At 70.4% G+C, this 115,343-nt stretch carries 90 protein-coding genes and 5 pseudogenes (2 of these 95 running past the window's edge); 31 read left to right on the top strand and 64 right to left on the bottom strand.

The features are described from left to right. Positions 1-9, bottom strand: the beginning of a protein-coding gene (locus tag M3Q35_RS25200; RefSeq protein ID WP_273934979.1) for an SRPBCC family protein. 429 nt of this gene lie to the left of the window's left edge; the window shows 9 of its 438 coding nt (coding positions 1-9); its start codon is at positions 7-9; its stop codon lies off the left edge, out of view. Here M3Q35_RS25200 and M3Q35_RS25205 point away from each other — a divergent pair. After that, positions 1-643, top strand: the 3' portion of a protein-coding gene (locus M3Q35_RS25205) for a hypothetical protein (protein ID WP_273934980.1). It extends 23 nt beyond the left edge of the window; only the last 643 of its 666 coding nucleotides appear in the window; the start codon falls outside the window, past its left edge; its stop codon occupies positions 641-643. The two genes, M3Q35_RS25200 and M3Q35_RS25205, sit on opposite strands and share 32 nt — an antisense overlap. 7 nt (positions 644-650) lie before the next feature. Here M3Q35_RS25205 and M3Q35_RS25210 read toward each other — a convergent pair. The 11 genes and pseudogenes from M3Q35_RS25210 to ftsZ form a co-directional block, all read right to left on the bottom strand. Next, positions 651-2,131, bottom strand: a pseudogene (locus M3Q35_RS25210) (potassium/proton antiporter). A 107-nt stretch (positions 2,132-2,238) separates the two neighbouring features. Next, the gene (locus M3Q35_RS25215) at positions 2,239-2,493 is read right to left on the bottom strand and encodes a DUF167 domain-containing protein (protein ID WP_273934981.1); all 255 of its coding nucleotides are present in this window, start codon (positions 2,491-2,493) and stop codon (positions 2,239-2,241) included. Next, entirely contained in the window at positions 2,490-3,038 is a 549-nt protein-coding gene (locus tag M3Q35_RS25220; protein WP_273934982.1) for a TetR/AcrR family transcriptional regulator, read from the bottom strand. The genes M3Q35_RS25215 and M3Q35_RS25220 overlap by 4 nt, the downstream gene beginning before the upstream one ends. A gap of 132 nt (positions 3,039-3,170) precedes the next feature. Further along, positions 3,171-6,299: an isoleucine--tRNA ligase gene (ileS, locus tag M3Q35_RS25225; protein ID WP_273934983.1), complete on the bottom strand. Its 3,129-nt coding sequence runs from the start codon at positions 6,297-6,299 to the stop codon at positions 3,171-3,173. Between the two features lie 309 nt (positions 6,300-6,608). After that, positions 6,609-7,229 carry a hypothetical protein gene (locus M3Q35_RS25230; RefSeq protein WP_273934984.1) on the bottom strand — a complete coding sequence of 207 codons (621 nt, stop codon included), beginning with the start codon at positions 7,227-7,229 and terminating at the stop codon, positions 6,609-6,611. A gap of 123 nt (positions 7,230-7,352) precedes the next feature. Then, on the bottom strand, positions 7,353-8,156 hold the full coding sequence (wag31, locus tag M3Q35_RS25235; RefSeq protein WP_043723091.1) for a DivIVA-like cell division protein Wag31: 804 nt from the start codon (positions 8,154-8,156) through the stop codon (positions 7,353-7,355). Between the two features lie 70 nt (positions 8,157-8,226). Continuing rightward, positions 8,227-8,523: a YggT family protein gene (locus tag M3Q35_RS25240; RefSeq protein WP_273934986.1), complete on the bottom strand. Its 297-nt coding sequence runs from the start codon at positions 8,521-8,523 to the stop codon at positions 8,227-8,229. Between the two features lie 19 nt (positions 8,524-8,542). Then, entirely contained in the window at positions 8,543-9,199 is a 657-nt protein-coding gene (locus M3Q35_RS25245; RefSeq protein ID WP_273934987.1) for a cell division protein SepF, read from the bottom strand. A 67-nt stretch (positions 9,200-9,266) separates the two neighbouring features. Continuing rightward, positions 9,267-9,991, bottom strand: a pseudogene (locus tag M3Q35_RS25250) (YggS family pyridoxal phosphate-dependent enzyme). Continuing rightward, positions 9,988-10,686, bottom strand: a complete 699-nt coding sequence (gene pgeF / locus M3Q35_RS25255) for a peptidoglycan editing factor PgeF (RefSeq protein WP_273934988.1) — start codon at positions 10,684-10,686, stop codon at positions 9,988-9,990. Before pgeF ends, M3Q35_RS25250 begins: the two are co-directional and overlap by 4 nt. Next, entirely contained in the window at positions 10,610-12,139 is a 1,530-nt protein-coding gene (ftsZ, locus tag M3Q35_RS25260; RefSeq protein ID WP_273934989.1) for a cell division protein FtsZ, read from the bottom strand. Before ftsZ ends, pgeF begins: the two co-directional genes overlap by 77 nt. Positions 12,140-12,578: 439 nt before the next feature. Here ftsZ and M3Q35_RS25265 point away from each other — a divergent pair, with 439 nt between their 5' ends. Continuing rightward, complete coding sequence (locus M3Q35_RS25265; RefSeq protein ID WP_273934990.1) at positions 12,579-13,682, top strand: pyridoxal-phosphate dependent enzyme; 1,104 nt, start codon at positions 12,579-12,581, stop codon at positions 13,680-13,682. A gap of 65 nt (positions 13,683-13,747) precedes the next feature. On the opposite strand, the gene M3Q35_RS25270 is transcribed toward M3Q35_RS25265, so the two are convergent. From M3Q35_RS25270 to mraZ, 14 genes are all read right to left on the bottom strand, one after another. Then, a complete protein-coding gene (locus tag M3Q35_RS25270; protein ID WP_273934991.1) occupies positions 13,748-14,515 on the bottom strand; it encodes a cell division protein FtsQ/DivIB in 768 nt (255 codons plus the stop codon). A gap of 293 nt (positions 14,516-14,808) precedes the next feature. Then, positions 14,809-16,167: a UDP-N-acetylmuramate--L-alanine ligase gene (murC, locus tag M3Q35_RS25275; protein ID WP_273934992.1), complete on the bottom strand. Its 1,359-nt coding sequence runs from the start codon at positions 16,165-16,167 to the stop codon at positions 14,809-14,811. Further along, positions 16,164-17,246, bottom strand: coding sequence for an undecaprenyldiphospho-muramoylpentapeptide beta-N-acetylglucosaminyltransferase (murG, locus tag M3Q35_RS25280; protein ID WP_273944458.1), 1,083 nt, complete (start codon positions 17,244-17,246; stop codon positions 16,164-16,166). Before murG ends, murC begins: the two co-directional genes overlap by 4 nt. Before the next feature lie 14 nt (positions 17,247-17,260). Continuing rightward, positions 17,261-18,697, bottom strand: a complete 1,437-nt coding sequence (locus tag M3Q35_RS25285; RefSeq protein ID WP_273934993.1) for an FtsW/RodA/SpoVE family cell cycle protein — start codon at positions 18,695-18,697, stop codon at positions 17,261-17,263. Further along, on the bottom strand, positions 18,694-20,037 hold the full coding sequence (murD, locus tag M3Q35_RS25290; RefSeq protein WP_273934994.1) for a UDP-N-acetylmuramoyl-L-alanine--D-glutamate ligase: 1,344 nt from the start codon (positions 20,035-20,037) through the stop codon (positions 18,694-18,696). The genes M3Q35_RS25285 and murD overlap by 4 nt, the downstream gene beginning before the upstream one ends. A gap of 4 nt (positions 20,038-20,041) precedes the next feature. Then, positions 20,042-21,133, bottom strand: coding sequence for a phospho-N-acetylmuramoyl-pentapeptide-transferase (gene mraY / locus M3Q35_RS25295; protein ID WP_273934995.1), 1,092 nt, complete (start codon positions 21,131-21,133; stop codon positions 20,042-20,044). Next, positions 21,130-22,581 (bottom strand): UDP-N-acetylmuramoyl-tripeptide--D-alanyl-D-alanine ligase, encoded by a 1,452-nt coding sequence (locus M3Q35_RS25300; protein ID WP_273934996.1) that lies wholly within the window; start codon positions 22,579-22,581, stop codon positions 21,130-21,132. Before M3Q35_RS25300 ends, mraY begins: the two co-directional genes overlap by 4 nt. Continuing rightward, positions 22,578-24,098 carry a UDP-N-acetylmuramoyl-L-alanyl-D-glutamate--2,6-diaminopimelate ligase gene (locus tag M3Q35_RS25305; protein ID WP_273934998.1) on the bottom strand — a complete coding sequence of 507 codons (1,521 nt, stop codon included), beginning with the start codon at positions 24,096-24,098 and terminating at the stop codon, positions 22,578-22,580. The genes M3Q35_RS25300 and M3Q35_RS25305 overlap by 4 nt, the downstream gene beginning before the upstream one ends. 319 nt (positions 24,099-24,417) lie before the next feature. After that, positions 24,418-25,788, bottom strand: a complete 1,371-nt coding sequence (locus M3Q35_RS25310; protein WP_273934999.1) for an FAD-binding oxidoreductase — start codon at positions 25,786-25,788, stop codon at positions 24,418-24,420. 116 nt (positions 25,789-25,904) lie between these two features. Then, positions 25,905-27,125 (bottom strand): MFS transporter, encoded by a 1,221-nt coding sequence (locus M3Q35_RS25315; protein ID WP_273935000.1) that lies wholly within the window; start codon positions 27,123-27,125, stop codon positions 25,905-25,907. Positions 27,126-27,435: 310 nt separating this feature from the next. Beyond that, positions 27,436-29,223 (bottom strand): peptidoglycan D,D-transpeptidase FtsI family protein, encoded by a 1,788-nt coding sequence (locus tag M3Q35_RS25320; protein WP_273944459.1) that lies wholly within the window; start codon positions 29,221-29,223, stop codon positions 27,436-27,438. Next, positions 29,223-30,011: a cell division protein FtsL gene (ftsL, locus tag M3Q35_RS25325; RefSeq protein ID WP_273935001.1), complete on the bottom strand. Its 789-nt coding sequence runs from the start codon at positions 30,009-30,011 to the stop codon at positions 29,223-29,225. The genes M3Q35_RS25320 and ftsL overlap by 1 nt, the downstream gene beginning before the upstream one ends. Continuing rightward, positions 30,008-30,970 (bottom strand): 16S rRNA (cytosine(1402)-N(4))-methyltransferase RsmH, encoded by a 963-nt coding sequence (gene rsmH, locus M3Q35_RS25330; protein WP_273944460.1) that lies wholly within the window; start codon positions 30,968-30,970, stop codon positions 30,008-30,010. Before rsmH ends, ftsL begins: the two co-directional genes overlap by 4 nt. A gap of 196 nt (positions 30,971-31,166) precedes the next feature. Continuing rightward, positions 31,167-31,598: a division/cell wall cluster transcriptional repressor MraZ gene (gene mraZ, locus M3Q35_RS25335; RefSeq protein ID WP_273935002.1), complete on the bottom strand. Its 432-nt coding sequence runs from the start codon at positions 31,596-31,598 to the stop codon at positions 31,167-31,169. A 482-nt stretch (positions 31,599-32,080) separates the two neighbouring features. On the opposite strand from mraZ, the pseudogene M3Q35_RS25340 reads away from it, so the two are divergent. The 3 genes and pseudogenes from M3Q35_RS25340 to M3Q35_RS25350 all read left to right on the top strand — a co-directional run bounded on the left by M3Q35_RS25340 (position 32,081) and on the right by M3Q35_RS25350 (position 36,891). Next, positions 32,081-33,153, top strand: a pseudogene (locus tag M3Q35_RS25340) (AAA family ATPase). Then, positions 33,150-34,397, top strand: a pseudogene (locus tag M3Q35_RS25345) (DUF58 domain-containing protein); the annotation flags it as partial. The pseudogenes M3Q35_RS25340 and M3Q35_RS25345, both read left to right, overlap by 4 nt. A 31-nt stretch (positions 34,398-34,428) precedes the next feature. Further along, on the top strand, positions 34,429-36,891 hold the full coding sequence (locus M3Q35_RS25350) for a transglutaminase TgpA family protein (protein ID WP_273935003.1): 2,463 nt from the start codon (positions 34,429-34,431) through the stop codon (positions 36,889-36,891). Here the strand turns inward: M3Q35_RS25350 and M3Q35_RS25355 are convergent. The 4 genes from M3Q35_RS25355 to M3Q35_RS25370 form a co-directional block, all read right to left on the bottom strand. After that, on the bottom strand, positions 36,888-37,787 hold the full coding sequence (locus tag M3Q35_RS25355; RefSeq protein WP_273935004.1) for an alpha/beta fold hydrolase: 900 nt from the start codon (positions 37,785-37,787) through the stop codon (positions 36,888-36,890). The two genes, M3Q35_RS25350 and M3Q35_RS25355, sit on opposite strands and share 4 nt — an antisense overlap. 259 nt (positions 37,788-38,046) lie before the next feature. Continuing rightward, positions 38,047-38,433 (bottom strand): DUF3040 domain-containing protein, encoded by a 387-nt coding sequence (locus M3Q35_RS25360; protein ID WP_273935005.1) that lies wholly within the window; start codon positions 38,431-38,433, stop codon positions 38,047-38,049. A 208-nt stretch (positions 38,434-38,641) separates the two neighbouring features. Beyond that, positions 38,642-38,830, bottom strand: coding sequence for a hypothetical protein (locus M3Q35_RS25365; protein WP_273935006.1), 189 nt, complete (start codon positions 38,828-38,830; stop codon positions 38,642-38,644). An 11-nt stretch (positions 38,831-38,841) separates the two neighbouring features. Further along, a complete protein-coding gene (locus tag M3Q35_RS25370; RefSeq protein ID WP_273935007.1) occupies positions 38,842-38,979 on the bottom strand; it encodes a hypothetical protein in 138 nt (45 codons plus the stop codon). 231 nt (positions 38,980-39,210) lie between these two features. On the opposite strand from M3Q35_RS25370, the gene M3Q35_RS25375 reads away from it, so the two are divergent. Together M3Q35_RS25375 and M3Q35_RS25380 are read left to right on the top strand one after the other, a co-directional pair. Then, entirely contained in the window at positions 39,211-40,167 is a 957-nt protein-coding gene (locus tag M3Q35_RS25375) for a helix-turn-helix domain-containing protein (protein WP_273935008.1), read from the top strand. Between the two features lie 13 nt (positions 40,168-40,180). Next, a complete protein-coding gene (locus M3Q35_RS25380; protein WP_273935009.1) occupies positions 40,181-40,942 on the top strand; it encodes a hypothetical protein in 762 nt (253 codons plus the stop codon). A gap of 42 nt (positions 40,943-40,984) precedes the next feature. Here the strand turns inward: M3Q35_RS25380 and M3Q35_RS25385 are convergent, their stop codons facing one another. The 3 genes from M3Q35_RS25385 to M3Q35_RS25395 form a co-directional block, all read right to left on the bottom strand. Further along, on the bottom strand, positions 40,985-43,834 hold the full coding sequence (locus tag M3Q35_RS25385) for a CARDB domain-containing protein (RefSeq protein ID WP_273935010.1): 2,850 nt from the start codon (positions 43,832-43,834) through the stop codon (positions 40,985-40,987). A 107-nt stretch (positions 43,835-43,941) separates the two neighbouring features. Next, on the bottom strand, positions 43,942-46,920 hold the full coding sequence (locus M3Q35_RS25390; protein ID WP_273935011.1) for a glycosyl hydrolase family 95 catalytic domain-containing protein: 2,979 nt from the start codon (positions 46,918-46,920) through the stop codon (positions 43,942-43,944). Between the two features lie 159 nt (positions 46,921-47,079). Then, the gene (locus M3Q35_RS25395; protein ID WP_273935012.1) at positions 47,080-47,820 is read right to left on the bottom strand and encodes a FadR/GntR family transcriptional regulator; all 741 of its coding nucleotides are present in this window, start codon (positions 47,818-47,820) and stop codon (positions 47,080-47,082) included. 77 nt (positions 47,821-47,897) lie between these two features. On the opposite strand from M3Q35_RS25395, the gene M3Q35_RS25400 reads away from it, so the two are divergent. Genes M3Q35_RS25400 through M3Q35_RS25420 form a run of 5 tightly spaced genes read left to right on the top strand, consistent with a single transcriptional unit; the run spans position 47,898 to position 53,507 of the window. Continuing rightward, complete coding sequence (locus M3Q35_RS25400) at positions 47,898-49,001, top strand: enolase C-terminal domain-like protein (RefSeq protein ID WP_273935013.1); 1,104 nt, start codon at positions 47,898-47,900, stop codon at positions 48,999-49,001. 36 nt (positions 49,002-49,037) lie between these two features. Further along, on the top strand, positions 49,038-50,039 hold the full coding sequence (locus M3Q35_RS25405) for a sugar ABC transporter substrate-binding protein (RefSeq protein ID WP_273935014.1): 1,002 nt from the start codon (positions 49,038-49,040) through the stop codon (positions 50,037-50,039). Beyond that, a complete protein-coding gene (locus M3Q35_RS25410; protein WP_273935015.1) occupies positions 50,036-51,061 on the top strand; it encodes an ABC transporter permease in 1,026 nt (341 codons plus the stop codon). The genes M3Q35_RS25405 and M3Q35_RS25410 overlap by 4 nt, the downstream gene beginning before the upstream one ends. A gap of 23 nt (positions 51,062-51,084) precedes the next feature. After that, positions 51,085-52,014, top strand: coding sequence for an ABC transporter permease (locus M3Q35_RS25415; protein WP_273935016.1), 930 nt, complete (start codon positions 51,085-51,087; stop codon positions 52,012-52,014). Beyond that, positions 52,011-53,507 carry a sugar ABC transporter ATP-binding protein gene (locus M3Q35_RS25420; protein WP_273935017.1) on the top strand — a complete coding sequence of 499 codons (1,497 nt, stop codon included), beginning with the start codon at positions 52,011-52,013 and terminating at the stop codon, positions 53,505-53,507. The genes M3Q35_RS25415 and M3Q35_RS25420 overlap by 4 nt, the downstream gene beginning before the upstream one ends. Here M3Q35_RS25420 and M3Q35_RS25425 read toward each other — a convergent pair. Then, complete coding sequence (locus M3Q35_RS25425) at positions 53,462-54,571, bottom strand: acyltransferase family protein (protein WP_273935018.1); 1,110 nt, start codon at positions 54,569-54,571, stop codon at positions 53,462-53,464. The genes M3Q35_RS25420 and M3Q35_RS25425 overlap by 46 nt on opposite strands. A gap of 187 nt (positions 54,572-54,758) precedes the next feature. Between M3Q35_RS25425 and M3Q35_RS25430 the strand changes: the two genes are divergently transcribed. Then, positions 54,759-55,250 (top strand): DUF6328 family protein, encoded by a 492-nt coding sequence (locus M3Q35_RS25430; RefSeq protein WP_273935019.1) that lies wholly within the window; start codon positions 54,759-54,761, stop codon positions 55,248-55,250. A gap of 137 nt (positions 55,251-55,387) precedes the next feature. Here the strand turns inward: M3Q35_RS25430 and M3Q35_RS25435 are convergent, their stop codons facing one another. After that, the gene (locus M3Q35_RS25435) at positions 55,388-58,078 is read right to left on the bottom strand and encodes an ATP-binding protein (RefSeq protein ID WP_273935020.1); all 2,691 of its coding nucleotides are present in this window, start codon (positions 58,076-58,078) and stop codon (positions 55,388-55,390) included. A 196-nt stretch (positions 58,079-58,274) separates the two neighbouring features. Here M3Q35_RS25435 and M3Q35_RS25440 point away from each other — a divergent pair, with 196 nt between their 5' ends. Next, positions 58,275-58,403 carry a hypothetical protein gene (locus tag M3Q35_RS25440; RefSeq protein WP_273935021.1) on the top strand — a complete coding sequence of 43 codons (129 nt, stop codon included), beginning with the start codon at positions 58,275-58,277 and terminating at the stop codon, positions 58,401-58,403. 10 nt (positions 58,404-58,413) lie between these two features. Here M3Q35_RS25440 and M3Q35_RS25445 read toward each other — a convergent pair whose 3' ends face one another. Further along, positions 58,414-59,673 carry a DNA polymerase IV gene (locus M3Q35_RS25445; protein ID WP_273935022.1) on the bottom strand — a complete coding sequence of 420 codons (1,260 nt, stop codon included), beginning with the start codon at positions 59,671-59,673 and terminating at the stop codon, positions 58,414-58,416. 244 nt (positions 59,674-59,917) lie between these two features. On the opposite strand from M3Q35_RS25445, the gene M3Q35_RS25450 reads away from it, so the two are divergent. Beyond that, positions 59,918-61,162: a S53 family peptidase gene (locus tag M3Q35_RS25450; RefSeq protein ID WP_273935023.1), complete on the top strand. Its 1,245-nt coding sequence runs from the start codon at positions 59,918-59,920 to the stop codon at positions 61,160-61,162. Positions 61,163-61,182: 20 nt separating this feature from the next. Here M3Q35_RS25450 and M3Q35_RS25455 read toward each other — a convergent pair whose 3' ends face one another. Further along, positions 61,183-61,902, bottom strand: coding sequence for a class I SAM-dependent methyltransferase (locus M3Q35_RS25455; protein ID WP_273935024.1), 720 nt, complete (start codon positions 61,900-61,902; stop codon positions 61,183-61,185). A 68-nt stretch (positions 61,903-61,970) separates the two neighbouring features. On the opposite strand from M3Q35_RS25455, the gene M3Q35_RS25460 reads away from it, so the two are divergent. From M3Q35_RS25460 to M3Q35_RS25480, 5 genes are all read left to right on the top strand, one after another. Further along, positions 61,971-62,918, top strand: a complete 948-nt coding sequence (locus tag M3Q35_RS25460; RefSeq protein ID WP_273935025.1) for a ParA family protein — start codon at positions 61,971-61,973, stop codon at positions 62,916-62,918. Beyond that, on the top strand, positions 62,918-63,715 hold the full coding sequence (locus M3Q35_RS25465; RefSeq protein WP_273935026.1) for a DNA-formamidopyrimidine glycosylase family protein: 798 nt from the start codon (positions 62,918-62,920) through the stop codon (positions 63,713-63,715). Before M3Q35_RS25460 ends, M3Q35_RS25465 begins: the two co-directional genes overlap by 1 nt. Before the next feature lie 222 nt (positions 63,716-63,937). Continuing rightward, positions 63,938-65,416: a peroxidase family protein gene (locus M3Q35_RS25470; protein WP_273935027.1), complete on the top strand. Its 1,479-nt coding sequence runs from the start codon at positions 63,938-63,940 to the stop codon at positions 65,414-65,416. A gap of 10 nt (positions 65,417-65,426) precedes the next feature. Next, complete coding sequence (locus M3Q35_RS25475) at positions 65,427-66,452, top strand: lactonase family protein (protein WP_273935028.1); 1,026 nt, start codon at positions 65,427-65,429, stop codon at positions 66,450-66,452. Between the two features lie 88 nt (positions 66,453-66,540). Then, positions 66,541-66,942: a hypothetical protein gene (locus tag M3Q35_RS25480; protein WP_273935029.1), complete on the top strand. Its 402-nt coding sequence runs from the start codon at positions 66,541-66,543 to the stop codon at positions 66,940-66,942. 29 nt (positions 66,943-66,971) lie between these two features. Here the strand turns inward: M3Q35_RS25480 and M3Q35_RS25485 are convergent, their stop codons facing one another. Continuing rightward, positions 66,972-68,204, bottom strand: coding sequence for a tetratricopeptide repeat protein (locus M3Q35_RS25485; protein ID WP_273935030.1), 1,233 nt, complete (start codon positions 68,202-68,204; stop codon positions 66,972-66,974). 274 nt (positions 68,205-68,478) lie between these two features. On the opposite strand from M3Q35_RS25485, the gene M3Q35_RS25490 reads away from it, so the two are divergent. After that, positions 68,479-69,498, top strand: coding sequence for a quinone-dependent dihydroorotate dehydrogenase (locus tag M3Q35_RS25490; protein WP_273935031.1), 1,020 nt, complete (start codon positions 68,479-68,481; stop codon positions 69,496-69,498). A gap of 124 nt (positions 69,499-69,622) precedes the next feature. On the opposite strand, the gene M3Q35_RS25495 is transcribed toward M3Q35_RS25490, so the two are convergent. The 12 genes from M3Q35_RS25495 to M3Q35_RS25550 all read right to left on the bottom strand — a co-directional run bounded on the left by M3Q35_RS25495 (position 69,623) and on the right by M3Q35_RS25550 (position 87,119). Further along, complete coding sequence (locus tag M3Q35_RS25495; protein WP_273935033.1) at positions 69,623-71,614, bottom strand: S53 family peptidase; 1,992 nt, start codon at positions 71,612-71,614, stop codon at positions 69,623-69,625. A 180-nt stretch (positions 71,615-71,794) separates the two neighbouring features. Continuing rightward, positions 71,795-73,048 carry a uracil-xanthine permease family protein gene (locus M3Q35_RS25500; protein ID WP_273935034.1) on the bottom strand — a complete coding sequence of 418 codons (1,254 nt, stop codon included), beginning with the start codon at positions 73,046-73,048 and terminating at the stop codon, positions 71,795-71,797. A gap of 275 nt (positions 73,049-73,323) precedes the next feature. Next, a complete protein-coding gene (gene pspM / locus M3Q35_RS25505) occupies positions 73,324-74,133 on the bottom strand; it encodes a phage shock envelope stress response protein PspM (RefSeq protein ID WP_273935035.1) in 810 nt (269 codons plus the stop codon). 25 nt (positions 74,134-74,158) lie between these two features. Continuing rightward, positions 74,159-74,983: a PspA/IM30 family protein gene (locus tag M3Q35_RS25510; RefSeq protein ID WP_273935037.1), complete on the bottom strand. Its 825-nt coding sequence runs from the start codon at positions 74,981-74,983 to the stop codon at positions 74,159-74,161. Between the two features lie 127 nt (positions 74,984-75,110). Continuing rightward, complete coding sequence (locus M3Q35_RS25515; protein ID WP_273935038.1) at positions 75,111-75,677, bottom strand: hypothetical protein; 567 nt, start codon at positions 75,675-75,677, stop codon at positions 75,111-75,113. 39 nt (positions 75,678-75,716) lie between these two features. Further along, positions 75,717-76,142: a helix-turn-helix domain-containing protein gene (locus tag M3Q35_RS25520; protein WP_273935040.1), complete on the bottom strand. Its 426-nt coding sequence runs from the start codon at positions 76,140-76,142 to the stop codon at positions 75,717-75,719. Between the two features lie 296 nt (positions 76,143-76,438). Continuing rightward, entirely contained in the window at positions 76,439-76,897 is a 459-nt protein-coding gene (locus M3Q35_RS25525; protein WP_273935041.1) for a CinA family protein, read from the bottom strand. Continuing rightward, positions 76,894-77,475, bottom strand: a complete 582-nt coding sequence (pgsA, locus tag M3Q35_RS25530; RefSeq protein WP_273935042.1) for a CDP-diacylglycerol--glycerol-3-phosphate 3-phosphatidyltransferase — start codon at positions 77,473-77,475, stop codon at positions 76,894-76,896. The genes M3Q35_RS25525 and pgsA overlap by 4 nt, the downstream gene beginning before the upstream one ends. Next, entirely contained in the window at positions 77,472-78,893 is a 1,422-nt protein-coding gene (rimO, locus tag M3Q35_RS25535; RefSeq protein ID WP_273935043.1) for a 30S ribosomal protein S12 methylthiotransferase RimO, read from the bottom strand. The genes pgsA and rimO overlap by 4 nt, the downstream gene beginning before the upstream one ends. A 76-nt stretch (positions 78,894-78,969) precedes the next feature. Then, the gene (locus M3Q35_RS25540) at positions 78,970-79,263 is read right to left on the bottom strand and encodes a nuclear transport factor 2 family protein (protein ID WP_273935044.1); all 294 of its coding nucleotides are present in this window, start codon (positions 79,261-79,263) and stop codon (positions 78,970-78,972) included. 93 nt (positions 79,264-79,356) lie between these two features. Beyond that, positions 79,357-82,548 (bottom strand): S8 family serine peptidase, encoded by a 3,192-nt coding sequence (locus M3Q35_RS25545; RefSeq protein WP_273944461.1) that lies wholly within the window; start codon positions 82,546-82,548, stop codon positions 79,357-79,359. A 221-nt stretch (positions 82,549-82,769) separates the two neighbouring features. Then, positions 82,770-87,119: an AAA family ATPase gene (locus M3Q35_RS25550; protein ID WP_273935045.1), complete on the bottom strand. Its 4,350-nt coding sequence runs from the start codon at positions 87,117-87,119 to the stop codon at positions 82,770-82,772. Between the two features lie 323 nt (positions 87,120-87,442). Here M3Q35_RS25550 and M3Q35_RS25555 point away from each other — a divergent pair, with 323 nt between their 5' ends. From M3Q35_RS25555 to M3Q35_RS25565, 3 genes are all read left to right on the top strand, one after another. Continuing rightward, positions 87,443-87,946: an amino-acid N-acetyltransferase gene (locus M3Q35_RS25555; RefSeq protein WP_273935046.1), complete on the top strand. Its 504-nt coding sequence runs from the start codon at positions 87,443-87,445 to the stop codon at positions 87,944-87,946. Between the two features lie 53 nt (positions 87,947-87,999). Further along, a complete protein-coding gene (locus M3Q35_RS25560) occupies positions 88,000-88,800 on the top strand; it encodes a MerR family transcriptional regulator (RefSeq protein ID WP_273935047.1) in 801 nt (266 codons plus the stop codon). A 102-nt stretch (positions 88,801-88,902) separates the two neighbouring features. Continuing rightward, entirely contained in the window at positions 88,903-92,238 is a 3,336-nt protein-coding gene (locus tag M3Q35_RS25565) for a wHTH domain-containing protein (protein ID WP_273935048.1), read from the top strand. A gap of 3 nt (positions 92,239-92,241) precedes the next feature. Here M3Q35_RS25565 and M3Q35_RS25570 read toward each other — a convergent pair. Next, positions 92,242-94,673 (bottom strand): annotated as a pseudogene (locus tag M3Q35_RS25570) (FtsK/SpoIIIE family DNA translocase). A 73-nt stretch (positions 94,674-94,746) separates the two neighbouring features. Here M3Q35_RS25570 and M3Q35_RS25575 point away from each other — a divergent pair. Then, the gene (locus M3Q35_RS25575) at positions 94,747-95,727 is read left to right on the top strand and encodes an EamA family transporter (RefSeq protein ID WP_273935049.1); all 981 of its coding nucleotides are present in this window, start codon (positions 94,747-94,749) and stop codon (positions 95,725-95,727) included. On the opposite strand, the gene M3Q35_RS25580 is transcribed toward M3Q35_RS25575, so the two are convergent. Genes M3Q35_RS25580 through thyX form a run of 4 tightly spaced genes read right to left on the bottom strand, consistent with a single transcriptional unit; the run spans position 95,714 to position 99,749 of the window. Next, the gene (locus M3Q35_RS25580; protein ID WP_273935050.1) at positions 95,714-97,411 is read right to left on the bottom strand and encodes a ribonuclease J; all 1,698 of its coding nucleotides are present in this window, start codon (positions 97,409-97,411) and stop codon (positions 95,714-95,716) included. The two genes, M3Q35_RS25575 and M3Q35_RS25580, sit on opposite strands and share 14 nt — an antisense overlap. Then, positions 97,408-98,322: a 4-hydroxy-tetrahydrodipicolinate synthase gene (gene dapA / locus M3Q35_RS25585; protein WP_273935051.1), complete on the bottom strand. Its 915-nt coding sequence runs from the start codon at positions 98,320-98,322 to the stop codon at positions 97,408-97,410. Before dapA ends, M3Q35_RS25580 begins: the two co-directional genes overlap by 4 nt. 44 nt (positions 98,323-98,366) lie before the next feature. Then, positions 98,367-98,993 carry a TIGR03085 family metal-binding protein gene (locus M3Q35_RS25590; protein ID WP_273935052.1) on the bottom strand — a complete coding sequence of 209 codons (627 nt, stop codon included), beginning with the start codon at positions 98,991-98,993 and terminating at the stop codon, positions 98,367-98,369. A gap of 3 nt (positions 98,994-98,996) precedes the next feature. Beyond that, entirely contained in the window at positions 98,997-99,749 is a 753-nt protein-coding gene (gene thyX / locus M3Q35_RS25595; protein ID WP_273935053.1) for an FAD-dependent thymidylate synthase, read from the bottom strand. Positions 99,750-99,897: 148 nt separating this feature from the next. Here thyX and M3Q35_RS25600 point away from each other — a divergent pair, with 148 nt between their 5' ends. Together M3Q35_RS25600 and M3Q35_RS25605 are read left to right on the top strand one after the other, a co-directional pair. Further along, positions 99,898-100,485, top strand: a complete 588-nt coding sequence (locus M3Q35_RS25600) for a toxin-antitoxin system HicB family antitoxin (RefSeq protein ID WP_273935054.1) — start codon at positions 99,898-99,900, stop codon at positions 100,483-100,485. Positions 100,486-100,507: 22 nt separating this feature from the next. Further along, positions 100,508-101,410, top strand: a complete 903-nt coding sequence (locus M3Q35_RS25605) for a DUF4097 family beta strand repeat-containing protein (RefSeq protein WP_273935055.1) — start codon at positions 100,508-100,510, stop codon at positions 101,408-101,410. Between the two features lie 110 nt (positions 101,411-101,520). Here the strand turns inward: M3Q35_RS25605 and M3Q35_RS25610 are convergent, their stop codons facing one another. Next, positions 101,521-101,925, bottom strand: a complete 405-nt coding sequence (locus M3Q35_RS25610) for a hypothetical protein (protein WP_273935056.1) — start codon at positions 101,923-101,925, stop codon at positions 101,521-101,523. A gap of 86 nt (positions 101,926-102,011) precedes the next feature. Next, positions 102,012-103,220: a winged helix-turn-helix domain-containing protein gene (locus M3Q35_RS25615; protein ID WP_273944462.1), complete on the bottom strand. Its 1,209-nt coding sequence runs from the start codon at positions 103,218-103,220 to the stop codon at positions 102,012-102,014. Positions 103,221-103,516: 296 nt separating this feature from the next. On the opposite strand from M3Q35_RS25615, the gene M3Q35_RS25620 reads away from it, so the two are divergent. From M3Q35_RS25620 to M3Q35_RS25630, 3 genes are all read left to right on the top strand, one after another. Beyond that, positions 103,517-104,071 carry a GNAT family N-acetyltransferase gene (locus tag M3Q35_RS25620; RefSeq protein ID WP_273935057.1) on the top strand — a complete coding sequence of 185 codons (555 nt, stop codon included), beginning with the start codon at positions 103,517-103,519 and terminating at the stop codon, positions 104,069-104,071. A gap of 75 nt (positions 104,072-104,146) precedes the next feature. After that, positions 104,147-105,775, top strand: coding sequence for a transglycosylase domain-containing protein (locus M3Q35_RS25625; protein WP_273935058.1), 1,629 nt, complete (start codon positions 104,147-104,149; stop codon positions 105,773-105,775). Between the two features lie 114 nt (positions 105,776-105,889). Further along, complete coding sequence (locus M3Q35_RS25630; RefSeq protein ID WP_337960471.1) at positions 105,890-106,408, top strand: hypothetical protein; 519 nt, start codon at positions 105,890-105,892, stop codon at positions 106,406-106,408. On the opposite strand, the gene M3Q35_RS25635 is transcribed toward M3Q35_RS25630, so the two are convergent. Beyond that, complete coding sequence (locus M3Q35_RS25635) at positions 106,350-107,504, bottom strand: ROK family transcriptional regulator (RefSeq protein WP_273935059.1); 1,155 nt, start codon at positions 107,502-107,504, stop codon at positions 106,350-106,352. The genes M3Q35_RS25630 and M3Q35_RS25635 overlap by 59 nt on opposite strands. A gap of 115 nt (positions 107,505-107,619) precedes the next feature. Between M3Q35_RS25635 and M3Q35_RS25640 the strand changes: the two genes are divergently transcribed. Further along, positions 107,620-108,987, top strand: coding sequence for a glycoside hydrolase family 27 protein (locus M3Q35_RS25640; protein ID WP_273935060.1), 1,368 nt, complete (start codon positions 107,620-107,622; stop codon positions 108,985-108,987). Between the two features lie 90 nt (positions 108,988-109,077). Here M3Q35_RS25640 and M3Q35_RS25645 read toward each other — a convergent pair whose 3' ends face one another. The 6 genes from M3Q35_RS25645 to rpsO all read right to left on the bottom strand — a co-directional run bounded on the left by M3Q35_RS25645 (position 109,078) and on the right by rpsO (position 115,231). Then, a complete protein-coding gene (locus tag M3Q35_RS25645) occupies positions 109,078-110,004 on the bottom strand; it encodes an SAM-dependent methyltransferase (protein WP_337960472.1) in 927 nt (308 codons plus the stop codon). Further along, complete coding sequence (locus M3Q35_RS25650) at positions 109,937-110,374, bottom strand: tetratricopeptide repeat protein (protein ID WP_273935062.1); 438 nt, start codon at positions 110,372-110,374, stop codon at positions 109,937-109,939. The genes M3Q35_RS25645 and M3Q35_RS25650 overlap by 68 nt, the downstream gene beginning before the upstream one ends. Continuing rightward, positions 110,371-111,138 carry a 4-hydroxy-tetrahydrodipicolinate reductase gene (dapB, locus tag M3Q35_RS25655; protein WP_273935063.1) on the bottom strand — a complete coding sequence of 256 codons (768 nt, stop codon included), beginning with the start codon at positions 111,136-111,138 and terminating at the stop codon, positions 110,371-110,373. Before dapB ends, M3Q35_RS25650 begins: the two co-directional genes overlap by 4 nt. Beyond that, positions 111,135-112,442: a M16 family metallopeptidase gene (locus M3Q35_RS25660; protein WP_273944465.1), complete on the bottom strand. Its 1,308-nt coding sequence runs from the start codon at positions 112,440-112,442 to the stop codon at positions 111,135-111,137. Before M3Q35_RS25660 ends, dapB begins: the two co-directional genes overlap by 4 nt. 73 nt (positions 112,443-112,515) lie before the next feature. Next, on the bottom strand, positions 112,516-114,744 hold the full coding sequence (locus M3Q35_RS25665) for a polyribonucleotide nucleotidyltransferase (RefSeq protein WP_273935064.1): 2,229 nt from the start codon (positions 114,742-114,744) through the stop codon (positions 112,516-112,518). 217 nt (positions 114,745-114,961) lie between these two features. Next, the gene (gene rpsO / locus M3Q35_RS25670) at positions 114,962-115,231 is read right to left on the bottom strand and encodes a 30S ribosomal protein S15 (protein ID WP_116174156.1); all 270 of its coding nucleotides are present in this window, start codon (positions 115,229-115,231) and stop codon (positions 114,962-114,964) included. Positions 115,232-115,343: the final 112 nt, after the last annotated feature.

The raw sequence follows: 115,343 nt of genomic DNA on the forward strand, positions 1-115,343 counted from the left end.
GACGGCCATACCCGATTGTCGCACGCCGAAACTGACTCGCTGGGCTTCCTACGCTGGACTGATGAGCTTCTTCGGCGATTACCTCGACAAGAAGGTCCCCCACCCGCCGACGCCCACCGGCCGGGGCATCTCCCGAAACGACATCGCCCGCGACGGCTACGCCGTCGTGCTGCCGGGGCTGCTGCCCTGGACCGGCGTGGTGGGCCGGAGCGAATCGGCGTGTGTTGCCGTCACGGGTGTCCGGTGCTGGCCGGAATTTGCTCAGCTGTCGCTCACCACATACCACCGCAACGGCCAGGGGACTCACATGCTGACGATGCCCCGTTTCCACGAAGACGCCGAGGAGATACTCCGGTTTGGGGTGCTGTTCGCGGACGGCCGGAGGGCGACGAACCTGGACCACCTGGCCTGGAACGACGGTGCACCAAGGAACCCGCCGGCGGACCACCCGGTGCTGTTCCCGGCGGGCGGCTCCGGCTGGGCCGGTCGTACGGAGATACAGGTCAGCCTGTTTCCGCTGCCACCGGCCGGCCCGGTGACGCTGATCGTGGAGTGGCCGGCGGAAGGCATCGCCGAAAGCCGGACCGAGTTCGACGGGGCGGAGATGCGTGCGGCGGCGGAACAGGCCGAGAGAATCTGGTAGCCGAGAATCAGTCCCGGCCGGATTCGCCTTTCCAGCGGGCGAAGCGGCCGGCGCGGTCGACGGCGCGGATGCGGCGTTCGGTGGCGTCGCGGACCTTTTCGGTGGCTACGACGAGGATCTGGTCCTCCTCCTGCAACCGCGTGGTGGGGGTGGGGGTGAAACCGGCCTCGTCGCGGACGATGAGGCTGATGGTGGCGCCGGCGGGCAGACGAAGCTCGGACAGGTACACGCCGTGCAGCTTGGATCCGGGCTGGACGCGAACCTGGAGCAGCTCGGCGCCGAGGGTGTCGAGGGGGCGGAGTCGACCTCGATCTCCGTGGTGTCGCCGGACTTGACCAAGCCGAGCCAACGGGCGACCAGCGGCAAGGTGCCGCCCTGGATCAAGGTGAGCACGACCACCAGCACGAAGACGGCGTCGACGAGGTGCTGCGCGCCGGGAACGCCCTGGGTCAAAGGAATCAACGCCAGCACGATGGGCACGGCACCGCGAAGTCCGGACCACGACAGGAAGATCTGTGCCCGCCAAGGCACCCGGAACGGGGTCATGGACAGCAGCACGGAGAGCGGACGGGCCAGGAGAAGGAGGACGGCGCCGGCGACGAGGGCGGGGATCAAGGCGCTGAGCAGCCGTGCGGGTGAGGCGAAGAGGCCGAGTAAGACGAACAGGCCGATCTGGGCCAGCCAGCCGAGACCCTCGGCGAACGACAGGGTGTCGGATCGGTGCGGCAGCCGGGAATTCCCCAGCACCAGGCCGGTGACGTAGGTGGCGAGCAAACCGGAGGCATGCACGAGGTCACCGAACGCGTAGGCCAGCACACACATGGCAACGGTGGCGACGGGATAGAGGCCGGTGGCGGGCAGGGCCGCGCGTCTCAGGCCGAAAGCGCCGAGCCAACCGACGAGAATGCCGACGGCGGCGCCGATGCCGAGCTCGTAGACGACGAGCAGCGGCGTCGTCCAGCTCACCGGATCGGGTGACACGAGCAGGACGACGGCGATGAAGACCGGGGCGTCGTTGAGACCGGACTCGAGTTCCAAGGCGCCGACCAGGCGCTTCGAGACGCCGACTCCCCGCAGCACGCTGAACACGGCGGCGGCGTCGGTGGACGACAGGACCGCGCCCCACAACAGGGCGGTACGCCAGTCCAGGCCGAGCAACAGGTGTAACGCGAAGCCGGTGACGGCGACACTGACCGCGACCGCCACAGTGGACAGTGCGATTCCCAGCCCCAGCGAGCTTTTCACGGACGACCACCGCGTGGTGAGCCCACCCTCGGCCAGGATGAGCACGAGCGCGGCGATGCCCAGCGACTGGGTGAGCGCGGCGTTGTCGAAGCGGATGCCCAACCCGGCCTCGCCGATCAACAGCCCGATGCCGAGGTACAGCAGCAGTGAGGGCAGACCGAGGCGGACGGAGACGCGCACGGCGAACACGGAGAGCAGGAGTACCGCCGCTCCTATACCGAGCGCTGTCGAAAGAGTAGGCATCCCACCTCCCGGATGTCACCTGTCGGCATGAACAGTGTGCGTGACGATCACGGAAAAGTACTAATCGACCACTTTGGATGTCCACAGTAGACGGTGCGGAACCGGTGTTAGACTAGAAGTTCGCGCAATCGCCCGTAGGCGTCCGGAAGTTCGACGATCTTGTCCCGGCTGCGCTCGCCGGACACGATGACCACGTCCTGACGGCGGATGCCGAATGCGCCGGCCAGCGCCTTGCGCACGGCCTCGTTGGCCTTGCCCTCCACGGCCGGCGCGGTCACGGCCACGATGAGCGCCCCGTCGCCCCACACCCCGCCGACGGCCTCACGCCGCGCGCCGGGTTTTACGCGCACAGCGAACTTCATGGGGCGGTGAGGAGACGGTAGGCGTTGCGCGCGTACTCGACGGGATCGCCGATCTCCACGCCCCGGCGCACCATCTGCACGTGCCCGAGCAGGAAGGTGTGCAGTTGCAGCGCCCGGTCACGGGCAGTGGCCTCGTCGAAACCCATCGCGACGAGCCGCGAGGTCAGGAAGTCGAGCCGGCTCTCGCTCAGCTGCCGCATCGCCATCGCCACCTGCGGGTCGTCGGTCGCGGCGATCATGGCGAACTCGAGGTCGTTGCCCGGCCGGTCCACGACCACCCGGCTGAAGACCAGCCACAGCTGCTCGTCCGGCGGCCGCTCGATCGAGGCGAACGCGGCCAGGCCGGTGATGATGTCTCCGGTCCAGCAGTCCAGCGCCGCCTGTAACAGCGCCTCACGGCTGGGGAAGTGCCAGTAGGCGCTGCCCTTGGTCGCGCCGAGCCGCTGCGCGAGCGGCTCGACGGCCAGGGCGCCGACGCCCCGCTCGGCGATCATCTCGAGGGCCGCCGCGACCCAGTCGTCCTTCGTCCGGCGCTTCCCGGCCACGGTTCCGTACGGTACCGTACGGAACCGTGATCCGTACGGCAGCGTATGGAATCTGGTGAGGGGAACGTGCGGGTTACACAGCCGGTGGCGACCCCGGTGCCATGGGGGTGACCGGGGTCGCCACCACCTCACTCAGGCTTTGACCACCTGAACCGCCACCTCACCGCCGTCGCCGACCGCACCGGTGACACCGCCGTCAACGGTCCCGTACGACACGCCGTCGGCCAGGGTCTCCGACGCCAGGAAGGCCTCGTGCGTACGCACCGCGGCCACCACGTCGTCGGACGCCGACACGGTCAGCGTGATCCGGTCGGACACGTCGAGACCGGCGTCCCGACGGGCCTGCTGCACGACACGGACCACGTCCCGCGCCACGCCCTCAGCCGCCAGCACGTCGGTGACCACGGTGTCCAGCACGACCAGCCCCGCCCCGCCGGGCAGCGCTGCGGTGGCGGCCGGGTCGGTGGCGACGAGCCGCTGCTCGTACTCGCCGGGCAGCAGGTCGATGCCGGCGGCCGAGACCGAGCCGTCCTCGGTGGCGGTCCACTCGCCCGCCTTCACGGCCTTGATCACCTTCTGCACGGCCGCGCCGAGCCGCGGACCGCAGGCCCGCGCGTTGACCGTGAGCTGGAACTGGCCGTGCGCGGCGACATCCGTGGTCAGCTCGACCGACTTGACGTTGACCTCGTCGCCGATCAGGCCGACGAACGGCCGCAGCGCCTCGGCGTCCGGCGTGGCCACCACGAGCTCGGCCAGTGGCAGCCGCACCCGCAGCTTGTTGGCCTTGCGCAGGGACAGCGCGGCCGAGCAGACCTGCCGCACCTCGTCCATGGCCGCCACCAGCGCGGCGTCGGCCGGCACCTCGTCGACCGACGGGAAGTCGGCCAGGTGCACCGACCGGCCGCCGGTCAGCCCGCGCCACACCGACTCCGTGGTCAGCGGCAGCAGCGGCGCCGCCACTCGGCTGACCAGCTCCAGCACGGTGTGCAGGGTGTCGATGGCGTCCTGCTCGCCGGCCCAGAACCGGTCACGCGAGCGGCGCACGTACCAGTTGGTCAGCACCTCGAGGAAGTCCCGTACGGCGAAGCACGCGCCGGCCAGGTCGTACTCGTCGAGCGCCTTGGCCACCTCGACCACCAGGTCGTGGGTCTTGGCCAGCACGTAGCGGTCGAGCACGTTGGCGCTGTCGACCCGCCAGGTGCCCTGCTTGCCGGCCGCATTGGCGTACAGCGCAAGGAAGTACCACGAGTTCCACAGCGGCAGCACGGCCTGCCGCACCGAGTCGCGGACGCCGCGCTCGGTGACGACCAGGTTGCCGCCGCGCAGGATCGGGCTGGACATGAGGAACCAGCGCATGGCGTCCGAGCCGTCGCGCTCGAACACCTCGTTGACGTCCGGATAGTTGTTGAGCGTCTTGGACATCTTCTGGCCGTCGTCGCCGAGCACGATGCCGTGCGCGATGCAGTTGCGGAACGCCGCCCGGTCGAACAGGGCGGTGGCCAGCACGTGCATGTTGTAGAACCAGCCGCGGGTCTGCGCGCTGTACTCGACGATGAAGTCGCCCGGGTAGTGGTTCTCGAACCAGTCCGAGTTCTCGAACGGGTAGTGGACCTGGGCGAACGGCATCGAGCCGGACTCGAACCAGCAGTCGAGCACCTCCGGCACGCGACGCATGGTCGACTTGCCGGTCGGGTCGTCCGGGTTGGGCCGGGTCAGCTCGTCGATGACCGGCCGGTGCAGGTCGTTCGGGCGCACGCCGAAGTCCCGCTCCAGCTCGTCCAGCGAGCCGTAGACGTCGGTGCGCGGGTAGGCCGGGTCGTCGGACATCCACACCGGGATCGGCGAGCCCCAGAACCGGTTGCGGGAGATGTTCCAGTCACGGGCGTTGGCCAGCCACTTGCCCATCTGGCCGTCCCGGACGTGGTCGGGCACCCAGTTGATGCCCTGGTTGAGCTCGACCATGCGGTCCCGGAACTTGGTCACGGCCACGAACCAGGACGACACCGCACGCTGGATCAGCGGCGTGTCACAGCGCCAGCAGTGCGGGTACGAGTGGTCGTAGGTCTCATGCCTGAGGAGGACGCCACGCTCGCGCAGATCCTTGATGATGGGCTTGTTGGCCTCGAACACCTGGAGATCCGCGTAGGGCGCAACCTCAGCGGTGAACCGACCGCGCGCGTCCACCGGCACCACGGGCTCGATGTCGGCGGCGTCGGTGACGGCCTTGTCCTCCTCACCGAAGGCCGGCGCGATGTGGACCAGGCCGGTGCCGTCCTCGGTGGTGACGTAGTCGGCCGACAGGACCTGGTGCGCGTTGGGCCGGCCGGCGAAGAAGTCGAACACCGGCGTGTAGCGGCGGCCGAGCAGGTCGGCACCCTTGAAGCGGGCCAGCACGGTCGGTTCCTCGCCCAGCTCACGGGCGTAGGCGCGGACCCGAGCCTCGGCGAGCACGTACTTCTCGCCGTTGGCCTCGACGGTCACGTAGTCGACGTCCGGGTGCACGGCGATGGCCAGGTTGGACGGCAGCGTCCACGGCGTGGTCGTCCAGATCAGGGCCAGCTCGCCGGTCTCGAGGCGCATGCCCACCGTGACGGCCGGGTCCTGCCGGTCGCGGTAGGTGTCGTCCATCTTGGTCTCGGAGTTGGACAGCGGCGTCTCGCAGCGCCAGCAGTACCACAGGACGCGGAAGCCCTCGTAGACAAGACCCTTGTCCCACAAGGTCTTGAACGCCCACATGACGCTTTCCATGTAGTCGAGGTCGAGCGTCTTGTAGTCGTTGTCGAAGTCGACCCAGCGGGCCTGGCGGGTGACGTAGTCGCGCCACTCGTCGGTGTAGCGCAGCACCGAGGTGCGGCAGGCGTCGTTGAACTTGTCCACGCCGAGCGCCTCGATCTCGGCCTTGGAGGAGATGCCCAGCTCCTTCTCGGCCCGGACCTCGGCCGGCAGGCCGTGGCAGTCCCAGCCGAAGCGGCGCTCGACGTGCTTGCCGCGCATGGTCTGGTAGCGCGGGACGACGTCCTTGGCGTAGCCGGTCAGCAGGTGGCCGTAGTGCGGCAGGCCGTTGGCGAAGGGCGGGCCGTCGTAGAAGACGAACTCGTTGCCGCCGTTCTCGCCGGCCGGGCGACCGTCCACACTGGCCTGGAAGGTCCCGTCCTTGCCCCAGTAGTCGAGGACGGCCTGCTCGAGCTGGGGGAACGACGGCTGCGCGGGCACGCCGCCGCTCTGAGAGCCAGCCGGGAAGGATTCGAGTGGGTAGGCCATCGGTTGCTGCTCCTCGCGGTCCCGTCGTCAGTCCTGACGGGGACGACGCGCTCGCGCGCACCGCGGTACCACCCCGATTGCCGCCAGCGAGGTGGCGGCCACTCGTTTGCGGGCTGTGACGGGCCCACCCGTCCGGTTCTACTGAGGCCTGGCGGCCCGTTCTTCCGGAGGCTCCCCGGTGATGGCCGGATCGACGCCTGTGCTCTGCCAAGCGTAACGCGCCCCCGCAAATCACTTCGCCCCCGCTGCCACATGCGCTTCCCACTTGCGCTCAGATGCCACATAGGAAGCGCATGTGGCATCTGGGGGTTACTTGCGGGCGGCGGCGGCGAGCTTGGCGTCGGGGGTGCACGCGGCGCAGGGGGTGAAGCCCAGTTGCCGGGCCTCGTCGACCGGCAGCGGGATGGTCGGGCGGTCGCCGACCCAGGCGCAGCCGGCGAGGTGGTAGCGGGGGCGCTCGTCGAGCACCAGCACCTCGTCGGTCAGCTCGGAGACGACCAGCGCGTCGGCCGCGTCGGTGTCCTCCTCGGCCGGTTCTGGCTGATCATCACGATTCGTGCCGACTCGGACACCCCCGGTGGCAACGCTGTCAAGATCACCTGTAGCCTGCGATTCTCCCGGTCCACCCTCGTCTTCCTGGGGGTCCGCATCAGAATCGTCGTCTCCGCCGTCGACGGTCTTGCCGGCGACAGCCGCCTCGCTCACGGGTGGGCGCGCGCCAGCGCGACGCCGGCGCTGCCAGTCCAGCAGCAGCACCGCGGCGCCGACGACGCTGAGCGCGACCGAGCCCCACGCCCACAGGATCTGGGTGGACACGAGCGCGACCACCAGCAGCGCGAACGCGGCCAGCACGCACAGCAGCACGACGTACAGCAGCCCGGAGGATTCCCTACCGCCACCGCTGGACGACGCTGGGTTGTTCGACGACACCCGGCGACCCTACGTCACCACGCCGTTCCAGATGGCGTAATGACGCGTTCCTGTTGGTTGACGCGTGTCATCGCGAGCAGACCCAGCCAGCGGGTCTGCCGTCTTTGGAGCCTCAGATCCAGCTCAGCCGGCTTCGGCGCGGGCGCCGAACGTGTAGCCACCGCTCTGGCGTCCCTCGCTGGGGGCGGCCGAGGTGCGGTCGTTCAGTTCGGCCAGCTGCGACTCGAGCAGGCTCTTGAGCCGGGTCCGGTACTCACGCTCCATGGTGCGGAGCATGTCGATCTTCTTCTCCAGCGCGTTCTTCTCCTGGGTGATGTTGCCCATCACCTCGGCGTGCTTGCGCTGCGCGTCGCGGTCCAGCGCCGCGGCCTTCTCCCTGGCGTTGCGCTCCAGGGTCTCGGACCGGGTCCTGGCGTCGTTGAGCATGGTCTCGGCGCGGGTACGCGCCTCGTTGACCATGGTGTCGGCCTTCGCCCGCGCCTCGGAGAGCAGCTGCTCGGACTTGGTGCGGGCCTCGGCCAGCATCGAGTCCGCCTCGCCCTTGGCCTCACCGGTGAGCCGGTCGGCCATCTCCTGGGCCAGCCCCAGGACCTTGGCCGCCTGCACGTGGTGATCACCACCGGGCGTGGTCTGCTCCATCACCGACGGCGGCGGGACGGAAGCGAGGCGACGGGGTTCCTCGCGGCCGGGCATGGGGCCGCTGCCGACCTTGCTCCGGGCGTCGTCCAGGTCGGCGCGCGCGGCCTCCAGCTGGGAGTCCAGCTGCTCGACCTGGGCGCGCAGGTCGGAGTTCTCCTCGATCAGGCGGGCCAGCTCGCCCTCAACCAGGTCGAGGAAGGCGTCAACCTCGTCCTCGTTGTAGCCCCGCTTCCCGATAGGAGGCTTGCTGAACGCGACGTTGTGCACGTCAGCGGGGGTCAACGGCATCAGATCACCTCACGGCAGTCACGACCGGTGCAGCGTCGGGATCCCCGTCACCCGGGCTGCGTCAGCCGCATCAGGATGTATGCGTCAGATTCAGGCTCAGTTGCATCAGTATGTACACAAGCAGGAACACGACCATAATCGATAGGTCCAGCCCGACGCCCCCGATTCGTACCATCGGTATCACGCGACGGGCCAACCGGACCGGCGGGTCTGTCACTGTGTAGATGGTCTCCAGCGTGACCGCAACCCCGCCGGCGGGCCGCCACTCCCGGGAGAACGCCCGGACGTACTCCACGACCAGGCGCGCCGAGAGCAGCAGCCAGAAGAAGAACAGCACGTAGTAGACGACCACGAAGACCGGTTGCACGCCACCACTGTGCCATCCGTCATGACTTGGGGAGGAAGCCACCCTCCGCGAGGCGCCTGCGGTCCTCGGCCGTCACGTCCGTGTTCGGCGGTGAGAGAAGGAACACCTTGTTGGTGACCTTGTCCATGCTGCCGCGCAGCGCGAAGGCCAGCCCGGCGGCGAAGTCGACCAGCCGCTTGGCGTCCGCGTTGTCCATGTCGGTCAGGTTGATGATCACCGGCGTGCCGTCCCGGTAGTGCTCGCCGATGGTCCGCGCCTCGGTGTAGCTGCGCGGATGCAGGGTGATGATCTTGGCCAAGGGGTGTGCCACCGGATCCTGGGCCGGCCGCAGTCGCGTGACCGGCTCGTGCTTGGGCTCGACCGCGAGCGCGCCGTGGGTCGGCGCCTCGGTCGCCCAGCTGCGGCGGCCACGGGGCCGGTCCTCGGGCAGCTCGTAGCCGTCCTCGTCGTAGTCGGCGCGGTAGGACGAGCGGGCCGACAGCGTGCTGCCGCCCGAGCGTGGCCGACCGCTCGAGTAGCGATCGTAGTCGTCGCCGCGGCCAGAACGATCATCGCGGTTGCGGTCGTCGTAGTCGTCCCGGTAGTCGGCGACGTAGCGGCCGTCCTCGTCGTAGCCGTCCATGTCGTCGCCCGGCACCATCCCGAAGTAGGCCTTCAGCTTCTGAAGCGCACTCATGCCAGCCCTTCCTCCGCGACTCCCCGACGACCTGGACGCGCGGCGACGCGCCCGGGTTCCCCACCGCCTACGGCGAGGCTAGCCCTCTGTACCCCAGCAAACCCGTTCCGACACGCACGCACGTGGATCCCTGTCCGATCGCCGCAGCTAGATCGCCCGTCATGCCGGCGGAGAGCTCGACGGCCGTCGGATGATCGGCTCGTACCCTCGCTGCTGCCTTGGACAGGAGTTCGAAGGCCGCTGCTGGATCCATCGACAATGGTGCGACTCCCATCACACCGCGCAAGATCAGTTCACTCGAACGGCCTATCTCGTCGGCCAGCTCCAGGAGTCCCGACAGCGCAACGCCACCGCGCTCGGTGTCACCGTCCAGGCTGGCCTGGATCAGCACGCTGAGCGGCTCGGCCCGGGTCCCCTGGTCCGGGCCCCCGCGACGGCCTTCGCGAGCGCAGCGGCCAGCCTGGGCGAGTCAACGGACTGCACCTCGTCGGCCCATCCCACGATCGAGCGAGCCTTGTTGCGCTGCATCCGGCCCACCATGTGCCACCGAACGGACGTTTCGGGCAGGGCCAGCGCCACCTCGGCCGCCTTCGGGGCGGCCTCCTGGTCCCGGTTCTCGGCGAAGTCGGTCACGCCGAGGTCCGCCAGCAAGATCGCGTCGGACGCCGGGAACGTCTTGGTGACGGCGAGCAGTTTCACCTCATCGGGGCTACGGCCGGCGGCCCGGCAGGCGTCGGCGATCTGCTCCCGGACGGCGGCGAGGCCCTCGGCCAGCTGATCCCGACGGCTCATGCGTCGATCCAGGTCACGGCGGCCAGCCGGCCGGTCTGACCGTCGCGCCGATGGCTGAACAGGGTCTTGTCCTCGACCGTGCAGCGCGGGTCGACGCCGATCCGGGCCACGCCGAGGCCGGCCAGCTGCCGCCACAGCCCGGCCCGCAGGTCGAGGGCGGGCGTGCCCTTGCGGGACTTGGTCGCGCTGCCCGGCAGGTGGGCCTCCACGTCGTCCCGCATCGCCGCCGGGACCTCGTAGCACTCGCCGCACACCGACGGGCCCAGCAGCACCTCGATCTGCTCGGCCTTGGCGCCGGCCTCGACCATCGCCGCGACGGCCGCCGGCACCACGCCCACCCGGGCCCCGACCCGGCCGGCGTGCACGGCGGCCACCACCCCGTTCTCGGCGTCGGCCAGCAGCACCGGCACGCAGTCGGCGACCAGCGCCACCAGCGCCAGGCCCGGCCGGTTGGTGACCAGGGCGTCGGTCGCCTCGGCCGGTTCGTCCAGCGGACCGTCCACGGTCGTCACGGTCCGGCCGTGCACCTGCTCCATCCACACCAGCCGGTCCACGCCGAGCTCGGTGGCCAGCCGCTCCCGGTTGGCCCGCACCGCCGCCGGGTCGTCACCGACGTGATCACCCAGGTTGAACGACTCGTAGGGGGCCTTGGACCGGCCACCGGCCCTGGTCGTGACGACTCGACGAACGCGCATGGCTTGATTCTCCCCGTCGCCCTTGTGACGCACCTGAGTGGCTCACTTGGCCGTGGAGGCCAAGTGAGCCACTCAGGTGGCCAAGAAGTGAGGTTGGGTCAGCGGCGCATGAAGGGGGGACGTCGACCTCGTCGTCGGGGTCCTCGGGCAGCGGGACCGCGCGGGACGGCAGCGAGCCGTGCCGCTCCGGCGTGGCCGGGTAGCCGTTGCCCGAGCTGGGGCGGCTCACCGGCGGCAGGCCGGAGTTGCCCTGGCCGCCCTGGCCCATCGAACCCTGGCCCATGGTGCTCTGCGGCTGGTAGCCGCTGCTGGGCGGCGGCACGGCGGTGTAGCCGTTGGACGGCTGCGGCGCGACGTGCTGCTGGACCGGCGGCGGCGTGTGCTGCTGGACCGGCTGGGCCTGCGGCTGGGGAGCGCTGAGCTGCCCGGACTCCGCGACGGCGGTGGCCGTCGGCGACCTCGGGGGCGAGGTCAGCGCGGTCGGCTCCAGCTTCTTGTGGGTGGGCCCGCCGCTGTCGAAGCCGGCGGCGATCACCGTGACCCGCACCTCGTCGCCGAGCGAGTCGTCGATCACCGTGCCGAAGATGATGTTGGCGTCCGGGTGGGCCGCCTCCTGCACCAGCGACGCCGACTCGTTGATCTCGAAGAGGCCGAGGTCGGAGCCGCCGGCGATGGCCAGCAGCACGCCGTGCGCGCCGTCCATGGACGCCTCGAGCAGCGGCGAGTTGATCGCCTTCTGCGCCGCCTGCACGGCCCGGCCCTCGCCGCGGGCGGAGCCGATGCCCATCAGGGCACTGCCGGCCCCGGACATGACGCTCTTCACGTCGGCGAAGTCCAGGTTGATCAGACCGGGCGTGGTGATCAGGTCGGTGATGCCCTGGACACCGGACAGCAGCACCTCGTCCGCGGAGCGGAAGGCGTCCATCAGGCTCACGCCCACGTCGCCCAGCTGCAGCAGCCGGTCGTTGGGGATGACGATCAGGGTGTCGCACTCGTTGCGCAGCTGCGTGATGCCGTCCTCGGCCTGCTTCGCGCGGCGCTTGCCCTCGAAGCTGAACGGCCGCGTGACCACACCGATGGTGAGCGCGCCGAGCTTGCGGGCGATGGAGGCGACCACCGGCGCGCCGCCGGTGCCCGTGCCGCCGCCCTCGCCGGCCGTCACGAAGACCATGTCGGCCCCCTTGAGGACCTCCTCGATCTCCTCGCGGTGGTCCTCGGCGGCCTTGTGCCCGACCTCGGGGTTGGCGCCGGCGCCGAGACCGCGGGTCAGCTCGCGGCCGATGTCCAGCTTGACGTCGGCGTCGGACATCAGCAGCGCCTGGGCGTCGGTGTTCACCGCGATGAACTCGACGCCCTTGAGCCCGACCTCGATCATGCGGTTCACGGCGTTGACGCCGCCGCCGCCGATGCCGACGACCTTGATCACCGCGAGGTAGTTGTGCGGGGGCGTCATCGGATCCGCCTTCCTGATCGTGGTACTCGAGCTCTCGTCCTGCGGTGGTCACCTTCCCGTCCTGGCCGCCCCCGGCCAGGCTCCGGTCAAACTCTCGACCTCAACCAAAGGCTTCGAGTTATGTCAACCCCGACATTGGGGTGGACGGTATGCACCACAGGTGCGACGGTCCAGCAGCCACGCCGAACACGGACCCAGGTCTTAGACGGCCGAGCGTCGGCCGCACCTCTTTCAGGCATGTCCCCGAGTACGGCGTTCACGCCGAACCACGCAATGCAGAGCGTAGTCTGTGCGGCCGTCACCCGTGTGGTGCGGGGCGAGGTCGGGTGAGTTCCCGGACATCGCCGCCCCACTTGTGGAATACGGCGAGACGGGGTCTCGGACGGAGATCACCTCCAACCCGGCCGCGGTCACGGTGGGTAGCCAGTACGGTGGGGACGTGACGGGTCCGGTGCGGGTGTGCCCCGAGTGCGGTCGACAGTTCGAGTTCACCGATCCGGCGTGGCGCTGCTGCGGCGTGCCGATGCGGCTGGCCGAGCCGCCCGCGGCCCCGGTGCCGCCGGCCGAGCTGGCCGGCCGCCCGCTGACGACCTGGCGGTATGCCGAGGCCCTCGGCGTGCCGGCCGAGCTCTGGCGGTCGGCCACGCTCGGTGAGGGAATCACGCCACTGCTGTCCGCCGGCGACGACATCTCGGTGAAGGTCGAGTACGCCGCTCCGACGCTGTCGTTCAAGGACCGCGGGGTGGTGCTGCTGATCGTGCAGGCGTTGGCTGCCGGGGCGTCAAAGGTGATCGCCGACTCCAGCGGCAACGCCGGCACGGCGGTCGCGGCCTATGCCGCCCGGGTCGGGCTGCCGGCCGAGATCTTCGTGCCGGATTCGACGTCGCCGAAGAAGATCGCCCAGGTCAGGGCGCACGGGGCGAGCGTGAACCTGGTGCCGGGCAACCGGGAGGCGACCGCCGCCGCGGCGATCGAGGCGGTCGAGGCCGGCGATTCGTTCTACGCCAGCCACGTCTACAACCCGGTGTTCCACCTCGGCACCGCGACCTACGGCTTCGAGGTGTGGGAGCAGCTGGGCGGGCGGCTGCCCGAGACTCTGGTGCTGCCGGTGGGGAACGGGACTCTGGTCCTCGGTGTCACCCGAGCGGTGGCAGGGTTGCTGGCCGCCGGCTTGATCCCGACGGCCCCGCGAATCGTGGCCGTACAGGCAGCGAACTGTGCACCGTTGGCTGCCGCTTGGCGCACGGGCTCGGCGAAGCCGCTGGCCGTCGAGTCGTCGCCGACCATCGCCGAGGGCATCGCCATCGCCGCGCCGGCCCGTGGGGCCGAGATTCTCGCCGCGGTGGACGAGATCGTGACCGTGACCGAGGAGCAGGTGCTGGCCGGCCGGTCGGAACTGGCCCGGCGCGGGTGGTACGTGGAGGACACCGCCGCCGTGTGCTGGGCGGCCGCGCGGGCGAGCTACGGGGCCTGGGGCGAGGTCGTGGTTCCGTTGTCCGGGGCCGGTCTGAAGACAGGATGGACCCCCGCGAGTCCCGCCTAGCGTCAGGGCGAAAGTGTGAATCGGTTTCCGGTGTTCGGTGTGACTGTGGGCGGGACTCGCCGGGGTCAGGGGTTGGAGATCGTCGCCAGCTGCGGGCTGGAGACGTCGTACACCTTGCCGGGCTGGGTCATCAGGGCGGTGAGGACGCCGGCCTTGCGGGTGGAGTCGGCGACGCCGCCCCACCGGACCTGTCGGCCGGCCGACAGCGACAGCACGACCGAGTTCGGCGACTTCGCCGACACCGACAGCACTTCGGCCCGGATCTTGTCCGGCACCGCCATCAGCACCTGGACGACGGCGACGGCGGTCGGGTCATCGGCGGCGGAGCTGGTCAGCTGGAGCTCGGGCAGGCCGGCCGGCGCCGAGGCGACCGTGGCGAAGTCCTTGGCCGTGTGGTCGACCAGATGCGCGCCGGTCGGGGTCTTGATCACGCCGACGGCCACCCGCTCGGCGACGTCGATGCGGACCGTGGCCGGCCAGGACCGGGAGACGTTGACCGAGGCGACCCGGTTGAGCGCCGCCACCCGGTCGCGGATGGCGGCCAGGTTGATCGTCAGCATCGGGTTGCCCGACGGCACCGCCGCCGCGTCGAGAACCTGGGGCTTGGTCAGGTCTTTGGTGCCGAGCACCTCGACCGAGCGGACGCCGAGCAGCGGCGTGAAGTAGACGCCGTAGAGCAGGCCGAGGGTGCCGATGACCAGGGTCAGGGCGATGACGCGGCGGCGGATGATGCGCCCCCGCTGCGCGCCACGGCGACGCAGCCGGCCGCGATCGGAGACCCGGCGGCCCCGGTCGGAGACGACGCGCTCGCCGCTGGTGCGACGACCACGCACGGACCGCTCCCCGCCACGGTCCGAGCGGTCGGCACGGTCACCACGATCGCCGCGGTCCGGGCGATCGCCGCCACGCCCGGGTCGGGCGGAGCCCGACCCGACCCGGCCCGACACGGCACGGTCGGAGCCCGGCCGCGCCGAACCCGCACGATCAGAGGCCGACCGATCCGAAGCGGAACGACCCGAGCCCGCGCGGTCCGAACGGGACTCGCCGGAGCCGGCGCGGTCCGAGCCGCGCGCCGAACTCGCCCCGTCGGAATCGGCGGGGCGGCGGCGGGCCGGGTCGTCCTCGGTCATAGCGCGGCGATGATCTCGGGACCGAGCATGGTCACGTCGCCGGCGCCCATGGTGAGCACCAGGTCGCCGGGCTTGACCAGACCGGCGACCAGGCCGGGCACCCGGTCGAAGGACGGCTCGTAGTGCACGGCCCCCTCGGGCAAGGTCACCGCGTCGGCGACGAGGGCCCCGGTGACGCCGGGCATGGGGTCCTCACGGGCCCCGTAGACGTCGAGCACGATGACCTCATCGGCCAAGGCCAGCGCCGCGCCGAACTGGGTCGAGAACTCCCGGGTCCGCGAGTACAGGTGCGGCTGGAAGATCACCAGCATCCGGCCGTCACCGGCGACGGGGCGGGCGGCCTTCAACGCGGCGGCGACCTCGGTGGGGTGATGGGCGTAGTCGTCGTACAGGCGAACGCCGCCGGCGACGCCCTTGAACTCGAACCGACGCCGCACACCGCCGAAGGCGGCCAGTCCGGCCAGCAAACCCTCAAGCGGGGCACCGAGTTCGAGGCCGGCCAACAGTGCCGCGACGGCGTTGGACGCCATGTGGGAACCGGGCACCGCGGTCCGCACCTCGACCTGCTGGCCGCCGATCTCCACCACGGCAAGGCCACCGGTGTCGACCGGCGTGTACGACAGGATCCGAGCGTCGGGGCCGTCGGCGCCGTAGCGCAGGACCCGCACGCCGAGCTTCTCCGCCCGGTCGGCCAGCGCGGCCGAACCGGCGTCGTCGGAGCAGGCGATCAACACGCCGTCGGGCTCGATGCGCTGCACGAAGGCGTCGAACACGCCGACGTACGCCTCGACGGTGCCGTGGTGGTCGAGGTGATCGGCCTCCACGTTGGTGACCACGGCGACCGACGGCTCGAAGACCAGGAAGGAGCCGTCGCTCTCGTCGGCCTCGGCCACGAAGATGTCGCCGGTGCCGTGGTGCGCGTTGGCCCCGGACTCGTTGAGATCGCCACCGATCGCGAACGACGGGTCGACGCCGCAGTGCTGCAACGCCACCGTGAGCATCGACGTCGTGGACGTCTTGCCGTGCGTGCCGGCGATGCAGGCAGCGCGGCGGCCGACCATCAACGACGCCAACGCCTGCGACCGGTGCAGCACGGTGATGCCACGCGCCTTGGCCTCGACCAACTCGGGGTTGTCAGGCTTGATGGCCGTGGAGATCACGAGCGTCTTGGCGTCACCGAGATGCGAAGCGGCGTGCCCGAGCTCGATACGCGCGCCTTGCGCCCGCAGGGCGAGCACGGTGCGCGAGTCCTTGGCGTCCGAACCGGACACCTCGACGCCACGGGCCAGCAGGATGCGGGCGATGCCGCTCATGCCGGCGCCACCGATGCCGACGAAGTGGATGGGCGGAATCACTTGTTCACCACCGAGAGAACCATCTGGGCCAACACGTCGGCCGCCACCCGGTGACCACCGGACCGGGCGGCGTTGCTCATCACGGCCAGTCGCGTGCGGTCGCCGACTAGCGGCAGCACCTCGTCCACGACCCGCTCGGGCGTGAGCTCCGCGTCAGGGATCAGCAGCCCGCCGCCGGCCTCGACGATGGGCTGCGCATTCAGCGCCTGCTCGCCGTTGCCGTGCGGCAGCGGCACGAACACCGCCGGCAGCCCGACCGCCGACACCTCGGCCACGGTCATCGCGCCGGAGCGGCACAGCATCAGGTCAGCGGCGGCGTAGGCCAGGTCCATCCGCTCCACGTACGGCACGGCCACATACGGCGGCGCGCCGGGAACGTCCTGCACCACAAGGGAGTTCTTGGGGCCGTGGGCGTGCAGCACGCCGACGCCGGCACGGGCGAACATGGCGGCGGCATTGGACACCGCGTCGTTCAGCGACCGCGCGCCCTGCGAGCCGCCGGACACGAACAGCACCGGGGCGGTCGGGTGCAGACCGAAGTACTGGCGGGCCTGGGCGCGCAGCGAGGCGCGGTCCATGGACGTGATGGAGTGCCGCAGCGGGATGCCGATCACCTGGGCGTCGGGCAGACCCGAGCCCGGCACGGCGGCGGCCACCTTCTCGGCGAACTTCGCGCCGACCTTGTTGGCCAGGCCGGCCCGCGCGTTGGCCTCGTGCACGACGATCGGCACCTTGCCGCGGGCGGCGAGGTAGGCCGGCAGCGACACGTAGCCGCCGAAGCCGACGACCACGTCCGCGCCGACCCGGTCCAGCACGGCCTTGGTCTGCTTGATCGACTCCCGCACCTTCAGCGGCAGCTTGAGCAGGTCGGGCGAGGGCTTACGGGGCATCGGCACCGGCGGGATCATCTCCAGCTGGTAGCCGCGGGCCGGCACGATCTTGCTCTCCAGGCCGCGCGCGGTGCCCAGCGCGACCACCCGGGCGTCGGGCCGGGCCCGCATCACGGCGTCGGCCAGGGCCAGCGCCGGCTCGATGTGGCCGGCGGTCCCGCCGCCCGCGACGACAACGCAGGGGCCCATCCGGTCTGGGGCGGTCAACGCCGTCCTCCTTCTGTCGAACGTCCGTGGCCGGAGCGCCAGGCGCTACGCCGCCGGTACTCGGTCGGCGGCGCAGAGCGGTGCACCCGTCGCCGCTCCTCGGGCGAGGGCGCGGCGGCCCGGCTGCCACCGGTGCGCGCCGCACCACGCGGCGGTGTCGATGGTCGCACCGGCTTGCGCCGGGCAGGCGGCCGGTACGGCTCGGGCGCCGGCAGACGCAGCAGACCGCCGACCCGGCCGGGGCCGAGCGAGCGCAGCGCCGCCACCGCGTCCGGCTCGTTGCGAGCGCAGTTGGCGAGAATCCCGAACGCCATCATGGTTATCACGATCGACGTGCCACCCGCAGAAATGAGCGGCAGTGTGATACCCGTGACGGGAAGCAACCCGATCACGTAGCCGACGTTGATGGCGGCCTGGCCGACCACCCACGCGGTCAGCGCGGAGGCCACCAGCCGGATCCACGGGTCGGTGTTGCGGGCGGCGATCCGCAGGCCGACCACGGCCAGCATGGCGAACAGCCCGAGCACCACGAGCGCGCCGATGAAGCCCAGCTCCTCGCCGATGAGGGCGAAGATGAAGTCGTTCTGGACGTTGGACAGGTAGTCGAACTTGGCCGCGCCCTGGCCGAGGCCGCGGCCGAACAGGCCGCCGTCGGCCAGCGCGTACAGCGCCTGCAGCGGCTGCTGGCCGGCGCCGAGCGGGTCCGAGCCGGGGTTGAGGAAGACGGACAGGCGGTCGTTGCGGTAGCCGCTGCCGATGGACGACACGATCACGGCGGCGGCGGCGCTGCCCAGCACCACGGCGAACATGCGCATCGGCGCGCCGACGTACCAGAGCAGGGCCAGTAGCACGATGCCCAGGCTCACCGTGCTGCCGAGGTCGGGCTGCAACATGATCAGCGCGAACAGCACCATGGACACCGGCACCAGCGGCACCAGCAGGTGCCGGTACTGGCTCAGCAGCGCCCGCTTGGTCACGAGCACGTGCGCACCCCACAGCGCCAGCGCCACCTTGGCCAGCTCGACCGGCTGGAAGGACAGCGAGCCGAGCGTGAACCAGGAGTGCTCACGGCCGTTGGCGCCCGAGCCCAGCGGGGTCAGCACGAGGGCCAGCAGGCCGGCGGCGATCAGCAGCAGGGTGGGGCTGAACTGGCGCAGCCAGCGCAGCGGGACGCGCAGCCCGAGGTAGAAGCCGATCAGACCGAGGCCGTCCAGCAGCAGCGGCTTGCCGAAGCTGGACAGCGTGGTCTTCTGCGCGTCCTGCACCGCCGACGCGGACAGCACCATCACGAGGCCGATCACGGCGAGCAGGCCGAACACGGCCAGCAGCAGGTGGAACGAGGCCAGCGGCCGGCTCAGCCACGCGGTCAGGCCCTGCCGCAGCGCGCCGACCCGGCCGCGCTTGGCCCTGGTCTTGGCCGTCGTGGTCGTCATGTCGACAGCCCGAGGCGGGTCAGCACCGCCTCGGCGAACGCTCGCCCCCGATGGCCGTAGTCGGTGAACATGTCCATGGATGCCGCCGCCGGCGCCAGCAGCACGACATCGCCTGGACGCGCCAGGGCGCCCGCCAGCTCAACCACCCTCGTCATGGCGTCATCGTCTCCCGGGGCCACCTGGCGCACCGGGACATCCGGCGCGTGTCGCGCCAGCGCGGCCGCGATCACGTCCCGGTCCTGCCCGATCAGCACCACGCCGGCCAGCCGGGGCGCGGCCTCGGCCACCAGGTCGTCCACGGAGGCGCCCTTGAGCAGGCCGCCGGCGATCCACACCACGCGGTCGTGGGCGCGGATGGACGCCGCCGCCGCGTGCGGGTTGGTCGCCTTGGAGTCGTTCACGTAGGTGATGCCGTCGTGCGCGGCCACCACGGCCGCGCGGTGCGCCGCGGGTTGGTAGGCCTTGAGGCCGTCGGCCACCGCCTGCGCCGGCACGCCGTAGGCCCGGGCCACGGCCGCCGCCACCAGGGCGTCGGTCAGACCGGGCGGGCCGCCGGGGGTGACGTCGGCGGCGTCGACGAGCGCCTCGTCGCCGAAGGCGCGGTCGACCAGCTTGCCGTTCTCCAGGCCGAGCTGGTCCTCGATCGGCTCGTCCAGGGTGACGCCGACCTTGCGCGGGGCCGGGGCGTTGATCAGCAGCTTGGCCACGTACGGGTCGTCGACGCCGCCGATGGCCACCGCACCGGTGAACACCCGGGCCTTGGCCTGGGCGTATGCCTCCAGCGAGCCGTGCCAGTCCAGGTGGTCCTCGGCGATGTTGAGCAGCGCCCCCGCGTCCGGACGCACCGACGGCGCCCAGTGCAGCTGGAAGCTGGACAGCTCCACCGCAAGCACCCGCGGCTCGCGCTCCAACGCCTCCAGCACCGGCAGGCCGATGTTGCCGCAGGCCACGGCGTCCAGGCCGGCGGCGAGCAGGATCGACTCCAGCATGCCGACGGTGGTGGTCTTGCCGTTGGTGCCGGTCACGACCAGCCAGGCCGGCGGCGTGTCCATCCGCTGGCAGAGCCGCCAGGCCAGCTCCACGTCGCCGATGACCTCGATGCCGGCCTCGGCCGCCGCGACCAGCAGCGGCGCGGTCGGCTTCCAGCCCGGCGCGGTGACCACGAGGTCGGTGCCGGCCGGCGGCTCGGTCAGGCCGACGATGAGTTCAACACCATCCTGGGCCAGCTTGGCCAGCCGTTCGGCGTTGCCGTCGGTGACCGTGACCCGCGCGCCGTCCCGCAGCAGCGCGCGGACCACCGAGGGGCCGGTGACGCCGGCCCCCGCGACCAGAACCCGCATGCCGTCAGCCACTCAGGCTCAGCCAGTCGCTGTAGAACAGGCCGAGGCCGAACATGCAGCAGATCCCGGCGAGCAGCCAGAACCGGATGATCACCGTGGTTTCGGCCCACCCGGCGAGTTCGAAGTGGTGGTGGAACGGGGCCATCCGGAACAGGCGTCGCCGGGTCGTGCGGAAGACCGCGATCTGGCTCGAGACCGAGACCACCTCGACCACGAACAGGCCGCCGATGATGATCATCAGCAGCTCGGTGCGGGTGACCATGGACAGGCCGGCGACCAGGCCGCCGAGGGCCAGCGAGCCGGTGTCGCCCATGAAGATCTTGGCCGGGGCGGCGTTCCACCACAGGAAGCCGATGCAGCCGGCCATCGCCGACGCGGCGACCAGGGCCACGTCCAGCGGGTCGCGCACGATGTAGCAGCCGAGGGTGGACACCGTGCCGCAGTTGTAGCGGAACTGCCAGAACGAGATGATCACGTACGAGCCCAGCACCATGGCCGAGGAGCCGGCGGCCAGGCCGTCCGCGCCGTCGGTCAGGTTGACCGCGTTGGACCAGGCGCTGACCACGCCGTAGCAGAAGACGATGAAGCCGATGGTGCCGAACGAGATCACCGAGATGTCCCGCACGAAGGACAGGTTCACCGAGGCCGGCGAGATGCCGTCGCGGTTGGCGAACTGGATGGCCAGCAGCGCGAAGGTGATGGTGGCGACGAACTGGCCGACCAGCTTGGCCGTGGCGTTGAGGCCGAGGTTGCGCTGCTTGCGGATCTTGATGAAGTCGTCCAGGAAGCCGACCAGGCCCAGCGCCGAGGTCAGGAACAGGATGAGCAGGCCGGTGATGCTGATCGGCACGTCGGCCTGGGTCGGGCCCTTGGCCATGTAGCTGTACAGGTGGGAGACCAGGTAGCCGGCCCACATCGCCACCAGGATGGCGACACCGCCCATGGTGGGCGTGCCGCGCTTCTTCTTGTGGCTGTCCGGGCCCTCCTCACGGATCTCCTGGCCGAAGCCCTGCCGGGAGAACACCCGGATCAGGTACGGCGTGAGCAGGATGGACACGACCAGCGCGACGGCGGCCGCGACCAGGATGTTCTTCATGTGTTGAGCAGCTCCTCGGCGACCCGCCACAGGGCCTCGGACTTGGACGCCTTGACCAGCACGACGTCACCGGGTTGCAGTTCGTCACGCAGCAGGGCAACGGCCGCGGCGACGTCCGGCACCAGCACGGACTCCTCGCCCCACGAGCCTTCCAGATGGGCGCCCTGGTGCATCGGCCGGGCCGCGTCGCCGACCACGACCAGCCGGCTGATGTCCAGCCGCACGGCCAGCCGCCCGATCTCGTCGTGCGCGCTGACGTGGGAGTCGCCGAGCTCGCCCATCATGCCCAGCACCGCCCAGGAGCGCCGCGGCTGCGCGCCGGCCCTGGCCATCGAGGCCAGGCTCTTCAGCGCCGCGCGCACCGATTCGGGGTTCGCGTTGTAGGCGTCGTTGACGACCGTCACGCCGTCCGCACGGGTTCGCACGTCCATGCGACGCTCGGAGACCCGCTGCGCGTTGCCCAGCCACTGCGCGATCTGCTCGACGGTCGCGCCCAGCTCCAGCGCCACCGCGACGGCCGACAGGGCGTTGCCGACCTGGTGGGCCCCGTGCACGCCCAGCGTCACATCGGCCTCGCCCTGCGGCGTGACCAGGTGGAACGTCGCCCGGGCCTGCTCGTCGAGGACGATGTCGGTGGCCCGGATCTCGGCCTTCTCGTCCTCGCCGACGAAGACGACCCGGGCCTTCGTCCGGCTGGCCATGGCGGCGACCAGCGGATCGTCGGCGTTGAGCACGGCCAAGCCGTCCTCGGGCAGGGCCTCGACCAGCTCGCCCTTGGTCTGGGCGATGCCCTCGCGGGAGCCGAACTCGCCGAGGTGAGCGCTCCCGACGTTGAGCACGACGCCGATGCGGGGCGGCGCCACCTCGCACAGGTGCGCGATGTGGCCCGGGCCGCGGGCGGACAGCTCCAGCACCAGGTGCCGGGTGTCGCGGTCCGCACGCAGCACCGTCCACGGGTGGCCGAGCTCGTTGTTGAACGAGCCGGGCGGCGCGACGGTGGCGCCCAGCGGGGCCAGCACCTGGGCGATCAGGTCCTTGGTCGAGGTCTTGCCGGACGAGCCGGTGACGCCGACGACCGTGAGCTCGGGCAGCCGGTCCACCACGTGGCGGGCCAGCTTGGCCAGGCCGGCCAGCACGGCCGCGCCGCTGCCGTCCTTGTCGCCGGTCAGCGCGACCGAGCGGGAGTGCGCGTCGGTCACCGGCGGCACGATCACCGCCGGGGCGTCGACCTCGCGGGCCGCGAGCACCGCGGCCGCGCCCTGGTCGACGGCCTTGGCCGCGAAGTCGTGGCCGTCGACGCGCTCGCCCGGCAGCGCCACGAACAGCGAGCCGTTTTCGATCTTGCGGGTGTCGAACTCGACGGAACCGGTGACCAGTTCGTCGCCGGTGGCGTTGTGCAGGCGGCCGCCGACCGCGTCGGCGATCTCGCGCAGGGTCAGTTCGATCACCGGGCGGCCTCGATCGCCGCGGTCAGCTCGTCCCGATCGGAGAACGGGTGGATCACTCCTGCGACCTCCTGGCCGGTCTCATGTCCCTTGCCGGCGACGACAACCACGTCGCCGGTGCGGGCGTGGCCCACGGCGTACCGGATGGCCTCCCGGCGGTCGGCGATCTCCACCACCGTGTCGCGTCGGTCGGCCGGCACGCCCGCGAGCATCTGCGCCCTGATGTCAGACGCGTTCTCGCTGCGGGGGTTGTCGTCTGTGACGATCGTCAGGTCGGCGCGGACCGCCGCCGCCTCGCCCATCAGCGGGCGCTTGGCCGCGTCGCGGTCGCCGCCACAGCCCAGCACCACGATGACGCGGCCGTCGGCGCGGGCCCGTACCGCGTCCAGCGCCAGCGCCACCGCGGCCGGCTTGTGCGAGTAGTCCACGACCGCGGTGAAGTCCTGGCCGAGGTCGACCCGTTCCATCCGGCCCGGCACCTGCACCTTGGCCAGGCCGGCCACGACGGCCTTCTCGTCGACGCCGACGGTGTCCAGCACCGCGATCGCCGTCAGCGCGTTGGCCACGTTGTACGAGCCGGCCAGCAGGATCTCCACCGGCAGCTTGCGGCCGTGGCCGTGCGCGTAGAACGTCTGCGAGCCGGACTTGGACACCACGATGTCGGTGGCCGTCCAGGTCGCCTCGTGGGCCGTGGAGACGGTGATCGTCGTCGGCTTGACCAGCCGGTCGCCCCATGGCGTGTCCGTGCAGACCACCTCGACGTCGGCGCGGCCGTCGAACAGCTGCGCCTTCGTGCGGAAGTAGTCCTCCATGTCCGGGTGGAAGTCCAGGTGGTCCTGCGAGAGGTTGGTGAAGGCGCCGGCCGCGTAGTGCGTGCCGCCCACACGGCCCAGGGCCAGGGCGTGGCTGGAGACCTCCATCGGCACGTGCGTGACGCCCTGCTCCAGCATCACCGCGAACAGCGCCTGGAGGTCCGGGGCCTCCGGCGTGGTCAGCGCACTCTCGATCCGCTCACCGGCGATACGCATCTCCACGCCGCCGACCAGGCCCGTCGTCAGTCCCGCCGCCGCCAGGCCCGCTTCCAGCATGTACGTCGTGGTCGTCTTGCCCGACGTCCCCGTCACGCCCAGCACCTTCAGCCGTTGCGAGGGGTTGCCGTACACCTGCGCCGCCGCCGCACCGAGCACCCCGCGGGGGTCGTCGTGCACCAGCACCGGGACGCCTTTCAGCGACTCCCGCTCCGCACCCGCCGGGTCCGTCATCACCGCCACCGCGCCCGCTTCCAGCGCTTGGTGCGCGAAGTCCGCCCCGTGCGCCCTCGCCCCCGGCAGCGCCGCGAACAGGTCGCCTCTCCGCACGTGTTGGGCGCGCAGCGTCACTCCCGTGACGGGGCTCGCGGCGTCGGCGTGCACCAGCCGCGCGCCGATCTCCTCGGCCAGCCGCGCGGGCGCGGTCGGCTCGATCTTGGACGGGCGGGGCGGGGCGGTCGCGACCTTGCCCGGTGGTGAGTTGGCAGGCACGCGCCGAAGGCTACTGTGCTTATGCCGCGCGTTCCGCGCGGGGGCTCGGCCCCTTTAAGCCCCTGCCTCGCCCTTGCTGGATTTTTCGAGGGCCGCATCCGGTTTATTGGTGGGGCGCGTCGGTAGCGGCCCTCGAAAAATCCAGCAACCGTGCGAAGCAGGGGCGGGCCGAGCCGGACACGGGGTAGCGGCGAGCCGATGTGGACAGCGGGCTCGCGGGTACTTGTCTTGGGGGCAAAGGTTTGCTCGGTGGTGAAATGGATCACGACTTGCCGGGTGCACATCGCATTCGGCACGGAACAAGTGTTCGCGGCGTGAGTCAGCCGACCGCGGGTTTGATGTTGCCGTTGTGGCGGAAGACGTTGTCGGGGTCGTAGGCGGCCTTGATGCGGGCCAGGGTGGCGTACTTGGCCGGGCCGTAGGAGACCTTGACGCGGTCGGCCTCGTAGTCGGCCATGAAGTTCACGTAGCTGCCGGTGTTGTTGGCGAAGGGCACCAGCTGCTCCCAGACGGACTGGACCCACGCCCGGTCGGGGGCCAGGAGCTCGGGCACGGGACAGATGGCGGTGAGGCCGACGGCGAAGACGCGGCGGCGGGGACCGCCGAAAGCGGTGGAGTGCTCGGAAACGTCGGCGTAGGCGCCGTCCAACAGCACGGTGGGGGTGGCGGTCATGGGAGAAGCCTTGCCGGGCAAGGTCTTCACCAACACGTCGATGATCTCGTCGCTGAGGTCGTCGGCGTAGACGGCCTTCTCGTAGGCGAAGTTGCCACGGAAGCCGATGCCGTCCTGCATGTGCTGCAAAGCGGTGTACGGCAGGGGAGTCACCATGTCGAACAGGGGCGGCAAGGCGTCGCGGACGCGCTTGGCCAAGGCGGCGAAGGCCTCGGTGCCGTCGAAGCCGGCCAGGATGAGGCCGTAGCCGAGCTTGCCGTGGTGCTCCTCGGGCACGAACGGAGCCGGCGGGGCGGTCATGCCGACGATCATGAGACCGGTGTCGCCGAGGGTGGGCGTCAGCTCGCGGACCAGGCGCAGCGCCTCGACGCCGCGGTCGAGCTCCCAGAAGAAGAAGCCGGCGTCCACCAGCGGGCCGACGGGGTGCAGCCGGTACTCGAACTCGGTGACGACACCGAAGTTCCCGCCGCCGCCCCGCAGCGCCCAGAACAGGTCAGGGTGCGAGTCGGCCGATGCCCGGACGACCCGGCCGTCGGCCAGCACGACCTCGGCGGAGATGAGATTGTCGATGGCCAGGCCGTGCCTGGCGGTCAGCCAGCCGAAACCGCCGCCGAGGGTGAGCCCGCCGATGCCGGTGTCGGCGTACGTCCCGGCCGGCACGGCGAGGCCGTGGGCCTGGGTGGCGGCGTCGAGGTCCATGTTGAGCGCCCCGCCGCCGGCCCGCGCGGTCCGGGTCTCGGGATCGACGTGCACGGTCCGCAGACCGCTCAGATCGATCATCACCGCCCCGTCGGCGACGGCCGCGCCGCCCAGGTTGTGCCCGCCGCCACGGACCGTGACGTCAAGGCCGTTGGACCGGGCGTACGCAAGGCAGGCCGCCACATCGGCGGGCCCGGTGACCTTGGCGATGACCGCGGGCTTGCGGTCGATCTCCCCGTTCCACACCCGGCGTGCGTCGTCGTAGCCCGGGTCGCCGGGGACCAGCTGCGGGCACGGTGCGTCGATGATCGGCGGCATGCGACCCATCATCGCGGTGAACCGTCACCGCCGCGTCACGCGTAGCAACGGGAGACGATTTCCCAGCGGCAGAAGGGAATTCCATCGTGTCGGACGATGCCAACAACTGGTGAGGACTATCGCGGGCGACGGCGAGCCTGGTACCAGGTCAGGCTCGCCGCCGCCGCGACCAGTGTGCCGGTGATGCCGGCACCGGACAACACCGCCGGCGCGCCGAAGGTCTCCGCGCACACGCCCGCGAGCAGTAGGCCGGTGCCCTGAGCCGTGCGCAGCGCCGTCACCGCGAGCCCGAACGCCTGGCCACGGCCGTGATCGGGCACCGACTGCACGAACGCCGACCGGGCCACCATGTGATACGCGGAGCCGATGCCGGACACGACAAGAAGGGCAACCATCACCGGCACGGACGGCCGGAAAGCGCTGAGCACCAACGGAAGGCACGCCGCGACGGCCAGCGGGCCGAGCAGTTGCAGGCGTCGGCCGGGCAGCAGCCGGCTGATCGCCCACATCCCCACGATCGTGCCGGCCGGGCCGGCCGCCAGCAGCAGGCCGACCGCGCCCTCCGAGCCCATGACGTCCATCGCGTACGGGACGGCCAGCGCCTCGATCGTCACGTAGAAACCGGCGACGCAGGCCAGCATCACCAGGGCCCGCAGCTTGGGCGTCGTCCACACCGTCACCGCGCCGGACACCAGCGAGGGCCACCACGGCTGCACCGGGTCGCGCACCGTCGGGAACGCCGGCACCGGGCGGTCGTGCACGCCGAGCCGCACGATCACCGCCGACACCAGGAACGTCGCCGCGTCGATCTGGAGGCCGCGGTCCGGCCCCATGCCCACGATCACCAGGCCGCCGACCACGAAGCCCAGCACCTGGGCCAGTTGGTCGACCATGTCCGCCGCGCCCGTGCCCAGCACGTAGCGGTCGCCGGTGAGGATCGACGCGAGCGTCGCCGCCCTCGCCGCGCTGAACGGCGCCCCCAGCGCGTGCACCCCCACCAGCAGCGCGCAGACCAGCGGGAACGGCACTCCCGGCAGCGCCATCAGGGCCACCAGGACCGCGCGGGCCAGGTCCGTCGCCACCATCACCGTGCGGCGGGGGTAGCGGTCCGCGATGCCCGCCAGCAGCGGCCCCGCGAACAGGTCCGGCAGGTACGTCAGCGCGTAGGCCAGCGCGGTCAGGCCCGGCGATCCCGTGCGGTTGAACACCAGCACCGACAGCGCCACCCGGGCGAACTGGTCCCCGATCACCGACAGCAGCTGAGCCGCGAACACGGCACGGAACTCGCGCACCACGAACACGTCCGAGTAGCGCGCCGCTTGCTGCTCGCAGACCATCCGCACCTCCCCGAGTCCGGCATTCCCTTCTACCTGACGCCGCGTCAATGAGCCGACGCCTGTCACCCGAAGAGCCGAGCCCCGAATCCAACGCACTACGCCGAACGTCGCAGCTGACACGTCCGATCCCCCACCCGGCTACCGCCTTCACACAGGCAAACGCCACATGCGCTCCTCACTTGCCTCCAGGCGTCACATGAGGAGCGCATGTGACAAAACGGCGGGTGCGGGGGTGGGCGGGGTGCCACATGCGCTTCCTATGTGGCACCAGGGCGCAGGTGGGAAGCCCATGTGGCAAAAAGCGGGAGCCCTACGGCAGCTGAAGCTGGACGACCGGGGACGGAGTGGCCGACATCGGGATCTGGAAGTGCTGGACCAGGTACGTCCCGATCTGGTGGAACAGCGGCGCGGCCGAGGAGCCGACGGTCGGGATCGTGTAGTTGGGCCGGTCCATCATGATGCCGACGACCAGGCGGGGGTTGTCGGCCGGCAGGATGCCGGCGAAGGTGATCCAGTACTTGCTGCTGCCGTACCGGCCGCCGAGGGCGGGGTCGGGCTGCTGGGCGGTGCCGGTCTTGCCGGACAGCTGGTAGCCGGCGATCGCGGCCGGGTAGCCGGTGCCGTTCTGCTGGTTGTCCTTGGGGTCGCGCTGCATGACGGCCCGCATCATGTCCCGCACGGTCTTCGCGGTCTGCGGGCTGACCACGGGCACGGGATCGGGCTTGGGGGTGGCCACCACGGTGCCGTCGGGCTTGGTGACGGACTTGATGATCCGCGGCGGCACGCGCAGGCCGTCGTTGGCGATGGCCTGGTACATGCCGGCCATCTGCAACAGGGTCATGGACAGGCCCTGGCCGATGGGCAGGTTGGCGAAGGTGGAGCCGGACCACGTGCTGCGCGGCGGCACCGAGCCGGCGCTCTCGCCGGGCAGCCCGATGCCGGTCTTCTGCCCGAGCCCGAACTTGGTCAGCAGGTCGACGTAGCGGTCCTCGCCGATCTTCTTGGCCACCTCGAGGGTGCCGATGTTGGAGGACTTGCCGATCACGCCGGCGAAGGTCATCTGCACGTCGCCGTGGTTCCACGCGTCGGTGACGGTCCGGTCGGCCATCTTGAACGACGACGCCACGTCGACGACGGAGTCGGGCTGCTCGATGCCGTACTCGATGGCCCCGGCGGCGGTCACGACCTTGTTCACCGAACCGGGCTCGTACGGCGTGGAGACGGCGGCGTTGCCCAGCTGCTCCAGCTTGTAGTCGCCGTAGTTGTTGGGGTTGAAGCCGTCGGTGACGGCCAGCGCGTAGACCTCGCCGGTCTTGGCGTCCATCACGACCATGCTGCCGTCGGCGGCCCCGCTGGTCGTCTTGTAGGCGTCCAGCATCTTCTGCGCCTGGTACTGCACGTCGGCGTCGATGGTGAGCTGCACGTTGGAGCCGGGCACGGCCGGCTTGTCGTCCCGGATGGTGCCGGGCAGCTGGACGTCGCTGTTGTTGGCGGTGTCGACGGTGCTGGTGCCGTTGGTGCCCTTGAGGGTGTCGTCGAGCGAGTTCTCCAGCCCGATCAGGCCCTGCGGGGTCTTGGCGTCCTCACGCCAGTTGGCATAGCCGACGACGTTGGACGCGACGGTGCCGTCCGGGTAGACCCGCTGCTGCCGCGCGGAACCGGTGACCGCCGCGTACCTGCCGGTGATCGCCTTGGCCTTCACCGGGTCGGCGTCGCGGACCAGCAGCTGGTAGGTGGTGCTGGTGTCGCGGATCTTGGCCAGCATGTCCGCCGTCTTGGCCTGGTCGCCGAGCTGGGCGTGGATGAACTCGGCCAGCCGCTGGCAGTAGTCGTCGTAGCTGGTGCCGAGCTTGAGGTTCTTGTACACGTCCGGGTTCTTGGCCCAGTCGTTCTTGACCCACTGCGGGTTGATCGACAGCGACCGGGTCTCCACGCTGAACGCCAGCTGGGTGCCGTTGCGGTCGACGATCTGACCGCGCAGCGCCTGCAGCACGACCCGGGTGGCCCGCTGCTGCTCGGCCAGCGCCGACAGCTCGCTGGCCTGCACGCCCTGCACCTGCACCAGCCGCACGGCCGCGACGACCAGCACGGCGACCATCAGGATCCGGCTGAGCACGATCCGCTTGGGGTGGTTGCCGACGCCGGCCGCGGCGGCGCGCTGCGGCTTGCGCGCGGACGACGGCCGCGGCGCGGGCCCGCCACGGGCGACGGGGCGCGGCCGGGTGGCCGGGCGTCCGCCGGCGGTGCGGTTGGCGGGCATCTAGTGGCCTCCCCTGAGGCTGGCGGCTGACTGGTTCCCGAGGTCGACTGCCCCGAAGGCGGCGCCGCCGAGGTGGACGACGACGAAGGCGGCGGCGTGGTGGTCGTGGTGGCGGCGACGGCGCTGCCGGTGACGTTCACGGAGCCGTCCTGGTTGACCTTGATCCGGGCCGGGTCCGGGGCCGGCACCATGCCGAGCCTGCGGGCCTCGTCGTAGAGCACCTCGGGCGACTCGCCCTTGGCCACGTCCGCCTTGAGCTGCTCGACCCGGCTGGTCAGGTCGGTGGTCTTCTTCTTGGCGTCCTCGAGCCGGTACGAGTCGGAGACCGCGGAGATGGACAGGAACAGCGTGGCCATCACGCCCGCGGCCAGCAGCGCCATCACCAGCAGCACGAACGGCGTGCGCGAGGCCGACTTCAGGCCGACCGGCAGCCGGAAGCGCTTCTTGCGGTTGGCCTTGCGGGCGTAGGCCCGCTGCGCGGCGGTGGTCCGGCCGCGGGTGGCCCGGGTGCCGGGCTGCTCCTGCTCACGCTCGATCTTGCGCTCGCTGCTGCGGCGGGCGGTGCGGGTACGGGGCGCCTGGTTGCCGGTCTTCGGCGCGCCCACCTCCTGTGGGGGTGCGCTCATGACGCCCTCCGGATCCGTTCCGCGGCACGCAGCCGCACGGACGCCGACCGTGGGTTGTCGGCGATCTCCTGCTCGCCGGCCAGCTCCGCGCCGCGGGTGACCAGCTTCAGCTCCGGGCTGTGCCCGGGCAGCTCGACCGGCAGGTCCAGCGGGGTGGTGGACACCGACAGCTCGGCCAGCGCCCGCTTGACCAGCCGGTCCTCCAGCGAGTGGTACGACTCGACGACGATGCGGCCGCCGACGGCCAGCGCCGACAGCGCGGCCGGGATGGCCCGTCGCAGCACCTCCAGCTCGCCGTTGACCTCGATGCGCAGCGCCTGGAAGGTGCGCTTGGCCGGGTGCCCGCCGGTGCGCTTGCTGGCCGCCGGCATCACGTCGTGCAGCAGCTGCACCAGCCGCGGGCTGGTGGTGAACGGCTCCTTGGCCCGCTCGGCGATGATCGCCTTGGCGATCTTGCCGGCGAACTTCTCCTCGCCGTACTCGCGCAGGATCCGGGCCAGGTCAGGGAAGGCGTAGCTGTTGAGGATGTCGGCCGCGGTCTGACCCGTGGTCGGGTCCATCCGCATGTCCAGCGGCGCGTCCTGGGAGTAGGCGAAACCGCGCTCGGCCACGTCCAGCTGGAGTGAGGAGACGCCGAGGTCGAACAGCACGCCGTCGAGCTCGGGAATGTCCTGCTGAACCAAGACCGTCGGCAACTCGTCGTACACGGCATGCACGTAACGCACCCGGTCGCCGAACTCGGCCAGGCGCCGCCCGGCCAGCGACAGGGCCTCCGGGTCGCGGTCCAGCCCGATCACCGTGAGTTGCGGGTAGGCGGACAGCAGCGCGTGCGAGTGGCCGCCGAGTCCGAGCGTGCAGTCCACCATCACGGCGGGCTTGCCGGACAACGCGGGGGCGAACAGCTCCACGATGCGGTCGAGCAGGACGGGCACGTGCTTGGCCCTCGGCTGGTCGGACATGTCGGTCACGGCCAACCCCTTTCCCGCGTGGTTGCCGCTCACTCCCCTTTCCTCGGTCGGTGGGCAGGTCCTGCCGGTGTCGGATGCAGTCAGGTCCCCGCCCGCCCGTCGAACCTGGCGCCGGGGAAGGTGCGCCAGGGCCGATAGCCGAGCGGACCGAGGCCAAACGGCACCCGGGTCGGTCATGACCCATAACTCAGAACAGTCCGGGGAGAACCTCCTCCCGGGCCTGCGCGTAGTCGTCCTCGTGCTCGTCCAGGTAGCGCTGCCAGGCCTGCGCGTCCCAGATCTCCAGGCGGGTGATCGCGCCGATCACCACGCAGTCCTTGTTCAGCCCGGCGTAGCGGCGCAGTTCGGGAACGATGCTGACGCGCCCCTGGCCGTCCGGCCGCTGCTCGTCGGTGCCCGCGAACAGGTAGCGCTGGTATGCCCGGACCGCCTCATTGGTCAGGGGAGCCTCCGCCACCTTGCGGGCCATCTGCTCGAACTCCGCGCGTGGGAACACGTAGAGGCAGTGGTCCTGGCCCTTGGTGACCATGAGACCCCCTGCGAGCGCGTCCCGAAACTTCGCCGGCAGCGTCAGCCGACCCTTGTCGTCCAGCTTGGGGGTGTGCGTGCCGAGGAACACCGGACGCCCACCTCCAACCCGAACCAAGACCCCGGGCAGGGACCGGACCGGCGATGGGGCCCCCGTTCGCCCCACCGGCCGCCACACTACCCCACTTTCCGCCACAGTCAACGGCGACAGGCCCGGCCGGAGTCGAATTTCTGGGCGGTTTCCGCAGGTAGACGCGGTGGGGGTGGGAGTGGGGCGGGATCGGGGTCACTCCACCCGGCGACACCTCGGTGATCGTCCAGGGAGCCCCCGGAGGCCCCTTCTGACGGTCGGGTGGGGGTGAGTGGGTGGCCGGGTGGGGGCCGGTGGGGAACGCGGGGATAGTGGTGGCGGGAGGCCGCGGGTGGGAGGGAACAAGGGTTGGTTCGCCGCTTCGTCGAACGCTGCCTCGGCCGATTACGTGGATTACTTGGGGCGCTTCGCTCCGATTTGACACACTGCTGGGAACGCTGACGCCACGCGAGCACCCTCGCGGTGGCCTTTGGAGGGCGAAGTTGACGTCGAGTACCCCGCCTACCACCCAGGCCGGTGTGCCTGAGCCGCAGCCGTCGCCGCTCGGCCGGCTGCACGACATCGCGCTGCGGATCGCGGCCAACGTCGAGCACGTGCTGGTGGGCAAGCCCGAGGTGGTGCGGATCGCGCTGGTCACCCTGCTGGCCGAGGGGCACCTGCTGGTCGAGGACGTGCCCGGCGTTGGCAAGACGTCGCTGGCCAAGGCGCTGGCCCGGTCCATCGACTGCACGGTCAGCCGGGTGCAGTTCACCCCGGACCTGCTGCCCAGCGACATCACCGGCGTCTCCATCTTCAACCGCAACACCAGCGACTTCGAGTTCCGGCCGGGCCCGGTGTTCGCCAACATCGTGGTCGGCGACGAGATCAACCGGGCCTCCCCGAAGACCCAGTCGGCGCTGCTGGAGTGCATGGAGGAGCACCAGGTCACCATCGACGGGCAGACCTATCCGCTGGACTCCCCGTTCATGGTCATCGCCACCCAGAACCCGATCGAGATGGAGGGCACCTACGCCCTGCCGGAGGCGCAGCGGGACCGCTTCACCTGCCGCGTCTCGATCGGCTACCCCGACCCGCAGGCCGAACTGGCCATGGTCGACGAGCACGCCGGCCGCGACCCGCTGGAAGACCTCCAGCCGGTGTCCGACGCCGAGCAGATCAAGCAGCTGGTGGCCATGGTCCGCAGCGTCCACCTGTCGCCGGAGATCAAGCGGTACGCGGTCGAGCTGGTGTCGGCCACGCGGCGGCTGCCGGAGCTGCGGCTGGGCGCCTCGCCGCGCTCGACCCTGCACCTGGTGCGAGCCGCGCGGGCGCAGGCGGCGCTGGCCGGCCGTGAGTTCGTGGTGCCGGACGACGTGCACGCGGTCGCGGTGCCGGTGCTCGCCCACCGCCTCGTGCTGACGGCCGAGGCGCTGGCCGCGCGGCGCTCCCCGCCGACCTGATCCGCAGCGTGTTGCAGCGCGTGGTGATCCCGCACGGCGGCGCCAACGGCCAGCAGGCCTCACAACCGCTGGCCGCGCCCAACGGCCGCTGGTTCGGTACGCGGCAAGGGCGTTGATGAAGGTGCTCGCCGGACTGACGACCCGCGGACGCTGCCTGATGGCGGCGGGACTGGCGGCGGGCGTCTGCTCCCTGGTGCTCAACGAACGCGACCTGCTGCGTATCGCGGTGTTCGTGGTGGCGCTGCCCGTGCTGGCGGCCGTGCTCACCGCGCGGTCCCGGGTCGGTCTGTCGGCCACGCGCACCGTGCTGCCCGACCGCGTGCCCGTCGGCTCCACGGCCGAGGTGCGCATCGACATCCGCAGCGACGGCCGGCTACCTACGGGCGGCCTGCTGCTGGAGGACGGCGTCCCGTACGCGCTGGGCGCGCGGCCTCGCTTCGTGCTGGAGCGCCTGCCGCGGCACCACCAGGTGCCGCTGCGCTACCAGCTGCGGCCGGTGCTGCGCGGCATCCAGCACGTCGGCCCGCTGCTGGGCCGTATCACCGACCCGTTCGGCATGGCCGAGTTCGACCGTGAGCTGGCCGGCAGCACCCGCCTGGTCGTGGTGCCGCGCGTGCACCAGCTGCTGGGTCTGCCCGGCGGCGCCGGCATGGGCGCGGGCGAGGAAGGCGCGGTCCGGCTGCGCTCGGGTCAGGGCGAGGACGACGCCGTGGTGCGGCAGTACCGCCACGGCGACGACCTGCGCAAGGTGCACTGGCGCTCCTCGGCCCGCCGCGACGAGCTGATGGTGCGCCTGGAGGAGAAGCCGTGGCGCGGCGGCACGACCGTGCTGCTCGACCACCGCTCGGCCGCGCACCGCGGCACCGGCCCGACCAGCAGCCTGGAGTGGGCCATCTCGCTGACCGCCAGCATCTGCCTGCACCTGCACCGCCAGGGGCACCAGGTGCGGCTGGTCACCGAGGACGGCAAGGTGCTGGCCGGCGGCATCGCCGACGCCGGCCACAGCGACGTGGTCGTGCTGGACGCGCTGGCCGCGCTGCACTCGTCGCACCAGCGGGACATCGTGTGCGGCGGCGACCCCGGCAACGGCCAGGAGCTGATCGCCGTGCTCGGCGCGGCCAACCCGGTCGCCGCCACCGAACTCATGCGGCTGCGGCCGCGCGTCACGCGCAGCCTCGCCGTGCTGTTGGACGTGACGGCGTGGGCGCCGGGCGCGGACAGCGCCGTGGCCACCGAGCTGGCTGAGGCGGCACGGCTGCTGCGCGGCTCCGGGTGGGGCGTGGTGATCGCGAGGCCGGACATGCCGGTGGGCGTGGTGTGGTCGGAGCTGTGCCGCGCGGGGACCCGCGGCGGCTCGCTCACGTACACCGAAGGGGTATCGCCTGATGGCGATGACGGACGTGCAACCGCCGCGGCACACGAACCGGCCGACGCCGCCCCCGCCGCCGGCCGACCCGGTCTGGACGCTGCCGACCACGCCGATCGCCGCCGGCTTCGCCGTGCTGGCCGCGGCGACCGCGCTGTCCGGGGTCGTGCAGGGCACGCTGTGGCTGTTCTACCTGCTGATCGCCATCGGCCTGATCATCGGCACCGGCATGCTGCTGCGCTCATTGCGGCTGGCCCCGCCGCTGGTGGCCATCGGCGAGCTGTTCGCGCTGCTGTGCCTGTTGACGATGTCGTTCAGCACCAACGGGATCCTGCTCATCCTGCCCGGGCCGTCGGCCCTGCGGGACCTGGCCGACGTGCTGGGGCAGTCGGTGGCCGCGGTGCAGACCGAAGTGCCGCCGGTACCGGCCGACTCGCCGATCCTGTGCCTGGTCGTGATCGCGATCGGCCTGGTCACGGTGGTCGTGGACATGCTCACCGTCGAGGCCAAGGCGCCGGCCGCGTCCGGGCTGGTGCTGCTGTGCGTGTACGCGGTGCCGGCGTCGCTGGCCGACGAGATGCTGCCGTGGTGGAGCTTCGTGATCGGCGCGGCCGCCTTCGCCACGCTGCTCGCCGTGGACGGCCGGGCCAAGCACAAGGCGTGGCGGGGCCGTCGGACCGGGCTGCCCGGCTACAACCAGGGTGCGCCCAACCACGAGGCCAGCAGCGTGGTCATCGTGTCCATCGTGCTGGCGTTGATCGTCGGCTCCACCTTCACCGTGATCGGCACGGTCGGGCGGCTGCCCGGGGCCGGTGGCGGCGGCATCGCCGGCGGGCCGTTCGGCCTCAAGCCGTACACCAAGCTCGAGGGTCTGCTCACCGGCCAGGTCAACGTGGAGTTCTTCCGCGTCACCGGGCTGAAGTCGGAGGAGTACCTGCGGCTGGTGACGCTGGACAAGTTCGTGGACAGCGAGGGCTGGGAGGTCGGCACCCCGATCGCCGGCGGCGACCAGCTCGGCCAGCACGTGATGGACACCAAGCCGATCGGCGACGGCAAGACCACCACCATCACCATCCAGCCCAACCAGTTCGAGGAGCAGTGGGCCCCGGTCTTCGGCCAGCCGGTGTCGATCAGCGGGCTGGGCTCGGACTGGCGCTGGGACCCGACGGCCGGCACGGTGTGGGCGCCGGGCACGCAGCAGTACGGCAGCTACGTCGAGCACGCCCAGCTGGCCACGCCGACGGCGGACCAGCTGCGGGCCGAAGGCGTGCTGGACGAGAGCCGCGTCGACGCGCGGTACCGGCAGCCGGCCGTGGTCGACAACAAGGTCAAGGCCCTGATCAACCAGATCACCGGCGACCAGACCTCGACGTTCGACAAGGTGCGGGCGCTGACCCGGTACCTCAACAGCGGCGAGAACGGCTTCAAGTACAGCCTCGACGCGACCGCGCAGGACCCGAAGGCACCCAAGCTGGACGACTTCCTGTTCAACACCAAGCGCGGGTTCTGCGAGCAGTACGCCTCGGCGCTGGCCGCGATGACCCGCTCGATGGGCATCCCGACCCGGGTGGCGATCGGCTTCACGCCAGGCGTGCCGTACAACGGCGACCCCAACGTGCGGACGATCACCGGCGGCGACGCGCACGCCTGGGTGGAGATCAACTTCCCGGACTACGGCTGGACCCGGTTCGACCCGACGCCGGCCGAGCCGCGGGTGGTGCCGCCGCCGTACATGAACGACAACTCCACGGCCGGCAGCGACGCCACCCAGCCGAGCAACACCGGCTCGTCCGGGCCGACCAGCACGGCCGCGGCCAAGCCGACCGTGCCGACCGACACCGCCCCGACCAACACCCAGACCGACACGGGCACGTCGTTCCTCAACCCGACCGCGCCGCCGCTGTGGTTCTTCGTGGTCCTGCTGCTGCTGGCGATCGCGCTGGGCGTGCTGCTCAGCCTGGCGCGGCGCAAGCTGTTCGCGCTGCCGCCCTGGATACCGCCGAAGGTGTTGGGCGCGATGGGCGTCGGCGCCTGTGCCCTGGTCGTGCTGGTGGCGACGTCGTACATCTCCTGGTGGCTCACCGGGTTCGTGCTGCTGCTGATGGTCTGCGCCGCGCCGGCGGCGATCCGGGCGTGGCGGCGGCGACGGCGGCTGCACCAGATCGCCGCGCTCGGGGCCGACGCCGCCGGCGCCGCGTGGGCCGAGGTCATCGCCGAGTCGGTGGACCGCGGCACCGTCGTGCCGCCGACCGAGACCGTCCGGGCGGCCGGGCGGCGGCTGGCCCGTGAGCACGAGCTCGACGAGCCCGGCCGGGAGGCGCTGCGTCAGGTCATCACGGCCGTCGAGGGCTCGTGGTACGGCGGCCGGGAGACCGCCGACCCGAAGCTCGTGACGGCCGTGGACGAGCTGCGGGCCAGCATGCACCGGACCGCGCCGCTCGCCTTCGCGGCTCGCCTGCTGCCCCGGTCGGTGGTCAACCGGCGCTAGCTCTGTTCGGCTCGGTGGATGTGGTCGGAGATGCGGGTGGCCAGCTCCGACCACAGCTGCCGGGGCACGCTGTGCCCCATGCCGTCGATGATCACCAGCTCCGCGCCGGGGATGGCCTCGGCCGTGGCCCGGCCGCCGCTGACGTCGCACATGCGGTCGGCGGTGCCGTGGATGACCAGGGTCGGCGTCTTCAGCTCGTGCAGACGGGGCGTGAGGTCGCCGCCCATCACGGCGGCGACGCCCTGGCGCATCATCGCCTGTGGGTCGTAGCCGCGGTCGAAGTACAGCCCGGCCCGGTCGGCGACGTCCTGTTCGTCCTGTGGGAAGGCCGCCGAGCCGAAGACCGGCAGGGCGCGCAGGTACCAGTCGACGTAGCTCTGGCGGGTGCCGTCCGGCTGCGGCCGCATCTCGGCGAAGATCCTCATGTCGGCCTGGCCGACCGCGCGGTTGCCGGTGGTCGACATCAGCGTGGTCAGCGAGCGGACCCGTGCCGGGTGCTCCACGGCCGTGAGCTGGGAGAGGAAGCCGCCCATCGAGGCCCCGACGAGGTGCGCGCTGTCGATGTCCAAGGCGTCGAGCAGGCCCAGCATGTCGCCGACCATGTCCTGGGCCGAGTAGGCGGCAGTGGAGAAGTCGCCGTCCAGCGCCGCCATCGGGTCGGCCGGCGGGGCGTCGTGGAAGTGGGTCGAGCGGCCGGCGTCCCGGTTGTCGAACCTGATCACGTGCAGGCCGCGGTCGGTCAGCTCCCGGCAGAAGCCCTCGTGCCAGCCGATCATCTGGGCGTTGGCCCCCATGGTCAGCAGCACCGGCGGATCGGCCGGGTCGCCGAAGCGCTCGTAGCAGAGCTGGATGTGGTCGGGACCGATGTCCTGGGCGAGCTGCTCCCCGGCTGTCATGGCAGCAGGCTAGACCCCCGCGAGTCCCGCTCAGCGTCACACCGAAATACGGTTTGGGGCGCACCCCCGCGAGTCCCGCTCTCGGGCGCCTTGGCGAGTTCCGCCCTCGGGCCACTGCCAGCGTGGTTGCGTAAGTGGGTGGGCCCGAGGGCGGGACTCGCCAGCCCGAGAGCGGGACTCGCGTTGGCGGGAAACGCTAAGGGCCACCTCGCCGGAGGTGGCCCTTGAAGCGGGTGGAGGTCGAAGGGATGTGTCGGGGTCACTCCTCTTCGAAGCGCTTACGGAAACGATCTTCCATGCGCTGCGCGAAGCCGGAGCGGTGCGGGGTGCCGCCGGACTGGCCGGACCCCTCGGCGGAGGCGCCGCCCTTGGTCAGTGTTGTCAGGGTCAGCAGAGCACCGACGAACATGACCAGGAAGCCCAGCACGCTGACAATCGGGATGCTGGCGAGCTTGAGCGGCACGATCACACCGAATACGAGCAAAGCCACACCAACAAGGAAGGCGATAATGCCGTACAGCCTGCGCCGTCGGGACGGCCGGCGGAGACGAGCACCACGCACAGTGGAGGCGAACTTCGGGTCCTCAGCGTAGAGCGCACGCTCGATCTGGTCGAGCAGTCGCTGCTCGTGCTCGGAGAGTGGCATGACTCCTCCTCCGGCACAGTGGGGTCGCGGGCGCCAGTGTCACGGTTGCCGCCGCACCTGGCGGACACCCACTTTGGGGCGTCACCAACCAGGATACGATCCGCGAGGCTTGTCCACTAGCCGGTCGGGCCGCCGGAAGCGGTGGCGTCACGCACGATCATCCACTAGGGGTAGCGGTCGGTCACGCGTCCCCACCCCGGACGGCCGGTCAGCGGCCACGCAGCCACCGCGGCGCGACCAGCAGGACACCCGCTCCGACCAGCGCCAACACCGTCAGCAGCGCGATCACACCGGGGCCGGGCGGGGCCGGGTCGCCGGCCGGGCCTGGATTGTCGCGGTCGGCGTAGGTCTCGTGCCGACCGGTGGCCCCCGGTGGCGATCCGGGCAGCGTGAGCACGTATCTCTGTGTCACCGACTGCGGAAGTGCGCCGCCACCCTTCCCCCTTCGAGGGATTGTTGGTACGGCCGGGTGGCATGGTCGGGCGGCGCTCCCGCCGGCGCGGCGGCCAGCGCCGCCGCGATCGCGACGGCCATCAGTGCGGGCACTGGTCTCGACCTCCTGGCCGGGAGAAGGAGTTCGATGGCTCGCCGGTCGCGGGGTGCAGGGCACCGCGACCAGCGGCCGGTGATGACTGTGCGTGACGCCACAGGTGCGAACAAGAGTGTCCGGTGACCGGGCGGAGCGTTCCCGGCCGATCAGGGCCTTCCGTCGTGCAGCGTGGCCACCTACCGTGAACATTCACACGCCGTTCACACCCTGCGAACGCCCCAGGACGGATGAGCACCGAGCCCACACCCCCAGCTGAACTCGACGCCACCCTCGTCGAGGCCCTCCGCTACGGCCCGTTTCCCCGGGCCTTGCGCACCGCCATCGCGCACCGGGGGCTGTCCCTGGCCCGACTCGGCGCGCACCTGGACCGGATGGGCGTGCACGTCGGTCAGTCCACCCTGAGCTATTGGCAGCGGGGGCTGCGCCATCCCGAGGTGCCGCGGGCGCTGTCCGCCCTACGCGCGTTGGAACGGGTCCTCTCCCTGCCGCCCGACTCGCTCGTCGTGCTCGTAGGGCCGCGTACCCGGCCCGCGCCCGACCGTCAGCCCGTCGGCTCCTTCGTCCAGTTCGGCTCGTTCTGGTCCGGTTCGGCCGCGCTGCTGAGCGAGTTGGACGTGCCGGACGAGGCCACCCGGTGCAACGGGGAGCTGGGCGTGCTGTCGGTGCACGACATGATCAACATCGACCAGCACCGGGCGCAGCGGTCGTCGACCACGCGGATGGTCGTGCAGGCCAACACCGCCGGGCCGGACCGCTACATCGCCATGTACCACGCCGATGACGACAGCTCGGTGGAGACGTGCGAGGTCCGCACGTCCGAAGGCTGCCGCACCGGCCGCGTCCGGCGGCACCGGGAGTCGGCGATCATGGTCGCCGAGCTGCTGTTCGACCGCCGGCTCACCGAGGGCGAGCGGCACGTGTTCTGCTTCAGCCTGCACGAGGACTCGACCCGCCCCTCGCCCGGCAGCAACCGCACGTTCCGGGAGCCCTCCGGCGAGTACCTGTTGCAGATCGCCTTCCACCGCAAGGCCATGCCGGCCCGGTGCACCAGCTACTTCCGGCTGCGCGACGACGCCGAGCCGACCCACTCCGAGGACCTGGTCTGCGGCATCGGCGGCGTGGCCAGCGCCTACTTCTCCCGGGTCGGGCGGGGACTGGCCGGCATCGGCATCGACTGGGACTAGGGACCTTCGACCCTTGACGATGATCATCCGGCCGATAGGTTCCGGGCATTGTCGTAGAACGTCAAGGACCTTTACTTATGCGGACGAGAATTGTCGTCGTGGCGGCGGCCGTCGCCGCACTGCTGGTGGTCGGCGTGGCGGTGTACCTGTTCTCGCCGCCCCGGCAGGTCGCCGGCACGTCGATCCCGGTCGCCGGTCCGCCGATCGTCGGCGGGGCCACCTACGTGAGCACGAGCCCCACGGCTCCGAGCTCCACATCGGTTGCCGCTACGGCAACTTCGGGACCTTCTGGCAAGCCGAGCTCTACCGCCGGCATCGCCCAGCCACCGCCGGCCGCTCCCCGCCGGCCGCGCCGCCGACGTCACAACAGAGCAGCCCCAACGCTTCCGGGCAGATCACGTTCTACGGCGCGGCGGACAACGATCCGCCGGGGAGTCGGGACATCGCCTACCCCGGCGTGTTGCACGGGCAGGCGGGCGGCACGGGCACGTTCGAGGATCCGATCACCTTCGCCGCCCAGGACGGGCGGTTCGCGCCGGGGACGAAGATCTACGTGCCGGACGTGCGCAGGTACTTCATCCTCGAGGACTCCTGCGCCAGCTGCTCCGGATCGCACATCGACCTGTGGACCGGGTCGGCGAACGACCGTGGCATCGTGCGATGTGAGGACTCCCTGACCCGCAACGGTTCCCGGCCCTATCAGCTGAACCCGCCGGCGGGGTTGGCGGTGTCACCGGGGGATCTGTACCAGAACGGGCACTGCTTCCGGGGATGAGTTTCGTGGTGGGCGGGATCGCCGCCCACCACGAAAGCCCTTCTACTTCCCGATGTTGATCTTGAATGTGCTCGTCGTGTTCTTCACGTCCTGGGCGTTGTCGCACAGCTTCAGGTCGTGGAAGGTCACCGAGCCGACCGCCGGGCCCTGCCCGGGCTCGGGCAACTCGTTGGCCCACAAGCCGAAGCCGGACTTGGCATCGAACGCGTCACCGCTGCGGTGCGCTCCCGAGATCGACACGTGCGAGAAAACCGTGTCCGTGACGGGATAGGCCGGCTGTCCGCCGATGTAGTCGGTCTGGAACATGATGCCGCTGTAGGTGGGATCGACGATGTCCACATCGGACACACGAATGGCCCGGAACACGTTGGTGGCGGAGAAGACCCAGATCGCCGGGAAGGTCTGGCCGCCCCAGAAGTGGCCGCCGGAGCGGATCACCGAGAAGTTGGCCAAGGCGGTCGGGTCGGGGCCGAAGTCCCGCATGGTGACACCGAAGTTGAGCGAGCTGATGGTCACGCCGGAGCCGGCGAGGGTATCGGCGACGACGACGTCACGGAAGGTGTCGGCCTGGCCACCGTAGACGGCGACGCCGGCGGCCCGCCACGGGGTGCGGGCGGTGAGGTGCTCGAACAGGTTGTCCCGCTGATCACCGTTGTGCAGGTCGGTGGCGGCCCACAGGGCGAAGCTGTCGTCGCCGGTGGACCGGGCCTCGTTGTTGACGACATGGTTGCCGGTGCTGCCGTTGGTGAGATTGATACCGTCGGCCATGAGGTCACGGGCCCGCGAGTTGGACACGGTGAGGTTGTGCACGTTGGTGCCCCACACCATGACCACGCTGTGCTCGACCCAGACGTTGTCGATGGACAGGTCCGAAAGATTGGCGAGGTCGAAGACGCGGCCCTGCCCGTCGAGACGGGTGTCGTAGTCGCCGAAGTAGGAGAAGCCGGCGAACGAGGAACCGTTGGCGGAGGCGGAGATCCGGAAGCCGACGTCGACGTTGGCGCGGTCCTGCGGTGCGACGAAGCGGGTGAACCACGGCCCGGCGCCGACGACCTTCACGGCGGTGCCGGCGACGGTGAACTTGTCCGACGTCGGGTAGTCGCCGGCCGGCAGGTAGACGCCGGTGAGGGTGCCGGTGATGTCGGCGCGGACCTTGTCCAACGCGGCCTGCACGTCCTGCTGGGAGAAGCCGGCGGGCGTGACCAGGTGCGCGGGATCGGGGTTGGCGACCGGGAAAACCTGTTCCAGGCTGACGAAGTCGATGGCGAAGGTGCCGGTGTTGGTGGCGTCCTTCTGCAACCGGATCTTGCTGCCGGCCGGCACGGTGGTGCCGAGCAGCAGGTTGGCCTCGTCGTAGATGTGCCGGGCCGGGCCGGCGGCCGGGTCGTTGCTCGGCGACGCCTCGGGGCCGTAGAGCCACGCGTACTTGGGGTTCAACGTGATCGGCTTGAGGAAGCGGTCGTTGACGTAGACGTCCAAAGTGGACGGGCTGCCGTCCGGCACGGAGAAGCGGGTGACCAGGGTGTTGGTCGGCTCCTTGGTGGTGAACTCGACCGAGGCGCCGGTCTGGTTCAGGGTGACGGCCTGACGGCCGGACGCTTCTCCGGCAAGGTCGCCGATCGTCCGATTAGGACCGACGATGGCCGCGCCACCGCGCAGCCTGCCGGTCTCGGCTTCGTAGGTGTGGTACGGCATCGCCGAGCCGCGACCGACGTAGAGGTCCTGAGTGGACACATTGTTGGCCCGCTTGAGGGCAACCTCGTTGCCGTCGGCGGAAAGTTCGGTCTTCACGGTGTAGCGGCCGTCGGCCCCGGCGCGCCACCGGCCGAGGTGCACGGTCGTCGAAGCGCCCGGAGCCAGCACGCCGACGTGCACACCGATCAGCACGGTCTGGAACCGGCCGGTGTAGGTGTCGGTGATGGTCGACTTGAGGCTGTGACCGTACGACGAGGCCTTGGTGCCCTGGTTCTTGAGCGTGGCCACGAAGTCCACGAGATCGCCGGCCGACGGTGTGGCCGGCGTGGGGTTGACCGTCGCGACCAGGTCCGAGCTGTCGACCGGCGCGATGACCAGCGGCGACGGGTCGACGAAGGCGTTGTTGGTCTCGTCCTTCTCGATGATCCGGTTGGCCTCGTCGACCTTCACGGTCAGTCGGTACGAGCCGGCGTCGTGCCGGCCGATCGGCGCGGAGACGGTGGTCGACGCGCCGATGGCCAGCGGCCCGACCTGAGTAGTGCCGACCTTGGTCGTGCCCAGGTAGAAGGTGACGTTGGTGGTGGCGCTGGTGGCGAGCTGACCGACGTTCTGGACGGTCGCGCGGGCGGTGAGGTTGTCGGCCTCGGTGCCGGCCGTCGCGGTGGCGTCGGTGATCGTCAGGTCGGGATTGGGCGAGGGGGTGCCGAACACGCCGAACTCGGCGATCTGGCCGCCGCCGGAGCCGGTGTTCGAGGTGATCTTCAGCTGCACGTCGGCGACGCGGGCGGTCACCGGGATCGTCACGGTGTTGCCGGTGGCCGGGTCGAAGGCGTACGGCGTGGCGGCGACGAGGCTGGTGAAGGTCGAAGCGTCCTGGTCACGGCCGAGGACCTCGATCGTCTGGGTGCGGGCGCCCCAGTCGGTGGAGGGGTTGAGCCGCAACACGATCGACGTGACGTCGGCGTTGGAGCCGAGGGACACGGTGAGTGTGTTGGGGAAGCTCGCGCCGGCGGCCTCCCAGTAGGTGGTGGGATCGCCGTCGTCGGCGTTGCTGGCGGCGAAGTTGCCGATCACCGAGGACGCGGTGATCGGCTTGCCGAGGGCGAGGTTGCTGGCGTCCGCCGCGAACACGGCCGGACCGCTCGTGAGGAGCAGTCCGGCCGCGGTCAGCGCGGGCAGTACTCGTCTGAGGAGCATCAGGGGCTGCCAATCTGCCGAATTTGCGGCTCGTTGGCGGCAATTCTGCGTCATCATGTCAAGAAGTTGCAGCCCCGTGACACCGATTGACGGCAGGGTATGCCCGTTCAGCCCCGTGCCATGGCGAAGACGTGCAGGGAAGGTGTGCCCGCGGTAGCGGAACCGCTCACCGCCGGTAGCCGTACCGTGGAGGTGGTCTTGCCGGCCGACAACGGCACGCTGACGTAGTAGACGTCGGACGTGTGCTGATAGGTCGTGTTGCCGGGTCGGTTCTGGTACGCGCCGGCGATCGCCACGTCACCGCTGCCGCCCCACCAGTCGGAGCTGGCCAGCGTGAAGTCCTGGGTGCTGCCGTCGGTGTACGTGATCGTGCCGACGCCGCTGACCGGCCCGTAGGTCGCGGTCACCAGGAACCCCAAGGTGTTGCCGGATCCGGACAGGGCGATCGTCTGTCCATTGGAGACGGTGTTGTCGGCCGACCCGGTGCCGGCCTGCGACGGCCAGGTGAAGGTCAGGCCGTGGCTCACCGTGCCGCCGGCCCGTGCGCCGGCGTTGGCCAGCGCGGTGGCGGACATGCTGGCCCCGCCGCCGTCGATGTTGCCGGGGTTGGTGTTGTTGTCGGCGGTCACGCCGATGTTGTTGTAGGTGGCGGAAAGCGAGCTGGCCACGGCGGCCTTGTCCAGGCCGATCTGCACCGGGCCGAAGTGCCGGGCCGAGTTGGCCGCGGTGCCGGTCACCGGCACGAACGGCAGGTTGGTGAACGGATCGGCCGACTTCTCGATCAGGTACTTGTGGCCGTTGACCGTATTGATCGTGAACTGGCCGGCGGTGGTGGTCAATGCCGTCGACCCGGTGGTGGCGTCGACGACCTGCACCGACTGCCCCGGCCACGGGCTGCGGACGGCCATCGCGGCGTTGTCGCCGGCCTCCAGCACCACCGTCACCGGCACCCCGCCCCGCACCTGGACGTCAACCTTGCTGTTGTGCTGCATGGAAACCGTGCCGTCACCGTCCCAGTCGGACGGCCAGGCCGGGGCGATCCGCAGCAGTCCGTCGTAGTCCTGGGCCAGCGCCTCGTTCATGCTGGCCGCGACGATGCCGGTCTCCTCGTTGTACGGCTCGTCGCCGACCGTGCCGAACAGCGCGGCCATGCCCGACACGTAGAGCTGGTACTTCTTGACGTTGTTGACCAGGTTGGCCTTGACCTCGCTCGCCAGGCCCAGGCGGGCCGCATACAGGGCGTCGTAGTCCCAGTCGGCGTTGTTCTGGAACAGCCGCGCGGTGTACGAGCGCTTGGCCAGCGCGGTCAGCGGGCTCGCGTCGCCGATCAGCCCGTACGAGAAGGTCGACTCCAGGTCGAGGTTCTCCCCGTTGTGCAGCTCGGCCGCCGGCTGCGTGGAGAAGGCGATCACGTCCTGCCCGGCGGCGTCGTCCGAGGCGTGCAGCACCTGCTTGTGCGTGGCGGAGTCGGTCCGCGGCAGCGGCGGGATCTTCTGTTGCGCCGCCTGCAATTGAGTCACCAGCGCCTGGTCGGTGTTCAGGGTCTGGGCCGCCGAGATCACCACCGGGAACAACGCCTGCATGGCCATGATGTCCGTCACCGGGTCGGTCACGTTCCACTGCGTCTCATGGGCGTTGGCCGTGGTGTGCAGCAGGCCGTCGGCGCCGGTTTTGGCGTACGACAACAGGAACTGCGCGGCCGCCTTCATCAGCGGGTAGCCGGTCTGAAGGAAGGACTGGCTGCGGTTCTGCTGGTACGTCTGCCAGATCCACAGGCTGACTTCGGCGCCGGTGGACAGGTCCATCGAGTTGTAGGTCGGCGCGATGGTCGTGTCACAGGAGGCGTTGCTGGCCGCGCTGCCGCCGCCGTAGTAGCCGTTTCCGTTGAACCGCATGGTTTCCGGCACGCAGGCCCCGGCCGTGCCCGGCACGTGCGCTTGCGTCCAGGCCTGGATGTTGGCCAGGTTGGACGTGTAGAGGTTGATGAACCCCGTGTTCAGCGCCGGCACGCCCGAGCTGAGGTTGGCCGCGAGCTGCATGCGCAGGTTCCAGAACCAGTAGTCGGCCGGCACCCAGTCCTGCGTGTCCTGCGAGAACGCGAACAGGTCGGCCACGCCGGCCTGCGTACCCGGGTACTGGCCCCGGTTCAGGCTGGCTTCCTGGTAGAGGTAGATCGTCCGCAGGCTTTCCAGGTACTGCCCCGATCCGTCGGCCGAGTTCACCTCCATCAGGTTGGCGCCGCCCCAGAAGTCGTGCCACCAGGCCAGGTGCTGCGCGTCCACTGTGGACGCCGTGGCATCGTTGCCCAGCAGTTGCGTGGCCGTGCCCAGCGCGTCGCCGCCCGTCCAGTGCGGCGCGCCGACCACCACCCGGAACGAGCCGTCCGCGTTGGGGTTGAAGGATGTTCGCACGGTCTGCCCGTTCACCACCGTGGCACTGACGTTGCGGCCGCCGGCCGTCACCGCCAGCAGGCTGCCGAAGGTCTGGCCGCTGCCACCCGTCGGGTTGTCCACCCACGTCTCCGCCAGCGTGCCGACCGGGCCTGAAGCCTGGGCTTGCGGCGACCGCCCCGACCACAGGTTGCCCTGCACCGTCTGCGCACTGTTGGGATCGGCGCCTATGACGTCGACCACCAGCTCGTCCTTGTCGGCCCGCACGAAGATGCGCGCCGTCAGCCCACCGCCGGTCTCGGTCAGCACCCCGTCGTAGAGGTCGAGATGCGCGGCGAAGTCCGCCGCCGAGGTCAGCTTGGCCAGGCCCGGAATCGTGACCTGGCCCGGTGATTTGCGGTCCGGGAACGTGTCGTCCCGGTTCAGCTGGGCGGTGAAGCCGTTGGCCGCCCACACCGCCGCGCCCACCGTGCCGTTGCCCAGCGGCAGGGACTGCGTGGCCGCGCTGTTCGGCGCACCCAGCACGATGTTCGAGCGGCTGACAACGGCATGGCGGTCGATCTGAAAGGCCCCGTTCTGCCACGCCGTGGTCAGGGTCGCGGCGGCGGCCGGGGTTGCGAGGCCGGCTACGGTCAGGGTGGTCGCCACTAAGACGACCCAGATCTGACGATAGCGGGAGCGGCTGCTGGTGGACACCGTGTCTCCTTTGACAGGTGGAGTCAGCAATCATCGGACGTATGATGTAAGCCGCAAGTAGTGGACAACACCCCGCAAGCCCCTGTCAACGGCACTCGGAACGGACCATTCCTCAACTCGGAGTTTGGGAAAGGTCCGTTCACAACTTCAGCAAGGCCCTCAGCGCTGGCGGGGGCGGCGCTTTTCCCAGCTCGTGCGGATGTGCTCGTTCATCGCGGTCGCCGCACCCTCGACGTCCCTGGCCATGAGGCGTTCGTAGATGGTGCGGTGCTCGCGGTTGGACTGCTCGAGGTCGGCCAAGGTGGGGTCGCCGATGTAGCGCAGGCTGCGGAAGGCCTCGGCGTTGACGGTGCGGATCACGGCGCGGGCCAGGCGGTTGCCGGAGGCGGCCATGATCTCGTCGTGGAACTCGAGGTCGGCCCGGTAGAAACGGCTGGCGTCGGCGACCTCGTCGGTGACGTGCCGCAGCGCGGTGCCGATGCGGCGAAGGTGCTCGGCGCCGGCGCGCTCGGCGGCCTGGGCGGCCATCTGGGATTCGAGCGCCCGGCGGACGTCGACGAGGTCCTCCAGGATGGACAGCTCGGCGTCGTGGCGGATGCTGGCGGCGAGCACGACCGGGTCGAGCAGGTCCCAGTCCTCGGTCTCCCGCACGGTGGTGCCCTGCCCCTGCTGCACCTTGACCAACCGCATGGCTTCGAGGGACTTCACGGCCTCACGGATGACGGTGCGGCTCACCGAGAACATCTCGCACAGCACGGGCTCGATGGGCAGCGCGCTGACGGGGGAGATCTCGCCGCCGACGATGCGGTCGACGAGGTCCTCGACCACCGCGGTGGCCAGTCGGCGCGGCCGGCGCGGCCAGCCCGGCAGCGCCTGGGCGGTCTGCTCGTCGAGGCTCACGGTGGTCCGTTTCGTCGGGGCTGAGTCGCCGCGATCATACCCTTGACGGCATTCGTATTACGAATTATGTTGCCGCCGTGCGCATCACCGACGTGGCCGCGTTCCGCATCCCGCTCCCCGGCGCCAAGCCGGCCTTCGTGTGGCGGCGCGGCCTGCTGGGCTCGAGCCCGGACGGCGAGGCCGCGGTGCTGCGCATCGGCACCGACGAAGGCGTCGCCGGCGTGGCCATCGCGACCCGCCCGGGACTGGCGGCCGCGGTGCCCGACGCCGTCGATCGGGTGCTCCGCGAGGCCCTGACCGGCCAGGATCCGTTGCAGCGCGAGTACCTCTGGCACCGCGTGTGGGAGCTGGACCGCACCGAGGAGTTCCCGCTCCCGCTGCTCGGCCTGGTCGACATCGCGCTCTGGGATCTGGCCGGACGGCTGGCCGGCCAGCCGGTGTGGCAGCTCCTCGGAGGTTTCCGGACCAAGATCCCCGCGTACGCCTCGACCGTCACCTTCCGCGACGTCGACGAATACCTCGACGTGGCAACGCAGTGCCTCGATCTGGGCTATCAGGCGATCAAGCTGCACGCGTGGGGCGACGCCAGGGCCGACGCCGATCTGGGGCACAAGCTGCGCGCGCACGTCGGCGACGACGTGCCGCTGATGTACGACGGATCGGCCGGCTTCGACCTGCCGGACGCGGTCTACCTGGGGCAGGCCCTGCACGATGCCGGCTTCCTCTGGTACGAGGAGCCGATGCGGGAATTCAACGTCACCGCGTACGGGCAGCTGGCCCGTGCGGTGCGGATTCCCTTGCTGGTGGCGGAAACCTCGGACGGCGCGCACATGAACACCGCCGATTTCATCGCCGCGGGCGCCGCCACCTTCGGCGTGCGGGCCAGCGCGACCATGCGGGCCGGCATCACCGGCGCCATGCGGACCGCGCACCTGGCCGACTCCTACCGGCTGCGGGCCGAGGTGCTGGGCGACGAGATCCCGAGCCGGCACCTGGCCATGGCCATCTCCAACACCACCTACTACGAGTCGCTGGTCACCGCGAATCCGGTGCGCCCCAAGGCCGAAGTCGACGCCGAGGGGTTCGTGCACGCCCCGGCCGGGCCGGGCATCGCGCTGCCGGCCGGCCTGGACTATCCGGCCGAGCTGGCGCCGTACGTCGAGGTTCTTACAGAGAGGTAAGACCCAATGCGCAGTTCACCTCTTACAGTCGCGGTGGTGGCGATCGCGCTGTGCGCGGTCGGGTGCAGCCGCAACACCACCCACAGCGACCAGACCAAGCTCGAGCCCGCGCAGGTGAAGGTCGCGCTGGTGCCGGGCGGCCCGCACCCGTACTTCCAGCCGTGGAAGGACGCGCTCCAGAAGGCCAAGGCCGACTTCAAGCTGGGCGACGTGACGTTCAACGAGACCTCGGCGTGGAACCAGACCACGCAGAACTCGGTGCTGAAGTCGTTGGCGGCGCAGGGTTTCAACGCGTTCGGCGTGTTCGGGGTGTCGCCGGACACGATCAACTCGACCTTCGGCGATCTACACAAGCAGGGTTTCCACCTGGCGTCGCTGGGCTCGTGCCCGGCCGGTGACACCGACAACGCCGACTTCTGCCTGGCCACCGATGTGCGGCAGGCGGCGTACAAGGCGGCCAAGTCGGCCATCGCGGCGATGGGCGGGTCGGGCAATCTGGTGCACCTGACCGGGAACAAGACCGACTCCAACACCACCCGGCGGATTCAGGGCGTGCAGCAGGCGATCGACGAGACCGGGGGCAAGGTCACGCTGCTCCAGACCGTCACCGATATCGACACCGACCTCCAGACCGCGCAGAAGGCAGTGGCCGACCTGATCGCGGCCAAGGGCGCGCAGATCAACGGGATCGTCACCACCGCGTACAACCCGGCGGTGGCCTCGGCGGCCGCGGTGAAGGCGGCCGGGCTGCCCGTCAAGGTGGTGGCCATCGACGACGACCCGACCATTCTCGGCGACATCAAGGACGGCTCGGTCACCGCGTCGGTGGTGCAGAATCCCGTCGGACAGGCGTATGTCGGCTCCTATGCACTGTCCAAACTGGCCGGTGGCTGCACCATGAAGACCTCGGGCCAGACGGTCGACTCCGGGTCGTTCGTGGTGGCCAAGGACAACGCCGACACGTACGACACGCAGCGTCAGCAGCAGACCGCCCAGCTGCGCAAGGACTTCGACGACAAGTACCTGTCCTGCTCATGAGGATTCCGTTCTGGGCCAACCCACGGCTGGGCCTGCTGGTCGTGATCGTCGTGCTGGTCGCGGTGTTCACCGCACTGCGACCAGCCTTCCTCGACGTGGGCCTGACCATCGTGCCCATGCAGTCCGACCTCACGGTCTTCGTCGTGGTCGGGCTGGCCCAGCTGGCCGTGTTGTCGTTGGGGCACATGAACCTCGCCGTCGGGCGGATGGCCGCGGTGTCGGCGTTCGCCGCTGGCTGGGCCTATGACAAGCTCGACGTTCCCCTGCCCGTCGGGCTGGTCATCGGCTTGGCCGTCGGGGCGCTGGTCGGCGCGGCCGCCGGCTGGACCATTGCCGCCACCGGCGTGAACTCCTTCGTCGTCACGCTGGCGTTGGACTTCGCGCTGATCGGCCTGGTTTCCTTGCTGTACAGCACTTTCAGTGACGGCGTTGCCTTCCATGTGGCACCGGCCGGGTTGGACATCCTGCGCGGCGACACCTTCGCCGACTACTGCATGGGCGATCTCTGCGGGCCGCCGATCCCGTTGGTGGTGCCGATTGCCCTGGTCGCCGTGGTGGCGGTCGGCGTGTTCTTCCGGAATTCGCGGCTGGGGCGGGAGATCCTGATGACCGGCTCCAACGTCAAGGCGGCCGAGCTTTCCGGCATTCCGACCGGCCGGCGGATCATCCAGGCCCACGCCCTGTCGGGGTTGCTGGCCGCGTTGGCCGGTTTCCTGTTGGCGGTCAACAACGGGGCCTTCTCCGCCGATATCGGCGGCTCGTTCCTGCTGCCGTCGTTCCTCGGGCCGGTGCTCGGCGGCACGCTGCTGGCCGGTGGGGCGGTCAGCGTGCTGGGCACGGTGTTCGGTGCGGCGCTGACCGAGGTGATCCAGACCGGGTTGAACCTGCTCCAGTTCGAGGTGGAGAAGTTCAAGATATACATCGGGTTCGTGCTGCTGGTGGCGCTGTCGCTGGACCGGCTCCGGCACGTGCTGGCCGAGCGACGGAGTGCCGCACCGGCCGAGCGCGGTGGTACGGCATGACTGCCCTCGCGCAGAGGTTTTCGTTGCGGAGCACCGAATTCACGCTCGCCGTCCTGGCGGTGTTGGCCTACGTCGTGCTGGCGCTCACCACCCACGGCAGTGTGCTGCACGGCGACACCCTGACCGCGATCTTCCAGTTCCTCGCCGTGCCGATGGTGATCGGCCTGGCGCAGATGGTGGTCCTCGGCGTCGGGCAGATGAATCTCAGCGTCGGTGTGGTCACCGGGTTCTGCGCGATGGTGACGGCCTGGCTGATGGTCGACGTCGGCCTGCCGGCCTGGCTGGCGTTGATCGCCGGCCTCGCGACGGGCGCGGCGATCGGGCTGGTGAACGGGCTGATCGTGGTGCTGACCAGGATCAACGGGTTCATCGTCACGCTGGCCACGATGACCGTGATCGACGGCCTCCGCTACGGCGTGCACGGCACGGCCACGTATCAGGGCTACTCGCCGGGGCTCACCCGGCTCGGCCAGGGCTCGATCCTCGGCGTGCCGACGGTGTTCTTGGTGGCGGTGCTGGTGGCCATCGCGGTTGCGGTGTTCTTCCGACGCGTGGCGGCCGGCCGACGGCTGCTGGCCAGCGGCGGAAACCCGTTGGCGGCCAGGCTTTCCGGGGTGTCGAACGACCGGTCGCTGGTGCTGGCCCACCTGCTGTCGGGGCTGCTGGCCGGTGTCGCCGGCGTGATCGTGGTGGCACTGAGCGGCTCGGTCAACGCGACCATCGGCGACGACCTGCTGCTGCCGAGCTTCGCCGCGCCGATCATCGGTGGCGTGGCATTGGCCGGCGGTGTGGTCAGCGTGCTCGGCACCTGCCTGGCCGCGCTGATCGTGCGGCTGGTGGATGTGGCCCAGGCCCAGTACTCGATCAACCCGGACTGGGTGGACCTGATCGTCGGCGCGGTGGTGCTCGGCGCGGTGCTGATCACGCAGTTGCGCGGAAGGACCACACAATGACTGTCACGGCGGAGAAACTGGTCAAGGTGTTCCCGGGCGTCCGGGCCCTGGACGAGGCGACGCTACGGCTGGAGCCGGGCAGTGTGCACGCGTTGCTGGGCGAGAACGGGGCCGGCAAGAGCACCCTGATCAAGATCATGACGGGCGTGCTGCGGCCGGACGGCGGCCGCATCGTGCTGGCCGACGGCAGCGAGGCGCACTTCGGCGGCCCACACGACGCCCAGCGGGCCGGCATCGGCGTGGTGCACCAGGAACGCAACCTGATCCCGGCCTTCTCCGTCGCCGAGAACATCGCGCTTTCCGCGGTACCGCAACGGTTCGGCTTCGTCGACCGCAACGCCACGCGCACCATCGCGCGCCGCTGTCTCGATCAGCTCCAGGTCGAACTGGACGTGGACCGGCCGGTGTCCTCGCTGTCGGTGGCCCAGATGCAGCTGGTCGAGATCGCCAAGGCGCTGGCTGTGGACACGCAGGTCCTGCTGCTCGACGAGCCGACGGCCTCGCTGACCTCGGACGAGGCCGACCGGCTGTTCGCGGTGATGCGGGCGCTGCGCGATCACGGGCACGCGATCGTCCTGGTCAGCCACAAGCTGGACGAGGTCTTCGCGATCGCCGACACCGTGACGGTGCTGCGCGACGGCCGCAGCGTCGCCGAGGCGCAGCCGCTGTCCGGCTTCAGCCACGACGAGGTCGTCGACCTCATGGTCGGCCGCGCCCACGCCGTGGTGGAACTGGCCCGCACGCCGGTCGACGAGAATGCCGTGCCGGCGCTGGAACTTGACGGCGTCAGCACCGCCGACGGCCATCGCGACGTGTCGCTGGCCGTGCGGCCGGGCGAGATCGTCGGCCTGTACGGCCTGGTCGGCGCCGGCCGCAGCGAGCTGGCCCGGGCCGTGCTCGGCCTCGACACGATCACCGCCGGCACGGTGAGAATCCGCGGCGAGCAGGCCCGGATCCGTGACGTCGGCGAGGCGCTGAGCCGCTACCGGATGGGTTACGTCACCGAGAACCGCAAGGAGGAAGGCGTCTTCCTGGAGCAGCCGATCAGCCGCAACATCGCCGTCACGGTGTGGCGGCGGCTGGCCCGCTTCGGCCTGGTGCGGGCCGCCGACGAGAACTCGCTCGTGTCGACCTATCAGGAACGCCTCGGCCTGCGGCTGTCCGGCCCGACGCAGCCGGCCGGGCAGCTGTCCGGCGGCAACCAGCAGAAGGTCAGCCTGGCCAAGTGGCTGGCCGCCGACTGCGACATCCTGGTGATCGACGAGCCGACCGTCGGCATCGACGTGCGCACCAAGGCCGCCTTCCACGAGCTGATCATCGGCTTGGCCGCCGACGGCCTGGCCATCCTGCTCATCTCCTCCGACCTGCCGGAGATGGTCACGCTGGCCGACCGCGTGCTGGTCATGCGCGACCACCAGATCGTCGGCGAGGTCGACAACGACCACAGCTATGCGCGCACGTCCAAAGCGGTCGGACGGTTGCTGACCGCCTGACGCGGCCGGGTCAGGAACCGCCGGCACGGCGTCTCCACGTACTCGTAGAGCGCCCAGGCCAATCCCAGCGACACCACGAAAATGCCGGCGACCACGAACAGTTCCGGGGTGCTGTGCAGCCGCACCAGCCCCGGCGCGGCCCGCCGCACCACGCGGATCACCAGCAGGTGGACCATGTAGAAGGCGAACGAGAGCTCGCCGAGCCGGACCATCGTCGGCGACCGCCAGAACGACTGCTCGTTGCGCAGATCGGCCACCGCGGCGGCCGGGATGAGCACGCCGAAGCCGATGATCGTGGCGACCGAGAAGGCGTACTGCCCGGGCCACACCGGTACCAGGAAGTAGCTGAGCAGCATCACCCCGACGGCGATCTCCAGCCGTGGACCGCGCCACGCCTCCAGTGCCACCAGCCGGGCCAGCGCCACGCCGAGCGTGAACTCGCCGATCCGCGCGGCCGGGAACGCCTGGAGCCAGTGCACCGCCGGCAGCTCACCCTGCACATACGCCGGCAACACCACCAGACCCACGCTGACCAGCGCGAACACCCACGCCCCACGGGCCGAGAGCCGTCGCGCCAGCGCGCCCCAGATCGGGAACGTGAGGTAGAAGAACGCCTCGCAGGCCAGCGTCCAGCTGACCGTGTTGAGCGACTGCTGCTCGCCCGGGATCCACGAGTGGATCAGGAACACGTTGGTCAGAAAGACATCGAAGTCCGGCACGCCGTAGAACACGTCCGGGCGGGCCAGCTGCCCGAGCGTCGCGCCGAGCACGACGGCTAACAGCGCGGTGACGATGTGCACCGGGTAGATCCGGGCCAGCCGACGCCGCCAGAACCGCAACGGGCTGTCACCGGGCCGGGCCGACCACATCAGCACGAAGCCCGACAGCACGAAGAAGAACGACACCCCGATCTCGCCGGCGCCGAACAGCAGCGAGGCCACCTTCGAGCCGGCGCTGTCCGGATCGAGCATCGAGGCGACCACGATGTGCAGGCCGAACACCATGAACGCGGCGGCCCAGCGCATTCCGGTCAGTGACGGCAGGTCGGCCCGGGTGACGGTCACGGTAAGACGTACGCCTCTCGATCGGGTGACGGTTCGGCCGCCAACATACGTCACCTCTCCGATGACTCCTCACACGCTGTGCGCGACGGTTGAACTCCCGGTGTCCCCGCGATGAACGGATCCAGCCATGACGCACTTTCCGGCGACAGCCCGTAGTCAGCACGAGACCCATGACAGCTGGAATCTGATGGCTCGCGGGGAGACACCGACCCAGCGGCTCGACCGCAACTACGCCGAGCTGTTGCAGGAGATCCGGGTGGCCCAGACCGGCGTGCAGCTGCTGCTGGCGTTCCTGCTCTCGCTGGCCTTCACGCCGAAGTTCGGGTCGCTGGGCGCGTTCGACCGGGGCGCGTTCGTGGCCAGCCTGGTGCTCGGCGCGGCGGCGACGGCGCTGCTGATCGCGCCCGCACCCGTGCACCGGCTGGTGTTCCAGCACCGGCTCAAGCGCCAGCTCGTGCACCTGACCAGCGGCTTGGCCCTGTGCGGGCTGGTGCTGCTGATGCTGTCGCTGGCCTCGGCGCTGATGCTGATCCTGGACGTGGTGCTGGGGCAGGAGTGGGCCGGCATGCTCACCGCCGGGATCGTCAGCTGGTTCTCGCTGTGGTGGTACATCGTGCCGCTGTGGCTGCGCTGGCGGCGCGGGCAGTCGCCCAAGCTGCGGCTGCCGCGTCAGCACTGAGTCCCCCTGAATCCGCCGGTCTCGGCGCCCCGAATCGCGCGGCGGCCGAGTGGCGCGGCCTCGACTCGCGCGATGTCGGACCGGCGGAACCGCGCCGGCCGGGCCATCCTCAGGCCCGGCCGGCGCGGCCTTGCCGGTCACCCAGATGCGGCCTGACGCAGGCCCGCCTCGCGGGCGATGTCGGTACGGGTGCGGACCTGGAGCTTGGCCAGGATGTGCGAGACGTGCGTGGTCACCGTGCGCCGCGACACGAACAGCCGCTCGGCGATCTGCGGGTTGGACAGTCCGGCCACCACCAGCTGGGCCACCGTGGCCTCGGCCGGCGTGAGGCTGTCCCAACCGGTCTTGGCCCTACGGTGCTTGACCTTCGGGCCGCGCCGCAGGCCCAGCCCGCGCAGCACCGACTGCGCCCGGGCCAGCTGCCACTCCGCGCCCAGCTCCGCGTACAGGTCGAGGGCCCGCGACGCCGCCGCCCGGGCCGAGCTCGACTGTCCGTTGTGGACGAACGCGACGGCCGCCGCTTCCAGGGCCAGCGCCCGGGCCAGTGGTCGGCCGCATTCACGGTAGGCGGTGGCCGCGCGCAGCAGTTCCTCACCGTCGCCGTCGACCAGCCCCCGGCAGTACGCCGCGGCCCCGATCCGGTGCCCCACCTCGGAATCCGCCGCCAGGTCGACCACCCGGCCGGTGATCTCCCGCGCGGTGTCCAGGTCGCCGACCGCGACCGCGAGCCGCACGATCTCCGGCAGCACGTCGTCGAAGTCGGCCGAGTCGCGCAGCGCGGCCAGCGCCTCGTCCAGGCGACCGGCCTGCTCGTGCTCAAGACTGGTGACCAGCGCCCTGTGCAACACCGGCCGGCCGCCCACCTGCGCCGCCCGCACCACGGCCAGATGCCGTTGCGCCGCAACGTGATCGCCGCGGTGCAGCGTGACCAGCGCGGCAATGCTGTGGTCGGACGCGGCCACCACGGGGTTCCTGAGCTCGTCGGCCAGCAGGTCGACGTCGACCAGCGCCTGGTCCCAGCGGCCCGAGTCGTACGCCATCTGTACGAGGGCACTCTGCGCCTGGGCCAGCCGCACGGTGTTGCCGACGTGCTCGGCCAGCTGCCGCACGTCCTGCGCGGCGGCCACCGCCTCGTCGCAGCGGTCGACGCCACCAAGCGCCACCGCGCGGTTGATCCGCAGCAGCAGGCTGAGCTCGGCGGTCGCCCCGTCGCGGCCGATCACGCGTACGGCGTGGTCGAGCAGCTCCAGCGCACCGGCCATGTCGCCGCGCAGAATCAGCAGGATGCTGCGCACGTGCAGGGACCAGCCGATCACCCACTCGTCGGCCGGCGCGGCGTCGGCGGCGTCCAGCGCGGCCTTCTCGGCGGCGTCGGAATCGCCGAGATTCCAGTGCGCCCGCGCGGTCAGCACGAGCAGCCGGGCCCGCGCCCGACCGGTGGTGGCCGGATCGGCCAGCGCACGGTCCAGGTCGACCAGCGACTGGGCGACGTGGCCGCTCATGCCGCGGCATTGCAGAAGAATGTGGTGCAGCCACACGATCTGCACGGTGTCCGAGGACAGCGCGAGCGCACGGGTGGCCACGTGCTCGGCCTCGTCGAAGTCGCCGGTGCGGTAGAGCGCGTCGGCGAACCGGCTGGCCAGCGACAGCCGTCGGGCGTCCCAGCGCGGCATGGCCAGCACGCGCCGGAACAGGTCCACCGCGGCCGACGGCGACTGGCCGATGAGCGCGCCGGCGTTGTCGCACAACCAATCCACGGTCCACTCGTCGGCGCCGGACGCCACCAGCAGCTGCTTGGCCACGCGCTCGACCGGCGCGCCGGCGCCGTCGAGCAGTCGGGCCGCGTCCAGGTGCCAGGCCGTCCGCACCGACGGCGACATGCGTTCGTACAGGGCGGATCGCACCAGCGCGTGCCGGAAGGACAGGCCGTCGCCGGCCTCGACCAGCACGCCGGCCGTGGTCGCCTGGTCCAGCGCGGGCAACAGCTCGACGACCGACCGACCGAGCACGACGCCGAGATCGGCCACCGAGAACACGAGCCCGATCAGGGTCGCGGCCCGCAGCACGTGCCGGGTCTGCTCGGACAGGAAGTCCAGCCGGTGGTCGATGGCGGCGGCCAGCGAGCCCGGCCGAGTCGCGCCGCCGGCCAGCGCGGTGACGAGTTCCGTGGTGTACAAAGGGTTTCCGGCCGCGTCCTCGGCGTGCCGGAGCAGCTCGTCGGTCGGCGGCGCGCCGACCAGCCGGGCCACCAGCTCGCCGATCGCGTCGGCCGCCAGCGGACCGAGGCTGATCTGGCCGTCGGGGCCGAGCTGCCGCCACAGCGCGGACAGGTCGTCGCGCACCGGCACCGGCCGCAGCGTGCCGATCAGCAGCAGCGGCAGCTGGTCCACGAGTTTGAGCAGCCGGCTGAACACCGCGACGGTGACCTTGTCGGCCCACTGGAGGTCGTCGATCGCCAGCACCACCGGGCCGTCGGCGCACAGCTCCTCGACCATGCCCAGCACGCGTTCGGCCGCGACGGCAGTGGGATCGACCACGGTCGGGACCTCGCCGCGCAGCAGCCGCAGCACCGCCTGGCCGTCGTCGGAACGCTCCGCGTGCAGGGCCTCCAGCAGCGGCAACAGCGGTAGCAGCCGGCCCAGCTCGTCGCCCGCGCCGCAGAACACGCGGCAGCCGTTCTCCCGGGCCGCGTCGCACACCGTGCGCAGCAGCGTGGTCTTGCCGATGCCGGGTTCGCCGTCGACCAGCGCCGCGCCACCCCGGCCACCGGCGAGGTCACGGACTCGGACGGTCAGCCGGGCCAGTTCACGGCTCCGCCCGATCAGCATGCGCGCCAGAATACAACAAAAACGGAAGCTGAACAAGACATTTCATTTAATAGAACCATTCGAGGTGAACACCGGACGACACAATTGCTGCTCAGTGTTCATTCGCCGCTGGTCCGAGTGTCATACGACGACTGCCACCCTAGGTGTCGAATCGCGCACCACCTGTGTACTGATGCGAAGTCATCACGGAGGAACAATGCGCTTCACCCTGGCCGTCGTGGCGATCGCACTCGCCATTTTCGCTGGTGCCGGCGCTGCCGCCGTCGCGGCAACGTCGCAGACGACCGATTCCGCGGCCCCCGCGATCGGTATGCCCTACGACTAGACGACCTATTTCACTCCCGTTCTTTACGAGTTGTTCGCCCCAGCAACGAGGCTGGGCGCACGGCCGCGCCGCCGAATCGGGAACGTGCCGAGTCGGCGGCCTGGTCCGCTTCCCGCCAGCCCCGCTCGGGGGCGTCCATGAACAGTTGTTCGCCGATCTCGGACGCCTGGGCCAATTGCTCGACCCGTACACCGATCAGCCGAACGGCACCATACGGAACGTTCTCGAGTAGCAGTTTCACGGCGGCTTGATAGACCTCCTGGGTGACATCGGTGGCCACCTGGAGGGTTTTCGAGCGGGTGATCGTGGTGAAGTCCTCGAACCGCACCTTGATCGACACCGTCCGGGCCCGCAGGCCACGGGACCGCAGCGAGGACGCCGTCCGCTCGGACAGGTGCAGCAGCTCCCGCTTGAGCAGCTCCCGGTCGTGGTGGTCGACCTCGAACGTCTCCTCGGCGCCGATCGACTTCTCGGCCGAGTCCGGCACCACCGCCCGCGAGTCGAATCCGTTGGCCAGCGCGTAGAGGTGATCGGCCGCGGCCACGCCGACCACCCGGCGCAGTCGCGCGACCGGTGCCTTGGCGACATCGCCGACCGTGTGCATGTCGATGCGCTCCAACGCTTCCGCGCTGCGCGCGCCCACACCCCACAGCGCCGACACCGGCAGCGGGTGTAGGAACTCGAGCATCTGTTCCTTGGGCACCACCACCATGCCGTCCGGCTTGGCCAGACCCGAGGCCAGCTTGGCCACGAACTTGGTCGAGGCCACGCCGACCGAGCAGTTGACCCCGGTCCGGTCCAGCACGTCGATCCGCAGCTGCGCGCCGATCCTGGACGGCGTCGTGCGCAGTCGTTTGAGCGCGCCGGAGACGTCAAGGAAGGCCTCGTCCAGGCTGAGCGGCTCGACCAGCGGCGTCAGCTCCCGGAACAGGTTCATGACCGTGCGGGACGCTTCCGTGTACAGCTCGAACGTGGGCGAGATGAACACCGCGTGCGGGCACAGCCGGCGGGCCCGCGTGGTCGGCATGGCCGAGCGGACGCCGAAGCCGCGGGCGATGTAGTTGGCCGAGGACACCACGCCCCGATTGCCCGTACCGCCCACGATGACCGGTTTGTCGCGTAGCTCCGGACGTTCGCGGATCTCCACCGACGCATAGAAAGCATCCATGTCGACGTGCAGGATCGGACAGCCGGCATCGTCCGGCCACACCGTGTCGGACACCCGGAACCGCTCCACCAGGCCGCGGGGCAGATTGCCGCTGCGCCCCATGCCGCACACCCCTCGATCACACGTTCGACTCGTCCACGCCGAGTCTAACCCCGCCCCCTGACACTCCCCGCCCCTTTCGCCACATGCGCTTCCCATGTGGCGTCTGGTGCCACATAGGAAGCGCATGTGGCGCGGGCCGGTTCGTAACTGTGAGTGCGGCCAGTCGTTTGGCGGAGTGTCACCCGTGCGGGTGGCACGGGACGATCCAGTCCCGGTTCGTGACGTGAGTCACCTTGGAGGCGGAATGTCACCCTGCGGCAGATCCCGAATCCTGACCATCCTCGCGCTGGCCGCCGCCGCGCTCGTCCCCCTGTCCCTCACCGCGCCCGCGGCCCAGGCCGCGCCCCTGCTCTCCGGTGGCCTCGTCGATCTCGGCTGTGCCACGAGCCACGCTCACTTCCACTGCCTCGGCAAGGCGATCAAGTCGCCGAACGGCCCCGGCCCGATGACCGTGACCGCACCCGTCGGCCTCGCGCCGGCCGACATCCAGTCCGCCTACGGTCTGGCCGGCAAGACGTCCGGCGGCCGCACCGTGGCCATTGTGGACGCCATGGACGCGCCGACCGCCGAGGCCGACCTCGCCGTCTTCCGCAGCAAGCGCGGGCTGTCCCCGTGCACCACCGCCAACGGGTGCTTCAAGAAGGTCAACCAGAACGGGGCCGCCAGCCCCCTGCCGGCCGGCGACTTCGGCTGGGCCGAGGAGATCAGCCTCGACCTCGACGCCGTCTCGGCGACCTGCCCCGACTGCCACATCCTGTTGGTGGAGGCCAATTCCGCCGACACCGACCCGTTGATGACCGCTGTGGACACCGCCGCCAACACCCCCGGTGTGGTGGCCATCTCCAACAGCTACGGCGGGGCCGAGGACGGCACCATCACCGCCGCTGACGTGCACCTCAACCACCCCGGCATCGCCGTCACCGCCTCCTCCGGCGACTCCGGCTACGGCGTCAGCTGGCCCGCGTCTTCGCCGTACGTCACCGCCGTCGGCGGCACCACGTTGACCAAGGCCGCCGGCACCCCTCGCGGCTGGACCGAGAAGACGTGGTCCGGCGCCGGCAGCGGCTGCTCCACCATCGAGCCCAAGCCCGCCTGGCAGCACGACACCGCCTGCACCAAGCGCACCGTCGCCGACGTCTCCGCCGACGCCGATCCCGCTTCCGGCCTGGGCATCTACGACACCTACAACTCGTGCGGCACCAGCTCGTTCTGCGACTTCCTCATCGCACTCGGGCTGGCCCAGGGCGCTGACGGCTGGGTGCAGGTCGGCGGCACCAGCCTCTCGTCGCCGATCATCGCCAGCGTCTACGCGCTGGCCGGCAACTCCGTCACCTCGGGCTCCTACCCGTACGCCCACACGTCCGGCCTGAACGACATCACCACCGGCAACAACGGCACCACCTGCGGCGGTAGCTACCTCTGCACCGCCGGCCCCGGCTACGACGGCCCGACCGGCCTCGGCACTCCCAACGGGGTCAGCGCATTCTGACCGCTACTCGCCCGCCGGCCTCAGGGTCGGCGGGCGAGGGCGTGCAGGCGGGAGGCGACGTCGCGGAGCGGGGCCTGGGTGGCGGCGGCGACCTCGAGTTGCGCAAGCGCTTCCGCGGCGCCGGGGTTGCCCTCCAGCACGGCGCCGGGGACGAGATCGGCGACGACGCCGTAGCCCTGGAGGAGCTCGACGTCCAGGCCGGCCGCGCTCAACGCCGACCGCAGGCTGTCCACATCGAACCGGCGCTTGAGGGTGTCGTCGGGCAGCTGGCCCTCGGGGTCGTCGAGCAGCTGACGGGCGTCGACGAGACGGCCGGCCAGCACGCGGTTGATCAGGGCGGCGTAGCGGTTGGCGACCAGCACGGACACGGCACCGCCGGGGGCGGCGGCACCGGCCAACTGGGACAGCGCCGCCGGGAGGTCGTCGACGAACTCCAACACGCCGTGACCGAGGACCAGGTCGGCGCCGCCGGCGGGGACGAGCTCGGACAGGGCGTCACTGTCGCCCTGGACGGCGGTCACGTGGTCGGCGACGCCGGCCTCGACGGCCCGCCGCTGGAGCGTGGCCAGGGCGTTCGGGCTGGGATCGACGACCGTGACCAGGCACCCCGCGGCGGCCAGCGGCACGGCCCACACGCCGGAACCGCCGCCGACGTCCAGCACACGGGGCGCCTCGGCGTGCCGGCGGCGGACCGCGGCCAGCTCGGTGTCGAGCGCCAGGCGGACGGCATCGGGTCGCATGGGCCCGAGTCTATGGGTGTGCCGGTGTCGTGATCTGCGCGGCTTGTCGGAGACCGTAGGCTGCCCGTGTGCATACGGTTGCGGTGTTGAGCCTCAAGGGCGGTGTCGGCAAGACGACGGTTGCCTTGGGCCTGGCCTCGGCGGCGTTGCGCCGGGGTGTGCGCACCCTGGTGGTGGACCTGGACCCGCAGTGCAACTCGACGGCGACACTGGAACCGGCCGACACCGAGGCCACGCTGTTCCACGTGCTGCAGAAGCCGACGCCGGAGAACGTGCGGGCGGCGATCGCCCCCAGCGGCTGGGGTGAGGGCGTCGATGTGCTGGTCGGCGCCGAGGAGGTGGAGGGGCTCAACCACCCCGACCCCGGCACGAACAAGCTCAGCCGGCTGGAGACCGCCCTGGCGGCCGTGCACGACATGCTGGAGGAGGACGAGCAGCCGTACCAGCTGGTCCTGCTGGACTGCCCGCCCTCGCTCGGCCAACTGACCCGGTCGGCGCTGGTCGCGGCGGACCGGGCGCTGCTGGTCACCGAGCCGACCATGTTCGCCGTGTCCGGCGTGCAGCGGGCGTTCGAGGCGGTCCAGGCCGAACGTGAGGCCCACAACCCCGACCTTCAGCCGCTCGGCGTGGTGGTCAACCGGGTGCGGCCGCGGTCGCACGAGCACCAGTTCCGCATCGACGAGCTGCGGGACATCTTCGGGCCGCTGGTGATGCCGGTGGCGCTGCCGGACCGGCTGGCGGTGCAGCAGGCGCAGGGCGCGTGCATGCCGATCCACATGTGGAACACGCCGGGGGCGCGCGAGGTGGCGCTGGCGTTCAACCTGCTGCTGGCCCGGGTGCTGCGGTCCAGGAGCAGGCGAACCCGCTCGGTGTTCGCTCCGCCCGAGGAGGAGGTCTACGAGGAGGCGCCGGAGGAGACTCCGGAGGACGTCGCCGAGAAGACGACCGAGGAGCACACGCCGCCGGAGGCCGGTCCCATCGGCCGGCCGCAGTTCATGGAACCGCACCTGCCCTGATGCCCGAGGGCGACACGGTATTCCTCACCGCGCACCGGCTGCACGACGCGTTGGCCGGCAATACCTTGACGCGCGGGGAGATCCGGCACCCCTCACTGTCTACTGTGGACCTCGCCGGCCGCGAGGTGGCCGGCGTCGGCTCCGTGGGCAAGCACATCTTCACCCGCCTGGCCGACGGCCTCAGTCTGCACAGCCACCTCCGGATGGACGGCAGCTGGCACCTCTACCGTCCCGGCGAGTCCTGGCGTCGGCCGTCGCACCAGATCAGGGCCATTCTGTCCACTTCGGACAGATCTGCTGTCGGTTTTCTCTTGCACGACCTGGAGTTGCTACCCACCGCCGAGGAGTCGCGCCTGGTCGGCCATCTCGGACCCGACCTGCTGCACCCCTCCTGGGACGCCGACATGGCCGCCGAAGCCGCTCGCCGGCTGGCCGCCGATCCCGCCCGTCAACTCGGGCTGGCGCTGCTGGACCAGCGCGTGATGGCCGGCGTCGGCAACCTGTACAAGGCCGAGGTCTGTTTCCTGCTCCGCGTCTCGCCGTGGTCCCCCGTGTCGGCCATCGACCCTGCTCACGCGGTCGAGCTCAGTCACAAGTTGTTGCTACGCAACGCCTGGCGGCCCGAGCAGTCCACCACCGGCGAGCTGACGCGGGGCCGTCAGCATTATGTCTACGAACGTGGCGGCAAACGCTGCCTGCGGTGCGGCCATGGCGTCGTCCGGGCGATGCAGGGCAGCGGCCTTCAGCAACGCCCCACCTGGTACTGCCCGCACTGCCAGCCCGGGCCGACCGCGTGACTTTGCTGTAGCGGCAAGCATTGTACGCCTCGCACGTTCTCAGCGATTCCCCATGTATCCGGCCCCGGCGTGTGTACTCTTGACGTCACGGGGGATCTTTCCTGCACGGCCGATGACCACGGGGGTGACCGGCCGCTAGGTCCGCGACACCGAGTTCGCACACACGCCGATGGCGCTCGCTCTGGGGAGGGCGGCCCTCGGCGCACGCACTGAGGGGGTTCAGTGACGACCAAGCACGGCTTCGAGATCCGCGGCCTTGACGTGCCACGCGGCGCCGCCCCGCCCACCGGGCGGTTCGGCCGGATGTTCCCGACCCTGCCGGCGCGACCGCCGACGGGGCTGCCGCCGGCCGAGCGGCTGGGGCTGCCCGGCGGCCTGATGGACGGCGGCGACACCACCACCCAACAGGACAGCCCGACCATGGACGCGGGCTTCACCTTCCTCGGCCAGTTCATCGACCACAACATCACCTTCGACGCCACCGGCAACCTGGGCCGGCAGGTCGATCCGGAGGCCACGACCAACTTCCGGCCGCCGATGCTCGACCTCGACCACCTGTACGGGTCGGGCCCGTTCGCCAGCCCGCTGCTGTACGACACCACCTCGCACAACACCAAGCTGGTGCTGTCACCGGACGGCGTCGACCTGGCCCGCACGGCCGACGGCACCGCGTTGATCGGCGACCCGCGCAACGACGAGAACCTGCTGCTCAACCAGGTACACCTGGCGTTCATCAAGTTCCACAACCGGGTGGTCGACGGGCTGCGCGACGGCGAGATCACCGACGTGTTCGGCAACCGGTTCCCGCCGCCGCCCACCGGCGACCCGAACCCGCCGCCCAACGCGTCCATCGCCGATCTGCTCAGCGTGCGCACGTACTGGGACGACCTGTTCGCGGCGGCCCAGCAGATCGTGCGCTGGCACTACCAGTGGATCATCGTGCACGAGTACCTGCCGCTGGTCTGCGGCCAGGACAGCGTGGACGCCATCGACCGGGACGGGCTGCAGTTCTTCGACCCGGGCGGCCATCCGTTCATCCCGGTGGAGTTCGCGGTCGCCGCGTTCCGCTTCATGCACCCGACGATCCGGTCCGACTACACGATCAACGACAAGCACACGCTGCCGCTGTTCCCGCTGGACTTCACCGAGCCGACGCCGCCGGACCCGCACGACCGCGCCGACCTGCGCGGCGGGCCCGTCGCACCGGAGTTCGCGCTGGACTTCCGGCACTTCTTCGCCATCGACGGCTCGCGGCCGCAGCGGGCCAAGCGCATCGAGGCGAAGCTGAACGTGCGGCTGCTCGACCTGCCGCCGATCACCGACGTGCCGGTGGAGATCGGCCGCCAGCTGCGGTCCCTGGTGGTGCGCAACCTGCTGCGCAGCGAGGTGCAGCAGCTGCCGTCCGGCCAGGACATCTCCCGCAAGATCGGGCAGGTGCCGCTGACCGAGGCCGAGCTGGGCATCACCGGACCGGCCTACCTGTGGTTCTACATCCTCAAGGAGGCCGAGCTGCGCCACCGCGGCGGCCGGCTGGGCTCGGTCGGCGCGATCATCGTCAGCGAGGTGCTGGTCGGACTGCTCGACGCCGACCCGATCTCGTACCGCGCCACGTACCCGATCTGGACGCCGACGCTGGCCGACAGCGAGGGCCGGTTCGGCATGGCCGAGCTGCTCCGCTTCGCCGGCGTGGTCGCGGACTGAGGGGGCGGCGATGGACGTGTTGTTCGTGCAGACCAACAACCTGGCCGGCAACCAGGTGCTGGTGTGCGCCATCGACGACAACGGGGCGCTGGAGCTCGTCAGCACGCTGGACACCGACGGCGACGGCGGCGCCCACGACGGGCTGACCTTCGATCCGTTGGACTCCCAGGGATCGCTGGTCTACGACCGGCGGCACCGGCTGCTGTTCGCGGTGAACGCCGGCAGCAACACGGTGTCCGTGCTCGGCGGCACCGGTCCGCATCCGCACCTGCGGCAGGTCGTGCCGTCGGGCGGCGTGCTGCCGGTCAGCCTGGCCCAGCACAACGATCTGCTGTACGTGCTCAACGCCCACGCCGGCGGTTCGATCACCGGCTACCGGATCGCCGGCGGCCGGCTGCACGCCGTCGAGGACTCCACCCGATCGCTGGAGCTGACCCCGGCCAGCGGTCCCGGGCAGAACGTGGTCAGCCCGGCGCAGCTGGTGTTCTCGCCGGACGGCAGCGAGCTGGTCGTCGCGACCAAGGCCGGCGGCGGTGGCCTGCTGGACGTCTTCGCGATCGGCGCGGACGGGCGGCCGTCGGCGGAGTTCACCGCCAACTCCGCCGGCACGCCCGCGCCGTTCGGCTTCGGTTTCGACGGCTACGGCCGGCTGGCCGTGACCGACGCCGCCTTGGGCGTGCTGACCACGTACACGCTGCACCACGGCAAGACGCGGCGGGTGGCCAGCCAGCCGGACGGCAAGGCCGCGATGTGCTGGATTGTCCGGGCCAACGGGAACTTCTACGTCACCGATGCCGGCAGCAACACCATCAGCTGCTACCGCATCGACGAGGACGGCACGCCGACGGTGCTCAACCAGACCTCGACCGGGGCGTTCCCGATCGACATGGCGGTCACCTCGGACGAGCGGTTCCTGTACGTGCAACTGGCGGCGGAGGGCAAGGTCTTCGGCTATCACGTCGAGGACGACGCCACCCTGACCCAGGTCGCGTCGCTCGACGTGCCGGCGAGCGCGCAGGGCATCGCCGTGAGCTGAGCGGGTGACGGGGAGGCGAGGACGGAGCAGGACACGCCTCGCCTCCCCGCTGCTACCGTTGAACGGTTGTCGTGACGAGGGGTGAGGTATGGATCCGATCCTGACCGCGATCGCCGGTGCGGTGGCCAAGGAGGCCGTGACCGCGGGCGGCAAGGCGATCGCCAAGCTCGTGCAGCGGGTGAAGGAGAAGTTCGCCAAGGACCCCGGCGCCGAGGTGGTGCTGGCGTCGGCGAAGGAGGACCCGGACAACACCATGTGGGTCGACGCGCTGGCCAAGGTCCTGCACCGGGCCGAGGAGGCCGATCCGACCTTCGGCGCGGAGCTGCGCGAGCTGTGGAGCACGGCGAAGTCGGAGATCGCCGTCAACGCCAGCAAGACGGAGCAGAACGCGAAGTCGGGCGGCACCAACAACAACGTCAGCGGTCCGGTCAGCGGAACCGTCATACAGAGTCGGGACATCAAGGGCAACGTCCATATCCGCGGCCACTGAGCCGCGCATGGCCGAACCACCCAGCACCGTCAACTGAGCGCGTCGACCCGTTGCCGGGCAACGGGTTCACGAGGGTGCTCCAACACGTGCAGGATGGCGTGGGCCTTGCGGGCCTCGGCCAAGGCGGCGTCACGGTGGCCGAGCTGCTCGTGGGCCTCGCTGAGCAGCCCACGAACGACGGCCTCCTGGAACAGCCGGTGCTTCTCGACCATGGCCTCCAACGCCCGACCGAGCTCGGCGGCGGCCCTGGCTGGCTCACCGGCCCGCAGGAAGGTCTCGCCGATGCTGGTCAGCACCCGGCCCTCGTGGTAGCGGTCTTCCTTGTCCTGCATGTGTTTCAGCGCGTCGCCGAGACCGGCGAAGGCCTCGTCGTAGCGGCCGAGCGCGGACAGGAAACGAGCCCGGTGGTGCCCGAGCAGGGCCCGCTGCTGGTCCTGGGAGGCAAGGGGAATCGCCCGCTCGATGCAGTCCAGCGCCTCGGCGTACGCACCGAGGCCGTACTGCGCGAGGGCCAGCGACCCCAGGTCGGTGGCCAGGCCCTGACGGTGATCGGCCGGCTCGACCTCCACCGCCACGGCGAATTCCGCCTTGGCGGCAACGAAATCGTCCAGCTCGTAGTGCCGGAACCCGAGCTGGCAACGCATCCGCGCCTCGGCCCGACGGTCCCCGCGTCGCACCGCTGCCCGCACGGCGACCTCGTTGACGGTCTTCCAGTCGGTGTAGAGCTTGCGGTGGAAGTACAAGCCCCACAACGCCTCGGCCAGCGCCAGCACGGCATCGTCCATTTCGGACTCGTACGCCGCGGTCACCACCTGCACGAAGTTGGCCCGATCCGGCTCGAGCAGGTCCATCGCCTCGGTGTCGTCACCGTCGAAGGCCGGCACCTCGGCATAGCGCGGACTCAACCGCCAGCGACCCGACGAGATCGCCTGGTCGGCCCCGATCACCCGGTCCACATACCACCACACCATGGCCCGCAACGCTTCCAACTGCTCGGCCGCGCTGTCGGTGCGGTGCAGTTGTTGCAGGGCATGCCCATGGGCCAGCGGACTGAACGAGTAGCGGTCACCGTGCGAGGCCCTCAGCAGCTGCGCGTCCTCGAGCACGTCGAGCAGTTCGGCCCCGTTGGGGTCGAGCGCGTCGGCCATGTCGCCGGCGAAGTCGGCGCCCGGGTGCATGGCCAGCAGCCGGTACAGGCGCGCCGCCGATGACGACAGGTTCTGGTACGGCAAGTCGAAAGCCCCCTTGTCCTCCCGAGACATCCGCCGATGCGGCGCGCCCGGCTCGGACAGTTTGCGCTCGGCCCGCCGTTCTGTCAGCGCCCGTTGGCCAGCAACCCCCTGAGCACGTCCAAGCAGCTCGCCGGCGTGCCCCTCGCCAAAGCAGAGCTCGCCGACCTGGAACACGGTGTAGGCGTGCCCACTGAATCGTTGTGCCCCCCGGTCACGGCGTTCGAGCCTACTCCCGGCGTCGGCTGCGTCACACCACCGGTGGTGGCTGTCCGCGTGCCGCCCGTGACCAGGCACGATAGGGGTCGTGGTGTACAAGCAGCTGGTCCGCAGGACGTTGTTCCGGTTCGGCGGGGGCGACCCCGAGGTGGCCCACGAGCGCACGATGGGCGTGCTGCGCCGGGTGGCTGTGATGCCGCCGGTGCTGTCGGCGCTGCGCGCGCGGTACGGGGTGGTCGCGCCGCGCACGGTGTTCGGGGTGCAGTTCCCCAACCCGGTCGGGCTGGCCGCGGGTATGGACAAGGACGGCCTGGCGCTGCCGGCCTGGCCGGCGCTGGGCTTCGGCTTCGTCGAGGTCGGCACGGTCACCCGGCACGCGCAGCCGGGCAACGACCGGCCGCGGCTGTTCCGGCTGCCGGACAGCGAGGCCGTCATCAACCGGATGGGCTTCAACAACCGGGGCGCGCAAGCGCTTGCCGACCGGCTCGACCGACTGGGGCCGCTGCCGGTGCCGCTGGGCATCAGCCTGGGCAAGTCCAAGGTCACGCCGGTCGAGAAGGCCGTCGAGGACTACCGGCACTCGATGCGGGTCCTCGGCCGGCACGGCGACTACTTCGCCGTGAACATCAGCTCCCCCAACACTCCCGGGCTGCGCACGCTCCAGGACCGGGCGGCGTTGAACGAGCTGCTGGCCGGCGTGCAGGAGGAGAACGCCGACAACCGGCCGCTGCTGGTGAAGATCGCCCCCGACCTGACCGACAGCGCCATCGGCGAGCTGCTGGAGGTGTGCGGTGAGCACGACATCAGCGGCGTCATCGCCACCAACACCACACTCGGCCGGGACGGCCTCAAGCCCACCGACCAGGCCCGGGCCCAGGAGACCGGCGGCCTGTCCGGCCGCCCCCTCGCCGGCCGCGCGCTGGAGGTGGTTCGCCTGGTGCACAAGGAGACCGGCGGCCGCATGCCGATCATCGGCGTCGGCGGCATCTTCGACGCCGACTCGGCCCAGCGCATGATCGACGCCGGCGCCGACCTGGTGCAGGTCTACACCGGCTTCATCTACGAGGGCCCCGGCCTGATCCGCCGGATCAACCGCTCGCTGCGCTGACGCTGTGAACGGACCATTCCCAAACTCCGAGTTGAGGAATGGTCCGTTCCGAAGAGCACGGGCTGAGCATGCGAGTGGCGCCTGCCCCAGGAGAGGAGGGCAGGCGCCACACGTGTGAGCTGGTTCAGATCAGGCCGAGGAAAAGCAGGCCGTTGGGCGTCCCGAGGCCGGTGATGTTGTCGTAGCCGCGGGTGGTGTGGATGGTCTCGTCCTGGTTGTTGTACGTCCGGACGCTGCGCTTGAAGCCGTCGGTGTCGTCGACGCCGTTGACGAAGTCGACGCGCACCGAGCCGCCGTCGACCGGCTTGACGTCGGTGACCGCCGGGGTGTGCGACAGGGCCTTGTACAGCCACGGGTTGATGAACCCGTGCCGGCCGCCGAACTGGTCGGCCACGGCCATCAGGCCGGCCATCAGCGGCGAGGCGAGGCTGGTGCCGCCGATGCGGTACTCGCCGTACTTCACGGTGCCGTCCGGCCAGGTCTGGGTCAGGCCGATCAGCATGCCGGTGGTCGGGTCGGCGTCCATCGAGATGTCCGGGACGACGCGGCCGCGGTTGTTGCCGGTCTGGTTCTGCTTGGCCAGCGCGTCCGGCACGACGCCCTTCTGGTAGTTCGGCTCCGGGAACAGCACCGAGGTGCCGCCGCCGGCGCCGTACAGCCACGCGCCCGGGGCGGCCGGGGTCCACGCGCCGTCGGTGAGCGAGGACTTGCCGGTGGCCCAGCCGGTCTCGAACGTCTTGCGGCCGTCCTTGCCGATGCCGAGCGACGTGCCGCCAACCGCGGTCACCCACGGGCTGGAGGCGGAGAAGTCGGCCGACGGGGCCGGCAGGTTGTGGCTCTCGTCGCCGTCGTCACCGGAGGAGAAGTACACGCCGATGCCCTCGGCCGCCGCCTGGATGGCGATGGTCTGGAACGCCTGCACCTCGTCGGCCGGCACGTCCTCGCCGCGGTTGCCGTACGAGTTGGACACGATCTGGGCCAGGTTCTTGGACACGATCGTGTTGAGCGCCTTGTCCAGGCCCTCGTCCGAGCAGTCGGCGCCGCCGACGTAGAGGATCTTCGCGCCCGGGGCCATGGCGTGCACGGCCTCGACGTCCAGGCTCTGCTCGCCGTACCAGCCGGAGGCGTCGCACTGGTCGGGGTCCTCGCTGCCCGGGGTGGGCGGGAAGACGATCTGGCTGTACTGCGACTTCTTCAGCGGGTGCGCCGGGTCGTTGCGCTGGGCGTACTCGGCGGCGTCCGCGTACAGGGTGGGCGAGGCGAACGCGTCGACGATGGCGACGGTGACGCCGCGGCCGTCGAGACCGAAGCGGTTGGCCACGTCCAGCTGGGAGGCCGCGCGCAGCTGGCCCGGCTGGTAGCCGCAGACCACGTACGGCAGCTGCTTGCCGTTGTAGGCCGGGTCCGTCGTGTCGGTCTTCTGCCCGTAGTAGTCCGAGCACGGCCGGGCGTTGACGAACGCCGCCGGCGGCGGGGCCACCGCGGGCTGGCTGGTCTTGGCCTTGGGCTGCACGGCGTTCGGCGTCGCGTCGCCGGCACCGCCGACGTGGGACGGCTTGAGCAGCGAGATGGCCTGGTCGATGTTGATCACACCGGAGACGTACGAGGAGACGGCGGCCGGGACCGACAGGTTGCGGTCCTGCGAACGCAGCGTCTTGCCCTGCACCCGGTACTCGCCCAGGTTCACGCCGAAGGCCTTCTGCACCTGGTCGACGGTGCCGGTGGCCTCGACGTAGGCGTTGTTGGCCGGCACCTCACCGGCGGCGAAGCCGGCCGAGGTCAGCCAGTTGCGCACCGCGGTGACCGCGCCGGCGGTCGGCGCGAACTTGGCCTTGACCTCGTCGGTGCTGAGGAACTTGCGGTAGGACGAGCTGTTCGGGTCGGACACGGCGGTGGCCGCGGCCTCGAGCCCGGCCTGGTCGGCCTGCTTGAGGTACACCCGGAAAGTCAGCTTGGACGCCGTGTCGGCGTTGCCGACCTTCGCGTTCGGGCTGGCCCACAGCGGGTGCGAGTCCGGAATAACGGACTGCCCCGCCGCGGCGGCGGACGGCGCGAGGCTGGAGACTCCGGCCCCGACCATCGCCAGCGCGAGCAGCATCGCTGGAGTTCTTCGCACGAAATTCGCCCCTTCTGAAGTCCCCGCGACAAATAGTCACGGGTGCAGATTTCAGCCCCGGAGCGGCATTCGGGTCCCGCAGCCCCCGCACCCGGGTGCCGAGAAGGCTAACCCTGAGCACAAGCTGAGGAAACAGGGAGATTTTCAATGTGATCGGAGTTTTTAACAGAACTATTGCCGTTAGCCGCGAGCCGCCTTCAGCATTCGAAGCAAGGGGTGTCCCACCACTATGAGCAGTGAGCCCCACGCGATACCACCCAGCGCAACCCCGCCGACCGCCACGGTCAGGTTGCCGACCCCGGCGACGAGCGCGGCGCCCGCGATCAGCACATTGACCGGATTGAGTAGATCGACCTTGTTGTCCAACCAGATACGGACACCGACAAGCGCGATCAGCCCGTACAGGAGAACCATGGCACCGCCGAGGACACCGGCCGGCATGGTGTTGAGCAAAGTGCCGAATTTCGGGCAGAAAGACAGCCCGATCGCGCACATACCGGCCACCGCGTATGCGGCGGTCGAGTAGACCTTCGTCGCCGTCATGACGCCGATGTTCTCGGCGTACGTCGTCGTGCCGGAACCGCCGCCGATTCCGGCCAGCGCGGTGGACAGCCCGTTGGCGATCAGCGCGTCGCCGACACTGCCGTCCAGGTTGCGACCGGTCACCGCGGCCACCGCCTTGACGTGGCCGACGTTCTCGGCCACCAGCACGATCACCACCGGCAGCACGGCCAGCACCACGTTGGGCCGCAGCTCCGGCCCGGTCAGCTGGGGGAAGCCGAACCACGCGGCGTTGGCCACGTCGTCCAGCCGGGCCGCGCTGAGCTGGCCGGTCAGCGCCGCGGCCAGCCAGCCGGCGAGGATGCCGATCAGCACCGAGGCCCGGGCGAACAGGCCGCGGCCGAGCACGCCGCAGAGCAGGATCACGGCCAGCGTGAACACCGCGAGCCCGGGCTGCTCCTGGAAGTTGTGGGTGGCCGACGGGGCCAGGTTGAGGCCGATCAGCATCACGACGGCGCCGGTGACCACCGGCGGCATCAGCGACTCCAGCAGCCGCACGCCCAGCGCCTTGACCGCGATGCCGACGAACACCAGCAGCACGCCGGTGGCCAGCACGCCGCCGAGCTGCGCCGGCAGGCCCTCCAGCCGGGAGGCGGCCAGCGGCGAGATGAACGCGAACGAGGAGCCGAGGTAGCTGGGCACCCGGTTGCGGGTGACGACCAGGAACAGCAGCGTGCCGACGCCGGAGAACAGGAGCGTGGTGGCGACCGGGAAGCCGGTGCTGGCCGGCACGAGCACGGTGGCGCCGAACATGGCGGCCACGTGCTGGAGGCCGAACCCGGCGGTCAGCGGCCAGCTCAGCCGCTCTTCGGGGGCCACCACCTCGCCGTCCGTCACACGGCGACCGTCGCCGTGCACGGTCCACAACGCCACGTCAGACCTCCCCGTGGGTCCGGCTCGCCCGAGGGCCTGGCAACACTGCCGCACCGATCCTGCCACGCGGGGTAGCGGTCTCGGCTAGATAACAAACTGATAATCACACATTTGCCGGCATGATCTCCACCGCCGCGCACAACGTGCCAACAGTCTTGTCACTATGAGTCACCGGTCATCGGATCGTGGGATGATCTTCGCCCGGTCGGCGGAATGGGCAGAAACCGATCAGCGGAGTCGGAAGAGGCAACGCGGCAGCCCGAGGAGACCGACGCTCAGCTGTAGTCCGGGCCCGAGAGTTCGCGGAGGGCCGAGGCGAGGCCGGCGAGGCGGTCGCTGGCGTCGAGCAAGGCCTCGTTGGGCGACACGGCGCTGCTGGCGATGACCGCCTGCCCGGCGGTGCCGATGAGCGCGAGATAGCCGTTCAAACCCTCGTCGAGGCGGCGGCTGAGGTCGGAGACGCCGAGCTCCAACGGCCCGCGCTGGGCCATGGGGGCGATGTCACGGGCCCGTTCCACGGCGGTGAGCTGGGCGGCGACGGCCCGTAACGCAGTGGCGGCCTCAGTGGCGGACTCCTGGGCGTGGGCCAGGGACTCGGCCGGCAACGGGGCCAGCCCACCGGGACGCGGGGTGCCGAGCTGGACGAGCAACTCGGCCAGGCTGGCCTCGGCCTCGGCCAACCGGCGCATGGGCTCACGGGCCAGCGAACCGCCGGGTGGCAGCCGAACCGGCGGTGGCAAGGCCGCGGGCAACGGCTGCCGGTGCAGCATGAGGGTCTTTCGCGCGGACCCGATGAGGCAGTACAGGAACAGGGCGGTCACGATCATCGCGGTGACGCCGGCAAAGCTGATCAAAGCGGCGTGCTCGACGCCGATCCAGACGCCGCCGAGCACGGTGGCGCCGGACCAGCCGACCAAGGCCCGCTTGGCCCGGCGACGGCGGCGCAGCATCTTGGCGCGGGGATCACGCCAACCGTGCACCTTGGTGCGCACGGTGTCGGCGACCGGGCCGCGCAACTGCTCCGTGACGGTCTGGCCGATCTTGATCAGCTCTCCCAGGTCACGCCTGCGCGGTCCGGCCGCCATCGTCCCACTCCCCGTACCGACTAGCTCAGGACTGCTTCTCCTGCGCGACCCGCTGCGCGATCTCGGCCTGGATGTTCGAGGCCGGGCTCGCCGCCGGGGTGCCGCTGGTGACCTGACCGGCCACCGAGCCGCCGCCCAGCGAGGCACGGATCTGCTCGAGCCGGGCGCTGCCGGCCATCTCGGTGGTCGAGGCCTGCACCTCGAGCATGCGGCCCTGCACCGAGTTGCTGGCCAGCTCGGCCGAGCCCAGCGCGGTCGAGTACCGCTTCTCGATCTTGTCCCGGACCTCTTCCAGCGACGGCACGTTGCCCGGCGCGGCCAGCTCGCTCATCTGGTTGAGCGACTTGGCCACCTGCTCCTGCATCTTGGCCTGCTCGAGCTGGCTGAGCAGCTTGGTGCGCTCGGCCAGCTTCTGCTGGAGCATCATGGCGTTGCGCTCGACGGCCCCCTTGGCCTGCGCGGCGGCCTGGAGGGCCTGGTCGTGCAGGGTCTTGAGGTCCTCGATGTTCTGCTCGGCCGTGACCAGCTGGGTGGCGAAGGACTGCGCCGCCTGCTCGAACTGCTGCGCCTTCTGCTCGTCCCCCTTCGACCGGGACTCGTCGGCCAGCACGAGCGACTGCCGGGCCGAGGCCTGGAGCTTCTCCACCTCGCCGAGCTGCCGGTTCAGCTTCATCTCCAGCTGCCGCTGGTTGCCGATCACCGCGGCGGCCTGCTGGGACAGCGCCTGGTGCTGCTTCTGGGCCTCCTCGATGGCCTGTTGGATCTGCACCTTGGGATCGGCGTTCTCGTCAATCTTGGCGCTGAACGCCGCCATCAGGTACTTCCAAGCCTTCACGAAAGGGTTGGCCATCTCCTCCGCCTGCCTTCTGCCTGTTCCTCGATGTGCGAGAACGCCGCGACCAGGCCAACGAGCCGGTGGCGGTGCGGGTTCCATCGTGTCAGGTGAGTTGGACCGCTACCACCGACCCCGCCGAATATCAGGGTCTGCCCCGAGCCGGAACCTCGGGCAACTCCCTGGCCAACACCCGGACCTCGGTCAGGTTCGCACGGAGTTCGACCAGCTCAACCCCCGAAACGGTTCCCGCGGAGTGGCCCGAATCACGAACGCGTTCCAACCCGATGACGCAGGCGTGCACGCGTGTCGTCAGGGCGTCCCGGGTGGCGCGCAGTCGCTCCGCGGTAGCGAGTCGATCACTCACCGCACGGTGGGCCGAGGTCAGCTCGGTCTCGCCGGCCTCGATGCGGGCGGCCAGATGATCACGGGTCCGGCGCAGCCGGGAGACGGGCAGCACCGCCAGGGCGCGGTTGACGGCGTCGATGTCCGCGGCGGCGGCCCGCAGTTCGGCGAGCACGCCGGCGGCGTCATCGGCGTGCGGATGGTCACGCAGCTGATCGACCGTGAGCTGGGCGCGGTCCAACCAGTGGACGTCGTTCGACGGATCGCGAGCCGGTGGACTCGCCCGGGCGACGGGCCGACGCCGGGTGAGCACCAGCAGCGATCCGGCGGCGGCCGCCAGCAGCGCAATCGCCACCAGCAGCGCCACCAGCTCGAACTCGTCCAGGGTGGAGCGCCTCCTCCCGTGCTACGCGGCGACCACGACCTCTCCCCGCGGCGGGGCGAGCGTGGGCAGGCGGTGCGTGAGCACCGGCTGGAGCCGGATATCGCTGAGGTGGTCCCCCACGGACTCGCTCAGCAGCCGGCCGCCCTCGTAGGCGTCCGCCTTCTCGCGCGGCTTGGCGGCCGCGTCGGCGGTCGGCGCGTTGGCCACGGCGGCCAGCGCGCTCATGTCGGAGGCGACGGTGTGCAGCAGGTCGGCCATCGGCAGGTCCAGCGCGTCACAGATGGCGGCCAGCAGCTCGCTGGACGCCTCCTTGCGGCCGCGTTCCACCTCCGACAGATAACCCAGGCTGACCCGTGCGGACCGGGACACCTCACGCAGCGTGCGGTGTTGGGTGGTGCGAGTGTGGCGAAGCCGATCACCGATCGCCTCGCGAAGCAGCACTGTCATCGCGCGCCTCCTTCCAGCCGGGCCCGTACCGACCACGTTACCCAGACGGCACCCCCGCTGGCACCGACTTCTCACCACGTACGCCCAAGGCGAACGACTGGGTCAACTCGGATGTTCCCCGGGCCGTGACGTCGGGGCAAGATCCGCGACACCGCCTTGACCTGGGCTCGAGCGACTCCGGAGTCATCCTCTTCCGATCTTGGCAACGCGTCGCGACGGTCTCCGGTTCACCACACGATCGAGCGGCTCGCCACACCGGCGAACGGGGGATTCGGGCAGGTTCGATTACCCGGGGTTCACCTCAGGCACTCCCGGAGCAGCTCCAGCACGGCCGCGACACTGCCCGTACGGATGTCCTGCCGGTCGCCCGAAAGGCCCAACCGCCGCACCTCGACACCGGGCGGGCCGGCCACCGCGACGTAGACCGTGCCGGGCGCGATGCCGTCCTGCGGATCGGGACCGGCGACGCCGGTCAGACCGAGACCCCAGGTCGCCCCGCAGCGCTCGCGGGCGCCTTGGGCCAACTGGGCCGCGACGTCCGGATGCACGGCCCCGTGCTCGGCCAGCAGCTGCCGGTCCACGCCGGCGAGCTGGGCCTTCAGCTCCGTGGCGTACACGATGAGGCCGCCGCGCAGCACCGCGCTGGAGCCGGGGACCGAGGTCAGTTCGGCCGCCACCATGCCGGCCGTCAGCGACTCGGCGGTCGCGACCGTTTGACCTAGTTCACGCAGCCGGCGGACCAGGTCGGCGGTCACGGAGTCTCCGCCGCCGCGGGCAGTCGGAACGCGCGGACGACGTAGTCGATGCCCGTGACGACGGTGAGAATGAGCGCGATGCCCATCGTCACCCAGCGCACGAAGATCAGCACCGGCGGCAGCGGCAGCAGGTAGAAGCCGATGGCCACGATCTGCATCAGCGTCTTGGCCTTGCCGCCGCGGCTGGCCGGGATGACGCCGCGGCGGATCACCCAGAACCGGAGCAGGGTCACGCCGACCTCGCGGACCGCGATCACGATGGTCACCCACCACGGCAGGTCGCCGAGCACGGACAGGCCGATCAGGGCCGAGCCGGTGAGCGCCTTGTCGGCGATCGGGTCGGCGATCTTGCCGAAGTCGGTGACCAGGCCGTGCTTGCGGGCCAGGTCGCCGTCGATCCGGTCGGTGATCGAGGCGATCACGAACACGCCGAACGCGACGAGCCGCCAGAACAGGTCGGTGCCACCGCCGGCGAACAGGGCCAGCAGGAAAAACGGCACCATGACCAGGCGCGACACCGTCAACACGTTGGCGATGTTGAGCAGCGGCACCTCGGCTCTGGGCTCGTCCTGGCTCATCGCGGCAGCACTTCGATCGGGCGAACGATGAGGTCCACCCCCTCGCTGTCGATGACCTCGGCGCGGATCATGTCGCCGCGCTTCAGACCTTCGGCTTCGACGATCACGCACTCGCCGTCGACCTCCGGCGCCTGGTGGGCGGCGCGGCCGACGCAGTCGCTGTCGTCATCCTCCTCGTGCTCGACCAGGACCACCACCTGCTGGCCGATCCGGTCCTCGGCGCGCTGGTTGGTGAGTTCCTCGACCAGGGCCGAGAAGCGGGCCACCCGCTCGGCCACCGTGTCGGCGTCCAGCTTGCCGTCCAGGGTCAGCGCCTCGGTGCCGTCCTCGTCGGAGTAGCCGAACACGCCCACCGCGTCCAGACGGCCCTCGGTGAGGAAGCGCTCCAGCTCCTTGAGGTCGTCCTCGGTCTCGCCGGGGAAGCCGACGATCACGTTGGTGCGGATGCCGGCGTTCGGGCTCAGCTCGCGGATCTGCTCGATCAGCTTCAGGAAGGAGTCCGTCGACCCGAAGCGGCGCATCCGGCGCAGCACGGCCTCGCTGGAGTGCTGGAAGGAGAGGTCGAAGTAGTCGGCCACGCCCGGCGTCGTCGCGATGACCTTGACCAGGCCCGGGCGGGTCTCGGCCGGCTGGAGGTAGGAGACGCGGACCCGGTCGATGCCCGGCACCTGGGCCAGCTGCGGGATCAGCGTCTCCAGGGCCCGGACGTCGCCGAGGTCCTTGCCGTAGGAGGTGGAGTTCTCGCTGACCAGGAACAGCTCGCGGACCCCGTGCTCGGCCAGCCAGGCCGCCTCGCCCAGGATCTCTTCGGCCGTGCGCGACACGAACGCGCCGCGGAAGCTCGGGATCGCGCAGAACGAGCAGCGCCGGTCGCAGCCCGAGGCGATCTTCAGCGGCGCCACCGGTGCGTCGTCCAGACGGGTCCTCAGCACCTGCGGGCCCCAGGCCGTGCCGTGGCCCGGCAGCGCCACCTCCGGCGCCTTCTGCGGGCGCTGCACCGGGCTGATCGGCAGCAGCGTGCGGCGGTCGACCGGCTTGTGCGCGTCGATCGTCTTGCCGGCCAGGATGTCGTTCAGGCGTTCGCCCAGCTGCGGGTAGTGGTCGAAGCCCAGCACCGCGTTGGCCTCCGGCAGGCTCTCGGCGAGCTCCGCGCCGTAGCGCTCGGCCAGGCAGCCCACCGCCACCACCTTGGCCCCCGAGTCCGAGGCCGCCAGCAGCGTGTCCACCGAGTCCTTCTTCGCCGACTCCACGAAGCCGCACGTGTTGACCAGCACGACGTCCGCGCCGCCCTCGTCGGGGTCGACCAGCTGCCAGCCGTCGGCGGTCAGCCGGCCGGCCATCTCCTCGGAGTCGACCTCGTTACGGGCGCAACCGAGAGTGAGCAGGGCGACACGACGGGACGTGGAGGGGGAGGACACGTGCTCAAGGGTATCCGGCCGGAGCCGGTGCTTCGGCCCCGGAGGACCGGGAAGAGGGTTTTCCGGCCCCGGCCGGTCACTCCGCCGGCTGGATGTCGATCACCAGGTCGCCGTCGAGGCGGACGATCGGGTGGGCGGTCCACGAGCCGTCGGGGCCGTCGATGTCGACGGTGAGCAGGAGGCGGTCGCCGTCGGGCTGGATTTCCCGCACGGTGAGGCGGACGCCCTGGTCGAGCAGGCCCTGGTACCAGGCGAGGACCTCGTCGCGGTTGCGGCAGCTCTCGCCCCAGTGGGCGTCGGGGTGGAGCAGGGCGGCGAAGGCGGCGGGGTCGGGGGCGGACAGGGCGGCGCGGATGCGGTCGGCGATCACGGCGACTCCGAAAATGTCGACATCTCGACAGCGCAGCGGCGGGCCCCGAACGGGACCCGCCGCTGTCTGGAACTCACCGCACCAGCATGACGGTCAGCTGACGGACTGCACGATCACGGAGGAGCGGCCGACCACGGAGCCGTTGTCGGTGACGAGCTGGAGCTCGCCGACGAGCACCCGACCGGCACCGGGGGCGGCCAGCGCGGTGACGGTGCCGGGGACGGCCCAGCTGGTGCCGGGCAGCCGGTTGGCGCCGGCATCGGTGACGGCGACGCTGCCCAACGACGGGGAGACGTAGATGTCGCGGTAGTCGTAGGCAGTGCTGCCGGCGGGCACGTTGTAGCCGTCGATCTCGACCTGCCAGTGCCCGGCAGCCGGATTGGCGATCGTCACCTGCTCCTCGGCGGTGGACCCGCCGCTGGAACCGGCCAGCACACAGCTGCCGCCGGTGCAGTTGTAGACGATCATGTCGAGGTCGGCGGCCTTGTCGGCCGGGTTGCCGATCCTGGCGGTGAAGCTGGCCATGCCGGCCGGCAGCGTGACGTCGATCTTCTGCACGTCACCGGTGGCGATGGACGGCCGGGAACTGGCCTGGCTGCCCAGCGGCCCGCCGACCAGCTTGGCGTTGATCGCCGACAGCTGGTTGGCCACGGTGTAGGTACGGGAGATCGGTGTGCCGACCGTGGCAGTGGCGATGGTGTCGGGATCGGGGCTGATCCTGGTGCCGATCAGCGACGTGGTCAGGGTGAACGGGGTGTTCAGCGCGTCGGAGGTCCGCCGCGCCTCGACGGTGATCTCCCAGACGCCCGGCATCGGGTTGACCACGGTCCGGCTGGTCGGCGTGCCGCCGGCGCACCCGGCCCCGGCGTCGGGCAGGTAGCAGTTGGTGGACGCGTTGGAGTCCAGCGGCACGCCGCTGGGGTCGTTGCGCAGGAACCGGACCTGCCCGGTGCTCGCGGCCAGGTCGACCTTGAGGGCGGTGGCCCCGACCGGCACCCGGACGAGCACGCTGGTGCTCTCGTTGCGGCCGACGGATCCGTTGGTGGCGGCGGTGTAGCCGCTGGCCGCGGTCAGATCGGCCGTCGCCACGACGGTGTTCATGGTGAGCAGGCTGGTGCCGGCGACCTTGAGCAGCGCCGAATGGATGCCGGCGTCACGCGGCTTGATCCGGACCTCGAACGACACCGGCTTGTTCAGCGGCAGCACGACGGACGCCGCCGACTTGAAGGTGCCGTCGTTGCCGGTCCACTGCACGTCGTACCGGGTGTTGCGGTTGGGGCCGCTGGTCCGGGTCAGCGTGTACGTACGGGTGTAGGCCTTGCCGGGGGCAACGCCCTCGTGGTCGTAGATGCCGACACCGACGCCGGGCGTGGGCTTGAGCTGCCCGCTGAGCACGGTGTCGACCGGCACGGACGCCGTCACGGAAACCGGGGAAACGTTGTCCTGCAAGCGATGGAACGCCGCCTGGACGTCGAACAGGCCGGCGCCCTGCTCGTACGCGCCGAGGCCCGGCACGAACTTGGCGGTCGACTTGATGGCCTCACGCAGCGAGGCGACCGGCGGCCGCTGGCCGTGGTGCGTCGCCTTGTACGCGCTGATCAGCAGCGCCGCGGCGCCGGTGGCCTGCGGGGCGGCCATCGAGGTGCCGTTGAACATGGCGTACCCGGGCGGCAGGGCGTATGTGCCGGCGACCGGGCCGCCCGGCTGCCACGGCGGAATCGTGGAGATGGCCGATCCCGGCGCGATGATGTCGGGCTTGAAGCCGCCGTCCTCACGCGGTCCGCGCGAGGAGAACGGGTGCAGGCCCAGCTTCCGCGGCGTCACCGAGCCGTAGTTGGACAGCCAGGTGGCGTCGGTGATGGACGAGCCGACGCTGATCGCGTCGGTTGCCACCGACGGGTCGCCGACGGTGTTCATGCCCGCGCCGCTGTTGCCGGCGGAGATGAACAGCTGCACGTTGAACTCGGCGATGGTCCGGTTGTAGAGGTCGGCCCGGGCGTTGTTGCCGTCGTTGAGGGCCGGCAGGCCGCCGATCGAGATGTTGATCGCGTCGGCGCCGTTGCGGGCGGCGTAGAGCAGGCCGTCGATCAGGCCGCTGTTGGTGCACGAGGACGAGGTCAGGCAGACCTTGACCGCCATCAGCTTGGCGCCCGGCGCCGCGCCGGCCATCTTGCCGCCGAACAGCGAGTTGCCGGCGACGATGCCGGAGACGTGGGTGCCGTGGGCCGCGCCGGCGATGCCGATGTTCACGTACGGCGTGCCGCCGCCGGTGTAGTCGGAGCGGTCGGTCTGCACCACGAACGCGACGTTGTTGGCAGCCGGGTTGAAGTGGCCGACATCCTGCTTGAACTTGTAGTCGATCATCCGGGGGTTGTTGGTGAAGTCGCCGTCCCCGTCGGTGTCGACCCGGACCTCCTTGGTCGTCACGTCCTGCAGGACGCCGAAGGAGTCGGTCTTGTCGCCGTCCCGGTTCAGGTCCCCGGCCAGCTCACCGCCGCGCAGGTCGCCCGCGGTCTCGGCCAGCACGCCGATCGTGTACGGACCGCCGGTCGCCGGGGCCGTCCAGTTGCGGCCGGCCGCGGTGAACTTGCCGGTGTAGCGGGTCTTGGACATCGTGACCCAGGTGCCGTCGCCCGACTCGACCGGGTCGTTGGCGTCGTACCAGTCGACGATCTTGCGCTCGCCGGTCGTGGTCTTGGCCAGCGCGGCGGTGTCGAGGTCGATGCCGGAGTCGAGGATCGCGACGGTCGTGCCGCGGCCGTCCCACTGCGGCACGCGCTGCGCGAACTGCGCGGCGCCGGTGTCGCCGGTCGGCATGTACGGGTTCACCCGCGGCGTGTCCTTGCCCGGCGGCGTCTGGGGCTGCGCCGGGCTGCTGCCATCGGGCTTCGGCTCGTCCCGCTTGATCAGGCCGTCGACATCGACGGACTTCACGGCGCCCAGCTGGGCGGCCTTCTCGGCCTTGTCGCGCGGCACCTCGACCTTGATGTAGTCGACGTCCTTGGCGGCGGTCTCGACCTTGCCGCCGAGGTCGCGCAGCTGCTGCACGGCCTGGTCGGTGCGGCCGCGCTCGGCCGCCACCACCAGTGTCACGGTGGGCTTGCCGGCCCTCTCGGCCTCGGCGACCAGCTCGCGGTCCTGCTTGTCGAGCTGCTTGGCGGAACCCGGGGTCGCGTCCTGCGCGCTGGCAGCAGGGGTGGCCAGCGCGAATGCGCTCACACCGAGCACGCCGGCCAGTGCGATCGCACCGGCCCGGCGTCTGAATTGGGCTGTCACGGGGGTAATCCCTTCCTGGGGGACAACGCCACCGAAGCACACCTTCCAGGCAGGCCCGCCTCAATCGGACATAAAGAGCATTCTGCGCCGATCGTCGTGAACTGTTCGGCCGAATGGTGCTGCCCGCTGCCCCTAGGTACGCCTGCTACCGCCGTAACTCACCCCCGGCGAATGGCACATGAGCGTCATACTTGCCTCCCAGCGGCACATCCGGACCGCATGTGCCGACTTCAGGCCGGGAGGTCGGCGATGTGCAGGGTTTGGAGCTCCTCGTCGGGTAGGGCGTCCAGGTCGACGTCGGGGCCGGCCAGCCGGACTGCCTGCCGGGCGATGGTCCGCTCCAGCAGCTGACGGGCCGAGCGTCCGTTGGCGAAACCGCTCGTCCGGTCGATGCCGGCGATCGCCGCCGGCAGGGCTTGAACGAGATCCTCGGACAGCAGGTAGTTCTGGCCCGCGGCCATGGCCTCGAAGATGCCGACCAGCTCGGCGTCGCTGTAGTCGGGGAAGTTCACCGTCGCCCCGAACCGGGACCGCAGGCCGGAGTTGGCGTCCAGGAAGCGCTCCATGTCGGCCGGGTAGCCGGCGGCGATCACCAGCAGGTCGTCGCGGTGGTTCTCCATCTGCACCAGCAGTTCCGCGATGGCCTCCGGGCCGTAGTCCGAGAGCGTGTCGCTGACCAGCATGTACGCCTCGTCGATGAACAGCACGCCGCCGATGGCCTTCTCGATCACCGCCCGGGTCTTGGGCGCGGTCTGGCCGAGGTACTCGCCGATCAGGTCGGGGCGGCTGGTCTCCACGAGGTGTCCGGACGACAGCACGCCGAGTTCCCGGAACAGCTGGGCGATCAGCCGGGCGACGGTTGTCTTCGCGGTGCCAGGGTTTCCGGTGAAGACGAGGTGCCGGCTGCGGGCCGCGACCTTCAGGCCGGCCGACCGGCGGCGGGCGTCGACCCTGGTCTCGGCGACGAGCGTGCGGACCTGCTCCTTCACCGGGGCCAGGCCGATCATGCCGTCGAGCTCGGCCAGCAGCTCGGCCAGGCTGCGCCGGGCGGAGCCGTCGCCCTGCTGCACGCCGGCGTCCTCGGGTGCCGGCAAGTCGTTGGCCACCAACAGGTTCAGCGCTTCGGGGGCGATATCCCCCATGCCCGCCAGCCGGCCGGACTGCTTGGTGATCGCGGCCTCCAGCAGCTGCCGGGCCGACCGGCCGTTGGCGAAGCCGCGGCCGCGCGGGATGCGCGTGATCCGTTGCGGCAGCGCGTTGACGAGGTCGTCGGACAGCTCGTAGCCCTGTCCGCGGGCCATGACGCGGAAGATGCCGGCCAGCTCGTCGTTGCTGTAGTCCGGGAACTCGACTCGGTTGGCGAACCGGGAGCGGAGGCCCGGGTTGGCCTCCATGAACTCGTCCATCTCCTTGGGGTAGCCGGCGACGATCACCACCAGGTCGTCACGGTGGTTTTCCATCTGCACAAGGAGTTCCGCCACGGCCTCGGCCGCGTACTCCCCCTCGGTGAGCGTGTAGGCCTCGTCGATGAACAGGATGCCGCCGAACGCGCTCTCGCAGACCGCCCGGGTCTTCACCGCGGTCTGGCCGAGGAACTCGGCGACGAGATCGGAGCGCTGCGCCTCGACCACGTGCCCCGAGGTCACGACGCCGAGCTCGCGGTAGATCTGGGAGATCAGCCGGGCCACGGTCGTCTTGGCGGTGCCGGGATTGCCGGTGAACACCAGATGCCGGCTGCGCTCCGCGGTTTTCATGCCGGCGGCGCGACGCTTGCTGTCGATGTCCATCTCGGCCACCATCGCCCGCACCCGCTGCTTCACCGGGTCGAGGCCGATCATCGTGTCCAGTTCGGACAGTAGCTCGGGCAGCGTCTTGCGTGGCCCGCCACTTCCTTGCGCCACACCGGCTTCGTCCGGCGCGGGCAGGTCGTCGGCGGTCAGCGCGTTGAGGGTGGCCGCGTCGGCGTGCTGCACGCCGGCCAGGCGGGCCGACTGCTGGGTGAGCGTCGCCTCCAGCAGCTGCCGGGCCGAGCGCCCGTTGGCGAAGCCCCGACCCCTTGGGATCAAACGGATCCGGTCCGGCAGGGCGGCCACCAGGTCGTTCGAGGTGGTGTAGCCCTGGCCGTGCGCCATGGCCAGGAAGATCTTGGCCAGTTCCTCGTTGCTGTAGTCGGGGAACTCGACGCGATTGGCGAAACGCGACCGCAGACCGGGGTTGGTCTCCATGAAGTCGTCCATCAGCTTCGGGTAGCCGGCGACGATCACGATCATGTCGGCACGGTGGTTCTCCATCTGGGTCAGGAGTTCGGCCACCGCCTCCGAGCCGAAGTCGCCCTGCTCACCGGTCAGCGTGTACGCCTCGTCGATGAACAGGATGCCGCCCAGCGCATCCTCGCAGACCGCACGGGTTTTCGGCGCGGTGCCGCCGGTGTGCTCGGCGACCAGGTCCGAGCGCTGCGCCTCGATCACGTGCCCGGACGTGACCACACCGAGCTCGCGGTAGATCTCGCCGATCAACCGGGCCACGGTTGTCTTTGCCGTGCCGGGGTTTCCGGTGAAGACCAGGTGCCGGCTGCGCGCCGACACCGGCAGCCCCTGGGCCCGCCGCTGCTTGTCGACGTCCATCTCCGCAACCATCGCCCTGACCCGCTGCTTCACCGGGGCCAGGCCGATCATGTTGTCCAGTTCGGACAGCAGGTCGGGCAGACTTCGTTGCGCCCCACCGTCTCCCATCCGCACGCCGAGGTCGCCCGGGGCCGGGATGTCGGCGGCGAACAGGCGGTTGAGCGAGGCGACGTCCGAGTTGGGCTGGGCGGCCAGCCGGGCCGACTGCCGGCTGATCGTGGCCTCCAGCAGCTGACGGGCCGAGCGGCCGTTGGCGAAGCCCTTGCCTCGGCTGATCCGGCTCATCCGCACCGGCAACGCGCCGAGCAGGTCGGGCGCCAGCTCGTAACCCTGGGACTTGGCCATCAGCTGGAAGATCCGGGCCAGCTCGTCGTTGTCGTAGTCGGGGAACTCGATGCGGGTCTGGAAACGCGAGCGCAGGCCCGGGTTGGAGTCGAGGAAGGTGCTCATCTCGCGCGGGTAGCCGGCGACGATGACGATCAGGTCGTCGCGGTGGTTCTCCATCTGCGCAAGGAGTTCCGCCACCGCCTCGGGTCCGTAGTCCTCGTCGGTGCCGCCGACCAGGTTGTAGGCCTCGTCGATGAACAGCACGCCGCCGTAGGCCTGCTCGATCAGCTTGCGGGTCTTGCCCGCCGTCTCACCGAGGTACTCGCCGATGAGGTCGGCCCGCATGCACTCGACGAGCTGGCCGCCGGTCAGCACGCCCAGCTCCCGGTACAGCTCGGCGATCACCCGGGCCATGGTCGTCTTGGCCGTGCCGGGATTGCCGGTGAACACCAGATGCCGGCTGCGCTGCGGGATGGGCAGGCCGGCGGCGCGGCGCCGCTCGTCCACCTGTAGCTCGGAAACAAGGTTGTTGACCTGGCGTTTCACCGAGTCCAGGCCGACCATGGCGTTGAGCTCGGCCAGCAGCTCGGCCGCCGACTTGCGGTCGCTGTTGCCGGCGGCCTGGCGCAGCTCGGCCAGGTCCGGCACGTCGACCCGGCCCATGCCGGTCCGCATGATCGCGCTCTGGCACGCCGTCTCGATCACCGCCTCGACGCGGCGGGCGCCGCCCATCGTGCGGTGCGTGCGGCCACCCGTGATCAGGTCGGCCAGGCCGGCGCGGGCCTGCGGCGTCATCGACGCCTGGCGCTCGGCCGCCAGCACGTCCAGCAGCACCTCGGCCGCCGGCCGCTGCTCGAAGTCCGGCAGCTGGTAGACCAGCGCCCGCTGGACGACCGCCGGGGCCGCGTCGGTGAGCTGCTTGAGGAACGCCGGCGTGCCACACAGCACGAAGACGCCGCATTCCTCCTGGTCATGCGCGATCTCCACGACGACGTCGACGATGCTGCCACGGTCGCCGGCGTCGGCCAGCAGCGCGTCGGCGTTCTCGATCATCAGCACCGGCGTCTTCTCGAACGCCGACGCGACGGCCGCGCGAACCACCGCTTCGAGTGATTTCTCCTGCTCTTTAGCGGACAGGATCAGGCTGGCCGCGGTCTTGATCACCGGCTCCGACTCGCTGATCGCCTCGGTCGCCTTCATGAACGGGGCGAAGGAGCGCACCAGGCGGCGCTGGCCGCTGTGCTGCGGGCCGATCAGCAGGATCACCGGATTGGCCTGGCCGGCCGTGTTCTCCGCGTGCCGGATGCCGTCCGCCCACAGGATCACGCGCTTGGCCTTGTCGAAGAAGGCCGCGACCGGCTCGCCGGTGCGCACGAAGTGACCGCCGCCGTACAGCGGATCGGCGAAGGCCTGCTGCCCTTGCTGCGGCAGGGGTGGCGGCCCTTGCTGCGGTTGCATCGGCTGCGGGAAGGGGTTCATGGGCTGCGGGAACGGCTGTTGGGCCGGGTATTGCGGCTGGCCCGCGTATGGCTGCTGGGGAAACTGCTGCTGGCCGGCGTACTGCTGCTGGGCCGGGAACGGCTGCGAGACCGGCGGCTGCTGCGGGTACAGCGATCCCGGCTGGGGCATCGGCTGGGGCATCGGCTGGGACACCGGTTGCTGCGGGCCCGCACCCCTGGGAGCTGGGCCGGACGGGCCGTGGACCGGAAGCCCGGGTCCGCCGGCGGCATCATCGGCCGCCACTGGCCGACGCCGTGCCACCACAGCCACGGCTGGCCCGGATTGAGCAGCCACCAGGCCCCGTCCGCCGTGGTCAGCACGGTCGTGCGGCCCACCGTGGCCGCTCGCTCGGCTTCCACGAACGGGTCCCAACCCGCGCCGGTCATCGCTCCCCCTCCGCTGCCTGGGTCTGCCTGGCAGCTTACGGCGGTGCTCCCGCTAGGTTGATTGCCGTGGAAACCGGTCTAGTGGTGCGGCGGGCCCGCATCGCCGACGTGCGTGCGATCAAGGCGCTCGTCGATCACTACGCGGGCAAGGTGCTGCTGACCAAGCAGCTGGTCACCCTGTTCGAGTCCGTGCAGGAGTTCTGGGTGGCCGAGCTGGACGGCAGGGTCGTCGGCTGCGGGGCGCTGCACGTGCTGTGGGAGGACCTGGCCGAGATCCGAACAGTCGCCGTCGACCCGATGGTGTCCGGTCGCGGCGTCGGGCACGCCATCGTCGGGCAGCTGGTCGACCTGGCCCGTGAGCTCGGGCTGGCCCGCATCTTCGTGCTCACCTTCGAGACCGCGTTCTTCAGCCGGCACGGCTTCGTGGAGATCGAGGGCACCCCGGTGTCACCCGAGGTCTACGACGAGATGCTGCGCTCGTTCGACGAGGGTGTGGCCGAGTTCCTCGACCTCACGTATGTGAAGCCGAACACCCTCGGCAACAGCCGCATGTTGCTGCAACTCTTCTAATTACAACTAGAAGAGTATTGACTGGCCCGGTCGTCACGGGCGAGGATCTTGGGGTGTCCGTCGAGGAGCTCGCTGCCGAGGTCGGCCTGCCGACCAGCACGATCCGCATGTACCAGACCAAGGGTCTGCTGCATGCCCCTCGCCGCGTCGGTCGCACCGCTCGTTACGACGTGACTCACGTGCAGCGACTCCGCCTCGTCCAGCGGCTCCAGGACCGGGGCTTCTCACTGCCCGCCATCGGCCAGCTCATCGAGGCCCGCGACCGCGGCGAGTCCGTGGCCGACGTGCTCGGCCTCGCGCCGGACGGTCCCGAGGACTGGATCCCCATCGGCATCAACGAGATCCGGGCCCTCGTCTCCGTCCGTGAGCTCAGGCCGTCCTTGCTCCGCAAGGCCACCCAGCTCGGTCTCGTCAAGTGGCGCCATGGTCGCCCGTACACCCGCCGTTGGGCCCTCGACTCCGGCGCCCGCCTCTGCCAGCTCACCATCGGGCCCCAGGAAGTCCTCTCCCAGTACTCCCGGCTCCGCGAGTCCACCGACCGCGTCGCCGCCGACTTCGTCGACGTCTTCGAGCGCCACCTGTGGCCCGCCATCGCGTCCACCAGCGGTCAGGCCGACCAGCTCGACAAGGTCCGGTCACTGCTCATCGAGCTCACCAGCACCGCCGAGTCCGTCGTCGTCGGCGCCCTCCGTGAGTCCATCCGCGACGCCACCGAGCAGTTCGCGTCCAAGTACGGCCTGCTCGAGGACGACCCCGCCTGGTTGCAGCAGCCCGTGCCCACCCTCGCCGAGCGCCTCACCGAGCCCGGCGGCGAGGAGCCCGACATCGAAGGATTCCTCGCGGGGGAGGAATAACCGGCTGGGTGCGCCGTGACCAGGGGGCCTGGCGCACCCAGCCGCATCACCCGGTCCGGCGACCCGCTCTCGACCGCCGGCCGGCGCCGCTAGTCTGCTCAGATGGCCAGCGACGGCACGGAAAACACGGTCTCCGGCAACGTGCCCAACTCGCTGATCATCCAGGCGCACACCATCAACGGCGGCGTGCACCTGTCCGTGCCGGCTGTCGACCAGCCGGTGGAGCCATGGGCCCGGCTGGTCGACGATTCCAAGGTGTGGCCGGCCGGCCATGACCGGGCCGATGCCCTTGCCGTGGCCACGCATGTGGCCTCGTTGAACCAGGATCTGCCCGACGACCCGTGGCTCGACCGCGGCCTGCCCGAGCGTTTCAGCAAACGGGTGAGCTGGCTCGCCCGCAAGCTCGACGTCTCGTTCGGCGGGGCCGAGGCCACCCTGCTCGCCCTGATTCCGTTGCTGCATCAAGTGTTGTGGACCCGCGCCGCCGCTTCGCGCCTGGACGGTCCGCCTTCGTCGTTCTACCGGGACCACAGCCGCCTGGCCGGCCGGATGGAGGGGCACGACGAGGTCCGCTGGTGGCTGTTCCACCGTTGGCTGTGGCTTCAGGCCGAGGTCCTCAAGCCCGAGTCCATCGCTGACCTGCTGGGTGATGCGCCGCCCGTGCTCACCCCCGACCGCGTCAGCGGCTTGTTGCAGAGCCTCCGCATCGAGCCCAACGTCTTGTGCGGCAGGCAGCGCCTGATCGAGATGCGCCCCCAGGAGACCCTCTTCGGCGGCACCGCCGACGAGGAGCACGTCCGCACTCCCCTACTCGGTTTGCTGCTCGCCGTCGCCTATGCCATGTCCATCGACACCACCGGTTTGTCCGACATCATCGTCTGGCACACCCCCGTCGATTTCTCCCGCCTCCACGAGACCATCGCCACCGCCAGCTGGATTCCCCGCGCCGACTGCCCCGTGCTTTCCGCCGTGTGCCACCACGCTTCCGTCGTCGAGGCCCTCCGCGAGCACACCGTCCGCCTGGACGCTCTTCTGCACGCCGTCCGCCAGGCCGCCGACGAGCACCAGGTCCTCGCTCCCCTGCGTTCGTTGCCGGAACGCGCCTCTTCCGACGAGGTCCGCCCCGCCCTCGGCCCCGACCGCCGGCCTGTCTTCTCCGGTTGGTCCCGTTTTCGTATGGACGAGCAGCGGGTTCAGGAGCTCCTCATGGGCGAGCAGCTCTACCGCGACCGTTCGTTGGCCATCCGCGAGCTCTACCAGAACGCCCTCGACGCCTGCCGCTACCGCCGCGCCCGCGAGGAGTACCTCCGCCGCACCACCGACCGTTCTTCCCCATGGTCCGGCCGCATCGCTTTCACCCAGGGCATCGACCCTTCCGGCCGCCCTTACCTCGATTGCACCGACAACGGCGTCGGCATGGGCCTCTCCGAACTCACCGGCGTCTTCGCCCGCGCCGGCGCCCGCTTCGCCGACCTGGCCGAGTTCCGCGACGAGCAGGTCGACTGGTCCCGCCTGGATCCCCCCATCGAACTCCACCCCAACAGCCGCTTCGGCATCGGCGTCCTGAGCTACTTCATGCTGGCCGACGAACTCACCATCACGACTTGCCGCATGTCCAGGTACACCGGCCACCCCGGCCCCACCTACGAGGTCACCATCACCGGCCCCGGCCATTTGTTCGAGATCAGGGAACTGCCGGTCAACGGCACCCCCGGCACCACCGTCAGGCTGCACCTTCGTGTCGGCGTCAAGGAATCCTGTGTCGAGACCCTGATCCGGCTGTTGGCCATCGCCGAATTCGACACGACCGCCCGCTACTTCGACACGCGTTGCCGTTGGAAGGCCGGGGTTTTCACCCCGCGCGACGGCTTGCAAACCTGGGTCACCGACACGACCGGCCAAGTCGTGTGGTGCGAGTCCAGCGGCGGGCTACTGGTCGACGGCCTGCATACGGAAGTGCGCAACGACACCGTTCTCGGCGCCTTCGTGAATCTCACCGGGCACAGCGCGCCTCGACTGTCCGTCGACCGAACCACGATTCTCGGCGAGGTCGGCCCTGTCGTGCACGAAATGCAACGGGCGGCCATTCCGGACCTGATCAGGGCCGGCACCTTGCTGACCGAGGAATGGCTGAGCGGCTTGGGTTTCGACAACCCGGCGCTGGCCGACATGATCGCCGAGAGGTCGAGACAGCCGGTTTTCCCGGCCGACAGGACAGTGACCGGCAGCGGTCCGACACTGTCCTTTCCCCGGCAGAAACAAATCGGGGGCCATCCCCTGAACCATATCTTCCTGTGGCGCCTGCTGGCCCGGGGCGATGCCGCCGAACTGAGGGAACTCGTCCCCGAACTTGCCGGCGCGGGTCCGCTGCTCGCCGCAACGCCCTCAGACGTGCATCTGCTGTGCACCGGCCGGACGTTCTCGATGGCCTGGGGCTCGGTCGACGAGCTGGCCGCGCCGGGACACATCTTCGCCATCGCGTCCAGGGTGCATCTTTCCCCTCGTTCGGCCGCGCGCCGACTGTCCACGCTCGGCATCAACGGCATAGCGCCGGAACGGTTCCCGGCCGAACGCTGGCAGTCCTACACCACGGAACTGGCGCTGCTGAGCCTGCACCACAGCCGCTCCGAGCCGTGGCGCATGATCCGGGAGACCGTGTGGCAGGGCGAAGTCCGAACGATCGCGGACCAGGAGCAGATCTCCATCGCCGAAGCCACGAAAATTCTGTCCTCCTACGGGTTCACGGTGGCTTCGGGCGGAAAGGCCACCAAGAAGAGCTACGCGTCGCTGGCCGAGCTGGTGCGGACGGCGACCGAACTGCAGATCAGGCCGCAGACACTCACCGACGACGCAGTGCCGGAGTGGCTGCCCGAAGTCTGGGAGAGTCTGTGCGCCGACAGGGAGACGCCGCAAGAACCACTCCCGCTCGGTGCCCTGCTCCAGATAGCCGACCGCCTCGACACGCCGCTCACAATGGCGATGAACCACTGCCGAGCCATGGGCCTGACTCCACCCGATCCGCCGGCGAAGGCGTCGCCGGAGGACATCCAACTGCTGAGTGTGCGACTCGACGGTTCCGCGCCGTGGCTGGACGTGCGGCGGCCGGTGCGGCTGCACCACCTGATCAAGGCGCATGCCGTGCTGAACATGTCGCCGTTCTGGGCGGCCGATCGGCTGGGCGAGCTGGGGTTCACGGTGCCGTCGGAGAATCTGCCGTACTACCCGGAGTTCCGTGACCTGACCCTGCTGCGCAGCGTGCAAGGCGGCTTCCTTGATCCGGCGAAGCCGGTGCCGTTGGCGCATCTGGTGGGCGTGAGCCGGCAGCTGGGGCAGCATCTCACGCAGGTCGTGGATCGGCTGCGGGAGCTGGGGATGATCGTGCCGGATCTGGGCATGACCATCCGGGAAGCCCTCGCCAAGGTGCCCTTGCAGCGCTGAGGGTTACTCCTCGTCGTCGTCCTCTTCGGGCTCGCCGCCACCGCCGCCGCGGATGGTGTAGAGGACGCCGTCGAGTTCGTCGGGCTTGATGAGGACCTCACGGGCCTTGGAGCCCTCGGAAGGGCCGACGACGCCGCGGGTCTCGAGGAGGTCCATGAGGCGGCCGGCCTTGGCGAAGCCGACGCGGAGTTTGCGCTGGAGCATGGACGTGGAGCCGAACTGGCTGGTGACGATCAACTCCGTGGCCTGCAACAGGAGATCGAGGTCCTCGCCGATGTCGGCGTCGATCTCCTTCTTCTCGCCGGCCTTGGCCGCCGTCACGCCGTCGGTGTAGTCGGGCTGGGCCTGGTCGCGGGTGAAGGAGACGATGGTGTTGATCTCGTCGTCGCCGACGTACGCCCCTTGGATGCGGACGGGCTTCGCCGCACCCATGGGGAGGTAGAGACCGTCGCCCATGCCGATGAGCTTCTCGGCCCCGGGCTGGTCGAGGATGACGCGGGAGTCGGTGAGGGACGAGGTGGCGAAGGCCAAGCGGGAAGGGACGTTGGTCTTGATGAGGCCGGTGACCACGTCGACGGAAGGGCGCTGGGTGGCCAACACCAGGTGGATGCCGGCGGCGCGGGCCTTCTGGGTGATGCGGACGATGGCGTCCTCGACGTCACGGGGAGCGGTCATCATGAGGTCGGCGAGCTCGTCGACGATCGCCAGGATGTAAGGCCTTGGGCGGTATTCACGCTCGGAGCCGGGAGGCGCGGTGATCTCGCCGGACCGCACCTTGCGGTTGAAGTCGTCGATGTGGCGGACCTTGTTGACCTGCATGTCCTGATACCGCTGCTCCATCTCCTCGACCAGCCAAGCCAGGGCCGCGGCGGCCTTCTTGGGCTGGGTGATGATGGGCGTGATCAGGTGCGGAATGCCCTCGTACGGCGTGAGCTCGACCATCTTGGGATCGATGAGAATCATCCGGCACTCGTCGGGAGTGGCCCGGGCCAACAGCGACACCAGCATGGAGTTGACGAAGCTGGACTTGCCGGAGCCGGTGGAGCCGGCGACCAGCAGGTGGGGCATCTTGGCCAGGTTGGCGGTGACCATATGGCCTTCGATGTCCTTGCCCAGACCGACAACGAGCGGGTGCTGGTCGGCAACCGTCGACGGGGCACGGAGAACGTCGCCGAGCCGCACCATTTCCCGGTCGCTGTTGGGCACCTCGATACCAACGGCGGACTTGCCGGGGATGGGCGCCAGCAGGCGAACGTTGTCGGTGGCGACGGCGTAGGCGATGTTCTTCGTGAGAGCCGTGATCTTCTCGACCTTCACACCAGGGCCGAGCTCGACCTCGTACCGGGTGACGGTCGGCCCTCGGGTAAAGCCGGTGACCTGGGCGTCGATGGAGAACTGCTCCAACACCCCGCTGATGGCCTCGATCATGGTGTCGTTGGCCCGGCTCCGCGACTTCGGCGGATCGCCGTCCTGGAGAATGTCCAACGACGGCAAGGTGTAGTCGCCGTCGACGGCCCGTGGCGCGGCGGGCTTGTCCGAAGCGGCAGGAGCCTTGCGCGCCTTGGGCGCGGGGCGAGGGCGGGCTCCGGCTCGGGCTCCTCGGTGGGCAGCTCCAGCTGCCGCGGCGCCTCCTCGGCGCTGTCGGCGGCCTGCCGCCGCCGCGACGGCCGGCGCAACCGCACGGCGGAGCTGTCCTTCTCGGTGACGTCCTCGGTCGGCGTGGCTTCCGACGCCGAAGGGACAACGGCCGTAGCGGACTGGTCGATCAAAGCCCGAAGCCGGTTCGGCACCTCACGCACTGGAGTTCCGGTCAACAACAGCACGCCGTACACGGCGACGAGCCCGAGCAGCGGCACGGCGACCCACCCGGTGAGCCCCTGGGCCAGGAAGTGCCCGGCCAGCCAGCCGATCGTGCCGCCGGCGTGGCCGCTCTCGGAGGCGAGTTCGGGCGCGCCGAAGAACAGGTGCAGCAGCCCCAACACGGACACGCCGAGCAGGATCATGCCGAACACGATGCGCGGCCGGGCCTCGGGCAGCGGGTCGGAGCGCATCAGCACGATGCCGATGAACAGCAGCACCAGCGGCAGCACGTAGGCGGCGCTGCCGATCACGCTGCGCACGGCCAGGTCGAGCCAGCCGCCGACCGGCCCGCCGGCCTGCCACCACACACCGGCGGCGAAGATCACGCCGAGGCCGATCATCACCAGCGCGAGGCCGTCACGGCGGTGCGCGGGGTCGAGCTCCTTGGTCCGGCCGACGGCCCGGGCCAGGCCGCCGATGCCCTTGGAGAAGAAGCCCCAGCCGGCCTTCACCGGCGCGGGAGTGCTCTTGCGGGCCGCCTGCGCCTTGCCACGGGGCTTGGTCGCGGGGCGGGGCTTGGACGTGCTTCTACCACGCGTGGGGGTTCGCTTCGAAGTCGTCGTCCGCCCGGCCATGCCCCCTACGGTAGCCCTTTCACTTCCGTCACATACGTCACGCCGGGGCAAGTCGCTGATCAACACTGGTCCGGTGACCACCGCCCGCCTCCGCGCCACCGTCGCCAGCCTGCTCTCGGCCGTCGCCTTCGGCTTCTCCGGCCTGCCGGCCAAGGTCGCCTACGACGCCGGTTTCACGCCGTTGCAGGTCACCGCGGTGCGCATCCTGCTGACCGCTGTCGTGCTGCTGGCGTTCGCAGCGCCGTTCACCGGCCTGCCGAAACTGTCGGACTGGCGGCTGGTCCTGGGCTACGCCCTGCTCGGCGTGATCGCCAGCCCGCTGCTGTACTTCGTGGCGGTGGCCCGGATCCCGGTCGGCGTGGCGATGGTGCTGGAGTTCCTCGCGCCGGTGCTGGTGGCGCTGTGGATCCGCTTCGTACGCCGGACCAAGCTGCCGGCCAGCATGTGGTGGGGCACCGTGCTGGCCCTGATCGGCCTGGCCATGATCGCCCAGCTGTTCGACGGCGTCAGCTTCGACCTGGTCGGCACGCTGGCCGGCCTCGGCGCGGCCGTCGGCACGGCGGCGTACTACCTGCTCGGCGAGCGCGCTGCCCGCGACGGCGACCCGATGGCCCTGACCACCGGCGGCATGGTCGTCGGCGCGGTGCTGATCAGCCTGGTCAGCCCGCCGTGGACGCTGCCGTGGCCCGCGATGACGGTGGAGACCGTGCTCGGCCCGGTGTGGCTGGCCTTGGTGCTACTCGCCGTGGTCAGCACGGCTTTCGCCTACGTCGCCGGCATCCTCGCGCTGAAGCACCTGCCCTCGGCCGCGGCCTCGGTGCTGGGTCTGGTCGAGCCCCTGGTCGCCACGCTGGCGGCGTGGCTGATCCTCGGCCAGGTGCTCAACTTGGTGCAGATCGTGGGCGCGGTCGTGCTGCTGGCCGGCGCCGCGGTGGTCCAGGTCGCTTCCGGCCGCCGCATCGAACCGGACACTCCCCGACGTCGTGAACGGACCATTCCAAAACTCCGAGTAGAGGAATGGTCCGTTCCGAACCTGAAAGTCAGACCGGGATGACGGTGGGGATGATCATGGGGCGGCGGCGGTAGGTCTCGGCGACCCAGCGGCCGACTACGCGGCGTACGGACTGGGCGATGCGGTGGGTGTCGGTGATGCCCTCGGACTCGGTCCGGGACAGCTCCATCTCCACCAGCGGCACGACCTGGTCGAGCGCCTTGGGGTCGTCGGAGAAGCCACGGCCGGAGATGGTCGGCGGCGCGACCGCCCGCCCGGTGGCGGTCTCCACGGCGACGGTGATGCTGATGAACCCGCCCTCGCCCAGGATGAGCCGGTCGGACAGGGTGGACTCGCCGACGTCGCCGACGGACAGGCCGTCCACGTAGACGTGGCCGACCTCGACCCGGCCGGAGATGGCGGCCTTGCCGTCAACCAGGTCGACGACCACGCCGTCCTCGGCGATGACGACCTGCTCGGCGGCCACGCCGGTGCGGATGGCCAGCTCGGCGTTGGCCCGCAGGTGCTTCCACTCGCCGTGCACCGGCATGACGTTGCTGGGCCGCACCGCGTTGTACAGGAACAGCAGCTCACCGGCGGCGGCGTGGCCGGACACGTGCACCTTGGCGTTGCCCTGGTGCACGACGTGCGCGCCCAGCCGGACCAGGCCGTTGACCACGCCGAACACGGCGGTCTCGTTGCCGGGGATCATGGAGCTGGCCAGCACGACGGTGTCACCGGAGCGGATGGAGATCTGCCGGTGCTCGCCGCGGGCCATCCGGGACAGCGCCGACAGCGGCTCGCCCTGCGACCCGGTCGAGACGAACAGCACCTCGCCCTCGGGCATCAGCATGGCCGCGTCGAGGTCGACGAACAGCCCGTCCGGCACGTGCAGCAGCCCCAGCTCGGCGGCGATGCCCATGTTGCGGACCATGGACCGGCCGACCAGCGCCACCTTGCGGCCGTGCTTCACGGCGACGTCGAGGATCTGCTGCACCCGGTGCACGTGGCTGGCGAAGCAGGCCACGATCACCCGCTGGGTGGCCCGGCGGATCACCTGGTCCAGCACCGGCCCGATCTCGCGCTCGGGCGTGACGAAGCCGGGCACCTCGGCGTTGGTCGAGTCGACCAGGAACAGGTCGACGCCCTCGTCGCCGAGCCGGTGGAAGCCGGCCAGGTCGGTCAGCCGGTTGTCCAGCGGCAACTGGTCCAGCTTGATGTCGCCGGTGTGCAGGACCAGGCCGGCCGAGGTGCGGATGGCGATGGCCAGCGCGTCCGGGATGGAGTGGTTGACGGCGAAGTACTCCAGCTCGAACGGCCCGTGCTGGGTGCGCTCGCCCTCGACCACCTCGACCAGCACCGGCGAGAGCCGGTGCTCCTTGCACTTGGCGGCCAGCAGCGCCAGCGTGAACTTGGAGCCGATGACCGGCACGTCGGGCCGGTTGCGCAGCAGGAACGGCGCGGCGCCGATGTGGTCCTCGTGGCCGTGCGTGAGCACGATGGCCTCGATGTCGTCGAGGCGGTCCTCGATGGCCCGGAAGTCGGGCAGGATCAGGTCGACGCCGGGCTGCATGTCCTCGGGGAACAGCACGCCGCAGTCCACGATGAGCAGCCGGCCGGCGTGCTCGAACACGGTCATGTTCCGGCCGACCTCGCCGATGCCGCCGAGGGCGACGATGCGCAGGCCGCCGTCGGCCAGCGGGGGCGGGTTGTTGTGCGGACGAGCAGGGATGATCACGTCGGTCATGCGGCGGCCTCCAGGCCGGCAGTGCGCAGCACGTCGGCCAGCGCGGCGGTCTGTTCCGGGGTCGCGGCCGGCAGCGGCAGGCGCGGGTCGCCCACCTCGATGCCGGTCAGCCGGAGAGCGGTCTTGGCGAAGATCACACCGCCGCCGATGGCCGACATGGCCCGGTGCAGCGGCAGCAGTTCGTTGTGCACGGTGCGAGCGGCGGCCAGGTCGCCGGCGTCGACCGCGTCGACCATGGCCCGCAGCCGGTCCCCGACCACGTGCCCGATCACGCTGACCATGCCGGCCGCGCCCAGCGCGAGCCACGGCAGGTTGAGCGGGTCGTCGCCCGAGTAGTAGGCCAGGCCGGTGCTGGCCAGCACCTCGCTGCCGGCGAGCAGATCTCCCTTGGCGTCCTTCACAGCCACGATCCTGGGGTGCTCGGCCAGCCGGCGCAGCGTGTCGACCTCGATCGGGACGATCGTGCGCGGCGGGATGTCATAAAGCATCACCGGCAGGCCGGTGGCGTCGGCCACGGCCCGGAAGTGCGCGTAGATACCGGCCTGCGGCGGCCGCGAGTAGTACGGCGTGACGGTCAGCACGCCCTGCGCGCCGGCCTTCTCGATCAGCTGCACCTGGCGCACCGAGTGCGCGGTGTCGTAGCTGCCGGCGCCGGAGATGACCATGGCCCGGCTACCGACGGCGTCCACCACCGCGCGGACCAGCTCGGCCTTCTCGCTCTCGGTGGTGGTCGGCGACTCGCCGGTGGTGCCGTTCACCACGAGGCCGTCATGCCCGCGGTCGACCAGCCGGTTGGCCAGCTCCTGGGCTTTGTCCAGGTCGAGCCCGCCGTCCCGGTCGAACGGGGTGATCATGGCGGTGAGCACCCGGCCGAAGGGCCGTCCTGGTGCTGTGGTGGAACTCCCGGTCATGGCCAAGACGCTACCCGGTCCGTGCCTTGACCAAGACCAGGAGGTCAGACGCCTCGGTTCAAACCCTGGACGCGCGCGATGGCCGACTGGTCGCCCTCGAAGTCCAGGCGGACCTGGTCGCGGCCGGACAGGAACAGCACCAGCTCACCGGGCTCGCCGGTGATCGTCACGGTGTTCGGGCCGCGCTTGGCCACGACCTCGCTGCCGTTGCCGCGGCGCAGCACCACGCCGACCGGGCTGTTGCGGAAGGTGAGCTTGCTGGTCCGGGACAGCTGCCGCCACAGGGCGTCGTCCCGCACCGGCTCCGGCGCCCGCGGCTCCCAGTCGGGCTGGGCCCGGCGCAGGTCCTCGAGGTGCACGAAGTACTCGACGGTGTTGGCCAGCTCGTCAACGCCGGGAATGCCGAACGGCGACAGCGCCGGCGGCCCGCTGCGCACCAGATCGACCAGCTGCGGCCACGGCTTGGCCGCGTAGGAGTCCTGCACCCGCTGGGTGTGCGGGGCGAACGCCTTGATCATGATGCCCGGGGAGGCGTCGAGCCGGCGCTCCCGCACGGCCAGGTGGGCCGCCAGGTCGCGGGCGTTCCAGCCCTCGCACAGGGTCGGCGCGTCCGGACCCAGGTCCTCGAACGCCTCGCAGATCAGCCGGCGCTCCTCGCTCGCGACGCCCATCGCTCAGCCCTCGGTCACGAACGGGCTGGACGCCACCTCGGTGCCGTCGGGCAGGGTCGAGATGGTGAAGTCGTCGAACACGCTGCCGGCGGCCTTCTGCAGCTGGCGCAGGCACTCGATGGCCAGCGCGCGGATCTCGACGTCGGCCGCCTCGCTGGCCCGCATGGCGACGAAGTGCCGCCAGGCCCGGTAGTTGCCGGTGACGACGATGCGGGTCTCGGTGGCGTTGGGCAGCACCGCGCGGGCGGCCTGGCGGGCCTGCTTGCGGCGCAGCGTGCCGCTGGGCACGTCGGCGAACTTCTTCTCGAGGCCCTCGAGCAGCTCGGCGTAGGCCTTGACGCTGGCCTCGGCGGCGGCGACGAACTTGGCGTGCAGCTCGGGGTCGTTGGCGATGACCTCGGGCTCGACCATGGCCGCGTCGCGCTCGGGCACGTAGCGCTGGGACAGCTGCGAGTACGAGAAGTGCCGGTGCCGGATCAGCTCGTGGGTCAGCGACCGGGACAGGCCGCTCAGGTAGAAGCTGACCGAGCCGTGCTCGAGCACGGACAGGTGGCCGATCTCGATGATGTGCCGGATGTAGCCGGCGTTGGTCGCGGTCGCCGGGTTCGGCTTGGACCAGGACTGGTAGCACGCGCGGCCGGCGAACTCGGCCAGCGCCTGGCCGCCGTCCTCGTCGGTCGTCCACGGCACGTCCGCCGGCGGGAAGAACTCTGTCTTGGCGATGAGCTGCACCTTCAGCGGCACCGTCTCGGTCACGAGCCTTGTCTCCTACTCCCCGGTGGCGGTTCACCCGAGCCTAGACGACGAGTTCGGCCACGATCGGCGACACCCGTGACATCATGGCGGTGTCACCGATGACGTCATGACGCTTGACTGACGTCACGAGTGGTGTCACAGTGACGTCATGGATCTCACGCCGTACATCGCAACGTTGCGCGAGGACCTCACGACCGCCGCCGCAGCCGGGGACGACAACACCCGACGCACCGCAGCCGTGCTGTCCGCCGCGCTGGAGCCGGCCGCTCGGCTGGCCATCATGACCGCGCTGTCCGACCTCGCCGCCGAGGTCACCGCGTCGCTCGAGGACCACGTCGTCAGCCTGCGGCTGGACGGCCGGGACGTGCAGGTCGTGGTCACCACGACGACCGCGCCGTCCGACGAGCCGCCGGCCGAGGAGGCCGAGCCGATCGCCGCCTTCGACCCGAACGGCGACATCAGCCGCATCACGGTCCGGCTGATGGAGGAGCTCAAGGCCAAGGCCGAGCAGGCCGCGTCGGCGCAGGGGCAGTCGCTCAACTCGTTCGTGGCGCAGGCCGTGCAGGGGGCGCTGAACAACCAGCGCCGCGGCGGGCACGGTCGGGCCCGCAACCGCGGCGGGCAGTGGTGGGACGAGAGCTGGACCGGCCGTGGCGGCTGGGGCGGCTGGAAAGACCAGGGACCGGACCAGCGGCGTGGCGGCGGCTCGCGCGTCAGCGGCTGGGTCGAGGGCTGAGGGGACAACAGGGGTGGACACGATGACTGCCGAGAACGCGCCTGAGGACACGGGCTTCGTTCGCGAGGAAGAGTTCGAGGCGACCGGGCCGGTCGAGATCGACCTGGTCGTGGGGTCCGGCCGGATCGAGGTGAAGCTGTCGGAGCGGCCGGGCGTGCGGGTGTCCGTTCGGCATGACACCGACGGCGCCGACCAGTGGATTCCCGGCCTGTCCGGGCTGCTCAGCTGGGTCAGCGACCAGTTCGGCACGCCGTCGGAGGGCTCGCCCGACGACGCCGTGCGGGAAACCCGCATCGACCTGACCGCCAGTCGGCTGGTCGTGCGCACGCCCAAGCCGCTGCCGATGCGCGGCGTGCCGCTGGCCGTCGTGGTCGAGGCGCCCAACGGCTCGCACCTGGAGTCCAAGAGCGGCTCCGCGACGCTGGCCGTCACCGGCTCGGCCGGGCGGCTCAACGTCATCAGCGGCACCGGTGACGTCAGCGTCGACCGGGCCGACGGCGTCGCCAGCGTCAAGGGCGGCTCCGCCGCCGTGCGGCTGGGCCCGATGATGGGCGGCGTCCAGGTGAAGTCCGGCTCCGGCGACATCGAGGTGTCGTCCGTCGGCGGGCCCAGCGCCCTGTTCACCGGCTCCGGCGACGTGTGGCTCGGCGCCGTGCAGTCCGACGTCATGGTGCGTACCGGCACCGGTGACGTCACCGTGGCCGACGCCGCCTGCGGCGCCATCGAGCTCGTCACCGGCAGCGGGGAGCTGCGCGTCGCCGTACGTGCCGGCACCGCCGCCATGGTCGACCTCATCTCGCACGCCGGGCAGGCCCGCAGCGAGCTGGACGTGTCCGCCACGCCGCCGGCCGGCAAGGAGCCGAAGCTGAAGGTCCGCGGCCGCACCGGTTCCGGCAACGCCGTCATCACCACTGCCGTCGGCTGAGGCCGACGGGCGATCCGGTGCCGGTGCCGCTCGTGGGGGGCGGTGCCGGCACCACCGGCCACGGGGCCGCCCACGGAGGGGATGGGCGGGCCCGTGGCCGTCGCTCGTGGCTAGTCGGCGCCGTCGCCGCCGGGGTCGATGAAGGAGCCGCCGCCGTGGTTCGGGTTCGGGTCGTACTCGTCGGCGAACGGCCCCGGCGGGTCACCCTCGCGACCGGCGAGGTCCTTGGTCGGCGGGCCGCCCTCAAACGGCAGGACGTGCTTGTCCGGCGGATCGCTGGCCAACGAACCGGCGGGGAACGGCTGGGGGTTCCCCAGCAGCGCCGGCACGGGCACCGGCTGGTCAGCCAGCGCCGGAAGCGGCTGCGGAGTGTCGGCCAAGGCGGGCGAAGCCGGGATCGGCTGTGGTGTGTTGGCCGGGACCGGCTGCGGTGTCGCCGACGCGGGGCCGGCAACCAAGATCCCCACCGCCGCGGCCCCGGCGACCGCGAACAGCAGCTTGTGCGTGAAGGTCATACGCCGATGCTGCGGGCCGACCCTTCCCGGCGGCATGGGACAGATCCCCGGCGCGACCGGGAAATTCGCCCGATTCAGTTGGGACGTCAGACCAGGGCCCCGAGACGCGAGGCCAGATCACCCCGCTTCCCGACGACGACCCCGTCCAACCCCAACCACTCCGCCATCAGCCGCAGTTCCTCGGCCAGCTCGTGCGCCACCTCGGCGTGGTCCACCCCGAGTTCGGCGAACGCCCCGGGCACGCGGAGCACCCCGGCCGCACGGTCGGCCTTGATGTCCACGCGGGCCACGAGGTCCTCGCCCAGCAGGAACGGGAACACGTAGTAGCCGTGCACCCGCTTCGGCTCCGGCACGTAGATCTCGATGCGGTAGAAGAAGTCGAACAGCCGCTCGGTGCGGTCCCGCTCCCAGATCAGCGGGTCGAACGGGCACAGCAGGGCCCGGGCCTGCACGCGGCGCGGCGTGCGGGCGGCGACGTGCCGATAGGCCTGGTGCCGCCAGCCGTCGACCGCGACCGGCTCCAGCACGCCCTCCTCGACCAGCTCGGCGACCGCCTGCCGCGACCACTCCGGCTTCAGCCGGTAGTAATCACGCAGGTCAGGCTCGGTGGCGACCCCCAGCGCCACCGCGGCCTTGGCGGTCAGCTGCCGCGACGCGTCCGCCCGCGACACCTCCGGCACGGCCAGCACCTCGGGCGGCAGGACCCGCTCGGCGATGTCGTAATAGCGCTCGAAGCCCCGCCGCGTGCCGGTGGTCAGCTCCCCCGTCGCGAACAGGTACTCGCAGGCCCGCTTCACGTCGGAGCGATGCCACCAGCCACCCGGCGTCTTCTCCCGCGCGACCTTCAGGCCCATCTGCTCCTCGAGCGCGCCGGCGGTGATCGGGCCGAGCTCCTTCACCGCCGTCACCACCTCGTCGGACAGGTGATGGCCGCCGGAGCTCTGCCAGTACTTGCTCGGGTGCTCCTTGTGCTGACGCATCCGCCAGCGCAGCAGCGGCCAGTCCGCCACCGGCACCAGCGACGCCTCATGGGCCCAGTACTCGACCAGCAGCCGCGGCTTGCGGTCGCTGTGCGACCACGCCGCCTCCTGCAGCAGCTCCATCGGGTAGTTGCCCAGCCGGCTGAACAGCGGGGCATAGTGCGCGCGGACCGCGACGTTCACCGAGTCGAGCTGGAGCAGCTGGGTCCGGGCCAGCACCCCTTGCAGGTGTCGCCTGGTCACCGGCCCGGTGGGCCGGGGCTGGGCAAACCCCTGCGCGGCCAGCGCCGTCCGACGAGCGGCCAGTGGAGACATCTTGAGCACGGGATTGATGCTGCCACGCACCCCTGACAGTTCTGGATCGCGCCGCCTCCGGCGTCGCGGCTCGGCCCTGTGTTGAATGGCCCTGCCTCCGGCAGGGCGGCTCGGCCCCTCGTGACCCCTGCCTCGCCCTTGCTGGATTTTTCGAGGCCCGCGTCGGCTCGGTGGGTGGTCGCGCTAGGTGGCGGACCTCGAAAAATCCAGCAACCGGGCGAAGCAGGGGCGGGGCCGAGCGATCTGGGGGTGGCGGTATTCGCGGGCACCGATCCACAACCCGCTAGGTTCTCCCCGTGGCTGAAGCGTCTGTACGTCTAGCGATCCCCTCTGACGCGGCGGAGATCGCCCGCATCCAGCGCGACACGTGGCGATCGGCGTACGCGGACCTGCTGCCGGCGGAGGTGCTGGCCGGCCTGGACAACACGGACGCCATGCGTGAGCTGGTCGAGCAAGGCACGGCGACCGTGCACGTGGCGATCGAGGGCGACTGGACGGTCGGCTTCTGCGTGGTCGGCCCGGCCCCGGACAGCGAGGTGGCGGAGGCCGACGGCAGCCTGCCCGAGGACGCGGCCAACACGGGCCTGGTGGCGACGCTGCTGGTGGAACCCCGCTGGGGCCGGCGCGGCCATGGCGGACGGCTGCTCGCGGCGGCGGCGGAGACGTTGCGAAAGCTCGGGGCGACGCGCGGCGTGAGCTGGGTGCCCGAGGCGGACCGCGCGTCCCTGGGCTTCTACCACTCGGCCGGCTGGGAGACCGACGGTGTGGTGCGCACGCTGGACGCCGGCGGAAAACCTTTGCGTGAAGCCAGAGTGACGGGTCCGGTGGACCTGAAACTGATCAGTTCCTGAACCGGGAACAACCCTCTCGGCGTCTTCGGAGTCGTACCCCCCGACACGGATCGGGTTTTGGGGAAGGACAACCGAGTGCGCCTCATCGACTACCCGCGGCGGGCCAAGCGGGGCGTGCGCCGTTGGCTGCCATCGTGGAAGCTGGTCCTGGGCACCTCGGCGACGCTGGTCGCGGGCATGGTGGCCGGTTTCTTCGTGGCGGTGGCCACGGTGCAGATCCCCAAGCCCAACGAGGACGCCGTGCAGCAGGCGACGATCTTCACCTACGCCGACGGGTCCACCCAGATCAGCCACGTCGGCACCAACCGCCGCCCGGTCACGTTCGAGCAGATTCCCCTGGTGGTGCGCCAGGCCGTGCTGGCGGCCGAGGACCGCACGTTCTACAGCGACCCGGGCGTGTCCCCGATGGGCCTGCTGCGCGCGCTGAAGAACGACCTGTCCAGCAGCGGCGGCAACCTGCAGGGCGGCTCGACGATCACCCAGCAGTTCGTCAAGAACTACTACCTGACCCAGCAGCAGACGATGGCCCGCAAGATCAACGAGATCCTGGTCGCGGTCAAGCTGGACCAGGTGGAGTCCAAGGACCAGATCCTCACCGACTACCTCAACACCATCTTCTTCGCCCGCGGCGCCTACGGCATCCAGTCGGCCTCGCTGGCCTACTTCGGCGTGGACATCGGCCAGCTGACCGACCCGGCCAAGGCGGCCTACATCGCCGCGGTGATCCAGTCGCCGTACTACTACGCCACCGCCGACAAGGACCCGAAGGCGCTCAAGGCGTTGCAGGACCGCTGGAAGTACGTGCTGGACGGCATGGTCGCCGAGCACGAGATCTCGGCCCAGCAGCGGGCCACCATGCAGTTCCCGACGCCGGTCAAGTACGAGCCGGACGACATGGGCGGCATGAACGGCTACCTGGTCGACGCGGCCATGCAGAACCTGGACCGGATGCACGAGAAGGACCCGTCGGTGCCGGACTCCAACACGGTGGCCCGCGGCGGCTTCACCGTGGTGACCACGTTCCGCCAGGACTACATGCAGGCGGCCAAGAAGTCGGTCGACGACCGTATGTCCACATTGGACCCGAATCGGCCGCAGGACCAGAACGTGCACATCGGTATGGCCTCGGTCGACGACAAAACGGGAGCTGTGCTCGGTTTCTACGGCGGGCCGGACTACCTCAAGCAGGGCTTCAACGACGCCTTCTCGGCCGCCGGCCCGGTCGGCGACGACATCCAGCAGGTGCTGGGCAACGTGGTGCCCGCCGGCCACTACCAGGACGCCGGCTTCGACTTCATCCCCGGAACCAAGGCGCTGGCCACCACCCCGCTGCGGGCCGCGGCGGCGATGAGCTCGATGAGCAACGGCTACCAGTACAACCAGCCCTACGAGGTCTCCGAGATCCGGCAGAACGGCGAGGTCATCTGGAAGGCCCAGCCGCAGCCCCAGGACTTCTGGGGCGACGACGGCAAGATCGTGCCGGTCCGCCAGTACACCCCGTTCAAGCAGCAGCTCAAGGGGGCCGACATCCCCAAGTGGTGGGCCTGGTCGATGTTCGACTACGACGGCGTGACGACCGCGGCCAACATGTTCGCCGTGCCGCCGGACGGCAAGGGCAACAAGGCGCTGCTGGGCATGACCGGTGGCTACGAGTCGAACCTGGACAACGTGCTCTTCCGCTACATCGGCGCCATCCGGAAGTAGTCCCAGGGGTGGACAAAAGCCCACCGGGAATGGGTCTCCAGCACGACTCACACGCCGGTGCCGCTCCGGTAGCCTCGGTCGGGGAAGATCACGCGACCGGGAGAGGGAAACGCCGTGCTGCTGTGGTTGGCGCTGTCCCTCGGCGTCGCGGTCGGCTCGGCGCTGTGCCCGCTGATCAGCGTGGAGCTGTTCCTGATCGGCATGATCGCCGACGGGCACCATCCGCCGATCGCCTGCTGGATTCTGGGCGGCGTGGTCGCGGTCGGCCAGGTGGTGGGCAAGCTGCTGTACTTCTTCGCCGCGCGTGGCCACATCACGCTGCCGAAGTGGTTGCAGCCCAAGGACAAGCCGCGCCGGGTGACCTGGCTGACGATGGCCTGGGCCAAGGTCACCGTGTGGTTCAACGCCTTGCGCCGGCGCTGCGAGCGGCATCCCAAGCTGATGATCGCCACCACCGGGGTCAGCTCGGTGGTCGGCATGCCGCCGTTCATGGCCACCACCGTGCTGGCCGGGGTGGCCCGGATGTCGGTGGTGGCCTTCGTGGTGACCACGCTGGCCGGCCGGTTCGTCCGGTTCACCGCGCTGGCAGCGTCACCGCACCTGTTGAGCCACGTGCTGCCCCACTTCGCGTGATCAGGTCCTGGATGCCGACGACCGCGGCGCCACGGGCCCACTCGTCGAACGGCAGCGGTCGCACCACCAGCTCGCACGTGGCCGCCGCACCGAAGGCCTGCGCGGCCAGCGCCTGCCGGATCTGCTCGGCGTAGAGGTCGTAGCCGCCGACGGCCTCGCCGGTGAGCACGATGCGCTCCGGCCCGACCAGATTGGCCACGGCCGCCAGCGCCAGCCCGAGGGCCCGGCCAGCCCGCTCGAACACGGCGTGCACGGCCGCGTCGCCGCCCCGACCCAGCTCGATCGCCTCCGGCATGGTCAGCGGCCGGCCGACCACGGCCGAGCAGCCGGCCAGCACGACGCGGTCGGCGGCCAGCGCCTCCACGCAGCCGCGGCCGCCGCAGTAGCACTCGGGGCCGTCGACATCGATGGCCACGTGGCCGAGTTCGCCGGCCGGCAGCAGCACATCGTTGACCACCAGCCCGCAGCCGATGCCGGTACCGGCCGTGACCAGGGCGAACGATGACACACCGACACCCGCACCGAACCAGTGCTCGGCCACGGTCAGCGCCCGGACGTCGTTCTCGATCAGCGTCGGCAGGCCGGTGGCCGCCGAGACCAGGTCGGCCAGCGGCACGTTGCGCCAGTTCAGGAAGGGCGAGAAGCGGACCATCCCGGTGTCGCGCAGCACGTCGCCGGCCAAGGACACCCCGAGGCACGCCACTTCGTGATCGGCGGCGAGGCCACGCACCACCTCGGCCACGATCTCGACGACGTCGCCCACCGCGGTCGAGGCCAGCGGGCGGTGCACCACGTCGCGGGTGACGCCGCAGAGGTCGGTACGCACCGCGATCACCTCGTCGGCGGTCAGCTTGACCCCGATGAAGAACGCCCGATCGGCGACCACCTGAACGGGCATCGCCGGCCGCCCCAGTCGGGACGGCGTGCGTTCGTCGGGACGCTCCGTGAGGTAGCCGGCGTCGACCAGCGGGCGGACCGCCTTGGTCACCGCGGCCGGCGACAGGCCGGTCCGGGCAGTGACCTCGACGCGCGAGATGGGGCCGTGCCTCAGCACCACGGCGAACACCTGCACCGCGGCGGACACGACGTTGACCATAGCAAACATTATTTCCCTCAGAAATTAACGTCCTTGACACCCGAACGGACGCGGAGTTTCATGCCAGCAACCCGTCGCCGCCATGAGTGCCCCTTTCCGACAGGAGTGCGCCGCCATGCGTCGTTCCCGCATGATCGTCCTGCTTGCCGCGCTGTGCACGGTGCTCGCCGGACTCACACCCGCACAAGCTGCGAGAACACCGAGCAAACCCACGGCGAACACACCGTACCTGGGGTGGAGCAGCTGGAGCCTCCAGTCGACCAAGTACCCCGGAGTGAACACGCAGGGTGACTACAGCTGGCTGACCGAGCAGCACGTGCTGGAGCAGGCCCAGGTCATGTCGAGCAAGCTGCGCTCGCACGGCTACCAGTACGTCAACATCGACGCCGGCTGGTGGCGCAAGTGGGACTGGACGCCCGAGTACGACCAGAACGCCCGGCCGCTGACCGACGCCGCGCGCTTCCCCAGCGGCATGGCCGACACCGTGCGCAAGATCCACAACATGGGGCTGAAGGTCGGCACCTACATGCCCGTCGGCATGGAGAAGGAGGCCTACAACGGCGGCAACTCGCCGATCGCCGGCGCGCCCGGCTGCTTCACCCGTGACGTCGTCTATCCCGACCTGCGCACCACCAACGGCTGGGACAGCTCGTACAAGCTGAACTTCGACAACCCCTGCGCCGGCAAGTGGATCGACTCCATCGCGCAGATGTTCGCCAAGTGGGGCATCGACTTCCTCAAGCTGGACGGCGTCGGCCCCGGTTCCGACAAGACCGGCCCCAACTACGACAACACCGCCGACGTCGCGGCGTGGTCCAAGTCCTTGGTCCGCACCGGCCGCAACATCCAGTTCCTGGTGTCGTGGTCCCTGAACCACGACAACATCGACACCTGGCAGCGCTACACCAACGGCTGGCGCATCGACACCGACGTCGAGTGCTACTGCGACACCCTCGTCACGTGGCAGAACTCCCTGGTCCGCCGCTTCGACGACGTCGTCCAGTGGATCCCCGACGCCGGCCGCGGCGGGTGGAACAACCTCGACTCGCTCGACGTCGGCAGCGGTCAGATGGACGGCCTCAGCAACGATGAGCGCCAGCTCTACATGACCTTGTGGGCCATCGAGGCCGCGCCGCTCTACACCGGTGACGACCTCACCAAGCTCGACTCGTACGGCCTGTCCCTGCTCACCAACGACGAGGTCATCGCCATCGACCAGGCCGGCCGCCCGGCCAAGCCCGTCGTCGCCCACACCCCGCAGCAGACCTGGTGGGTCCGCAACGCCGACGGCTCCTACACCGTCGCGTTGTTCAACCTGGACACCAAGGCCGCCACCGTCACCGCCAACTGGTCCGACTTCGGCTTCCACGGCAAGGCGTCCGTGCGTGATGTGTGGTCGCACCAGCAGATCGGTCGGTACACCAACTCGTTCAGCGCCGACCTGGCCCCGCACTCGGCCAAGCTGCTGAAGGTCTGGCGCTAGCCAAACCCCCGCGAGTCCCGCCCACAGTCACACCGAAATGCTGAATCGGATTCAGCATTTCGGTGTGACGCTAAGCGGGACTCACGGGGGTCAGGGTTTGACGGCTACGCCGCCGAAGAACAGGAAGCGCTCGGGGTGGTCCTCGGCCTCGCCCTCGTCGGGACGCCACTCCGGCACGTAGACGGCGCCGGGCTCGATCAGCTCGTAGTCGCCGAACAGCGCGGTGATCTGGGCGCGGGAGCGGTTGAAGGCGGTGTTGGTGCTCTTCGAGTAGAGGTTCACCAAGCCCTCCTCCTGCTCCTTGGGGCGGTGATCGCCGGTGGCATGGGTGATCGCCAGCATGGAGCCGGGGGACAGCTTGGCGCGGTAGCGGTCGATGAGGGGTGTCAGGTCCGCCGGCTCGGGGACGAAGTGGAGGACGGCCAGCATGAGGAGCAGGACGGGCTGGTCGAAGTCGATCATCTCGCGGACGACGGGGTGGCTGAGGACCTCGCCGGGCGAGCGGAGGTCGGCGTCGATGACCCGGGCCTGGGGCACGTCGGACAGCATGAGCTCGCTGTGCGCGACGGCGACGGCCTCGTTGTCCACATAGACGGTCCGGCTCTCGGGACTGATCTGCAACGCGATCTCGTGCACGTTGCCCGCGGTCGGAATGCCGGAGCCGATGTCGAGGAACTGGCGAATGCCCTGCTGGGCGGCGTAGGTCACGACGCGGCGGAGGAACTTGCGGTTGGCCCGGCTGGACACCGTCACACCGGGCAGGACCTCCTCGGCCCGCCGCGCGAACTCGCGGTCGGCGGCGAAGTTGTGGCCGCCGCCCAAAAACGCGTCGTACACCCGTGCGGCACTCGGCTTGGTGACGTCAACCTCGGCCGGTACCCAACTCCGTAATCCCACAGTGGCCCCACGACTCTCTGCCCCCGCGTAGACCTTACCGGAGAAACCGCGCTCAGCCACCGAGCTCGACGGCCTTGCGCATGGCCTCCCGCGCCCGCCCCCGGTCCCCGGCCACGTCATAGGCGTGGGCCAGCCGGAACCAGGCGCGCCAGTCCTCGGGCGACTCCTCGACTTCGACCTTGCGTTGCGCGAACCACTCGTCGGCGGCTGCCCGATCGACCCGACCGGACGGCCGGCGCGGCAGCCCGGAGACGTCGGGCAGCCCGCCCTCGGCCTCCAGCCGGCGAGCCAACGCGTTGATCTTGATGCCGTTGCGCCACTGCACGACGACGAACCACACGCCGATCAGCGGCAGCACGAGGACGGCGACCCCGAGCCCGACACCGACCACGCCGCCGGCCTGGATCAGCAGGACGGCGCGGTCGGCCAGCAGGACCAGGTAGACGACCAGGGCGGCCGTCAACAGAATCGCGGTCCACAGCGCTTTCATAGCCCGAGCAAAGAATCCAGGCCGACGGTCAGACCGGGCAGCGACGGCACGTTGCGCACGGCCAGCAGCACACCCGGCATGAACGACTTGCGGTCCATGGAGTCGTGCCGAATGGTCAGCGTCTCGCCGTCGGCGCCGAACAGGACCTCCTCGTGCGCGATCAGGCCGGACAGCCGGATCGCGTGCACGCGGACGTCGTCGACCAGAGCGCCGCGCGCGCCGTCGACCTCCTGGCTGGTGGCGTCGGGACTGGCCGGCAGGCCGGCCTCGGCCCGCGCGGCGGCGATGACCTGCGCGGTGCGCATGGCCGTGCCGGACGGGGCGTCGGCCTTGCGCGGGTGGTGCAGCTCGATGATCTCGACCGACTCGTAGTACTTGGCCGCGATGGCCGAGAACTTCATCGTCAGCACGGCGCCGATGGCGAAGTTCGGGGCGATCAGCACGCCGAGTCCGGGCGACACGTCCAGCTGGCTGCGCAGGGTGGCCAGCCGCTCGGCGGTGAAGCCGGTGGTGCCGACCACGGCGTGGATGCCGCAGTTGACCAGGAACTCCAGGTTGCCCATGACCACATCGGGGTGGGTGAAGTCGACGACGACCTCGGCCCCGGCGTCGGTCAGCGCCTCCAGCCTGTCGCCCTGGTCGATGCCGGCCACCAGGGACAGGTCATCGGCGCGAGAGACGGCGTTGCAGACCTCGGCGCCCATCTTTCCCTTGGCGCCCAACACACCTACGCGCAACGGATCGACGGCGTAGTCCCGACTCACTTGATCACCTCATGCACCTCGGAAGGCAGGTCGTCACGGTGATCGTAAGGTCCGACCACGGAGCCCGAGACGGGGCGGCGCAGCAGCTCCTTGGCCAGCACGGCGACCTCCTCCTCGGTGACGGAGTCGATCCGGGCCAGCGTCTGCTCCACGGTCAGGTGGTCGCCGTAGTTGAGCTCGCCCTTGCCGATACGGGACATCCGGGAGCTGGTGTCCTCAAGACCCAGCACCAGGCCGCCACGCAGCTGTCCCTTGCCGCGAGCCACCTCGGCGGCCGAGAGACCGTTGCGCGCCACGTCATCCAGCACCGAGCGGATCACGCCGGCGACCTCGCCCAGCTTGTCCGGGGTGCAGCCGGCGTACACGCACAGGTTGCCGGTGTCGGCGTACGCGGCCGTGGACGAATAGACCTGGTAGGCCAGGCCACGGCGCTCCCGGACCTCCTGGAACAGCCGCGAGCTCATGCCGCCGCCCAGCGCCGCGTTGAGCACGCCCAACACGAACCGGCGGTCGTCGTGCCGGTCAAGCGCACGCATACCCAGCATCAGGTGCGCCTGCTCGGTGTCGTCCGGGCACAGCACGAGTTCGCGCCGCACCGGGATACGAGCCCGACCGGACCGCGGCGCGGTCGGCTCGACCTCGCCCTTGAGCCGGTCGCCCAGCAGTTTGCGGGTCAGCCGAAGCACCTGCGCGTGCTCCACGTTGCCGGCGACGGCCAGCACCATGCGCGGCAGCGTGTAGCGCTTCTTGTAGAAGTTGAACAGCGCGTCCCGGCTCATCGCCCCGATGGACTGCTCGGTGCCCAGCACCGGCCGGCCCAGCGGGTGATCGCCCATCAGGGCCTCGCAGAACGCCTCGTGCAGCAGGTCCTCGGGATCGTCGTCCCGCATGGCGATCTCTTCAAGCACGACGCTGCGCTCGGTCTCCATGTCCTTCTCGGCGCAGACCGCGTGGAACACCACGTCGCTGACCAGGTCCAGCGCCAGCGGCAGGTCCTCGTCCAGCACATGGGCGTAGAAGCAGGTGTGCTCCTTGGAGGTGAACGCGTTCAGCTCGCCGCCGACCGCGTCGATCTCCTCGGAGATACCGGCCGACGTGCGGCGGTCGGTGCCCTTGAACAGCAGGTGCTCCAGGTAGTGCGCCGCGCCGGCGACCGGCGTCGGCTCGTCGCGGGAGCCCACGTTGACCCAGATGCCCACCGACGCCGACCGCACACCGGGGATCTGCTCGGTGACCACGCGCAGGCCACCCGGCAGCAGGCTGCGCCGGACCGCACCGCCGCCGGCGGTGCGCTCCAGGGTCAGCGTGCTGCCCGGACGTTGCCGATAGCCAGGACGGCCGCGGGAAACCCCGCGGCCGTCCTCGAGTTGCTCAGACTCACTGGGCGGCCGGCTCCGGCTGCTCTTCGGTCTTCGGCGCCTCGGCGGCGGCCGCGTCCTCCTCGGACACGAGCACCAGGCTGATCTTGCCGCGGTTGTCGATGTCGGCGATCTCCACGCGGAGCTTGTCGCCGACCTTGACCACGTCCTCGACCTTGGCGATGCGCTTGCCCTGGCCCAGCTTGGAGATGTGCACCAGGCCGTCACGGCCGGGCAGCAGCGAGACGAACGCGCCGAAGGCGGCGGTCTTGACGACCGTGCCCAGGAAGCGCTCGCCCACCTTGGGCAGCTGCGGGTTGGCGATCGCGTTGATCAGGCCGATGGCCGCCTCGGCCGACGGGCCGTCGGCCGCGCCGACGTAGATCGTGCCGTCGTCCTCGATGGAGATGTCGGCGCCGGTCTGCTCGGTGATCGAGTTGATCATCTTGCCCTTCGGGCCGATGACCTCGCCGATCTTGTCGACCGGGATGTTGATGGCCGTCACGCGCGGGGCGAACGGGGACATCTCGTCCGGCCGGTCGATGGCCTCCTCGATGACCTCGAGGATGGTCAGGCGCGCGTCGCGGGCCTGACCCAGCGCCTGGGCCAGCACCTCGGACGGGATGCCGTCCAGCTTGGTGTCCAGCTGCAGCGCGGTCACGAACTCCTTGGTGCCGGCGACCTTGAAGTCCATGTCGCCGAACGCGTCCTCGGCGCCGAGGATGTCGGTCAGCGCGACATAGCGGGTCTCGCCGTCGACCTCGTCGGAAACCAGGCCCATGGCGATGCCGGCGACCGGGGCCTTGAGCGGCACACCGGCGTTGAGCAGCGACATGGTCGAGGCGCAGACCGAGCCCATCGAGGTGGAGCCGTTGGAGCCCAGCGCCTCGGAGACCTGGCGGATCGCGTACGGGAACTCGTCCCGCTTGGGCAGCACCGGCACCAGGGCCCGCTCGGCCAGCGCGCCGTGGCCGATCTCGCGCCGCTTGGGCGAGCCGACCCGACCGGTCTCACCGGTGGAGAAGGGCGGGAAGTTGTAGTGGTGCAGGTAGCGCTTGTGCGTCTCCGGGGACAGCGAGTCGATCTGCTGCTCCATGCGCAGCATGTTCAGCGTGGTGACACCCAGGATCTGGGTCTCGCCCCGCTCGAACAGCGCCGAGCCGTGGGCCCGCGGGATGAGCGCGACCTCGGCCGACAGCTGGCGGATGTCGGTCAGGCCACGGCCGTCGATGCGGATCTTGTCGCGCAGCACGCGCTGGCGGACGAGCTTCTTTGTCAGCGACCGGAACGCGGCGCCGATCTCCTTCTCGCGGCCCTCGAACTGCTCGGCCAGCTTCTCCAGCGCGGCGGCCTTGACCTCGTCGAGGCGGCCCTCGCGCTCCTGCTTGCCGGCGATGGTCAGCGCCTGGGCCAGCTCGCCGCTCACCGCGGCCTCGACGGCCTCGAAGGCGTCGGCCTGGTAGGCCAGGTACTGCGGGAACTCGCCGGTCGGCTTGGCGGCCTTCTCGGCCAGCTCCTGCTGGGCAACGCACAGGGCGCGGATGAACGGCTTCGCGGCCTCCAGGCCGGAGGCGACGACCTGCTCGTTCGGCGCGCCGGCGCCGCCCGCGATCAGGTCGATGACGTTCTCGGTGGCCTCGGCCTCGACCATCATGATGGCGACGTCGTCACCGACGATGCGGCCGGCGACCACCATGTCGAAGGTGGCCCGCTCCAGCAGCTCGTAGGTCGGGAAGGCGACCCACTGGCCGTCGATCAGGGCGACGCGGACGCCGCCGATCGGGCCGGAGAACGGCAGGCCGGCCAGCTGGGTGGAGGCGGACGCGGCGTTGATCGCGACCACGTCGTACAGGTCGGCCGGGTTCAGGCTCTGCACGGTGATGACGACCTGGATCTCGTTGCGCAGGCCGTCGACGAAGGACGGGCGCAGCGGGCGGTCGATCAGGCGGCAGGTGAGGATGGCGTCGGTGGAGGGACGGCCCTCGCGGCGGAAGAAGGCGCCGGGGATACGGCCGACGGCGTACATCCGCTCCTCGACGTCCACCGTCAGCGGGAAGAAGTCGAACTGGTCCTTCGGGTGCTTGGACGCCGTGGTGGCGCTCAGCAGCATGGTCTCGTCGTCCAGGTAGGCGACGACGCTGCCGGCGGCCTGACGGGCCAGCCGGCCCGTCTCGAAGCGCACGGTGCGCTGGCCGAACGTGCCGTTGTCGATCACGGCGGTGGTCTCGTGGACCTCGAAATCGGTCATGTAGTTGGTTCTCCTCATCACAGGGAGACGCAGGCGGTCCCTGGCGACGAGGCCGGTCTTCGATCGAAGTCCGCGGGATGCTCCCGGGGACCACTACCGAGGACCGGCGTACCCGTACTTCGCCGTGCGCCGCCGCGCGTGTCCCGTTGTTCTCTTGTTTGTTTAGGGGTCTTACCTGCGGAGAGGGGGAGCGGCCACCGGCCGCTCCCCTCGCTGCTCATCGACGCAGGCCGAGCCGCTGGATCAGCGACCGGTAGCGCTCGATGTCGGTCTTGGTCAGGTAGTTCAGCAGCCGACGGCGGCGACCCACCATCAGCAGCAGGCCACGACGGGAGTGGTGGTCGTGCTTGTGGAAACGCAGGTGCTCGGTGAGGTCGCTGATGCGCTTGCTGAGCAGCGCGATCTGGGCCTCGGGCGATCCGGTGTCCCCATCCTTCAAGCCGTACTCGGCGAGAATGGTCTTCTTCTGCTCGGTGGACAGTGCCACTTTTCTGCTCTCATTCCTGTCGCGGTCGTCCCGTGATGCCCCCTGCGAGAGGGGGTTGTCGGTACCGGCCGCCACGGACCGCAGCCGGACCCAAACACCGAGGTTAGCAGGT

Origin of the sequence: Kutzneria chonburiensis (assembly GCF_028622115.1) — a bacterium.
GTDB lineage: Bacteria > Actinomycetota > Actinomycetes > Mycobacteriales > Pseudonocardiaceae > Kutzneria > Kutzneria chonburiensis.

Bases quoted from the DNA above. Each gene is read 5' to 3' on its own strand.
- M3Q35_RS25640 (WP_273935060.1), top strand. From the start codon at position 107,620: ATGCGTCGTTCCCGCATGATCGTCCTGCTTGCCGCGCTGTGCACGGTG.
- M3Q35_RS25645 (WP_337960472.1), bottom strand. From the start codon at position 110,004: ATGACGTGGCCGGGGACCGGGGGCGGGCGCGGGAGGCCATGCGCAAGG.
- M3Q35_RS25430 (WP_273935019.1), top strand. From the start codon at position 54,759: ATGGCTCGCGGGGAGACACCGACCCAGCGGCTCGACCGCAACTACGCC.
- M3Q35_RS25475 (WP_273935028.1), top strand. From the start codon at position 65,427: ATGGACGTGTTGTTCGTGCAGACCAACAACCTGGCCGGCAACCAGGTG.
- M3Q35_RS25480 (WP_273935029.1), top strand. From the start codon at position 66,541: ATGGATCCGATCCTGACCGCGATCGCCGGTGCGGTGGCCAAGGAGGCC.
- pgeF (WP_273934988.1), bottom strand. From the start codon at position 10,686: ATGCGCGTTCGTCGAGTCGTCACGACCAGGGCCGGTGGCCGGTCCAAG.
- rsmH (WP_273944460.1), bottom strand. From the start codon at position 30,970: ATGTCCGACCAGCCGAGGGCCAAGCACGTGCCCGTCCTGCTCGACCGC.
- murD (WP_273934994.1), bottom strand. From the start codon at position 20,037: ATGCGGGTTCTGGTCGCGGGGGCCGGCGTCACCGGCCCCTCGGTGGTC.
- M3Q35_RS25385 (WP_273935010.1), bottom strand. From the start codon at position 43,834: ATGCTCCTCAGACGAGTACTGCCCGCGCTGACCGCGGCCGGACTGCTC.
- ftsL (WP_273935001.1), bottom strand. From the start codon at position 30,011: ATGAGCGCACCCCCACAGGAGGTGGGCGCGCCGAAGACCGGCAACCAG.
- M3Q35_RS25520 (WP_273935040.1), bottom strand. From the start codon at position 76,142: ATGACAGTGCTGCTTCGCGAGGCGATCGGTGATCGGCTTCGCCACACT.
- M3Q35_RS25450 (WP_273935023.1), top strand. From the start codon at position 59,918: ATGTCACCCTGCGGCAGATCCCGAATCCTGACCATCCTCGCGCTGGCC.
- M3Q35_RS25590 (WP_273935052.1), bottom strand. From the start codon at position 98,993: ATGGGCGTCGCGAGCGAGGAGCGCCGGCTGATCTGCGAGGCGTTCGAG.
- M3Q35_RS25375 (WP_273935008.1), top strand. From the start codon at position 39,211: ATGAGCACCGAGCCCACACCCCCAGCTGAACTCGACGCCACCCTCGTC.
- M3Q35_RS25600 (WP_273935054.1), top strand. From the start codon at position 99,898: ATGGATCTCACGCCGTACATCGCAACGTTGCGCGAGGACCTCACGACC.
- M3Q35_RS25410 (WP_273935015.1), top strand. From the start codon at position 50,036: ATGAGGATTCCGTTCTGGGCCAACCCACGGCTGGGCCTGCTGGTCGTG.
- M3Q35_RS25580 (WP_273935050.1), bottom strand. From the start codon at position 97,411: ATGACCGACGTGATCATCCCTGCTCGTCCGCACAACAACCCGCCCCCG.
- M3Q35_RS25320 (WP_273944459.1), bottom strand. From the start codon at position 29,223: ATGGTCGCCGTGCTGGTCGTCGCGGCCGTGCGGCTGGTGCAGGTGCAG.
- pgsA (WP_273935042.1), bottom strand. From the start codon at position 77,475: ATGAGCCAGGACGAGCCCAGAGCCGAGGTGCCGCTGCTCAACATCGCC.
- M3Q35_RS25565 (WP_273935048.1), top strand. From the start codon at position 88,903: ATGGCCAGCGACGGCACGGAAAACACGGTCTCCGGCAACGTGCCCAAC.
- murG (WP_273944458.1), bottom strand. From the start codon at position 17,246: ATGGGCCCCTGCGTTGTCGTCGCGGGCGGCGGGACCGCCGGCCACATC.
- M3Q35_RS25440 (WP_273935021.1), top strand. From the start codon at position 58,275: ATGCGCTTCACCCTGGCCGTCGTGGCGATCGCACTCGCCATTTTCGCT.
- M3Q35_RS25435 (WP_273935020.1), bottom strand. From the start codon at position 58,078: ATGCTGATCGGGCGGAGCCGTGAACTGGCCCGGCTGACCGTCCGAGTC.
- M3Q35_RS25455 (WP_273935024.1), bottom strand. From the start codon at position 61,902: ATGCGACCCGATGCCGTCCGCCTGGCGCTCGACACCGAGCTGGCCGCG.
- M3Q35_RS25245 (WP_273934987.1), bottom strand. From the start codon at position 9,199: ATGAGTGCGCTTCAGAAGCTGAAGGCCTACTTCGGGATGGTGCCGGGC.
- M3Q35_RS25610 (WP_273935056.1), bottom strand. From the start codon at position 101,925: ATGACCTTCACGCACAAGCTGCTGTTCGCGGTCGCCGGGGCCGCGGCG.
- M3Q35_RS25360 (WP_273935005.1), bottom strand. From the start codon at position 38,433: ATGCCACTCTCCGAGCACGAGCAGCGACTGCTCGACCAGATCGAGCGT.
- M3Q35_RS25215 (WP_273934981.1), bottom strand. From the start codon at position 2,493: ATGAAGTTCGCTGTGCGCGTAAAACCCGGCGCGCGGCGTGAGGCCGTC.
- M3Q35_RS25615 (WP_273944462.1), bottom strand. From the start codon at position 103,220: ATGTCTCCACTGGCCGCTCGTCGGACGGCGCTGGCCGCGCAGGGGTTT.
- ileS (WP_273934983.1), bottom strand. From the start codon at position 6,299: ATGGCCTACCCACTCGAATCCTTCCCGGCTGGCTCTCAGAGCGGCGGC.
- M3Q35_RS25550 (WP_273935045.1), bottom strand. From the start codon at position 87,119: ATGCCCCAGCCGGGATCGCTGTACCCGCAGCAGCCGCCGGTCTCGCAG.
- M3Q35_RS25285 (WP_273934993.1), bottom strand. From the start codon at position 18,697: ATGACGACCACGACGGCCAAGACCAGGGCCAAGCGCGGCCGGGTCGGC.
- M3Q35_RS25315 (WP_273935000.1), bottom strand. From the start codon at position 27,125: ATGGTCTGCGAGCAGCAAGCGGCGCGCTACTCGGACGTGTTCGTGGTG.
- M3Q35_RS25310 (WP_273934999.1), bottom strand. From the start codon at position 25,788: ATGCCGCCGATCATCGACGCACCGTGCCCGCAGCTGGTCCCCGGCGAC.
- M3Q35_RS25665 (WP_273935064.1), bottom strand. From the start codon at position 114,744: ATGACCGATTTCGAGGTCCACGAGACCACCGCCGTGATCGACAACGGC.
- mraY (WP_273934995.1), bottom strand. From the start codon at position 21,133: ATGAAGAACATCCTGGTCGCGGCCGCCGTCGCGCTGGTCGTGTCCATC.
- dapA (WP_273935051.1), bottom strand. From the start codon at position 98,322: ATGACCGGGAGTTCCACCACAGCACCAGGACGGCCCTTCGGCCGGGTG.
- M3Q35_RS25510 (WP_273935037.1), bottom strand. From the start codon at position 74,983: ATGGCCAACCCTTTCGTGAAGGCTTGGAAGTACCTGATGGCGGCGTTC.
- wag31 (WP_043723091.1), bottom strand. From the start codon at position 8,156: ATGCCGTTGACCCCCGCTGACGTGCACAACGTCGCGTTCAGCAAGCCT.
- M3Q35_RS25635 (WP_273935059.1), bottom strand. From the start codon at position 107,504: ATGGTCAACGTCGTGTCCGCCGCGGTGCAGGTGTTCGCCGTGGTGCTG.
- M3Q35_RS25355 (WP_273935004.1), bottom strand. From the start codon at position 37,787: ATGACAGCCGGGGAGCAGCTCGCCCAGGACATCGGTCCCGACCACATC.
- M3Q35_RS25445 (WP_273935022.1), bottom strand. From the start codon at position 59,673: ATGGGGCGCAGCGGCAATCTGCCCCGCGGCCTGGTGGAGCGGTTCCGG.
- M3Q35_RS25465 (WP_273935026.1), top strand. From the start codon at position 62,918: ATGCCCGAGGGCGACACGGTATTCCTCACCGCGCACCGGCTGCACGAC.
- M3Q35_RS25485 (WP_273935030.1), bottom strand. From the start codon at position 68,204: ATGTCTCGGGAGGACAAGGGGGCTTTCGACTTGCCGTACCAGAACCTG.
- ftsZ (WP_273934989.1), bottom strand. From the start codon at position 12,139: ATGACGCCCCCGCACAACTACCTCGCGGTGATCAAGGTCGTCGGCATC.
- M3Q35_RS25650 (WP_273935062.1), bottom strand. From the start codon at position 110,374: ATGAAAGCGCTGTGGACCGCGATTCTGTTGACGGCCGCCCTGGTCGTC.
- M3Q35_RS25605 (WP_273935055.1), top strand. From the start codon at position 100,508: ATGACTGCCGAGAACGCGCCTGAGGACACGGGCTTCGTTCGCGAGGAA.
- M3Q35_RS25350 (WP_273935003.1), top strand. From the start codon at position 34,429: ATGACGGACGTGCAACCGCCGCGGCACACGAACCGGCCGACGCCGCCC.
- M3Q35_RS25420 (WP_273935017.1), top strand. From the start codon at position 52,011: ATGACTGTCACGGCGGAGAAACTGGTCAAGGTGTTCCCGGGCGTCCGG.
- pspM (WP_273935035.1), bottom strand. From the start codon at position 74,133: ATGGCGGCCGGACCGCGCAGGCGTGACCTGGGAGAGCTGATCAAGATC.